This window comes from Bartonella sp. AS69XJJH (genome assembly GCF_042195585.1).
Classification (GTDB): Bacteria; Pseudomonadota; Alphaproteobacteria; order Rhizobiales; family Rhizobiaceae; genus Bartonella.
In genome coordinates this window covers 1-115,343 of the sequence record NZ_JBHIOO010000007.1, presented here as the reverse complement: position 1 = coordinate 115,343, position 115,343 = coordinate 1, and the positions used below count along the sequence as shown (strand labels likewise).

At 36.0% G+C, this 115,343-nt stretch carries 96 protein-coding genes, 4 tRNA genes and 3 pseudogenes (1 of these 103 running past the window's edge); 70 read left to right on the top strand and 33 right to left on the bottom strand.

Annotated elements, in window-relative coordinates; all coding sequences use genetic code 11:
• The 4 genes and pseudogenes from ACFIK6_RS05250 to ACFIK6_RS05235 all read left to right on the top strand — a co-directional run.
• Nucleotides 1–404 carry the 3' portion of a hypothetical protein gene (locus ACFIK6_RS05250; protein ID WP_375641987.1) on the top strand. It extends 3,340 nt beyond the left edge of the window, so only the last 404 of its 3,744 coding nucleotides appear in the window; the start codon falls outside the window, past its left edge; it ends in the stop codon at nt 402–404.
• 9 nt (nt 405–413) lie between these two features.
• Nucleotides 414–668: a hypothetical protein gene (locus ACFIK6_RS05245; RefSeq protein ID WP_375641988.1), complete on the top strand. Its 255-nt coding sequence runs from the start codon at nt 414–416 to the stop codon at nt 666–668.
• 183 nt (nt 669–851) lie between these two features.
• Nucleotides 852–1,241 (top strand): AAA family ATPase, encoded by a 390-nt coding sequence (locus ACFIK6_RS05240; protein WP_375641989.1) that lies wholly within the window; start codon nt 852–854, stop codon nt 1,239–1,241.
• 49 nt (nt 1,242–1,290) lie between these two features.
• A pseudogene (locus tag ACFIK6_RS05235) lies at nt 1,291–1,574 on the top strand (XRE family transcriptional regulator); the annotation flags it as partial.
• 165 nt (nt 1,575–1,739) lie between these two features.
• Here ACFIK6_RS05235 and ACFIK6_RS05230 read toward each other — a convergent pair.
• A tRNA-Val gene (locus tag ACFIK6_RS05230) sits at nt 1,740–1,815 on the bottom strand.
• 173 nt (nt 1,816–1,988) lie between these two features.
• On the opposite strand from ACFIK6_RS05230, the gene ACFIK6_RS05225 reads away from it, so the two are divergent.
• The 24 genes and pseudogenes from ACFIK6_RS05225 to ACFIK6_RS05110 all read left to right on the top strand — a co-directional run bounded on the left by ACFIK6_RS05225 (nt 1,989) and on the right by ACFIK6_RS05110 (nt 29,747).
• Nucleotides 1,989–2,065: transfer RNA gene (locus ACFIK6_RS05225), tRNA-Asp, on the top strand.
• A gap of 301 nt (nt 2,066–2,366) precedes the next feature.
• Entirely contained in the window at nt 2,367–2,732 is a 366-nt protein-coding gene (locus tag ACFIK6_RS05220; protein ID WP_005773599.1) for an NADH-quinone oxidoreductase subunit A, read from the top strand.
• Complete coding sequence (locus ACFIK6_RS05215) at nt 2,723–3,304, top strand: NuoB/complex I 20 kDa subunit family protein (protein ID WP_375641990.1); 582 nt, start codon at nt 2,723–2,725, stop codon at nt 3,302–3,304. Before ACFIK6_RS05220 ends, ACFIK6_RS05215 begins: the two co-directional genes overlap by 10 nt.
• A 14-nt stretch (nt 3,305–3,318) precedes the next feature.
• Entirely contained in the window at nt 3,319–3,930 is a 612-nt protein-coding gene (locus ACFIK6_RS05210) for an NADH-quinone oxidoreductase subunit C (RefSeq protein WP_375641991.1), read from the top strand.
• A gap of 120 nt (nt 3,931–4,050) precedes the next feature.
• The gene (locus ACFIK6_RS05205; RefSeq protein WP_273723177.1) at nt 4,051–5,241 is read left to right on the top strand and encodes an NADH-quinone oxidoreductase subunit D; all 1,191 of its coding nucleotides are present in this window, start codon (nt 4,051–4,053) and stop codon (nt 5,239–5,241) included.
• A pseudogene (gene nuoE / locus ACFIK6_RS05200) lies at nt 5,241–5,931 on the top strand (NADH-quinone oxidoreductase subunit NuoE). Before ACFIK6_RS05205 ends, nuoE begins: the two are co-directional and overlap by 1 nt.
• A gap of 129 nt (nt 5,932–6,060) precedes the next feature.
• Entirely contained in the window at nt 6,061–7,368 is a 1,308-nt protein-coding gene (nuoF, locus tag ACFIK6_RS05195) for an NADH-quinone oxidoreductase subunit NuoF (RefSeq protein ID WP_273723180.1), read from the top strand.
• Nucleotides 7,369–7,431: 63 nt separating this feature from the next.
• Nucleotides 7,432–9,501, top strand: a complete 2,070-nt coding sequence (gene nuoG, locus ACFIK6_RS05190; protein ID WP_375641992.1) for an NADH-quinone oxidoreductase subunit NuoG — start codon at nt 7,432–7,434, stop codon at nt 9,499–9,501.
• A gap of 22 nt (nt 9,502–9,523) precedes the next feature.
• Nucleotides 9,524–10,570, top strand: coding sequence for an NADH-quinone oxidoreductase subunit NuoH (nuoH, locus tag ACFIK6_RS05185; RefSeq protein ID WP_375642068.1), 1,047 nt, complete (start codon nt 9,524–9,526; stop codon nt 10,568–10,570).
• Between the two features lie 14 nt (nt 10,571–10,584).
• Complete coding sequence (gene nuoI / locus ACFIK6_RS05180) at nt 10,585–11,076, top strand: NADH-quinone oxidoreductase subunit NuoI (protein WP_273723184.1); 492 nt, start codon at nt 10,585–10,587, stop codon at nt 11,074–11,076.
• A gap of 94 nt (nt 11,077–11,170) precedes the next feature.
• On the top strand, nt 11,171–11,791 hold the full coding sequence (locus tag ACFIK6_RS05175; protein WP_273723185.1) for an NADH-quinone oxidoreductase subunit J: 621 nt from the start codon (nt 11,171–11,173) through the stop codon (nt 11,789–11,791).
• Nucleotides 11,792–11,805: 14 nt separating this feature from the next.
• Entirely contained in the window at nt 11,806–12,114 is a 309-nt protein-coding gene (gene nuoK / locus ACFIK6_RS05170) for an NADH-quinone oxidoreductase subunit NuoK (protein WP_015856359.1), read from the top strand.
• Between the two features lie 6 nt (nt 12,115–12,120).
• Nucleotides 12,121–14,085, top strand: a complete 1,965-nt coding sequence (nuoL, locus tag ACFIK6_RS05165; RefSeq protein WP_375642069.1) for an NADH-quinone oxidoreductase subunit L — start codon at nt 12,121–12,123, stop codon at nt 14,083–14,085.
• Nucleotides 14,085–15,554: an NADH-quinone oxidoreductase subunit M gene (locus tag ACFIK6_RS05160; RefSeq protein ID WP_375641993.1), complete on the top strand. Its 1,470-nt coding sequence runs from the start codon at nt 14,085–14,087 to the stop codon at nt 15,552–15,554. The genes nuoL and ACFIK6_RS05160 overlap by 1 nt, the downstream gene beginning before the upstream one ends.
• Before the next feature lie 17 nt (nt 15,555–15,571).
• Nucleotides 15,572–17,026, top strand: a complete 1,455-nt coding sequence (gene nuoN / locus ACFIK6_RS05155; protein ID WP_375641994.1) for an NADH-quinone oxidoreductase subunit NuoN — start codon at nt 15,572–15,574, stop codon at nt 17,024–17,026.
• Nucleotides 17,026–17,835, top strand: a complete 810-nt coding sequence (locus tag ACFIK6_RS05150; RefSeq protein WP_375641995.1) for a biotin--[acetyl-CoA-carboxylase] ligase — start codon at nt 17,026–17,028, stop codon at nt 17,833–17,835. Before nuoN ends, ACFIK6_RS05150 begins: the two co-directional genes overlap by 1 nt.
• Nucleotides 17,836–17,881: 46 nt before the next feature.
• Complete coding sequence (locus ACFIK6_RS05145) at nt 17,882–19,558, top strand: ribonuclease J (protein ID WP_375641996.1); 1,677 nt, start codon at nt 17,882–17,884, stop codon at nt 19,556–19,558.
• Nucleotides 19,559–19,760: 202 nt separating this feature from the next.
• Nucleotides 19,761–21,086 carry a proline--tRNA ligase gene (proS, locus tag ACFIK6_RS05140; RefSeq protein ID WP_375631152.1) on the top strand — a complete coding sequence of 442 codons (1,326 nt, stop codon included), beginning with the start codon at nt 19,761–19,763 and terminating at the stop codon, nt 21,084–21,086.
• Between the two features lie 11 nt (nt 21,087–21,097).
• The gene (locus tag ACFIK6_RS05135) at nt 21,098–22,366 is read left to right on the top strand and encodes a lipoprotein-releasing ABC transporter permease subunit (protein WP_375641997.1); all 1,269 of its coding nucleotides are present in this window, start codon (nt 21,098–21,100) and stop codon (nt 22,364–22,366) included.
• A complete protein-coding gene (locus tag ACFIK6_RS05130; RefSeq protein ID WP_273723192.1) occupies nt 22,366–23,046 on the top strand; it encodes an ABC transporter ATP-binding protein in 681 nt (226 codons plus the stop codon). Before ACFIK6_RS05135 ends, ACFIK6_RS05130 begins: the two co-directional genes overlap by 1 nt.
• A gap of 67 nt (nt 23,047–23,113) precedes the next feature.
• Nucleotides 23,114–23,401, top strand: coding sequence for a succinate dehydrogenase assembly factor 2 (locus ACFIK6_RS05125; RefSeq protein WP_375641998.1), 288 nt, complete (start codon nt 23,114–23,116; stop codon nt 23,399–23,401).
• A gap of 5 nt (nt 23,402–23,406) precedes the next feature.
• Nucleotides 23,407–26,907, top strand: a complete 3,501-nt coding sequence (gene mfd / locus ACFIK6_RS05120) for a transcription-repair coupling factor (RefSeq protein ID WP_375677437.1) — start codon at nt 23,407–23,409, stop codon at nt 26,905–26,907.
• A gap of 264 nt (nt 26,908–27,171) precedes the next feature.
• The gene (locus ACFIK6_RS05115) at nt 27,172–28,011 is read left to right on the top strand and encodes a hypothetical protein (protein ID WP_375677436.1); all 840 of its coding nucleotides are present in this window, start codon (nt 27,172–27,174) and stop codon (nt 28,009–28,011) included.
• Nucleotides 28,012–29,135: 1,124 nt separating this feature from the next.
• Complete coding sequence (locus ACFIK6_RS05110; RefSeq protein WP_375642002.1) at nt 29,136–29,747, top strand: invasion associated locus B family protein; 612 nt, start codon at nt 29,136–29,138, stop codon at nt 29,745–29,747.
• Nucleotides 29,748–29,834: 87 nt separating this feature from the next.
• Here ACFIK6_RS05110 and ACFIK6_RS05105 read toward each other — a convergent pair whose 3' ends face one another.
• Nucleotides 29,835–32,465: an Rne/Rng family ribonuclease gene (locus ACFIK6_RS05105; RefSeq protein ID WP_375677435.1), complete on the bottom strand. Its 2,631-nt coding sequence runs from the start codon at nt 32,463–32,465 to the stop codon at nt 29,835–29,837.
• Between the two features lie 587 nt (nt 32,466–33,052).
• Here ACFIK6_RS05105 and ACFIK6_RS05100 point away from each other — a divergent pair.
• The 3 genes from ACFIK6_RS05100 (at nt 33,053) to prfB (ending at nt 38,206) form a co-directional block, all read left to right on the top strand.
• Nucleotides 33,053–34,282 carry an N-acetylmuramoyl-L-alanine amidase gene (locus tag ACFIK6_RS05100; protein WP_375677434.1) on the top strand — a complete coding sequence of 410 codons (1,230 nt, stop codon included), beginning with the start codon at nt 33,053–33,055 and terminating at the stop codon, nt 34,280–34,282.
• A 168-nt stretch (nt 34,283–34,450) separates the two neighbouring features.
• Nucleotides 34,451–36,916 (top strand): penicillin-binding protein 1A, encoded by a 2,466-nt coding sequence (locus ACFIK6_RS05095; RefSeq protein WP_375677433.1) that lies wholly within the window; start codon nt 34,451–34,453, stop codon nt 36,914–36,916.
• A 161-nt stretch (nt 36,917–37,077) separates the two neighbouring features.
• Nucleotides 37,078–38,206, top strand: a protein-coding gene (gene prfB / locus ACFIK6_RS05090) for a peptide chain release factor 2 (RefSeq protein WP_375642006.1) whose coding sequence is annotated in 2 segments (ribosomal slippage) — nt 37,078–37,146 and nt 37,148–38,206 — 1,128 coding nt in all. Because the reading frame shifts where the segments join, the coding sequence is not laid out codon by codon here.
• 328 nt (nt 38,207–38,534) lie between these two features.
• Here prfB and ACFIK6_RS05085 read toward each other — a convergent pair.
• From ACFIK6_RS05085 to ACFIK6_RS05075, 3 genes are all read right to left on the bottom strand, one after another.
• Nucleotides 38,535–39,020: a peroxiredoxin gene (locus ACFIK6_RS05085; RefSeq protein ID WP_375642007.1), complete on the bottom strand. Its 486-nt coding sequence runs from the start codon at nt 39,018–39,020 to the stop codon at nt 38,535–38,537.
• Nucleotides 39,021–39,210: 190 nt separating this feature from the next.
• On the bottom strand, nt 39,211–40,464 hold the full coding sequence (gene tyrS / locus ACFIK6_RS05080; RefSeq protein ID WP_375642008.1) for a tyrosine--tRNA ligase: 1,254 nt from the start codon (nt 40,462–40,464) through the stop codon (nt 39,211–39,213).
• Between the two features lie 312 nt (nt 40,465–40,776).
• On the bottom strand, nt 40,777–41,457 hold the full coding sequence (locus tag ACFIK6_RS05075) for an alpha/beta hydrolase (RefSeq protein ID WP_375642009.1): 681 nt from the start codon (nt 41,455–41,457) through the stop codon (nt 40,777–40,779).
• A gap of 161 nt (nt 41,458–41,618) precedes the next feature.
• Between ACFIK6_RS05075 and ACFIK6_RS05070 the strand changes: the two genes are divergently transcribed.
• The 10 genes from ACFIK6_RS05070 to ACFIK6_RS05025 all read left to right on the top strand — a co-directional run bounded on the left by ACFIK6_RS05070 (nt 41,619) and on the right by ACFIK6_RS05025 (nt 54,187).
• Nucleotides 41,619–42,794, top strand: coding sequence for a cysteine desulfurase family protein (locus ACFIK6_RS05070; RefSeq protein WP_375642010.1), 1,176 nt, complete (start codon nt 41,619–41,621; stop codon nt 42,792–42,794).
• 140 nt (nt 42,795–42,934) lie between these two features.
• Nucleotides 42,935–44,446: a Fe-S cluster assembly protein SufB gene (sufB, locus tag ACFIK6_RS05065; RefSeq protein ID WP_375625872.1), complete on the top strand. Its 1,512-nt coding sequence runs from the start codon at nt 42,935–42,937 to the stop codon at nt 44,444–44,446.
• A 159-nt stretch (nt 44,447–44,605) separates the two neighbouring features.
• Nucleotides 44,606–45,361, top strand: a complete 756-nt coding sequence (gene sufC / locus ACFIK6_RS05060; RefSeq protein ID WP_273723216.1) for a Fe-S cluster assembly ATPase SufC — start codon at nt 44,606–44,608, stop codon at nt 45,359–45,361.
• Between the two features lie 11 nt (nt 45,362–45,372).
• The gene (sufD, locus tag ACFIK6_RS05055) at nt 45,373–46,635 is read left to right on the top strand and encodes a Fe-S cluster assembly protein SufD (protein WP_375642013.1); all 1,263 of its coding nucleotides are present in this window, start codon (nt 45,373–45,375) and stop codon (nt 46,633–46,635) included.
• Nucleotides 46,636–46,645: 10 nt separating this feature from the next.
• The gene (locus ACFIK6_RS05050) at nt 46,646–47,890 is read left to right on the top strand and encodes a cysteine desulfurase (protein ID WP_375642014.1); all 1,245 of its coding nucleotides are present in this window, start codon (nt 46,646–46,648) and stop codon (nt 47,888–47,890) included.
• Entirely contained in the window at nt 47,883–48,284 is a 402-nt protein-coding gene (locus ACFIK6_RS05045; RefSeq protein ID WP_273787976.1) for an SUF system Fe-S cluster assembly protein, read from the top strand. The genes ACFIK6_RS05050 and ACFIK6_RS05045 overlap by 8 nt, the downstream gene beginning before the upstream one ends.
• An 83-nt stretch (nt 48,285–48,367) precedes the next feature.
• Nucleotides 48,368–50,008, top strand: coding sequence for a site-specific DNA-methyltransferase (locus tag ACFIK6_RS05040; RefSeq protein ID WP_375642015.1), 1,641 nt, complete (start codon nt 48,368–48,370; stop codon nt 50,006–50,008).
• 22 nt (nt 50,009–50,030) lie between these two features.
• Nucleotides 50,031–52,781: a DEAD/DEAH box helicase gene (locus ACFIK6_RS05035; protein ID WP_375642016.1), complete on the top strand. Its 2,751-nt coding sequence runs from the start codon at nt 50,031–50,033 to the stop codon at nt 52,779–52,781.
• 442 nt (nt 52,782–53,223) lie between these two features.
• Nucleotides 53,224–53,439 carry a hypothetical protein gene (locus ACFIK6_RS05030; RefSeq protein WP_375642017.1) on the top strand — a complete coding sequence of 72 codons (216 nt, stop codon included), beginning with the start codon at nt 53,224–53,226 and terminating at the stop codon, nt 53,437–53,439.
• A 301-nt stretch (nt 53,440–53,740) separates the two neighbouring features.
• Nucleotides 53,741–54,187, top strand: coding sequence for a hypothetical protein (locus ACFIK6_RS05025; RefSeq protein ID WP_375642018.1), 447 nt, complete (start codon nt 53,741–53,743; stop codon nt 54,185–54,187).
• A 631-nt stretch (nt 54,188–54,818) separates the two neighbouring features.
• Here ACFIK6_RS05025 and sodC read toward each other — a convergent pair.
• The 4 genes from sodC to ACFIK6_RS05005 all read right to left on the bottom strand — a co-directional run bounded on the left by sodC (nt 54,819) and on the right by ACFIK6_RS05005 (nt 58,720).
• The gene (gene sodC, locus ACFIK6_RS05020; protein ID WP_375642019.1) at nt 54,819–55,346 is read right to left on the bottom strand and encodes a superoxide dismutase [Cu-Zn] SodC; all 528 of its coding nucleotides are present in this window, start codon (nt 55,344–55,346) and stop codon (nt 54,819–54,821) included.
• Nucleotides 55,347–55,714: 368 nt separating this feature from the next.
• Nucleotides 55,715–56,071, bottom strand: coding sequence for a hypothetical protein (locus ACFIK6_RS05015; RefSeq protein ID WP_375642020.1), 357 nt, complete (start codon nt 56,069–56,071; stop codon nt 55,715–55,717).
• Nucleotides 56,049–56,393, bottom strand: a complete 345-nt coding sequence (locus tag ACFIK6_RS05010) for a hypothetical protein (protein ID WP_375642021.1) — start codon at nt 56,391–56,393, stop codon at nt 56,049–56,051. The genes ACFIK6_RS05015 and ACFIK6_RS05010 overlap by 23 nt, the downstream gene beginning before the upstream one ends.
• 1,100 nt (nt 56,394–57,493) lie before the next feature.
• Nucleotides 57,494–58,720: a UbiH/UbiF family hydroxylase gene (locus ACFIK6_RS05005; RefSeq protein ID WP_375677432.1), complete on the bottom strand. Its 1,227-nt coding sequence runs from the start codon at nt 58,718–58,720 to the stop codon at nt 57,494–57,496.
• A gap of 182 nt (nt 58,721–58,902) precedes the next feature.
• Between ACFIK6_RS05005 and pcsA the strand changes: the two genes are divergently transcribed.
• From pcsA to ACFIK6_RS04990, 3 genes are read left to right on the top strand one after another with little or no spacing between them, the layout of a single operon-like run.
• Entirely contained in the window at nt 58,903–59,721 is an 819-nt protein-coding gene (gene pcsA / locus ACFIK6_RS05000; protein ID WP_375677431.1) for a phosphatidylcholine synthase, read from the top strand.
• Nucleotides 59,722–59,742: 21 nt separating this feature from the next.
• Nucleotides 59,743–60,789 carry an enoyl-CoA hydratase/isomerase family protein gene (locus ACFIK6_RS04995; RefSeq protein ID WP_375656708.1) on the top strand — a complete coding sequence of 349 codons (1,047 nt, stop codon included), beginning with the start codon at nt 59,743–59,745 and terminating at the stop codon, nt 60,787–60,789.
• Entirely contained in the window at nt 60,786–61,199 is a 414-nt protein-coding gene (locus ACFIK6_RS04990; RefSeq protein WP_375642025.1) for a DUF6163 family protein, read from the top strand. The genes ACFIK6_RS04995 and ACFIK6_RS04990 overlap by 4 nt, the downstream gene beginning before the upstream one ends.
• 381 nt (nt 61,200–61,580) lie before the next feature.
• Here the strand turns inward: ACFIK6_RS04990 and ACFIK6_RS04985 are convergent, their stop codons facing one another.
• From ACFIK6_RS04985 to ACFIK6_RS04945, 9 genes are all read right to left on the bottom strand, one after another.
• Nucleotides 61,581–61,940 (bottom strand): hypothetical protein, encoded by a 360-nt coding sequence (locus ACFIK6_RS04985; protein WP_375642026.1) that lies wholly within the window; start codon nt 61,938–61,940, stop codon nt 61,581–61,583.
• 110 nt (nt 61,941–62,050) lie between these two features.
• On the bottom strand, nt 62,051–62,860 hold the full coding sequence (locus ACFIK6_RS04980; RefSeq protein WP_375642027.1) for an MBL fold metallo-hydrolase: 810 nt from the start codon (nt 62,858–62,860) through the stop codon (nt 62,051–62,053).
• A gap of 10 nt (nt 62,861–62,870) precedes the next feature.
• Nucleotides 62,871–63,644, bottom strand: coding sequence for a TatD family hydrolase (locus ACFIK6_RS04975; RefSeq protein ID WP_375642028.1), 774 nt, complete (start codon nt 63,642–63,644; stop codon nt 62,871–62,873).
• Nucleotides 63,634–65,193, bottom strand: coding sequence for a methionine--tRNA ligase (gene metG, locus ACFIK6_RS04970; RefSeq protein WP_375642029.1), 1,560 nt, complete (start codon nt 65,191–65,193; stop codon nt 63,634–63,636). The genes ACFIK6_RS04975 and metG overlap by 11 nt, the downstream gene beginning before the upstream one ends.
• Before the next feature lie 76 nt (nt 65,194–65,269).
• Nucleotides 65,270–66,313, bottom strand: a complete 1,044-nt coding sequence (locus tag ACFIK6_RS04965; RefSeq protein ID WP_375642030.1) for a DNA polymerase III subunit delta' — start codon at nt 66,311–66,313, stop codon at nt 65,270–65,272.
• A complete protein-coding gene (tmk, locus tag ACFIK6_RS04960; RefSeq protein WP_375642031.1) occupies nt 66,310–66,954 on the bottom strand; it encodes a dTMP kinase in 645 nt (214 codons plus the stop codon). The genes ACFIK6_RS04965 and tmk overlap by 4 nt, the downstream gene beginning before the upstream one ends.
• A gap of 28 nt (nt 66,955–66,982) precedes the next feature.
• Entirely contained in the window at nt 66,983–68,146 is a 1,164-nt protein-coding gene (locus ACFIK6_RS04955; protein WP_375642032.1) for a D-alanyl-D-alanine carboxypeptidase family protein, read from the bottom strand.
• Between the two features lie 953 nt (nt 68,147–69,099).
• Nucleotides 69,100–69,999 carry a septal ring lytic transglycosylase RlpA family protein gene (locus ACFIK6_RS04950; RefSeq protein WP_375642033.1) on the bottom strand — a complete coding sequence of 300 codons (900 nt, stop codon included), beginning with the start codon at nt 69,997–69,999 and terminating at the stop codon, nt 69,100–69,102.
• Nucleotides 70,000–70,547: 548 nt separating this feature from the next.
• A tRNA-Lys gene (locus ACFIK6_RS04945) sits at nt 70,548–70,623 on the bottom strand.
• A 1,507-nt stretch (nt 70,624–72,130) separates the two neighbouring features.
• Here ACFIK6_RS04945 and lexA point away from each other — a divergent pair.
• Entirely contained in the window at nt 72,131–72,844 is a 714-nt protein-coding gene (lexA, locus tag ACFIK6_RS04940; protein WP_375642034.1) for a transcriptional repressor LexA, read from the top strand.
• A 461-nt stretch (nt 72,845–73,305) separates the two neighbouring features.
• Nucleotides 73,306–74,619 carry a 30S ribosomal protein S12 methylthiotransferase RimO gene (rimO, locus tag ACFIK6_RS04935; RefSeq protein WP_375677430.1) on the top strand — a complete coding sequence of 438 codons (1,314 nt, stop codon included), beginning with the start codon at nt 73,306–73,308 and terminating at the stop codon, nt 74,617–74,619.
• 534 nt (nt 74,620–75,153) lie between these two features.
• Here the strand turns inward: rimO and ttcA are convergent.
• From ttcA to ACFIK6_RS04915, 4 genes and pseudogenes are all read right to left on the bottom strand, one after another.
• Nucleotides 75,154–76,029, bottom strand: coding sequence for a tRNA 2-thiocytidine(32) synthetase TtcA (ttcA, locus tag ACFIK6_RS04930; RefSeq protein ID WP_375677429.1), 876 nt, complete (start codon nt 76,027–76,029; stop codon nt 75,154–75,156).
• Nucleotides 76,030–76,296: 267 nt separating this feature from the next.
• Nucleotides 76,297–76,914 (bottom strand): 30S ribosomal protein S4, encoded by a 618-nt coding sequence (gene rpsD / locus ACFIK6_RS04925; RefSeq protein ID WP_273722651.1) that lies wholly within the window; start codon nt 76,912–76,914, stop codon nt 76,297–76,299.
• A 170-nt stretch (nt 76,915–77,084) separates the two neighbouring features.
• Nucleotides 77,085–77,912, bottom strand: coding sequence for a glutamate racemase (gene murI / locus ACFIK6_RS04920; RefSeq protein ID WP_375642037.1), 828 nt, complete (start codon nt 77,910–77,912; stop codon nt 77,085–77,087).
• Nucleotides 77,905–78,742 (bottom strand): annotated as a pseudogene (locus tag ACFIK6_RS04915) (RNA methyltransferase). The gene murI and the pseudogene ACFIK6_RS04915 overlap by 8 nt, the downstream one beginning before the upstream one ends.
• Before the next feature lie 281 nt (nt 78,743–79,023).
• Here ACFIK6_RS04915 and sfsA point away from each other — a divergent pair.
• The 3 genes from sfsA to radC are packed head-to-tail and all read left to right on the top strand — an operon-like array spanning nt 79,024 to nt 81,375.
• Nucleotides 79,024–79,740, top strand: coding sequence for a DNA/RNA nuclease SfsA (gene sfsA, locus ACFIK6_RS04910; protein WP_375642038.1), 717 nt, complete (start codon nt 79,024–79,026; stop codon nt 79,738–79,740).
• The gene (gene map, locus ACFIK6_RS04905) at nt 79,733–80,563 is read left to right on the top strand and encodes a type I methionyl aminopeptidase (RefSeq protein ID WP_375642039.1); all 831 of its coding nucleotides are present in this window, start codon (nt 79,733–79,735) and stop codon (nt 80,561–80,563) included. The genes sfsA and map overlap by 8 nt, the downstream gene beginning before the upstream one ends.
• A gap of 17 nt (nt 80,564–80,580) precedes the next feature.
• Nucleotides 80,581–81,375 (top strand): DNA repair protein RadC, encoded by a 795-nt coding sequence (gene radC / locus ACFIK6_RS04900; protein WP_375642040.1) that lies wholly within the window; start codon nt 80,581–80,583, stop codon nt 81,373–81,375.
• A gap of 44 nt (nt 81,376–81,419) precedes the next feature.
• Here radC and ACFIK6_RS04895 read toward each other — a convergent pair whose 3' ends face one another.
• The 4 genes from ACFIK6_RS04895 to ACFIK6_RS04880 form a co-directional block, all read right to left on the bottom strand.
• The gene (locus ACFIK6_RS04895) at nt 81,420–81,632 is read right to left on the bottom strand and encodes a DUF3126 family protein (protein ID WP_015856411.1); all 213 of its coding nucleotides are present in this window, start codon (nt 81,630–81,632) and stop codon (nt 81,420–81,422) included.
• A 580-nt stretch (nt 81,633–82,212) separates the two neighbouring features.
• Nucleotides 82,213–82,986 carry an alpha/beta fold hydrolase gene (locus ACFIK6_RS04890; protein WP_375642041.1) on the bottom strand — a complete coding sequence of 258 codons (774 nt, stop codon included), beginning with the start codon at nt 82,984–82,986 and terminating at the stop codon, nt 82,213–82,215.
• A complete protein-coding gene (locus ACFIK6_RS04885) occupies nt 82,983–83,495 on the bottom strand; it encodes a DUF192 domain-containing protein (RefSeq protein WP_375642042.1) in 513 nt (170 codons plus the stop codon). Before ACFIK6_RS04885 ends, ACFIK6_RS04890 begins: the two co-directional genes overlap by 4 nt.
• A gap of 250 nt (nt 83,496–83,745) precedes the next feature.
• Nucleotides 83,746–84,321, bottom strand: coding sequence for a cold-shock protein (locus ACFIK6_RS04880; protein WP_375642043.1), 576 nt, complete (start codon nt 84,319–84,321; stop codon nt 83,746–83,748).
• A 323-nt stretch (nt 84,322–84,644) separates the two neighbouring features.
• On the opposite strand from ACFIK6_RS04880, the gene ACFIK6_RS04875 reads away from it, so the two are divergent.
• The 5 genes from ACFIK6_RS04875 to ACFIK6_RS04855 all read left to right on the top strand — a co-directional run bounded on the left by ACFIK6_RS04875 (nt 84,645) and on the right by ACFIK6_RS04855 (nt 89,503).
• On the top strand, nt 84,645–85,778 hold the full coding sequence (locus ACFIK6_RS04875; RefSeq protein WP_375642044.1) for an ABC transporter substrate-binding protein: 1,134 nt from the start codon (nt 84,645–84,647) through the stop codon (nt 85,776–85,778).
• A gap of 114 nt (nt 85,779–85,892) precedes the next feature.
• A complete protein-coding gene (locus ACFIK6_RS04870; RefSeq protein ID WP_375642045.1) occupies nt 85,893–86,969 on the top strand; it encodes a branched-chain amino acid ABC transporter permease in 1,077 nt (358 codons plus the stop codon).
• Nucleotides 86,969–88,027, top strand: coding sequence for a branched-chain amino acid ABC transporter permease (locus ACFIK6_RS04865; RefSeq protein ID WP_375642046.1), 1,059 nt, complete (start codon nt 86,969–86,971; stop codon nt 88,025–88,027). Before ACFIK6_RS04870 ends, ACFIK6_RS04865 begins: the two co-directional genes overlap by 1 nt.
• Complete coding sequence (locus ACFIK6_RS04860) at nt 88,024–88,806, top strand: ABC transporter ATP-binding protein (protein WP_375656719.1); 783 nt, start codon at nt 88,024–88,026, stop codon at nt 88,804–88,806. The genes ACFIK6_RS04865 and ACFIK6_RS04860 overlap by 4 nt, the downstream gene beginning before the upstream one ends.
• Nucleotides 88,793–89,503: an ABC transporter ATP-binding protein gene (locus ACFIK6_RS04855; RefSeq protein WP_375677428.1), complete on the top strand. Its 711-nt coding sequence runs from the start codon at nt 88,793–88,795 to the stop codon at nt 89,501–89,503. Before ACFIK6_RS04860 ends, ACFIK6_RS04855 begins: the two co-directional genes overlap by 14 nt.
• Nucleotides 89,504–89,599: 96 nt before the next feature.
• Here ACFIK6_RS04855 and gatA read toward each other — a convergent pair whose 3' ends face one another.
• On the bottom strand, nt 89,600–91,084 hold the full coding sequence (gatA, locus tag ACFIK6_RS04850) for an Asp-tRNA(Asn)/Glu-tRNA(Gln) amidotransferase subunit GatA (RefSeq protein ID WP_375642049.1): 1,485 nt from the start codon (nt 91,082–91,084) through the stop codon (nt 89,600–89,602).
• A gap of 31 nt (nt 91,085–91,115) precedes the next feature.
• On the bottom strand, nt 91,116–91,403 hold the full coding sequence (gene gatC / locus ACFIK6_RS04845; RefSeq protein ID WP_375677427.1) for an Asp-tRNA(Asn)/Glu-tRNA(Gln) amidotransferase subunit GatC: 288 nt from the start codon (nt 91,401–91,403) through the stop codon (nt 91,116–91,118).
• Nucleotides 91,404–91,550: 147 nt separating this feature from the next.
• On the opposite strand from gatC, the gene ruvX reads away from it, so the two are divergent.
• Nucleotides 91,551–92,030: a Holliday junction resolvase RuvX gene (gene ruvX, locus ACFIK6_RS04840; RefSeq protein ID WP_375677438.1), complete on the top strand. Its 480-nt coding sequence runs from the start codon at nt 91,551–91,553 to the stop codon at nt 92,028–92,030.
• Here the strand turns inward: ruvX and ACFIK6_RS04835 are convergent.
• Nucleotides 92,015–93,634, bottom strand: coding sequence for an acyl-CoA dehydrogenase family protein (locus ACFIK6_RS04835; RefSeq protein WP_375677426.1), 1,620 nt, complete (start codon nt 93,632–93,634; stop codon nt 92,015–92,017). The two genes, ruvX and ACFIK6_RS04835, sit on opposite strands and share 16 nt — an antisense overlap.
• Before the next feature lie 125 nt (nt 93,635–93,759).
• Between ACFIK6_RS04835 and ACFIK6_RS04830 the strand changes: the two genes are divergently transcribed.
• The 4 genes from ACFIK6_RS04830 to dprA are packed head-to-tail and all read left to right on the top strand — an operon-like array spanning nt 93,760 to nt 97,856.
• The gene (locus tag ACFIK6_RS04830; protein ID WP_375677425.1) at nt 93,760–94,725 is read left to right on the top strand and encodes an aspartate carbamoyltransferase catalytic subunit; all 966 of its coding nucleotides are present in this window, start codon (nt 93,760–93,762) and stop codon (nt 94,723–94,725) included.
• Nucleotides 94,722–96,023, top strand: coding sequence for a dihydroorotase (locus tag ACFIK6_RS04825; protein ID WP_375642054.1), 1,302 nt, complete (start codon nt 94,722–94,724; stop codon nt 96,021–96,023). The genes ACFIK6_RS04830 and ACFIK6_RS04825 overlap by 4 nt, the downstream gene beginning before the upstream one ends.
• 11 nt (nt 96,024–96,034) lie before the next feature.
• Nucleotides 96,035–96,667: a glycerol-3-phosphate 1-O-acyltransferase PlsY gene (gene plsY, locus ACFIK6_RS04820; protein WP_375642055.1), complete on the top strand. Its 633-nt coding sequence runs from the start codon at nt 96,035–96,037 to the stop codon at nt 96,665–96,667.
• Nucleotides 96,624–97,856: a DNA-processing protein DprA gene (gene dprA / locus ACFIK6_RS04815; protein WP_375677424.1), complete on the top strand. Its 1,233-nt coding sequence runs from the start codon at nt 96,624–96,626 to the stop codon at nt 97,854–97,856. The genes plsY and dprA overlap by 44 nt, the downstream gene beginning before the upstream one ends.
• Here dprA and ACFIK6_RS04810 read toward each other — a convergent pair.
• Entirely contained in the window at nt 97,786–97,992 is a 207-nt protein-coding gene (locus ACFIK6_RS04810; protein ID WP_005773510.1) for a hypothetical protein, read from the bottom strand. The two genes, dprA and ACFIK6_RS04810, sit on opposite strands and share 71 nt — an antisense overlap.
• Before the next feature lie 263 nt (nt 97,993–98,255).
• On the opposite strand from ACFIK6_RS04810, the gene topA reads away from it, so the two are divergent.
• From topA to ACFIK6_RS04775, 7 genes are all read left to right on the top strand, one after another.
• The gene (topA, locus tag ACFIK6_RS04805) at nt 98,256–100,829 is read left to right on the top strand and encodes a type I DNA topoisomerase (protein ID WP_375642057.1); all 2,574 of its coding nucleotides are present in this window, start codon (nt 98,256–98,258) and stop codon (nt 100,827–100,829) included.
• A 3-nt stretch (nt 100,830–100,832) separates the two neighbouring features.
• Complete coding sequence (gene rnr, locus ACFIK6_RS04800; RefSeq protein ID WP_375642058.1) at nt 100,833–103,109, top strand: ribonuclease R; 2,277 nt, start codon at nt 100,833–100,835, stop codon at nt 103,107–103,109.
• Between the two features lie 373 nt (nt 103,110–103,482).
• Complete coding sequence (locus tag ACFIK6_RS04795; RefSeq protein ID WP_375642059.1) at nt 103,483–104,655, top strand: MFS transporter; 1,173 nt, start codon at nt 103,483–103,485, stop codon at nt 104,653–104,655.
• A gap of 104 nt (nt 104,656–104,759) precedes the next feature.
• A complete protein-coding gene (rpmG, locus tag ACFIK6_RS04790; RefSeq protein ID WP_004864083.1) occupies nt 104,760–104,927 on the top strand; it encodes a 50S ribosomal protein L33 in 168 nt (55 codons plus the stop codon).
• Nucleotides 104,928–105,257: 330 nt separating this feature from the next.
• Nucleotides 105,258–105,815 carry a thermonuclease family protein gene (locus tag ACFIK6_RS04785; protein WP_375677423.1) on the top strand — a complete coding sequence of 186 codons (558 nt, stop codon included), beginning with the start codon at nt 105,258–105,260 and terminating at the stop codon, nt 105,813–105,815.
• Between the two features lie 28 nt (nt 105,816–105,843).
• The gene (locus tag ACFIK6_RS04780; protein WP_375677422.1) at nt 105,844–106,473 is read left to right on the top strand and encodes a uracil-DNA glycosylase family protein; all 630 of its coding nucleotides are present in this window, start codon (nt 105,844–105,846) and stop codon (nt 106,471–106,473) included.
• 21 nt (nt 106,474–106,494) lie between these two features.
• Nucleotides 106,495–106,986 (top strand): Lrp/AsnC family transcriptional regulator, encoded by a 492-nt coding sequence (locus ACFIK6_RS04775; RefSeq protein WP_015856433.1) that lies wholly within the window; start codon nt 106,495–106,497, stop codon nt 106,984–106,986.
• A gap of 27 nt (nt 106,987–107,013) precedes the next feature.
• Here ACFIK6_RS04775 and cobT read toward each other — a convergent pair whose 3' ends face one another.
• The 3 genes from cobT to glpD all read right to left on the bottom strand — a co-directional run bounded on the left by cobT (nt 107,014) and on the right by glpD (nt 111,624).
• On the bottom strand, nt 107,014–108,021 hold the full coding sequence (gene cobT, locus ACFIK6_RS04770) for a nicotinate-nucleotide--dimethylbenzimidazole phosphoribosyltransferase (protein WP_375642062.1): 1,008 nt from the start codon (nt 108,019–108,021) through the stop codon (nt 107,014–107,016).
• 391 nt (nt 108,022–108,412) lie between these two features.
• Entirely contained in the window at nt 108,413–109,393 is a 981-nt protein-coding gene (dusA, locus tag ACFIK6_RS04765; protein WP_375642063.1) for a tRNA dihydrouridine(20/20a) synthase DusA, read from the bottom strand.
• A gap of 701 nt (nt 109,394–110,094) precedes the next feature.
• Nucleotides 110,095–111,624, bottom strand: coding sequence for a glycerol-3-phosphate dehydrogenase (glpD, locus tag ACFIK6_RS04760; RefSeq protein WP_375642064.1), 1,530 nt, complete (start codon nt 111,622–111,624; stop codon nt 110,095–110,097).
• A 343-nt stretch (nt 111,625–111,967) separates the two neighbouring features.
• Here glpD and ACFIK6_RS04755 point away from each other — a divergent pair, with 343 nt between their 5' ends.
• The 4 genes from ACFIK6_RS04755 to ACFIK6_RS04740 all read left to right on the top strand — a co-directional run bounded on the left by ACFIK6_RS04755 (nt 111,968) and on the right by ACFIK6_RS04740 (nt 115,241).
• Nucleotides 111,968–112,840: a DsbA family protein gene (locus ACFIK6_RS04755; protein ID WP_375642070.1), complete on the top strand. Its 873-nt coding sequence runs from the start codon at nt 111,968–111,970 to the stop codon at nt 112,838–112,840.
• A gap of 249 nt (nt 112,841–113,089) precedes the next feature.
• A complete protein-coding gene (accB, locus tag ACFIK6_RS04750) occupies nt 113,090–113,587 on the top strand; it encodes an acetyl-CoA carboxylase biotin carboxyl carrier protein (RefSeq protein ID WP_375642065.1) in 498 nt (165 codons plus the stop codon).
• 14 nt (nt 113,588–113,601) lie between these two features.
• Nucleotides 113,602–114,960: an acetyl-CoA carboxylase biotin carboxylase subunit gene (accC, locus tag ACFIK6_RS04745; protein ID WP_375642066.1), complete on the top strand. Its 1,359-nt coding sequence runs from the start codon at nt 113,602–113,604 to the stop codon at nt 114,958–114,960.
• Nucleotides 114,961–115,165: 205 nt separating this feature from the next.
• Nucleotides 115,166–115,241, top strand: a tRNA-Thr gene (locus tag ACFIK6_RS04740).
• The last annotated feature ends 102 nt before the right edge of the window (nt 115,242–115,343 follow it).

The following is a 115,343-nucleotide window of genomic DNA, read 5'->3' as shown; positions in this document are numbered from 1 at the left end:
CCGATATGCAGCGTGTTAAGAAGGCTTTGCTCAATAATACAGAATTTACTTCTGCGATGTATGGAAGCAATGAAGGTGGTGGGATTCAAGGCAAAAAAGCACCTTCACCGAAACATTCTGGAGGTTATAAGAATACGGCAAATATACGGATGATTTCGCACATCGGTTGTGAAGATGGTTGCGGTTATGTTTGGCAATTTGTGAGAGATGTTTGTTTCATGCAAACGGTAACTGGAACTTCACCAAATGTACAGTTTAAAAAAGATATGTATGCATTGTTGGCTGGTGGAGACTGGTCAGATACTACGAATATCAATCCACATCTGCGTGCAGTCATTATACGGAATGCCATTTATGAATCGGCTGGCGCCCGTGGCTGTAGCCGCCCACGCTGTTTTGTTTAGGAGGGGTAGATGATAGATTATCCAGAGCATTTAAAATGGCAGAAAATCTTTAATGATCTGCTAATAGGCGGGCACATGAATGATAACAATATAAAGAATAAAGAAAAAAATCTTGATATTAGTTTTCAGGAAGATATTGTCGATTGTGATGACAATGATGCTGTTAAGCAGCGTATAGGATTGATCAATGGTTATTTGAAGTCAGTAGTGAAGGAAGGTTGGTGGATATTACTGAAGGGAAGAGCCTTTTTGATGATTGTATAATAGAAAAATCTAATAGTGATCACGATACTGATAGTGGTTTTGTAGATTATTGTTTACAAATTAAAGCAAATAACCTCTTTTTTTATTTACATGAGAGAAGTAAAGGGTTTCGTTGTTTTTTTTGTTTTAAAGTCCTTACAGAAGTTCGCAGGCATAGAAGCAAAAATGGAATAGTTTTTTTTATTGGATGAGCCAGCAAATAATTTACATATTCACCCACAGAGAAAAATATTAAACTCCTTACAAACTTTATCGAGCATAAAGGGTAATAAAGTAATTTATTCGACGCATTCTCCTTATCTTATTAACGACGATAATTTGGATCATTTGTTTACCGTACGTAATGAAGCAAATGATTTTGAAGCGCCTCGAATTGTTTGTGAAAGATTTCTGGAATTAACTACATCTACTGAAGAAACTGTGAGGGCTGTTGAGCCTATTGTTCAAAAAACATGGATTACACACCTTGGAACAGGAGCTGATTGGATTATAAAAAAATTTAATGGAGTTGCTGCTAATGCAAGGAAAGTAAATCACATTGCTGATTGCGTGAAACATATTATTGGTGGATAATTTTCTCAGTTTATGCCGTAAAGCTTATACTCTTACGAGTTTTATTTATATGCTAACACCCTTTTGTAAAACTTTACGGAAACTTCGCATTGATCACTCCGAACACCTCTTAGATATGGCTAAGAAATTAGATATATCTGTAGCATTTTTATCTTCTGTTAGAGTGTAGGACTGGAGGAAAAGATAATTGAACTCTATGCTTTAGATCACGAGGTAGCAGAAATTTTGAGAAGAGAATCGGATTTTTGTCGCAAAAGTTTCACAATCAAGACTTCTGACCCGTTGAGGCGTGAAGCTGTTGGTGATTCTGTTAGACTGATAAACATTCTTTCATAAGAAGATTTAGAACTATTAAAAAAATTATTAGAGAAAGCTGGTAAAAAGAATGCGCTTTGTAAAGGAAAGTATGAAAATCCTGTTCCCTTAACTTGATTCAAGAATCCCTCAACTTAAAAAATACATTAAAAATCAACAACTTAACAGTAATATAAAACTATGTGGTGGGCGATGAGAGACTCGAACTCCCGACATCCTCGGTGTAAACGAGGCGCTCTACCAGCTGAGCTAATCGCCCAATGCAATGATCAGCAATTGAATGGAGACTCTTTAAGGAAAAATTTTTCTAAACGCAAGAATAAAGATGGTATTTGATAATTTTTTTTAAAAATGCATAATCCTTCTTGACATAAACGCACGAACCCCTTACACGACCGCTTGTGCCAAATTAAATTGGTTCGAAAAAAATGCGCGGGTGTAGCTCAGTTGGTTAGAGTGCTGGCCTGTCACGCCGGAGGTCGCGGGTTCGAGCCCCGTCACTCGCGCCATTCATTTTATGATTCCTTATGAAATTTCCTTTTTAAATATCCATATGCTATGAGTGAGGTGGTGGAGTACTTGATTGGGGGATAAATATGTTTTTTCTTTCTTTTTATATGGTTTATAAGAATAGGACTTGCGTCTTTCTTTGCTCTGCGTTACCTATGCCGATAAGAAAATTATCGCTCTGTATGACTTTGAAGCAGTATAAATAGAGTTAATAGAGCGATTGTTAAATTTGTCTGTTTGGTCTCGCAATATTGAATCATTGTGTTAAACTCAGGCATTTTGTTACGATGGAAGAGGGTTATGGCTTATTTATTGAGCTCTTATTTGCCAGTCTTGATTTTCATTATTGTGTCAGCGGTTATTGCTGGAGTTTTGTTGATTACACCTTACATTGTAGCATATCGTTCCCCCGATCCTGAAAAATTATCGGCTTATGAATGTGGGTTTAATTCATTTAGTGATGCACGCATGAAGTTTGATATTCGTTTCTATTTGGTATCAATTTTATTTATTATTTTTGATCTTGAAGTTGCTTTTCTTTTTCCTTGGGCTGTTTCATTCGAATCGATAGGTATGTTTGGCTTTTGGTCAATGATTGTGTTTTTAGCGATTTTGACTATTGGATTTATATATGAATGGAAAAAAGGAGCCCTTGAATGGAATTAAGATCTAATAATTCAACGATTGCAGCTCCAAAACAAAAAGGAATCATTGATCCAAATACTGGTGGGCTGATAGGATCTGACGATAAGTTTTTTCGTGATATTAATGCTGAATTATCAGATAAGGGTTTTTTAGTTACCTCGGCAGATGCTTTGATTACTTGGGCACGTACCGGTTCTTTAATGTGGATGAGTTTTGGTTTAGCTTGTTGTGCTATCGAAATGATGCAATGCTCAATGCCTCATTATGATAATGAGCGTTTTGGATATGCACCACGAGCTTCACCCCGTCAGTCAGATGTGATGGTGGTAGCAGGTACTCTAACAAATAAGATGGCTCCTGCTTTAAGAAAAGTGTACGATCAGATGCCAGAGCCACGTTATGTGATTTCTATGGGATCATGTGCAAACGGTGGGGGATATTATCATTATTCCTATTCAGTAGTGCGTGGATGTGATCGTATCGTGCCTGTCGATATATATGTTCCAGGGTGTCCGCCTACAGCAGAGGCATTATTATACGGCATATTGTTGTTACAGAAAAAAATCCGTCGTACCGGATCCATAGAGCGATAGAGAGTTTTCTTGTCATGGTGGATGAAACATTGGTTGAACTTGCTGCTTATTTGGAAACCAAGTTAAAAAATAAGCTTGAAGAGACTGTTCTTGCCTTTGGTGAATTGACCATTGTGGCACGTCTTGATGCAATTATTGATGTCTTAATGTTCGTTCGTGATGATTCTCGCTGTCAATTTATTAATCTTACAGACATTAGTGGCGTGGATTATCCTTCTCGCGATAAGCGCTTTGATGTTTCTTACCAATTGTTATCTCCTCGTGAGAATTTACGCTTACGTGTAAAAGTTCGTACGGATGAAAATACTCCTGTTGCTTCAGTATGTACGGTTTATCCTGGCGCAGAGTGGTATGAACGTGAAACGTATGATATGTATGGGATTTTATTTTCAGGACATCCGGACTTGAGGCGGATTTTAACAGATTATGGGTTTGAAGGATATCCTTTACGCAAAGACTTTCCTGTGACGGGATTTGTTGAATGCCGTTATGATAATGAGGCAAAGAGGGTGATTTATGAGCCTGTTGTTTTGCGCCAAGAGATGCGTAATTTTGATTTTCTTTCTCCTTGGGAAGGAGGACAGTATACTTTGCCATGTGATGAAAAAGCAGATGAAAAAAAATAATATTGGTTTTGATAAGGCATTATATTAGAGTGCTGTATTTCTTAAATAATTAAATATTTTTTAGCGTGATAGATTTTTTGATATTTGATATGAAGTTTTTTAAAAAGCAAGGGGTTGATTGTGGCTGAGGTCAATGTTCGAAACTTTAATATCAATTTTGGTCCGCAGCATCCTGCCGCGCATGGGGTTTTGCGCATGGTTTTGGAGTTGGACGGTGAAGTTGTTGAACGTGTAGATCCACATATTGGGTTATTGCATCGCGGTACCGAAAAGTTAATGGAAACAAAAACTTATCTTCAAGCAGGTCCTTATCTAGATCGTTTGGATTATGTTGCTCCTATGAATCAGGAACATGCTTTTGTTCTTGCTATTGAAAAGTTATTAGATATTAAAGTTCCTAAAAGAGGGCAATTAATACGTGTTTTGTTTTCTGAAATTGGGCGTATTCTTAATCATTTGCTTAATGTAACGACACAGGCAATGGATGTTGGTGCTTTAACGCCACCGCTTTGGGGATTTGAGCAACGTGAAAGATTGATGATTTTTTATGAGCGTGCCTGTGGTGCTCGTCTTCATGCAAATTATTTTCGTCCCGGTGGTGTGCATCAAGATTTACCAGAATCTTTAGTTGAAGATATTGGTAATTTTATTGATCCATTTCTTGTTTCTCTCGGGAAACTTGATGCGCTTGTAACGCCAAATCGGATTTTTAAGCAGCGTAATGTGGATATTGGCGTGGTAAGTATTGATGAAGCTTGGGCGCGTGGCTTTTCTGGGGTTATGATTCGTGGAGCTGGTGTTCCATGGGATTTACGTAAGAGTCAGCCTTATGAATGTTACGATGAAATGGAATTCGATATTCCTATAGGTAAAAATAGCGATTGTTATGATCGTTATCTTATTCGTATGGAAGAAATGCGTCAATCAGCAAAAATTATGCGCCAATGTGTGGAGCGTTTACTGAGTACTGAAAAAAATGGACCGGTTTCTAGCTTGGATCGCAAGATTGTACCACCGAAACGGAGTGAAATGAAAAGTTCGATGGAAGCACTGATTCATCACTTTAAGCTTTATACGGAAGGTTTTCATACGCCTCCTGGAGAAGTATATGTTGCTGTGGAAGCTCCGAAGGGTGAGTTTGGTGTTTATCTTGTTTCTGATGGAACCAATAAGCCTTATCGTGTCAAGTTGCGTGCTCCTGGGTTTGCGCATCTCCAAGCTATGGATTTTTTAACTAGAGGTCATATGCTGGCGGATGCTACAGCTATTTTGGGTTCGATTGATATTGTTTTTGGGGAGGTTGATCGCTAATGTCCGTACGCCGTCTTGCAGATGATGTTTATCAGCCCGCTGAGTTTTCTTTTACAAAAGAAAATCAAATATGGGTAAAAAATACCATAAAAAAATATCCTGTAGGGCGTCAGCAGTCTGCTGTAATTCCATTATTAATGCGTGCTCAAGAGCAAGATGGTTGGGTGACACGTGCTGCGATTGAGCATGTTGCTCAGATTCTTTCCATGGCTTATATTCGTGTTCTGGAAGTTGCAACTTTTTACACTCAGTTTCAGCTTAAGCCTGTTGGAACAAAAGCGCATATTCAAGTTTGTGGTACGACCCCTTGTATGTTACGTGGTTCTGATGAATTGATTAAAGTTTGTCAGAAAAAAATTCATCATCAACCTTTTGCGACCAATCAGGATGGAACTTTATCATGGGAAGAGGTGGAGTGTCTTGGTGCTTGTGTTAATGCTCCCATGGTTATGATTTTTAAAGATACTTATGAAGATCTTACAGCTGAACGCCTTGAAGAAATTATTGATGCATTTGAAGCTGGGAAAGGTTCTGAGATAGCGGTTGGTCCGCAAAGTAGCCGTAAATCGTCGGAACCGATTAGTGGTTTAACTTCTCTTATTGATGATGAGAAAGAAAAAAAGATCTCTCAAGTCTTCACCAAAAAAGGATAAGAATAAGAATGGGAACATAATTAAGTATTTTTCTTGAGAAAATATTTTATTATTCTACCCATGATGGCAACATTTAACGAAAAGTAAGAAGTCTTGAAAAGATATTTAAAAATTGCATTTGAGGAAAAGCGGAAAATGCTATGGGTAATAGAAAAAAAGGTGGGGTATGCTAGCTGATAAAGATCGTATCTTCACCAATATTTATGGTTTAAAAGACAAATCATTAAAGGCTGCGATGTTGCGTGGGCATTGGAATGGTCTGAAAGAGATGATTGACAAAGGTCGTGATTGGATCATTGATGAGGTGAAGGCATCGGGTTTACGCGGTCGTGGTGGTGCTGGTTTTCCTACCGGAATGAAGTGGTCCTTTATGCCAAAGCAAAATGATGGGCGTCCTCATTATTTGGTTGTCAATGCCGATGAATCTGAACCTGGAACTTGTAAAGACCGTGATATTTTACGTCATGACCCCCATACTTTGATTGAAGGATGTGCAATCGCTACTTTTGCTATGGGAGCCAATGTTGCTTTTATTTATATTCGTGGTGAATATATTCGTGAACGTGAAGCGCTTCAAGCTGCCGTTGATGAATGCTATGATGCGGGTTTACTTGGCAAAAAAACGAAATATGGGCATGCTTGTGATATTGTCATTCATCATGGAGCTGGTGCTTATATTTGTGGTGAAGAAACGGCTCTTCTTGAAAGTCTTGAGGGGAAAAAAGGGCAACCTCGGCTTAAACCACCATTTCCTGCCAATATGGGGATTTATGGCTGTCCAACAACAGTAAATAATGTAGAGTCTATTGCCGTTGTTCCAACGATTTTGCGGCGGGGTGCTTCGTGGTTTTCATCAATCGGGCGAGCAAATAATGTTGGAACGAAATTATTTATGGTTTCAGGGCATGTTAATGCACCTTGTACATTTGAAGATGCTCTTGGTGTTTCATTCCGTGAATTAATTGAAAAACATACGGGTGGTATTCGTGGTGGATGGAATAATCTTTTAGCAGTTATTCCAGGGGGGGCTTCTTGTCCAGTCGTTCGTGGTGAGGATATGATCGATGCAATCATGGATTTTGATGGGATGCGAGATGTTGGGTCTTCTTTTGGTACAGGGGGAATGATTGTTATGGATAAATCAACCGATATTATCAAGGCAATTTGGCGTATAGCTGCCTTTTTCAAACACGAGAGTTGTGGTCAGTGTACACCGTGTCGTGAGGGGACCGGGTGGATGATGCGTCTTTTAGGGCGTATGGTTGAGGGAAGAGCGCAAAAACGCGAGATTGATCTTTTGTTTGAAGTGTCTAAACAGGTTGAAGGACACACTATTTGTGCTCTTGGTGATGCTGCTGCATGGCCTGTACAAGGGTTGATACGTAATTTTCGTCCGGAAATCGAGCGTAGAATTGATGAATACACGCGAAATGTAGTCCAAAGCAAAAATATTGCTTTGGAAGCAGTGGGATAGAAAATTTTTTAAAGAGCAACCGAATGCAAATTTTAAGTGGGTTATCCGCAGGTTGGATGGGTGATGATAAATATCAAAGTTGATGGCAAAGAGATTGAAGTTCCTGATTACTACACGTTGCTTCAGGCTGCTGAGGCGGCGGGTGTTGAAGTGCCACGTTTTTGTTTTCATGAGTCTTTGTCAATTGCTGGAAATTGTCGTATGTGTTTGGTTGAGGTTAAGGGTGGTCCTCCAAAACCTCAGGCTTCTTGTGCTATGGGGGTTCGTGATTTACGATTAGGGCCTAACGGTGAAGCACCTGAGATTTTTACCAATACGACGATGGTAAAAAAGGCACGTGAAGGTGTTATGGAATTTCTTCTCATTAATCATCCTTTGGATTGTCCAGTGTGTGATCAAGGGGGGGAATGTGATCTTCAAGATCAAGCAATGCTTTATGGACGAGATTGCTCTCGTTATACAGAAAATAAGCGTGCTGTAGAAGATAAATATATTGGACCTCTTGTCAAAACTGTTATGACACGGTGTATTCATTGTACACGGTGTGTTCGTTTTACAACAGAAGTTGCAGGTATTTCTGAGCTTGGTTTGATCGGTCGTGGTGAAGATGCTGAAATTACGACGTATCTTGAAAAGGCTATGACATCTGAATTACAGGGAAATGTTATTGATCTTTGTCCTGTAGGAGCTTTAACTTCAAAACCTTATGCGTTTCATGCTCGTCCGTGGGAATTGGTAAAAACGGAATCGATTGATGTGATGGATGCGCTTGGTAGTGCGATCCGTATTGATAGCCGTGGCCGTGAAGTTATGCGGATTATGCCGCGTACGAATGAAGATGTAAATGAGGAATGGATCTCTGATAAAACGCGTTTTATTTGGGATGGATTACGGACTCAGCGGCTTGATAAACCATATGTACGCAAAGATGGAAAGCTTCAACCTGTCAGTTGGACAGAAGCTTTTGCAAAAATTAAAATGGTGATTTCTAAAATTTTTCCCGAAAAAATTGGAGCCATTGCTGGAGATCTTGCATCTGTTGAGGAAATGTATGCCCTTAAAGCATTATTGAGCTCTTTGGGCTCAACACTTTTTGATTGTCGCCAAAGAGGGGGGGCTTTATCGCCTGAGTTTGGGCGTTCGAGTTATATTTTTAATCCGACGATTGCAGGTATTGAACAGGCTGATGCATTGCTTATTGTGGGATCTAATCCACGTCATGAAGCGGCTGTTTTAAATGCACGTATTTTAAAGCGCCAACGGATGGGAAATTTTCCTATTGCATTAATTGGAGAGAAAGTCGATTTACGTTATCCTTATTCTTATCTTGGATCTGGAAGTGATACATTAACAACACTTCTTCGTGGAGAAGATGTTTTTTTTAATGTCTTAAAAGAAGCGAAGAGACCCCTTATTCTTATCGGAGAGGGAGCGGTTTCAGGAAATGAAGGTTTATCTGTTTTAAAAAGTCTTGCTAAATTAGCTGATAATATTGGTGCTCTTAGTGAGACATGGAATGGGTTTGGGGTTCTTCATAATGCTGCATCGATTGTTGGAGGGTTGGACATAGGCTTTACTTCTAAGCTTGGGGTTGCAAATATACTTAAAACCTGTGAAGTTTTATTTTTGCTTGGTGCTGATGAAGTAGAATTAGCCAATACAAAAGCTTTTACAGTTTATATTGGTAGTCATGGTGATAATGGTGCACATGCTGCTGATGTTATTTTGCCTGCATCTGCTTACACTGAAAAATCAGGGCTTTATGTGAATACAGAAGGACGTGTTCAAATGACAAATCGGGCTGGTTTTGCTCCAGGTGACGCAAAAGAAGATTGGGCTATCTTGCGTGCTTTGTCGGATATTTTAGGACAAAAGCTTCCTTTTGATTCTCTTTCTCAATTAAGGCAATGCTTGTTTAATGATTATCCACACCTTTGTGCTGTTGATGATATAGTGCCTTCTGATATAAGTGGTCTTAAGGCACTTGGTTCAAAAATGGTTTCTCTAGAGAGTCAAACATTTACTTCTATGGTTAAAGACTTTTATTTAACAAATCCGATAGCACGTGCTTCTGCTGTTATGGCTGAATGTTCATCTCTTGCAAAAAACCACGCTACGCAAACTCTAAAGTAAGGGCAAAGGAAAAGGAATAATGATGTATAATTTCTTTATGACTTGGCTGTTGCCATTACTCATTATAATCGGAAAAACACTTCTTCTTTTGGTTGTTCTTTTGATCTTAGTTGCTTATCTTCTTTACGCAGACAGAAAGATTTGGGCCGCTGTACAATTGCGTCGTGGACCAAACGTTGTTGGTCCATGGGGTTTGTTACAGTCTTTTGCAGATTTAATTAAATTTGTTGTTAAAGAGCCTATTATTCCTGCAGGTGCAAATAAGGGTGTTTTTCTTTTGGCTCCTTTTGTTTCAGCGACACTTGCTTTATCAACTTGGGCTGTTATTCCAGTCAATGAGGGCTGGGAGGTTGCGAAGATTAATGTTGGCTTGCTTTATATTTTAGCTATTTCATCTCTTGAGGTTTATGGTGTTATTATGGGGGGGTGGGCATCAAATTCAAAATATCCTTTCTTAGGAGCTCTTCGTTCGGCGGCACAAATGGTTTCTTATGAAGTTTCCATTGGTTTTGTGCTTGTGACTGTCATTTTAATAAGTGGTTCGTTGGATCTCACAACAATTGTTCATAAACAAAGTTCTGGAATTGGTACAACTCTTGGTCTTCCTTTTAACAGTTTTCTCGATTGGAATTGGTTGGTCCTTTTCCCAATGTTTATTATATTTTTTATTTCTGCGCTCGCAGAGACAAACCGTCCTCCATTCGATTTGGTGGAAGCAGAATCTGAACTTGTAGCTGGTCATATGGTAGAATATTCTTCAACGCCTTACATGCTCTTCTTTCTAGGTGAATATGTTGCGATTGTTTTAATGTGCGCATTAACAACCATTCTATTTTTGGGCGGTTGGTTGCCTCCCTTAGATGTTTGGTGGCTTAACTGGGTTCCTGGTATCATTTGGTTTGTTTTAAAAGTCTGTTTTGTATTTTTTTGGTTTGCTATGGTTAAAGCATTTGTTCCACGTTATCGCTATGATCAGCTCATGCGGCTTGGTTGGAAGGTTTTTCTTCCTCTCTCACTAGCAATGGTTGTGATAACTGCTGCTTTTTTAAAGTTTACGGATTTCGTTTAAGAGGAGATTTTACGATGTCAGGTTTTATTCAGGCGGCAAAGTCACTTCTTCTATTGGAATTTGTGAGTGCTTTTTTCTTAGCTATGCGTCAATTTTTTTCACCAAAGCCCACGATTAATTATCCTTATGAAAAAGGTTTTGTATCTCAACGTTTTCGCGGTGAACATGCATTGCGTCGCTATCCAAATGGTGAAGAACGGTGTATTGCTTGTAAATTATGTGAAGCAATTTGTCCTGCTCAAGCGATTACAATTGAAGCTGGACCGCGGCGCAATGATGGTACGCGTAGAACTGTTCGTTATGATATAGACATGGTTAAGTGTATCTACTGTGGTTTTTGTCAAGAAGCCTGTCCGGTTGAAGCTATTGTCGAAGGTCCAAATTTTGAGTTTGCGACGGAAACACGTGAAGAACTTTATTATGATAAAGAAAAGCTTTTATTGAATGGAGATCGCTGGGAGCGAGAAATTGCTCGAAATATATTGATGGATGCGCCTTATCGCTAAGTGTATCGTTAAATGAGGTGTCGGATATTTTTCCGATAAATTGTAATCTGGTATGAAGTTTATACCAATTGTTTGAATAATTAAGGAGAAGCCTATGCTAACAGATCTAGCGGCGGCATTTTTCTATTTGTTTGCTTTTATTATGCTAACAAGTGCAGTTATTGTTATTACAGCACGCAATCCAGTGCATTCTGTTTTGTTTTTAATTCTCGCATTTTTTAATGCCGCAGCTTTATTTTTGCTTGCAGGAGCAGAGTTTTTAGGGCTTATTCTGCTTGTTGTGTATGTTGGAGCTGTCGCTGTTTTATTTTTGTTTGTCGTTATGATGCTTGACGTTGATTTTGCTGAGTTAAAGAGTGGAACTCTTCGGTATGCTCCTATTGGAGCTCTTATTGGTGTTATTATTGCTGTAGAATTGATTGTTGTTTTTGTGAGTAGCTATTTTTCTCCAGTATTGAGAACGCATGTTACGCAACCAATGCCAGATTTAGCGCAGCGAACAAATACACAAGCATTAGGTGATATTCTCTATACGGATTATGTTTTCTATTTTCAAATTGCTGGAATGATTTTATTGGTTGCAATGATTGGGGCTATTGTTTTAACACTTCGTCATAAATTAGGAGTAAAGCGGCAGTCTATTGCGGAGCAAGTTTCTAGAACGGTAGAAAGTGCCATTGAAATCAAACAAGTTGAATCAGGCAAAGGTATGTAAGGGGGGCTATGTAGATGTATATTGATATTACACATTATCTCACTGTTTCTGCTTTGATGTTTACAATTGGTATTGCTGGAATTTTTCTCAACAGAAAAAACGTGATTATTATCTTGATGTCCATTGAGCTTATATTGCTTTCAGTTAATCTCAATTTTGTTGCATTTTCAGCATTTCTTCATGATCTCGTTGGTCAGATATTCGCTTTATTTGTTTTAACCGTAGCAGCTGCTGAAGCTGCCATTGGTTTAGCAATTCTGGTCGTTTTTTTCCGTAATCGTGGTTCCATTGCGGTTGAAGATGTTAATGTAATGAAAGGCTAACCAGTGATGTATTATACAATTGTCTTTCTTCCGCTTTTGGGTTTTTTAATTGCTGCACTAGGTGGAAAAACGATAGGAGATCGTGCGAGTGAATTGATAACATGTAGCTTTATGGTTGTTGTTGCCATATTATCGTGGATAGCATTTTTCAGTGTTGCACTTGGTCATACTCCAGCGATTGATGTATTGGTATTACATTGGCTTGACGTTGATGGTTTAACTTTTGATTGGGCTTTGCATATTGATACATTAACAGCTGTTATGCTTATTGTTGTAAATAGTGTTTCGGCATTAGTGCATATTTATTCAATTGGTTATATGCACCATGACCCTTCAAGGTCTCGTTTTTTTTCTTATCTTTCTTTGTTTACATTTATGATGCTTATGTTGGTGACCTCCAATAATTTGATCCAGATGTTTTTTGGATGGGAAGGTGTGGGGCTTGCTTCTTATTTACTTATTGGTTTTTGGTTTCAGCGCGATTCTGCTAATAAGGCTGCAATGAAAGCTTTTGTAGTTAACCGTGTTGGAGATTTTGGTTTTCTCTTAGGAATATTTAGTATTTTTGTTTTATTCCAATCGGTTGATTTTGCCTCTATTTTTGCAAAAGCTGCAAACAATAGCTTTATACAAAATATGACATTTTTAGGTTGGCAATTTGATGGGCAGACGGCAATTACCATTACATGTCTTTTATTATTTATTGGTGCGATGGGAAAATCAGCACAATTTCTTTTACATACTTGGCTGCCTGATGCAATGGAAGGGCCAACCCCTGTATCAGCGCTGATTCATGCCGCTACAATGGTAACGGCTGGTGTTTTTATGGTTGCGCGTATGTCGCCAATTTTTGAACTTTCTTCGACTGCTTTGACCGTGATTATTATTGTTGGTGCAACAACAGCGTTTTTTGCAGCAACTGTGGGGTTGGTGCAGAATGATATTAAGCGTGTTATTGCTTATTCTACATGCTCTCAACTTGGTTATATGTTTGTGGCATTAGGTGTTGGAGCTTATGGCGCTGCTGTCTTTCATCTTTTTACGCATGCTTTTTTTAAAGCCTTATTGTTTCTTGGTGCAGGTTCTGTGATTCATGCTGTATCTGATGAACAAGATATGCGAAAAATGGGTGGGTTACGCAAACATATAAAGGTTACATATTGGATGATGATGGTCGGGACCATTGCATTGACCGGTGTTGGAATTCCAGGAACACTTTTCGGGACTGCAGGTTTTTTCTCAAAAGATGCGATTATAGAGTCTGCTTTTGCATCCCATAATATTGCTTCAGGATATGCTTTTTATCTTCTTGTTTTTGCTGCCTTTTTAACAAGTTTCTATTCATGGCGGCTTATCTTTATGACATTCCATGGTAAACCACGGGCAACAGTTGATGTTATGCATCATGTTCATGAATCGCCACCAGTTATGTTGATTCCACTCTTTCTTTTATCTATTGGAGCAATATTTTCTGGTGTCGTTTTCCAACCTTACTTTTTTGGTGACTTGTATAATTCTTTTTGGAAGGGAGCATTATTTACAAGCAGCCATAATCACATTCTTCATGATGCCCACCATGTTTTTAATTGGGTAAAATGGTCGCCATTTATAGCGATGGTTCTTGGGTTTCTCTTAGCTTATTTATTTTATGTTTCTCTTCCATCTCTTCCCAAGAAAATGGTTCGTATTATGCCAAGAGCATATAACTTCCTTTACCAAAAATGGTATTTCGATCAATTATATAACTTTTTGTTTGTTCGTCCTACCTTTAGAATTGGTTCTTTTCTTTGGAAAGTGGGAGACGGTAAGATTATTGATGGTTTAGGTCCTAATGGTATCGCAGCGCGTGTTGTTGATATTACAAATAGAGTTGTTAGAATGCAAACAGGCTATCTTTACCACTATGCATTTGCAATGCTTATCGGTGTTGCATTACTCATTACATGGATGATGATCGGGGGCGTAAACTAATGACCGATTGGCCTATTCTTTCTACGGTTACATTTTTGCCACTTGTTGGTGTGCTTCTGATTTTGTTTATCAAAGATGATAGTGAAGTAGCACGCCATAATATACGTAATGTCGCATTTTTTACGACTCTATTTGTTTTTATTATTTCTTTAATTATTTGGATAGGATTTGATTCTAGTAACCCAAATTTTCAAATGGTTGAAAAATCCAGTTGGTTAGGGGGTGGCATTAGCTATCATATGGGGGTTGATGGTATTTCTATTCTTTTTGTTGTTCTCTCGGCTTTCCTTTTGCCTTTCTGTATTTTAGCAAGTTGGGAGAATGTTAAAGAGAGATTAAAGGCTTATATGATTGCGTTTCTTCTTCTAGAAGTTGCGATTATTGGCGTTTTTTGTGCTCTTGATGCAATGCTCTTCTATGTTTTTTTTGAAGGCAGTCTCATTCCAATGTTTATCATTATAGGTGTATGGGGTGGAGCACGTCGTGTTTATGCAAGTATAAAGTTTTTTTTATATACTTTACTTGGTTCAGTGCTTATGCTGGTTGCTCTTATGGCTATGTATTGGGAGGCTGGGACACTTGATATACCAACTTTACTCAATTACCAGTTTCCGGCTCATATGCAAATATGGTTATGGCTTGCATTTTTTGCTTCTTTCGCAGTTAAAATGCCAATGTGGCCGGTTCATACATGGCTCCCTGATGCTCACGTAGAAGCACCGACAGCGGGTTCCGTTATTTTAGCTGGTGTCTTACTCAAATTAGGTGGGTATGGTTTTCTTCGTTTTTCTTTGCCTATGTTTCCTATCGCTTCAGCGGATTTTGCACCTTTGATTTTCACATTATCGCTTATCGCTATTATTTATACGTCGTTGGTCGCACTTGTTCAAAATGACATCAAAAAACTTATTGCTTATTCTTCAATAGCGCATATGGGATATGTGACAATGGGTATTTTTGCTGCGAATGAACAAGGGATACAAGGGGCTATTTATCAGATGCTATCCCATGGAATTGTTTCAGCAGCGTTGTTTCTTTGTGTTGGGGTTATTTATGATCGCTTGCATACACGTGAAATTTCAGCGTTTGGTGGTTTAGTGAATAATATGCCTAAATATGCTGTCGTTTTCTTAATTTTCACTATGGCAAATATTGGTTTGCCTGGAAGCTCAGGATTTTTGGGTGAATTTTTAACCTTAATAGGTGTTTTTCAAGTCAATAAATTGGTTGTTGTTTTAGCAACAACAGGTGTTATCTTATCGGCAGCCTATGCCCTTTATCTTTATCGGCGTGTGGTTTTTGGTTCCTTGGATAAAGAGAATTTAAAAGTATTAATAGATCTTTCTTTAAGAGAAAAATTCCTCCTCTATCCAATGGTTATTCTTACAATATTCTTTGGTATCTATCCAACGCCTATTCTTAAGGCAACGGCGTTTTCCGTAGAAACCCTCATCAATAAACTGCACTAGATAAGGGAAGAATGCACATGCAAACTGAAATAATAGCGCAATTAGTCTTAATTCTTCCAGAGCTTTTAATTGCATTAGGAGCTGTCATGTTGCTTATGATTGGTGTTTATTCCAATACACGTGCTTCTTTAACAGTGACAGGTTTAGCCATGGCGATTCTTATGGCAACCATTATTATTCTTATAGTTTTTCCGAAAAATGGTTCATTTCAAACCAATGCGCTTATTATAGATTCTTTCGGTCGTTATATGAAAATTTTAATGCTTATTGGTGCACTCTTTTCTCTTATCATGTCTGTTGGTTTTGCTAATGCACAAAAGTTTAATATATTTGAATTTCCAGTGCTTGTTCTTTTAGCAACCCTTGGAATGATGTTTATGATTTCAGCGGGTAACATGCTGTCGCTTTATATGGGGTTAGAACTGCAGTCTTTAGCTTTATATGTTTTAGCAGCGATTAATCGTAATAATGTAAAATCTTCTGAAGCCGGCATAAAATACTTTGTTTTAGGAGCATTATCTTCAGGGTTGCTGCTTTATGGTATTTCTTTACTTTATGGTTTTACCGGTCAAATTGGTTTTCACGAAATTGCTCTTGTTTTAAAAGGCAAAAATGTACAATTGGGGGTCATTTTTGGAATTGTCTTTATTTTAGCTGGTTTGGCTTTCAAAATCTCTGCTGTTCCATTTCATATGTGGACACCTGATGTTTATGAAGGAGCGCCAACACCGATTACAGCATTTTTTGCTGGTGCCCCTAAAGTTGCTGCAATGGCTTTAATCATCCGTATTATTGTGATGACCTTTATTCCCCTAGGGCGTGTTGATAATGTGATGCCTGCATGGCAACAAATTTTGATCTTCATGGCGATTGCATCAATGATACTGGGTGCATTTGCTGCAATTGGTCAAAATAATATTAAGCGCTTGATGGCTTATTCGTCGATCAGTCATATGGGCTATGCACTTGTTGGTTTATCTGCTGGAGATATGCTAGGAATAAAAAGTGTTATCCTTTATATGACGATTTATCTTGGAATGACGATTGGCTCGTTTGCTTTTATTCTTGGAATGCGTTCTCAGAATGGCAATGTTGAAAATATTTATGATCTTTCAGGGTTAGTAAAGACAAATCCGTTTATGGCTATTGTGATGACAATACAGCTGTTCTCTTTAGCAAGCATACCTCCTATGGCTGGTTTTTTTGGGAAGTGGTATACATTTTCTGCGGCTGTCCACGCTGGACTTACTCCACTTGCTGTCGTTGGGATGATAGCATCTGTCGTTGGGGCTTTTTACTATTTGCGAGTCATTAAAATTATGTGGTTTGATGATGCAAAAGCGCATTTTGTTGCTTTATCGAAAGAGCTTCAATTTTGTCTTGGTCTTTCTGTATTCTTTATTTTATTTTACGCGCTTTTTGGAGTTTGGTTCGCTGAGCTAGCAGAAAAAGCAGCAGCAGCATTGTTTTAATGAATATGGTTTATACTTTATCAGATTTTGCAGAAAAACAGGGATACACTGTTGAAGCGTACGATAGTGTTGATTCAACAAATCTCATTGCGCAACGAAAAGCGCAAACTGGTCATCAAGGTAATCTTTGGATTGTTGCACAAGAACAATCACAGGGAAGAGCAAGAAGAGGGAGGACTTGGTCTAGTCCAAAAGGAAACCTTTATTCTAGTCTTTTATTAATTGATGATATTGTTCATCAAACTGCAGCTCAACTTGGTTTTGTTGCTGGAGTAAGTGTGGCAGAGGCAATAAAACAATTGATAGAAGAGGACAAGCAGACAAACAATATTGTGAGTTTAAAATGGCCAAACGATATTTTGCTCAGAGGAGCAAAAAGTTCTGGAGTTTTGCTTGAGATTTTAAAATTGTCATCACAACAATATGCCTTGGTTATTGGTATTGGAATAAATGTGAAATATAATTATGAAGATGCACCCTATCCCACTTCAAGCTTAAAGAATATCGGTTTGCATATTGAAGCAGAACAATTATTTACGGTTTTGACGGACTGTTTTTCTAAAAATTACTTTCTTTGGAAACAACCAAAAGGATGTGAAACAATCCGAAAAAAATGGCTTTTATATTCTGCTCACCTTGGAAAACATGTCAAAGTGGTGAATGATGAAAAAGTCATTGAGGGTGTTTTTGATGGTCTTGATAGTGATTTTAACTGCATTATAAAGCAAAAAAATGGTCAGATAGCCGTTATAACAGCTGGAGATGTTCATTTTGGTTCTGCTGCTTCTATTAATGCAGGTCGTTATTAAAAAATTATTTTACCATCAGATGCCTTAATGATTTTGGGAGATGTTTATGGTTGCAGCCAATAAGAATGAATTTGTTTTTTTACCTCTGGGAGGTGTAGGTGAAATAGGGATGAATTTAGCTGCTTACGGATTTGGTCCCAAAAATCTTCGTGAATGGCTGCTGGTTGATATGGGGATTAGTTTTGCTGGTTCTGAATTACCAGGAGTTGATCTTGTTTTGCCTGATATTCGTTTTTTAGAAAGTGAAAAACATAATATACGGGGTCTTGTTTTAACGCATGCACATGAAGATCATTATGGGGCCGTTCTTGATTTATGGCCAAAGTTACAAGTGCCAATTTATTGTACGCCTTTTACGGCAGGATTATTGGAAACTAAAAAACAATTAGATTTTGAATCTCAAAAAATTTTACTCAATATTTTTCAAGCTGGTGATTGTTTTCAGGTAGGTGCCTTTGCTGTAGAGGCTATAGCTGTTAACCATTCAATACCAGAATCTGTATCTTTAGCAATTACAACCTCTTTGGGAACTGTGATTCATACGGGTGATTGGAAAATTGATCACACTCCTTCACTCGGGGCTGTGACGGATGAAAAAAGATTTCGTGCTTTAGGCAAAAAAAGTGTTTTAGCATTACTTTGTGATTCCACAAATGCATGTCGGGATGGTATATCTCCATCAGAGCAGCAGGTTCAAGCCAGTCTTTCTGAGATTATTTCCAAAGCTGAAGGGCGCGTTGCAATAGCAACTTTTTCTTCTAATATTGGTCGGATACGTTCTATTGCTCTTGCAGCTGAAGCTGCTGGACGTAAGGTGCTTGTCATTGGGCGTTCCCTTAAGCGAAGTATTATGGTTGCACAAGAGCTTGGTTATATGAATGGTTTAGCGCCATTTGTAACGGAAGATGATTATGGTTACATCTCGCGAAAAGATCTTGTTTTAATTGTCACAGGGAGCCAAGGTGAGCCGTGTGCTGCTTTGGCTAAACTATCACGTGATGGAATGAGAAATATTGCACTTTCTGCTGGTGATACCGTTATTTATTCATCACGAAGTATTCCAGGAAACGAAAAGGCGATTATTGAGGTACAAAATCGTTTCATTGATTTGGGTATTGAAATTATCACGAATGAAGATGCACTTGTTCATGTTTCAGGCCATCCCCGTCGTTCAGAACTTTTACAGATGTATGATTGGGTAAAGCCACAGATACTTGTTCCTGTACATGGGGAAGCAATACATCTTAAGGCTCAGGCAACTTTAGCGCGTCAAGCGGGTATTAAAATTGTTACAGATATCAGAAATGGACATATGTTACGTTTTGCACCAGAGCCTGTAGAAGTTGTTGATCAAGTTCCTGTCGGCCGCATCTATAAGGATGGTTGCCTAATTGGAGATGAAGATGAATTAGGGATTCGTGAACGTCGCAAACTAAGTTATGCTGGTCATGTTACTATTTCTCTCCATATAAATAGTAAGAATGAATTATTAGGGGATATAGGTCTAACAACATTCGGGTTACCTGAAAGTAATGGAAAGGGGAAAAGTTTAAAAGATATTCTTTTAGATATTGTAGAAAATACAGTTTATAATATCCCACGCATGAAACAGAAAAATAATGAACTTATTCGAGAAGCAACACGACGTGCTGTGAGAGCGGCTGTTCATGAAATTTGGCAAAAAAAACCTATCTGTACAGTTTTTTTACATCGGTCAAAATAAAAGAACTTTCATATTACGTTATTTAAAAAGAAAAGAGCATTTTTATTTTTTTCTAAATAAGAAAAATAGAGAATAAAGCACAATAAATTTTTAAATGATAAGATCGTTATATTTGCAAGTATTCAGAATGCGGCTATAGATGAGTAGAGGGTGTGATAAATTGTTCCGATATGATAGGTCTGATTAGGAGTTAATTATTTCAATGCGTCTTTCTCAATATTTCCTTCCACTTTTAAAAGAGAATCCTAAAGAAGCAGAAATTGTTTCTCATCGCTTCATGTTACGCGCTGGAATGATTCGACAACAAACATCAGGAATTTATTCTTGGCTTCCTTTGGGAAAAAAAGTGCTTGATAAAGTTTGTAAAATTATTCGTGAAGAGCAAGAACGTGCGGGTGCAATAGAAATATTGATGCCTACAATTCAGTCTGCTGATCTTTGGCGTGAAAGCGGTCGTTATGATGATTATGGTTTGGAAATGCTTCGCATTAAAGATCGTCAAAAGCGTGATTTACTTTATGGTCCAACCAATGAAGAAATGGTAACAGATATTTTTCGCTCATATGTTCGTTCTTATAAAGATCTTCCGCTTAATTTGTATCATATTCAATGGAAATTTCGTGATGAAATTCGTCCACGTTTTGGTGTGATGCGGGCACGAGAATTTTTAATGAAAGATGCTTATTCTTTTGATCTTGATTATGAAGGCTCTAAAACATCTTATAATCGTATGTTTGTTGCTTATTTACGGACTTTTTCTCGCCTTGGCTTAAAAGCAATTCCTATGCGTGCAGATACAGGTCCAATAGGGGGGGAACTCAGTCATGAATTTATCATTTTGGCTGAAACAGGAGAGAGCGCTATCTTCTGTGATAAACAATTTCTTGAACTTACCGTTCCCGATAGTTCAATCGATTTTAGTGATAAAGCTGTTTTAGATGATATTGTTAAACAATGGACATCTTTTTATGCAGCGACGGAAGAAATGCATAATGAAGAGGAGTGGGCTAAAGTTTCTGATCATAATCGTCTTTCAGCGCGTGGTATTGAAGTAGGGCATATTTTCCACTTTGGTACGAAATATTCTGCTCCAATGGGAGCAAAAGTTATGGGACAAGATGGAAAAGAGCATGTGGTCTCTATGGGATCTTACGGTATTGGACCTTCACGTCTTGTTGCGGCCGCTATTGAGGCTTCTCATGATGAAAATGGTATTATTTGGCCAAAGTCAATGGCACCGTTTGATTTTGGGATTATCAATATGAAACCCGATGATGAAAAATGCACACAGGCGTGTGAGTTTCTCTATCAGGGATTAAAGGAGGTTGGTTTTGATCCGTTATTAGATGATAGAAATGAACGTCCTGGATCAAAATTTGCAACAATGGATTTGATTGGTTTGCCAACGCAAGTCATTGTTGGTCCTAACAGCATTGCACAAAATGAAGTTGAAATTAAAGATCGCAAAACAGGAATAAAAAAATCTCTAAAGGTTGAAGATGTGCTCAGCCAACTTTCTATAATTTAATAGGAAATGTTATGAAGAGGCTGAAAAACAAATGGTTTTCATCTTATGAGTGGATGATCGCTTTTCGTTATATGATCCCCAATAAAAAACATGTCGTTGCATCTGTTATTTCAATTATTTCTCTTATTGGGATTATGTTGGGCGTATTTGCTCTGGTTGTTGTTATGGCGGTGATGAATGGCTTTCGTACAGAACTTCTCAATCGTATTCTTGGTATGAATGGGCATCTTATTATTCAAACAGTTGATTCTGGTTTTTCTGATTATAAGACTCTTATTTCTTCTTTAGAAACTACAAACGGTGTGAAGTTTGCTTTACCTGTTATTGAAGGTCAAGCGCTTGTTCAAGGTGAAGTTCAAGGTGGCTCTGGCGCATTAGTTCGTGGTATGCGCAAACAAGATCTAGAAAAGCTTAAAACAGTCTCTCAAAACATTAAATTAGGATCGATTTCTCGGTTTGATCAAGAAGAAGGTGTTGCAATTGGAAGTGGCTTAGCAGAAAAATTGGGACTGACAGTTGGAAGAGATATTCGTATTATTACTCCAGATGGTGATGAGACTCCTTTTGGTGTTACCCCACGTGTGAAAGCTTATAAAGTCGTTGCTATTTTTGAAGTTGGTATGTCTGAATATGATTCAATATTTATCTTTATGCCTCTCCATGAAGCACAAATGTTTTTTAATTTGGGAGATAAGGTTCAGTCTTTAGAATTATTTCTAAATGATCCGGATGCTGTTGATCAAATAAAACCTGTTGTAGAAAAAGCAGTTGATCAACAGGTCTATTTAATTGATTGGCGGACACGCAATCAGGCTTTTTTTTCAGCCTTACAGATTGAACGAAATGTTATGTTTTTCATTCTTTCTCTAATTGTTCTTGTTGCTGCTTTAAATATTATTTCAGGGTTGATTATGCTTGTAAAAGATAAAAGTCATGATATTGCAATTTTACGCACGATGGGGGCTCAACAGAGTGCGATTTTGCGTATATTTATCATTACAGGGATGATGATTGGTTTTATTGGAACTATATTGGGTTTAGTTTTAGGTGTTATCGCGACCGCGAATATTAATCATATCCAAGACTTTATATCTTGGTTATTTAATGTCGACGTTTTTAATCCTCAACTTTATTTTTTAACAAAATTGCCTGCACAAATTGAGTGGAAACAGACCATCTTGGTTGCTATGATGGCTTTATTCTTGTCGTTTCTTGCTGCTCTCATTCCGGCATGGCGTGCTGCTAAGCTAGATCCTGTACAAGCTTTGAGGTATGAATAATGACAGCTATTTTAGAGCTTGTAGAGATTGAAAGACGCTTTTTTGAGAGTCATAAACCGCTCATTGTTTTAGATAAAGCGAATTTTATTCTTAATCGTGGAGAGCTTGTCGCACTTGTTGCACCATCTGGTGCTGGAAAATCAACACTTCTTCATATTGCTGGATTATTAGAAAAACCAACAGCTGGTGATGTGATGTTACGGGGGGTTTCTTGTGCAAAGCGCTCTGATAGTGAGCGAACAGCTATAAGACGAAATGATATTGGTTTTGTTTATCAATTTCATCATTTACTTCCAGAGTTTACGGCGTTAGAAAATGTCATGATACCGCAAATGATAGCAGGATTAAAAAAATCCATAGCAGAAGATCGTGCCCGCAAATTATTGACGTATCTGCGTGTTTCTCATCGTGCTGATCATCGTCCCTCAGAGTTATCGGGAGGAGAACAACAACGTGTTGCTATTGCACGTGCCGTAGCAAATGGCCCTTCGGTTCTTTTAGCTGATGAACCTACAGGAAATCTTGATCCCGTAACTGCAGCTTACGTCTTTCAAGCTTTATCTATCCTTGTTCGTCAATCTGGTCTTTCTGCTCTTATTGCAACACATAATTACGCTTTGGCTAAGCAAATGCATCGACGAATTACACTTAAAGAACAAAAGATTATAGAACTTCCTTAAAAGCAAGGTAAAAATTTTATACGATTAATTGAATAGTTTATATTACTTTATTCAAGGAGATTTTTTAATGACAGTTTTTGTCGTTGACAAAAATCAATTAGATGTGCGTCGTCGTCGATTGATTTTTCGTGCATGGCATCGCGGTATTCGTGAAATGGATCTCATTTTTGGACATTATGTCGATGCTCATATTACTGGAATGAATGATAAAACGCTCTCTGAACTTGAGTATATTATGTCTTTTGATGATCGTGATTTACTCACATGGATTACTGGAGAAATTTCGCCACCCTCTGAAGTTGATAGTCCACTTTTTCGTGATATTGCCAATTATCGTACTTGCTTAAGTTATTAATCCCGATGCCTATATTTAAAAAAATTGTTATTCCCAAAAATAATTCTGTTCGTATGATTTTAGATGGAGTTATTGATGGATTTGAAGCCTTTGCGCTTGCTAAATTAAGTTCAGAAACTGCACAAGGTAAACCGCTCATCTATGTTGTCCGCGACGGAACAAAAATTGTGCATTTACAACAAGTTTTAAATTTTATTGAGCCCAATTTACCCGTACTTCAATTTCCTGCATGGGATTGTTTGCCTTATGATCGTGTATCACCAGGAATTGCTGTTATGGCACGTCGACTATCAGCATTGGCACACATAGCAAATTTACGTAAAGATCCACATCCTACAATTATATTAACAACAGCAAATGCGATTATGCAAAAGTTGCCTCCTCGTGAAATGATAGAAGCTCAGCTTATTCACGCATGTGTTGGCCAGCGCAATAACATGGGAAATCTTATTCAATTTCTAGAAACCAATGGTTTTGAACGCGTTACGGTTGTCCGTGATGTTGGTGAGTTTGCTGTAAGAGGAGGAATACTTGATATCTTTTCTCCGATGGATGTTGAACCTTTACGTCTTGATTTTTTTGGAGATACCCTAGAAAGTATCCGCGTATTTGATCCAGAAAGTCAAAGGACAACAGGCCAAAAAACTGAACTTTTATTACAGGCAATGAGTGAGGTTGTTCTTACACCAGAATGCATCAGCCGTTTTAAGAGCAATTATACCCGTACATTTGGCGTATCACAAAAAAATAACATGCTTTATGAAGCAATTGCTCAAGGTCGGCGCTTTTCCGGTATGGAACATTGGCTTCCATTTTTTTATGAAAACCTTGATAGTTTTTTTGACCATTGTGGCAACGTACCGATCGTTTTTGAGCATCTTATAGAAGAAGTCTTCATTGAGCGCTATCGTCTTATTGAAGACTATTATAACGCGCGCAAAGAGCGCGAAAATGATGAAAAAAATTCTACTTCTTATCATCCAATAGATCCTAGTCTTTTTTACTTAACGCCAGAGCGTGTTTTGGAAGATGTGCAACAATCTTCACAGCGTATTGATTTTTCGCCTTTTAATATTCCACAAAGTTTAGAACAAACTGTTATTCACACCAATGTTAAACAGGGATATGATTTTGTAAAAGAGCGTAATGCGCAGGAAAAAAATGTTTTTTCAAGTGTTATTGATCATATCGCATCTTTACGTACTGCTGGTAAAAAAGTGCTTTTAGCGTGTTGGAGTGAAGGATCTCTCAATCGTTTGCTACAAGTTCTCGACGAGCATGGATTGAAAAAAATAGATATTGTAAAATCCTTGCAAACTGTCAAAGCAACCCCACGAGATCGCATATTAGCAGCTGTTATCATGATAGAACATGGTTTTGAGGCTGAAGATTTAGCTGTTCTAGCAGAGCAAGATATCCTTGGCGATCGTTTTATAAGATCGCCAAAGCGGCGTAAAAATAATACAAATTTTATTTCTGAAATTTCTGCTTTAAATTCTGGTGATATTATTGTGCATATCGACCACGGTATTGGCCAATTTGTTGGTCTTAAAACCATCAAAACCACTGGAATTTTACGAGATTGCCTTGAAATTAGATATGCTGGAGGTGATTTACTCTTTTTACCTGTTGAAAATATTGAACTTCTCTCACGTTATGGCTCAGAAGGAACAGAGGTAACTTTAGATAAATTAGGGGGTGTTGCTTGGCAAGCACGTAAAGCTAGGCTTAAAAAACATTTATTGGAAATGGCAGGGCAATTAATCCGTATAGCTGCAGAGCGGATGACTCGTGCTGCGCCTGCTTTACTTCCACCAGTTGGACCATTTGATGAGTTTGTTGCTTGCTTTCCTTATGAAGAAACGGAAGATCAAATGAATGCAATTGATGCTGTTTTAGACGATTTAGCCTCAGGAAAGCCTATGGATCGCTTGATATGCGGTGATGTTGGTTTTGGAAAAACCGAAGTAGCTATTCGAAGTGCTTTTGTCGCAGCATTAAATGGATATCAGGTTGCTGTTGTTGTACCGACAACCTTGCTTTCACGCCAACATTACAAGACATTTATTTCGCGTTTTCAAGGATTACCGGTTAAAATTGGACATGCTTCAAGGCTTGTAAAAGCGAAAGAACTTGCACGAGTAAAAAAAGGTCTTTCAGATGGTACAATCGATATTGTCATTGGAACTCATGCATTATTAAGTGGTGCAGTTAATTTTTTACGGTTAGGCCTTCTCATCATTGATGAGGAGCAGCATTTTGGTGTCAAACACAAAGAGCGTTTAAAAGAGCTTAAAAGTGATATTCATGTTCTCACACTTTCAGCAACTCCCATACCGCGCACTTTAGGGTTAGCATTATCGGGTGTACGTGAACTTTCATTGATAACAACACCTCCCATTGATAGAATGGCGGTTCGTACTTTTATTTCACCATTTGATGCACTTGTTATACGAGAGACCCTGCTTCGAGAATACTATCGTGGTGGACAAAGTTTCTATGTTTGTCCTCGTATTTCTGATTTGGCTTTTGTAGAAGAATATCTCAAAACACATGTTCCCGAACTGAAATTCGTTGTAGCTCATGGACAAATGCCGGCAGGACAACTAGATGATATCATGAATGCATTTTATGATGGGCAATATGATGTGCTGGTCTCAACAACCATTATTGAATCAGGTCTTGATATTCCAACAGCCAATACCCTAATTGTGCATCGCGCTGAGATGTTTGGCCTTTCTGCCCTTTATCAGTTACGTGGTAGGGTAGGGCGTTCAAAACAACGTGCTTATGCTCTCTTTACATTTCCTGCTGGTAAAATTTTAACAGCTGCTGCTGATCGCCGTCTTAAAGTTTTACAATCTCTTGACACCTTGGGGGCTGGTTTTCAATTGGCAAGCCATGACATGGATATCCGCGGTTCAGGCAATTTTTTAGGTGAAGAGCAATCGGGGCATATCAAAGAAGTTGGATTTGAACTCTATCAAAAAATGCTTGAAGAAGCTGTTGCTGAATTAAAAGATGGGGAGCTAAATGAAGATAAGCAGTGGTCTCCTCAAATTTCACTTGGTACAACAGTGATGATACCAGAAAGTTTCGTGCCTGACTTGCCATTACGTATGGGGCTTTATCGTCGTTTAACAGAACTTGATGATTTAGAACAAATTGATGAATTTGCAGCGGAGTTAATTGATCGCTTTGGTCCTTTACCGCTTGAAGTTCAACACCTTCTTAAAGTCTTTTATATTAAAACATTGTGTCGAAAAGCACATGTAGAAAAATTAGATGTTGGACCAAAGGGTATTGTTATACAGTTTCGCAATAACTATTTCTCAAATAGTGTTGCTCTTGTTCAGTGGGTGGGAAAACAAGGTTCAATGGCAAAAATTCGACCAGATCAGAGTATCGCTCTCATTCGTGATTGGTCCACAGCGGATGAAAGGCTTGTTGGAGCAGCGAATATTATGACACAGCTTGTCGAAATGGCAGAACAACATTCTGTTTAAAAAATATCTTTATTATTTCAGAAATATTACTTATTTTTATAAAATAATTCTATAAAAACAAATAGTTATTGATTTTTTATAAGAATAAAATTTAACTTTATAATAAAGAACTCTTTATATATTTATTTTGTTTTTATTATATACGTATTGATATAATGAAGAAAATAGATTAGACGGCTTAACCGCATTAAATAGCACTTGCATATAATAAGCTAATAAGCTCCTGTAAATTTTTTAGAAAGAAAAAATTTAGGTAAAGATAGCATGCTTTCTTCATTACAAAAGTGTCTAACGATCGTTTTTTTATTACTCACTTTGATACATGGCGTAAAAAACGCTTATGCTGAGTTATCTTCTGATGAACAATACCAACATTTAAAAAACAAAAGAAAGAATATTAAAGAGAGAATACAATTTATTGAAGAAAGTATATCTCATTTAGATATTTGGGAAAAAAATATTTCTAAAGCAGAATACTATAAGCGTTTGCAGGAACAGAATAAGTTGTACAAAAAACTGAAAACTATGAAGGATGAATATTATGATCTTGGTTCGAAATTACAGAATCTATTTGAAAAAAAACAAAAAATTATCTCTAGGATACACATAGCGAGAGAGTACGAAGTAGGGGAGTATGAGGAAAAGTTGATTAAAACAAAAGACTATTTAAAAAAAACTCAAATGTTTAATGAATGGGAGATGAATGAGAAAAGTGGAGGTGATGATGAGATAATGAAAAATTATCTCATGTTTATTATTGCTTGCAACACGTTAGCGGATATATTGCAGAGTGATATAGGCGCTATTTTGCGCAAAGATTTTGATTGGAAAGATAAAGATTTTAGTTGGGCAAGAGACGCAAACAATTCAATAAGTCCTAGTTTAGTCAGGGATATTAAAGAATTACTAACAGATGGCTCTTATAGTTATGAAAAACAAATATTTGACGATATAAAAAATAGTCTTACAGGAGATAATTGGTTTGTGAAAAATGCACCTAAGCTTTGTAGAACCATTAAAGAAGTACATAATATAATGCTTCCAAACAAGAGAAAGAATATTATAGATCGTATGCGTTCTCATGTTGAAGAATTATTCAATTAAAAAGTATTGTTTGATTTATGTATAATTATATTAAAAATAGAGAAATAACTTAAAATAAATTGATAAAAGCTATATTTTTTATTCACGTTATAAAGCTGAGAAATAATATTTGTACAGAGGTGTAATATATAAATTTTTAATATATGAGCATAAATTTATTATGGCTTTGGGCACGTAAGATGATTCATAGGGGGCGGGGATTTTTTTCCTTTGTTCAGTAGTTTTATCTATAAAACTAACTCCTCTTGTGATGTACAAGTGGATAAATTTTATTGATTCAATATAAGAGAGGTTTGCGCTATTAGGATCTTTCATACAATATAGAAAAAAGATAAATTATTATTATAAATTAATATGTTATTATATTTTAAAGAAGTTTATTATAAATAAAATATTTTCAGCAGTTATAGATTTTTTCTCTAAGAAATGTGTTGTTTAATTAAGAAAAAAGCACTTCTTTAGTAGCTTATTTTTAAACTAAACTTTTTAGTTAAAAGCTATGGAATATAAAATTTTTATTACAAAAGCGTATCACCATTGTTTTGTAAACAAGGGCAGAAAATTGTCTATTACCAAAAAGTTCTCTTACAATTATGCAGAAATTTTAGACAATAAGTGGCTTTAATTCATCAAATGTTTCAATAATACCGTAAATGATTTTGTTTTTGTGTATTACACGAGGCACATAAGAAAAACAGTAAAATTTATCTGATATTTTGGAGATTCATGCATTGCAACACCTGTTGCTAAGGCTCCATAAGCTTAACATGAAGAGTAATAAATGTAAAAAGTTTAATTAGTAAGATTTTTAGAGTAGTATTGAAGTTTATTTTAATTAATATTGCAATATTGATTCGTTTGTGTAATCTTAATTGGAATGCACAGAGGTGTTTTATGGATAGATTGCATCAAATACCAATGTGATGAAGAGGGGAATTATATGAGTGTATAAAAATTAGAATGGCTCATCATAGTTTTTTCTCTAAATTTGACTTTTTTTTATATATTGAAGTAAAAATAGTAAAATTAATTGTTATTTTTATAATTTAATAAATTTAAGTTGGAATTATATTTAATATTTTTTTGAAGTTACTTAAGAGCGCGTTGAAAGGATTAACTTAATCATGTCGCATAAAAATGTTTATTCTGCTGTTTCAGTATTAGTTGGAGCCGCTGCCCTTTTTCTTATAGCTGGTATTTCTGCAAATGCGCAAACTTTATCACAAGGTTGGTACAAAGTTTGCAGTAAGCAGCATGATGTTGATATTTGTAATACAATGAATACTGTATTGTCGAATACGGGACAACCTTTAACGGCTTTTAATCTTGTTGAAATAAAAGGGAAGCAAAATGAAAAACGTATAGGTATTCAAGTGCCTACAGGTCGTTTTTTGCCAGAAGGTGTTCAGATTAAAATTGGTGATGAGTTCTCTAAAAAAATTCCTTATATTATTTGTAATGGACCAAGTTGTATTGCTAATGATGTCTTAGATGACAAGCTTATAGCGGCTATGAAAAGTGGTACAAAAATGGTTGTAACCACAGTTAATTTTCGTGGTTCAGCTAACCCTATTGAATTTTCTCTTAATGGGTTTACAGCAGCCTATACCGGTCCTGGTATGGAGGAAAAAGATTTCCAACAAGAACAAATAAAGCTGCAGCAAGCCATTCAATCAAAGCAAAAAGAAATTGAAGAGCGTATGCGGGCTGAGCAAGAAAAAGCAAAACAAAAGTAATAAACCCACACCATAGAATTGGTTGAAACGTTTTCTATAATTGTTTATTTAAACCGCCACAGTTTTCTGTGGCGGTTTTTTAAATCCTTAATTTTTCGAAAGAATTCTGCGTTTCCACCAACCAATACGTTCAGGTTTGGAAGAATCATTAGGCGTTGATGAAATAACAACGGGTTGATTAACTGTTTCTTCAATTTGGGAAGGAGAGGTTTCGATAACTTCCTCTATCTCGGTTACAGTTTCTTTCTCTAATGTTTTTTGTATTTGCGTTGTCTCTTTAGAAGATGATTTTTTACGTGTTCCACGTGTTGATTTTTTACTATTTTCAAGAGTTTTATCGTCTACCTCATGAATAGATTTATTTGTTTTTTTTGTTTTAGCTTTACGTACCGAACTGGTTTTAGTTTTTTCTTCAAGAGATTTTTTTTCTGCGACATTTTGATCATTCTCTAAAGAGAGTTGATTTTCTGCTACTTTTGAAGAACGTGCTTTACGTTTTTTAGGTTTAATACTTGTATCAATTTTTTCAGACTCACCCTGTTGTTGTATGTCTAGAGCTTGTGTATTATTTTTTGTTTCTTCAAGTTCAAAAGGTTTAGCAGATGAAGCACGACGTTTACGATGTTCTGCTTTAATTTCCGCTAAAGCCTGCTTAGCAAAATCTCCCACTGGTTCTGCGTAAGGAACGCGAATCTGATGAAAACTATTATCTTGATTGCGTCGACCACCACGGCGTCCTCGACGACGTCCTCGACGATAAGAATCATCACTCAAGGTATCTTCTTTTTTATGAAGGTTGGAGAGAGAGTGATCAGCAGTTTCACCATGACGATTTTTGCGCTGACGCTTTTGGTTTGTTTCAATGGGAGAAGGATTTTCAATAGATTCACTCTTTATGAAAACAGAATCTTCAATTTCTTGCTTATTGGCATCTTCCAATGAAGGCTGAGAAATGCTCTCTGCTATTGATCCTTTAGAAATAACAAGATGTTGTGTTCCAATACTATCATCTGCTTCAATACTAATATTAAGCTTAAAGCGAGCTTCTAAATTAACAAGAATGTTGCGTTTATGATTTAATACATAAAGTGCTGTTGCTACGGGTGTGCGCACGATAATATTATATTGCGAATTATGAAGAAGATATTCTTCAATTGAGCGCATGACATGTAACGCAATTGATGATTCAGAACGTATATTTCCTGTTCCTGCGCAATGCGGGCAGGGCTGTGTTGTACTTTCTAAAACCGATATGCGAATACGTTGACGACTCATTTCTAAAAGGCCGAAGTGTGAAATATGACCTACTTGAATACGAGCACGATCATTTTTTAAACAATCTTTTAATTTTTTTTCGACCAGCTTCACATTACGTTCTTCAAGCATATCAATAAAATCAATCACGATTAAACCAGCAAGGTCACGCAAGCGTAATTGACGCGCTACTTCTTCAGCCGCTTCAAGGTTAGTTTGTAAGGCTGTCTTTTCGACAGAGAATTCTTTCGTAGAGCGGCCAGAATTTACGTCAATAGCAACAAGTGCTTCTGTTTGATTAATAACAAGATAACCACCAGATTTTAAAGAAACCTGTGGTTGCAACATTTTATCAAGTTGAATTTCAATATTATTTCTTGCAAAAATGGGGGTAGGATCACGGTAAGGTTGCACAACTTTTGCATGACTTGGCATGAGCATGCGCATAAAGTCTTTTGCTTCACGATATCCTTGGTCTCCAGAGACAAGAATTTCACTAATGTTTTTATTGTAAAGATCTCGTATAGAACGCTTGATGAGATTGCTTTCTTCATGGACAAGGCATGGCGCCGTTGATTCGAGTGTCAAAGTGCGGATAGTATCCCATAACCGCATGAGATATTCATAATCACGTTTAATTTCAGCTTTTGTTCTATTGGCACCAGCGGTTCGTAAGATAACGCCCATACCTTTTGGAACTGCTAATTCTTTTACGATTTCCTTAAGACGCTTACGATCTTGTACATTCGTAATTTTTCGTGAAATACCACCACCACGTGCCGTGTTGGGCATTAGAACAGAGTAACGACCTGCTAGAGACAGATATGTTGTAAGGGCAGCACCTTTATTACCACGCTCTTCTTTGATGACTTGTACCAACAAAATTTGACGTCGTTTAATGACTTCTTGAATTTTATACTGGCGCCCTTGTTTTCTTTGATAAATTGGGAGCTCTTCACGGATGTCTTCAGCACCGACCATTTCGATCTCATCATAAGAAATATCGGAATTTAATGCTTCTTCTGTATTATCAATTATTGTTGTTTCAGATGTGATATCATTTTCAATATCGGCTGCTATGACATTGTTTTTTCCATTTTTTTTTGTTCTTCTGGAGCGCTTTTTATTGTTAGTTGCTTCTTCCGTAAAGGCATCTACAGAATTTTCTCCTACAGCTGCTTTTTCCTCTTCTTCAAGAAGAGCAAGGCGATCAGCAATAGGAATTTGATAATAATCAGGATGAATTTCAGAAAATGTTAAAAAACCATGTCGGTTTCCACCATATTCAACAAAAGCTGCTTGGAGAGACGGTTCTACACGCGTAATACGTGCGAGATAAATATTCCCCTTGAGCTGCTTTCTATGCTCTGATTCAAAATCAAGTTCTTCAATTTTGTTGCCGTGAACAACAACAACACGTGTTTCCTCCGGATGGGAGGCATCTATAAGCATTTTGTTTGACATAAGTTAATATCCTGAAGGCGACATGCACAATTTTATTCAAACGAACACTATAACTATTCGTAAACATAAAAGGCTGTCTGCCATAAAAGGGGGGTACCAGAAAAACAGGATGGAACACCACGTGCAGAGGCATGACTGCATTTACACCATTTCTCATCATTATTTCCATCTGTTTTTTATGACTCATATTTCTTAAAAGTCTCCGGTAAAATAATCTTTAAAACAGTTCGGATATCCGAACCAACGAATCTTAAGTAATGCAATCCTAATGTTATAACATAGAAATTTTTCATCCATAAAAAAGTCTCAACACATAATAGGCAAAAAACCTCTAAAAACAACTTAATATGAGTTACAGATAATTTAGATGACTATTATTAGCTAGGAAGCATAAATATTCTTTTATGTTGATATCATGTGTTTGGCAAGTAACAATGTAAATCATGTATAATGATAATATCTTTATGACTTTAATTTCGTTTTTGGGTGTTTATTTAGCTTTTAGTGAAAAATAGAGAATAAATTGGTGTATCATTTTTATATAACCAAGATAAATTATTACAAATGTAATGTAGAGTATTTTGCTTATGATAAGAGTTTTTTTTACCAAAAAGCTGAAAACAGCTTATGGGGATGTTATTGTGCTCGTCACATACTTTTTATTATTTTTTTTGCTATCCCAAACCAGTGTTCAAGCCGCAGATCCTCTGAGACTTATTAATTTTCGAAGCATTGGTGATAGTGTTCATACGCGTATTATTGCGGTTTTCAATTCAAAACCAAATGTTCGTTTACAGATTTTGGACAGGCCTGCACGTTTGGTCATCAATTTACCTACAATTGACTTTTCGATGCAAAATACGCCTTTAAAGAAACAGAATACATCATCCGTTATGCTTTCAGATGTGCGTTATGCTTTCTCTGACATACAGACTTCACGCATTATTTTGACAAGTAAAACGGCTTTTGTGGTTGAAAAAAGTGTCGTAAAAAAATTAAATAATGGTTTATGGCAGTTGCTGATTGATATTCGTAAAAGTACACAAGAAAAATTTGATGAGATATTAAAAAAACAGCAAAGGGCCAATTTTGATACAAAAACACAGTTAATACCAGCATATAATTTCCGTGTTGTTCTTGATCCTGGTCATGGTGGTATTGATGGTGGTGCACGGGGTGTTACTGGAATTTTAGAAAAAGATGTGACTTTAGATTTTGCGCGTGCATTGCGAGACGAATTACAAAAGGATTCTCATATTACTGTTGCTTTAACGCGAGATTCCAATATTTTTTTAAGACTAAGTGAAAGAGTTAAAAAAGCGCAAGAGTTTGATGCTGATCTTTTTATATCTATTCACGCGGATACGATTGATCTACATTCTCTTCGCGGTGCCACCGTGTATACCATATCAGACAAAGCCTCTGATGCCATTGCAAAATCTTTAGCTGAAAATGAAAATAAAGTTGATTTGCTCGATGGTTTGCCTGCAGATGAAACACTCGAAGTTACAGATATTTTGATGGATCTTACACGACGTGAAACACATACATTTTCGGTTAATTTTGCAAATAGTGTTATTTCAAGTTTATCAAATAATCATATTAACTTGATTAATAACCCACATCGGTATGCTAATTTTCAAGTTTTAAGAGCTTCAGATATACCCTCCGTCTTGATAGAGATAGGTTATTTATCCAATAAAGAGGACGAAAAGTTATTAAATGATCCTCATTGGAGAAAACAAATGGCAGCTTCTATTGCTCATTCTATTCGTCAATTTGCTGATTATAGGCAGAAAATGATACAGCCTCTTTAAATTTGTGAGAAAATAGAGTATCAATATGAGCTTCTAGTGTACCCTAGTATAAATAAAAGATAGAAAACAAATTCTCTTGATCTCAATCTTGTGGTGATATCCACTTGGTGTATTGGAAGTAACGTATTTTTTCTTTGATTAATTCTTAAGAAAGCGATAGCCGTTTTTATGATGATTTTTTTAAGATATCTTCTTCGTGTTTTTGTTGCTATTGGACTTTGTGGTGCAATAACGTGGGGTGTTATGACCAGTGGTCAAGCAAATGCACTCCCTGATTATGAAGTTCTTTCACTTTATGAGCCGCCGGTAATGACCCGCGTCCATGCTTCTGATGGCCGTCTTATGGCAGAGTTTGCAACAAAACATCGCCTCTATTTACCGATTCAATCAATACCAAAGCTTGTTATAAATGCTTTTATTTCGGCTGAAGATAAAAACTTTTATCATCATTTTGGTTTAGATCCTGAAGGACTTTCTCGAGCTTTGATCAATAATATTCGTAATATTGGTTCTGGAAGACGTCCAGAGGGTGCATCAACTATAACGCAACAAGTCGCTAAAAACTTCCTTTTAAGTTCGGAAACAACATTAGAGCGTAAATTTAAGGAAGCTATTTTAGCAATGCGTATTGAGAAAACTTATTCAAAAGAGCATATTCTCGAACTTTATCTCAATGAAATTTATCTGGGTCGTGGCACTTATGGTATAGCAGCTGCTTCTTTGACCTATTTCAATAAATCCGTCAATGATTTGACGCTAGAACAATGTGCTTATTTGGCTGCTCTTCCAAAAGGACCAGCAAATTATGATCCATTTAAGAATACACAACGTGCTATTGATCGGCGTAATTGGGTTATCGACCGGATGATTGCAAATGGATATGTAACGCGTGAACAAGGTGAAAAAGCGAAAGCCAAACCTTTAGGAGCGACAATACGTGGAAGCGATAACTATGTTTTTGCGGCTGATTATTTTACTGAGGAAGTGCGACGTCGTTTAATACATCGCTATGGGGCTAAAACACTTTATGAAGGTGGGCTTTCCATTCGTACAACGCTTGATCCGCATTTACAACTTATTGCGCGACGTGCTTTGCACGATGGATTAATTAGATTCGATCGTGCACAAGGATGGCGTGGAGCTTATGCGCATATTGATGAGAAAGGTGATTGGGGGATAGAACTTGCAAATATCACAGGGCTAAGTGATGTTCCTGAATGGCGTTTAGCTGTTGTTCTTTCTACTAATCCCAATAAGGTAGAGATCGGTTTACAGCCACAGCGCGAAGCTTCAGGTATATTATCAGAAAAACGGGAACTTGCTGTTTTATCTGAAGCTGATTCAAAATGGGCACTTCATGTTGTAAAAGAAAATGGTTATCGAAAAACTGTTCAGAGCTTATCTCATGTTTTGCAAGTTGGGGATGTCGTTTTTGTTGAAAAACTATCCAATACAAACAACACTTATCGTTTACAACAAATTCCAAAGGTTGAAGGTGCAATCGTTGCTATGGAACCTCATACAGGGCGCGTTCTTGCTATGGTGGGAGGATTTTCTTTTGCCGCATCTGAATTCAATCGTGCAACCCAAGCTTATCGCCAACCGGGGTCTGCTTTTAAACCTTTTGTTTATGCAGCAGCTCTTGATAACGGGTATACACCAGCATCCGTTGTTTTAGATGGCCCCATTGAAGTTCGTCAATATAATGGTGAAGTTTGGCAACCCAAAAATTATGGAGGCACCTTTGCAGGACCTTCAACGTTGCGTTATGGTATTGAGCATTCTCGTAATCTTATGACAATACGGCTTGCCAATGATATGGGAATGCCTCTTGTTGCGGAATATGCAGAACGCTTTGGCGTGGTGGATAAATTGCAGCCTTATCTTCCCATGGCTTTAGGGGCTGGCGAAACAACAGTATTACGAATGGTTACGGCTTATTCCGTTATTGCCAATGGAGGGCGCTCTATTAAACCTTCACTGATAGACAGAATTCAAGATCGTTATGGAAAGACAATTTATCGTCATGATGATCGTATTTGTGAAAATTGTAATACGCATTCATGGAATAATCAACGTGAACCCACATTGATTGATGAGCGAGATCAAGTTCTTGACCCTATGACGGCTTATCAGATTACTTCCATGATGGAAGGAGTTGTTCAGCGTGGTACTGCAGCACGTTTACGTTATCTTAATCGACATATTGCTGCTAAGACAGGGACAACCAATGACTCTAAAGATGTCTGGTTTATGGGATTTACTCCTGACATTGTCGTTGGTATTTTTGTCGGCTACGATCAACCCGCTCCGTTAGGATATAATGGAACCGGAAGTTCATTAGCTGCACCTATTTTTGGTGAGTTTATGGCAGATGCTCTTAAAGGGAAGCCAGATGTTCCCTTTAAGATGCCGAAGGGCATGATTTTAATGCCAATTAATCGGAAAACAGGAATGCTTGCAGAAAGAGGAGATCAAGATGTCATTATAGAAGCATTTAAACCAGGAACTGGTCCTGCTGATATATATCAAGTTATTGGGGGTACAAATTCTTTTCAAGAAGGTGTTCCTGCAGTAACGACTTCTCCACAAGTCAATAAAGCCCTTGAAAGTGGGACAGGTGGGTTGTATTAATCAACAAAATCTCCTTTTGTCATAAGCTATGGTTTTTTTTACAGTGTTGGTCCTGTAAATAGAATGATAAATCCATGCTATTTCCTCACAAAAGCTATCAAATTTGTATAAATTCTAGAAACATAACCAGAAAGAGTGTTAAAAAAATACGGTGTTAAATTATGCGAGCAGAAATAGAAACATTAGTTGATGAAATCCAAAAAGCAATTCAATTGCTAAGGGGGCATCTTTGACTGGGATCAATCACTAAAGCGTCTCGAATATCTTAATCAAAAAGCGGAAGATCCGTCATTATGGGATGATGCACAACGAGCACAGGATATGATGCGTGAGCGTCAACGTCTTGATGATTCAATCAATGGTCTTTTATCATTTACAAGAACACTTGAAGAATGCATTGAGCTTATCGCGATGGGTGAAGAAGAAAGCGATGTTGAAATTATCGCTGATGCAGAAAATTCAATACGCAATCTTAAAAATGAGATAGATAAAAGGCAAATTGATGTACTTCTTTCAGGAGAGGCGGATCCGAATGATACCTATTTAGAAGTTCATGCTGGAGCAGGGGGAACAGAAAGCCAAGATTGGGCTTCTATGCTCTTACGTATGTATATGCGCTGGGCTGAACAGCATGAAATGAAGGTTGAAATTTTAGAAATTCATGATGGGGAAGAAGCAGGGATAAAGTCAGCGACTATTCTTGTAAAAGGGCATAATGCTTATGGAATGTTAAAAACAGAATCAGGCGTTCATCGCTTGGTGCGGATTTCTCCATTTGATTCGAATGCAAAGCGCCATACCTCTTTTGCGAGCATTTGGGTTTATCCAGTTATTGATGACAATATTGAAGTTGATGTTTCAGAAGCAGACGTGCGTATTGATACATATCGTGCATCGGGCGCAGGAGGACAACATGTTAACACGACAGATTCCGCTGTTCGCATCACACATATAAAAACGGGTATTGTTGTTCAATGTCAAACAGAGCGTTCTCAACATAAAAATCGCGCTACGGCTTGGTCGATGTTGCGTGCACGGCTTTATGAAGAAGAGCTTAAAAAAAGAGAAGAAGAAACCAATGCTGCTGAATCTTCTAAAACAGAAATCGGGTGGGGACATCAAATTAGATCTTATGTTCTTCAGCCCTATCAGCTTGTCAAAGATTTGCGTACAGGGATTGAAAATACGGATCCACAATCCGTACTTAATGGTAATTTAGATGCATTTATAGAGGCAGCACTCGCACGGCGCATTTATGGAAAAGACAAAGAAATTGAGGATATTGGTTAATTATATATCCTTCCTTCAAGCCATGTAGATTTTTTTAAGCTGTTCGTTTGTTATGATGTTACGATAGCCTTTGATACTTTAAAGGTTCAAAGAGGGATTTTTTATTCCTTTCTTCAATTTTTTCTCACACGCCAATTCTGCTTACGATATTGCAAGTGATAGGAAGAAGCTGAAATAAGAAAAATTTGCGATATTCGGAGGACTAATATAAATATAAAACAATTCATTATCCTTATAAATCAATATATTGTAAAAATTAAATCCGTTGAAAAACCAAAATCAATTCAGAGGATAATTTTTGCTTTTTAAGGTAAATCAAACACTCAATTTACAAATTACCATTATGATGTAAAAGTGTTGCAGTAGCTAAAACATTTTCAGCATGCCCTGATACGCTTACTTTGCGCCATTCTTCTGCTATTATTCCATTTGCATTAATTAAAAAAGTACTCCGTTCAACTCCCATATATTTGCGTCCATACATGCTTTTCTCAACCCAAACACCATAAGCTTCGAGGGTTGTTTTTTCTTCATCAGAAACCAAGATGACATCAAGTTCATGTTTTACTTTAAATTTCTCATGTTTTTTTACATTATCTGGAGAGATTCCAATAACAGCAACACCGATTTCATCAAATTTCATCTTTAATTTTGTGAAATCAAGTGCTTCGATTGTGCAGCCACTGGTGTCATCTTTTGGATAAAAATATAAAACAACAGGTTTTCCTTTAAAGTCAGAAAGACACACTGTCTCTCCTCCATCGCGCGGCAAATTAAAATCAGGAGCAAGAGCACCTTTCATTGGTCTTGTCATTTTCTTCGTCTTTCTTTCTTGTATAACAGGTAAAAGATATCAGAGTACACAGAAGAAAAGAACTATTCAACTCTCTAGAATATTATTGTTTTGAAGAGACCTTTATTTTCCTAACAAAACTCATCCTATCACAACGATTAGACTGGAAGAACAAGGTAGACGTGAACAACATAAACAAAACAACAAAAGATTATATTGGTTTCATCACAACATGTTTTTTCTTACCGAAAGAAAGTTTAATGATTCCTTCTGCACTGACATCCTCTTCAATAATAAGATGTGTTTCATCCTCAATAATTTGATCATTTACACGCACACCTCCACCTTGAACGTGTCTGCGTGCCTCACTATTAGATTTAGCAAGTCCTGCTTGTACTAAAAGAGTGAGCAATCCAACACCTTTTTTTAATTCTGAGGCATTAACTTCAACAGTTGGAAGATTTTCTCCCAGAGTTTTTTCTTCAAACGTTTTGCGAGCAGTCTCTGCTGCTGCATTGGCAAGAGCACGCCCATGCAACATTGCCGTAACTTCTGTTGCAAGAATTTTTTTTGCTTCGTTAATTTCTGTTCCTTGCAATACAGAAAGTTTAAGAATCTCATCCATTGGCAATGGAGTATAGAGCTTTAGAAATCGTGTTACATCAGCATCTTCTGTATTGCGCCAATATTGCCAAAATTGATAAGGTGAAAGCATATCCGCATTCAGCCATACAGCTCCATTCAATGATTTACCCATTTTGGCACCGGAAGAGGTTGTCAGCAATGGTGATGTTAACGCATATAATTGTGGTGTTCCTAAACGATGCCCTAATTCGATTCCGTTAATAATGTTACCCCATTGATCCGAGCCCCCCATTTGCATACGCAACCCATAACGTTTATAAAGTTCAACAAAGTCATAAGCTTGCAGAATCATATAATTAAACTCTAAGAATGACAAAGAATGCTCACGCTCAAGTCTCAGTCTGACAGAATCAAATGACAACATACGGTTGACAGAAAAATGTTTTCCTACATCACGCAAAAATTCTAAGTAGTTTAAATTACATAACCATTCAGCATTATTTACAATACAGGCATCCGTTTCTCGGTCACCGAATGTCAAATAGTTAGCAAATACCTTTTTAATACCATCAATATTTGCAGCAATATCATCTTGTGTCAGAAGGCGTCGCGCTTCATCTTTGAAGGAAGGATCACCGATCAATCCGGTCCCTCCGCCCATTAAAGCAATGGGGCGATGACCCGTTTTTTGCAACCAATAAAGCATCATAATCTGAAGAAGACTTCCAGCATGTAAACTCGATGCTGTTGGATCAAATCCAGTATAAGCGCTTACAGTTTCTTTTGAAAAAAGATCATCTAAGCCTTTTTCATCTGAAATTTGGTGGATAAAACCACGTTCGCTCATAATGTGTAAAAAATCAGATTTAAAGGCAAACACAGATTCAATTTCCTAACTTTAGAGTGCATTCATTTCATATAATAGGTGATTATATGATGAGCGTTATCTATCATAACTGATGCACACATCACAAGAGAAAGAGACATATCGATAATATAAAGATAATAATACAGGTATTATTTCCTTTTTACGCTAAAAAAGAGACTTCTCAGTGATAGAAAAAAGGTATTCTGTTATTCTCATTTCTATTCTGAAATAAAATTTAGAAAAGTTTTAAATACAGACTAAAAAATTACTTTGTTATGATCAGAGACGGCTTTTGCTGATTTTTTATAAATCTATCGTTTTTTCCTAAGTTAGTGAAAGTATTTCAGGAGGAGGAGAGAGAAGTTCATTGGTGATATGGTTATCCAAATAGTGGGCACATCGTTCAATAAGTTCTTCATGGCATCCACTGAAAAAGTGATTAGCCTCTTCCAATATTTCTTGTGTGATGATGATACCTTTTTGTGTTTTCAATTTATCGACAAGTATTTGAACATCTTTTTTTGGGGCAACTTTATCGATACCGCCATGAATGATAAGTCCAGAGGAGGGACAAGGTGCAAGAAATGAAAAGTCATAAACATTAGGCTGAGGGGCAACAGAGATAAATCCCTCAATTTCCGGTCGGCGCATTAAAAGCTGCATACCAATCCATGCTCCAAATGAATATCCTGCTACCCAACAATTTTTAGAGTCTGGATGTTGTGTTTGCACCCAATCAAGAGCAGCAGCAGCATCTGAAAGTTCTCCTATTCCATAATCAAATTCACCCTGACTACGACCAATACCACGAAAGTTAAAACGTAAAGTTGTAAATCCACGTTGCTGGAACATATAAAAGAGGTCATAGACAATTTTATGATTCATAGTTCCACCAAATTGGGGATGAGGATGCAAAACGATCGCAATAGGTGCATTTTTTTGTTGTGAAGGTTGATAACGCCCTTCGAGCCGACCCGCGGGACCGTTAAAAATAATTTCTGGCATAAAATGCTCCTTAAATGCAATAAAAGGCTTTCATTGACCTTGGTCGACTTTTACCATAGAATCTCTTAAATAATTATTAGATATTCTTTTTTTAGTGCACTTTTCAAGAAAATTGCGCTATTTTTTTAATTAATTCATAAGATTAATGATTGCGATGTAAAATGGTTATAAAACGCCGATATTTTGATCATAACGCAACAACACCGCTCAAAAAAGTGGCACGGATGGCGTTACTGGAATCTTTAGAGATATTTGGTAATCCATCATCGGTTCATAAGGAAGGGCGTGCGGCTAAAACTTTGTTACAAAAGGCACGTCGACAAATCGCTGAAAATCTTAAAACAGATCCAGATCACGTGGTATTTACCTCTGGTGCGAGTGAAGCAGCAATGACTTTGTTAACACCCTTTTATAATATGGGGAATGCAAAAGTTCAATTTTCCCATCTTTACCTTGGAGCGACTGAACATCCCTCTGTTGCTGAGGGAGGGCGTTTTTCTAAAGAATTGATAAGCGTCATTGCTGTTGATCAAGATGGGCTCATTCGACAAGATAAATTATCAGCGCTCTTAACAGCTCACGATAAAACAAAAGGTTTACCTCTTGTTGCTATTCAAGCTGCAAATAGTGAAACGGGTGTGATTCAACCATTAACAGAAATCGCTGCTATTGTTCGGGATTTAGGAGGCACTCTTATTGTTGATTTAACACAATATGTAGATAAAAATTTCGTGGATATTAATCAGCTAGGAGGAGACTTTTTTATACTGTCTGCACATAAAGTTGGTGGTCCTAAAGGAATCGGTGCTTTTGTTTCATGTGGTAATCTTCTCATGCCACACCCTCTTATTATTGGGGGGGGACAAGAAAAAGGTCTCCGTGGAGGAACAGAGGCATTACCCCTTATTGCTGCTTTTGGGGCAGCAATGGCTGATTGTTTTACACAGGAGGAAATAAGACAGTTAATATATTTACGCAATAAATTAGAAGATGGACTACAAAAAATAAGTAAAAATGTTGAAATTTTTGGCAAAAAAGTTCAACGTTTGCCAAATACAACTTACTTTACCGTGAAAAATATAAAAGCTGAAACGATGCAAATTGCTTTTGATTTAGAAGGGTTTTCTATATCATCCGGCTCTGCTTGTTCTTCGGGAAAAGTAAAACAAAGCAAAGTGTTGGAGGCAATGGGGTATCATATTCCAAATGGTGCCATTCGCATTTCGCTAGGGCGGGACACAACATCTGAAGATATTGATGATTTTTTGTCGTTTTTTTCTCAAATTATAAGCAGGAAAAAAGAGGAAGATTTAACATCAGAACGTTATAAAAATTAGAATTATTTTAAAAATAAGGTAAGTTTGATTGAAATTTTTGCACTTTACCTATAGCCTAGGAAATAACTTGCTTACTTTAATCTTGGGAAAAACAAGACTTTTAGTTACCGGTTTTTGATGCCAAAAAATGGAGAAAATTTATGCCGGCAGTACAAGAAACAATACGTCAAGTACGTGAAATAGATGTTGATCAATATAAATATGGTTTTGAAACCAATATTGAAACAGATAAAGCTCCAAAAGGCTTAAATGAAGATATTATCAAATTCATTTCTGCTAAAAAACATGAGCCTGAATGGATGCTAACATGGCGCTTAAAAGCTTACCGCCGTTGGCTGACAATGCAAGAGCCTCATTGGGCGCGTCTTGAATATCCTAAAATTGATTTTCAGGAGCTTTATTATTATGCTGCTCCAAAAAATCATACAGGACCAAAATCTTTGGATGAAGTGGATCCTGAGTTATTAGCAATGTACGAAAAACTTGGCATTCCCCTTAAAGAACAAGAGATTTTGGCAGGAGTAAGAAAACAGTCTGATCCCTCTACTTTTGATGACAGTATGTCTGTATCGGGGCAGGTGGCTGTTGATGCAGTCTTTGATTCTGTTTCTGTTGTAACAACATTCAAAAAAGAGTTGGCACGTGCTGGTGTGATTTTTTGTTCTATTTCAGAGGCGATTATTGAACATTCTGAGCTTATTAAGGAATATTTAGGAACAGTTGTACCTATAAGTGATAATTATTATGCAGCCTTAAATGCAGCTGTCTTTACAGATGGTTCATTTGTTTATATTCCCAAAGGGGTTCGTTGTCCTATGGAGCTTTCAACTTATTTTAGGATTAATGAACGCAACACTGGCCAATTTGAACGAACATTGATTATCGCCGCTGAAGATTCCTATGTTTCTTATCTTGAAGGGTGTACAGCACCCCAACGTGATGAAAACCAACTTCATGCTGCTGTTGTTGAGCTTATTGCCCTTAAAAATGCAGAGATTAAATATTCTACAGTACAAAATTGGTATCCTGGCGATAAAGATGGAAAGGGTGGTATTTATAATTTTGTGACGAAGCGTGGAGATTGTCGAGGTGATAACTCTAAAATTTCATGGACACAAGTTGAGACTGGTTCTGCGATTACTTGGAAATATCCATCCTGCTTACTCCGTGGTGATAATGCGCGTGGAGAATTTTATTCTATTGCTGTTGCAAACGGTCATCAACAAATTGATTCTGGTACAAAAATGATTCATTTGGGAAAAAATACATCCAGTCGTATTATTTCCAAAGGCATTTCTGCAGGTTTTTCAAATAACACTTATAGAGGACAAGTCACAGCACATCGAAAAGCACAAAATGCGCGTAATTTTACGCAATGTGATAGTTTGTTAATCGGGAATGACTGTGGTGCGCATACAGTTCCTTATATTGAAGCAAAAAATGCGACAGCTCAGTTTGAACATGAAGCCACAACATCAAAAATTTCTGATGACCAACTTTTTTATGTTATGCAAAGAGGAATTCCCGAAGAAGAAGCTATCGCATTAATTGTAAATGGTTTTGTAAAAGAGGTCATTCAAAAACTTCCGATGGAATTTGCTGTCGAAGCACAAAAGCTTATTGGTATCAGCCTTGAAGGTAGTGTTGGATAATTTTATTTAATGAGATAAATAGAAGACTTGATGCAAAAATGCTGTAACAGTAGCAAATAATGCTAAAAATGACCTCTATGGTAATTGCAAAAGTAGATGGGTGCTAAGCAAAATATACGCCTTGGTATCTGAAAAAAACAGCCAAAACAGGATTAAATTATGTTAGAGATAAAAAATTTGCACGCCCGTATTGCTGAGACCGATACAGAAGTTATTCGTGGTTTAAACTTAACAGTTCAAGATGGAGAAGTTGCCGCTATCATGGGACAAAATGGAGCCGGAAAATCAACTTTGTCTTATTTGCTTGCTGGTCGTGATGATTATGAAATAACAGAAGGAGAGATTCTCTATAATGGACAATCACTTTTAGAAATGGATCCAGCAGAACGTGCTGCATATGGTGTTTTTCTTGCATTTCAATATCCAATGGAAATACCAGGGGTGGCAACGATGGAATTTTTAAAAGTTGCGATGAATTCTCAACGCAAAGCGCGAGGTGATGAAGAGCTTAAAATTCCTGAATTTATAAAGTATGTTAAAGAAGTTTCAGCTAAACTTGAAATAGATATGGATATGCTAAAGCGTCCATTAAATGTAGGTTTTTCAGGTGGAGAAAAAAAGCGTGCTGAAATTTTACAAATGGCCCTTCTTGAACCTAAACTTTGCATTTTAGATGAAACGGATTCTGGTTTAGATATTGATGCACTAAAAATTGTTGCAGATGGTGTTAATAAACTTCGGGATTCAAAACGTTCATTTTTGGTGATTACCCATTATCAACGGCTGCTTAATTATATCATTCCTGATACTGTACATGTTCTTTATAAAGGACGAATTATCAAAAGCGGAGATAAATCCTTAGCGATTTATTTAGAGCAAAATGGGTATGCTGATCTTATCAGGGAAGCAGTTTGAGGTTATTGAATATGAATGCACAGCAGAATTTGTTAGCGGTTGAAGAAAATATACTCAGTAATTTCAATCAGTATGTAAACGATTTACCTGGTGATAAAGCTATACGGGAAATTCGCAAGAAAGCTATTGAGCAATTTCAAACAATACGGCTTCCTTCCCGTAAAATGGAAAGCTGGCATTATACTAATCTGCGTACCTTACTGAAGTCTATTAGCAACTTTTCAAAAGTTCAAGACAATCAGTTGGTTGATGCATTGCTTTCAGAAAGTGCTGTTTTCTCCATAAACAATGGAAAAACATCGATAGAGTCAAAGGTAGACAATATTACAGTAAAACGCCTTTCAGACGCATTAGAAGATAATTCTGTACAGATAAATCAAAACATTTCTGATGAGGATTTTATTGGACAGTTAAATACAGCTTTTGTTACAGATGGTTGGCTTTTTCACATCCCTGAAAATACAAAGTTAAATATACCCATTGAATTACAAAATATACAAATGGGGGGACAATCTCATATTTTTTCGGATATAAAAGTTGATAAAAATAGTCAAGTTATGTTTATTGAACATCAGGTTGGCAGTGATAAAGATACCTTTGTCAGTTCAATATTTTCATTAAATGTTGCTGCTGATAGTAATGTTACGTGGATTCTCATTCGCAATCGTGATTTTAATTCTACGCAATTTGGTCGATTTTGTGCTGTTCTTGATCAAAGAGCGAAGTTATCACTTTATGTCATTAATATAGGGAGCCAACTAAATCGCCAAGAAGTCGATATTGAATTACAGGGAGAAGAATCTGACTTTCAATTGCGTGTTATAAATTTATTATCAGGACAGACACATAGTGATCTTACAATGACTGTTCGTCACGTAGAAGAAAAATCAACTTCAACTGAAATTATACGCAATGTGGTTACAGATAAGGCTGTTGGTGTTTTCCAAGGAATAATACGTGTTTCTCAAAAAGCGCAAAAAACAGATGCACGCATGGCTTGTAATAGCCTTATTCTTTCAGATGATGCAGAATTTAATGCAAAGCCTGAACTGGAGATTTTTGCTGATGATGTTGCATGCGGTCATGGTGCAACAGTTGCTAATATTAATCATGATTATCTTTTTTATCTTATGGCGCGTGGTATCCCATTTAAAATGGCTCGTGCACTTTTGATTAAAGGATTTGTCTCTGAGCTCATTGATGACATCAAGCAAGATAATATTCAAATTGTTTTGGAGAGTATCATTAGTAAATGGCTTGAAAAAAATGTTTAAGGTAGAAAAAATGGAAAATAACGTACAAACATTTACTTATAATGTCGAAGAAATTCGGCGTGATTTTCCTCTTTTGCACCATAAAGTTTATGGAAAGCGATTAGCATATCTTGATAGTAGTGCTTCTGCCCAAAAACCAATGTCAGTACTCAATGCAATGAATAATTATTATCACTATAGTTATGCTAATGTGCATAGGGGAATGTATTTTTTAGCCAATATAGCAACACAATCATATGAAAATTCTCGTGAAACCGTTCGTGTTTTTCTAAATGCTCACAAAGCTGAAGAAATTGTTTTTACAAAAAATGCGACAGAAGCTATTAATACTGTTGCTTATGGTTGGGCTATGCCCAAACTCAAAGAAGGTGATGAGATTGTTCTAACGATCATGGAACATCATTCAAATATTATTCCTTGGCATTTTCTCCGTGAACAAAAAGGTGTTAAACTTATTTTTGTTCCTGTCGATGAGAATGGTGTTCTGCACATTGAAGATTTCCAAAAGGCTTTAAGCGAAAAAACGCGGCTTGTTGCTATAACGCATATGTCTAATATATTAGGAACTGTACCTCCTGTTAAAGAAATTATTAAGCTAGCACATCAAAATTCTATTCCTGTTCTTGTTGATGGTTCTCAAGGAGCAGTACATTTAACCGTTGATGTGCAAGATCTCGATTGTGATTGGTATGTCTTTACAGGTCATAAGCTTTATGGTCCCACCGGTATTGGTGTTTTGTATGGTAAGGAAGATAGATTAGAAGAAATGCGTCCTTTTCAAGGGGGAGGGGAAATGATCGAGGAGGTAACAACCGATAAGGTGTTTTATAATGCTCCTCCTTACCGTTTTGAAGCAGGCACTCCTCCTATTGTTGAAGCTATTGGATTAACTGCGGCTATTGATTATATACAAGAGAAAGGCCGTAGCACGATTCATGCCTATGAGAGATCCCTTTTAGCTTATGCGCAGGAAAAACTCAAGACTGTTGAGTCATTGCGCATTTATGGTCATTCTCCCAATAAAGGAGCTATTATATCGTTCACAATTGAAGGGATTCACGCCCATGATATCGCTATGTTTATTGATAGAAAAGGAGTTGCAATACGCGCTGGAACCCATTGTGCACAGCCTTTATTACAGCGCTTTGGTCTAACATCTATTTGTCGGGCATCATTAGCCATGTATAACACTCATGAAGATATAGATCAATTAGTAGAAGCATTGAAAGAAACAAGGACATTTTTTAATGGCTGAATCAATTGAAGAGCGTCATTCTACAGAATCTGTTGAAACTGTAAGTGAAAATAAAAAATCTTATATATCAGCAATTCCAGCAGATGAAATTGATCGTATGACGAATGATATTATTGCTGCTCTCAAAACAGTTTATGACCCAGAGATTCCTGCTGATATTTATGAGCTAGGACTGATTTATCGTATTGATATTGAAGATGATCGTTCAGTAAAAATTGAAATGACTCTTACAGCACCGGGATGTCCTGTTGCTGGTGAAATGCCTGGGTGGGTAGAAAATGCAGTCAGTGCAGTTGAAGGGGTTTCTTATGTTGAAGTCACTATGACTTTTGATCCACCATGGACACCTGATTGTATGTCAGAAGAAGCTCAAATTGCTGTCGGATGGTACTAAAAGTATTGTTAAGAGACTCTAATTTAGCCATTCATGAATAAGCTGTTTACTTTTCATAAGCGTTTAAATTTAAGGACGATCGCATGAGTTATAATAAACAAAAATTAGAACTTAACTGGATTGGAAAAGAAAAACGCCCAAAACTAGAGCCTCGTATCTTATTAGAAGATCTTGAAAAATCTTATCACGCTTCGCATCAAATATCTTCCCAAGATATTTTTGATAATAAACTTATTTTTGGTGATAATTTGCTCGCTCTCAAAGCGCTTGAACAAGAATATATGGGGAAGGTAAAATGTATCTATATCGATCCGCCTTATAATACAGGCAATGCCTTTGAACATTATGAAGATGGTTTAGAGCATTCCATATGGCTAAGCCTTATGAGAGACAGGCTAGAATTGTTACATCGTTTACTGGCAGAAGATGGAAGTATTTGGATTTCCATTGATGATGATGAACAAGCCTATCTTAAAGTGATGATGGATGAAATTTTTGGTCGCCAAAATTTCATCAACAACATTATTTGGCAAAAGAAATATGCTCCACAAAATGATACAAAGTGGCTTTCTGATAACCATGATTTTATAATGGTTTATGCTAAAGATAAAACGATTTGGCGCCCTCAATTGCTTCCTCGTTCAAGCGATATGGATGCGCGCTATAAAAACCCTGATAATGATCCGCGCGGGTTATGGCAATCTGGAGATTTATCCGTAAAAAGAGTAACGCCTAAGGATATTTATGAAATCATCACACCTTCTGGACGCAAGGTGATGCCTCCTGCTGGAACGAGTTGGCGGGTTAGCAAACAAAAATTCTCTGAATTATTAAAAGATAATCGCATTTGGTTTGGAACAGATAACGGTGGAGTGCCAAGGATTAAACGTTTTGTTTCTGAGGTTAAGCAGGGCATAACCAGTATGACGATTTGGCCCTATACAGAAGTGGGACACAACCAAGATGCCAAAAGAGAAGTCAAAGTTTTTAATTCTGATAGTGTCTTTACAACTCCCAAACCTGAGCGTTTAATGGAACGCATTATTCAACTTGCCACTAATCCCGGTGATCTTGTACTGGATTCTTTTGCTGGTTCTGGCACAACCGGTGCTGTTGCTCATAAAATGGGAAGAAAGTGGATTATGGTTGAACTTGGTGAACATTGTCATACCCATATTATCCCTCGTTTAAAACAAGTGATTGATGGAACTGATCAAGGGGGAATTTCCAAAAATGTTAATTGGCAAGGTGGCGGTGGATTTCGCTATTATCGCCTTGCACCTTCTCTGTTACAAAAAGATCCATGGGGACAATGGATTATTAGTCGCGAATATAATGCTGCGATGCTTTCAGAAGCAATGTGCAAGCATATGGGATTTACCTACGCACCTGATGAAAATCATTATTGGATGCAAGGGTATTCAACCGAAACAGATTATATTTATGTCACAACAAGCGCTATGACCCATGAACAACTCCGTATGATAAGTGAAGAGGTAGGCTCTCATCGCACGTTGCTGATTTGTGGTACAGCCTTTGATACAAAATCAGCATCCTTTGAAAATCTGACACTCACTAAAATCCCCCGTGCAGTATTAGAAAAATGCGAATGGGGAAAGGATGATTATAGTTTAAATGTGGACAATCTTGAACCAGTGATTGTGGTAAAAGAAAACAACAAAAATAAAGATATTGCGCAAGCAGAATTAGATCTATTTGAATAATATATAAAAAGCGGAGTTTTTTATGAACACTGTTGAAAAAAGGATTTCTGCTCGCTTATCGTTACGTGATCCTCAACGTGAATCTTTAAATATTTTGGTAAAAATCTTAGAAAATATAGAACTTTCTAAAAATGCTGATTTGGTTGCAGAGTTAGAAGTGGTAAAAAATCTTTATCCTTCTGTACAAGATTTTGAACGAAACTTTCCCTCTTTTTGTTTTGCCTTAGCAACGGGTGTTGGGAAAACGCGACTGATGGGTGCTTTTATCAGCTATCTTTATTTAACAGGTCGCAGTCGCCATTTTTTTGTTTTAGCGCCAAATTTGACTATTTATGAAAAGTTAAAACAGGATTTTAGTCCCCAAAGTTCGAAGTATGTTTTCAGTGGAATGAGTGAATTTATTGCCAATAGACCCGTTATTATTACAGGTGAAGATTATGAAAGTGGTAAAGGTATTCGTGCTGATGAACACCCTTTTCAAGGACAAAAGTGTTTGTTTGAGAATAGAGATACGGCCTTTATCAATATTTTTAATATTTCTAAAATTAATACAACAGATAATAAAAAAGGCGCACTAAAATCTAGTATTCCGAGGATTAAACGCTTACAAGAGACGATTGGCGAAAGTTATTTTGATTATCTCGCAAATCTTCCTGATTTAGTTTTGTTAATGGATGAAGCACATCGTTATCGTGCTTCTGCTGGTGCAGCAGCAATTAATGAGTTAAAGCCTGTTTTAGGAATAGAGCTTACAGCAACACCAAAAACAATAGGTGCAAAACCCGTAGATTTTAAAAATGTTGTCTATAGTTATTCACTTGCAGAGGCTATGAGGGATGGTTTTGTAAAAGAACCTGCTGTTGCTACACGTAAAGATTTTCAACCTCAAAATTATACATCTGAGCAATTAGAACATATCAAATTACAAGATGCAATTCATGCCCATGAAAATGTGAAAGCAGATTTAATTGTCTATGCAAAAGATTATAACAAAAAGTTCGTTAAGCCTTTTATTTTAGTTGTTGCTCAAGATACAAATCATGCACAAAAACTACGGAATTTATTGGAATCAGATGAATTTTTCGCAGGGGCTTATAAGGGAAAAGTTTTAGAGATTCATACAAAACAGTCAAATATAGAAGAAGATCAAAATATTCAAAAACTTATTGCGATTGAGGATCCTCATGAGCCAACAGAAATTGTTATTCACGTTAATAAATTAAAGGAGGGGTGGGATGTTACTAATCTCTATACTATTGTACCGTTGCGTGCATCGGCTTCAGAAATTTTAACAGAGCAAACAATTGGGCGCGGATTGCGTTTGCCTTATGGGTATAGAACAGGCGTGGAAGCTATTGATCGTTTAACAATTATTGCGCATGATCGTTTTCAAGATATTATTGATCGTGCAAACGATCCAAACTCAATTATAAAAAAGCATATTGAGATTGGAAGAGGGGGGGATGTACCCTCTGAAAAGTCAGATATTGTGACGGTTCCATGTCAAGTAGAAGCTTTATTGATGCAAACGATGGTAACACGCAATTCCGATATAAATGGAGCATCTGATTTACAAGGTATTATATTACGTAATACAGATTCTCCTACATTAACGCCTGAAGAGCAAGATATTGCAGCGATCGCGTGGGATCTTATCAAAGAGAATGATAAATTGCCAAGTTCTCAAATGCTTTATTCTGCACCGATACAAGAAAAAATTGCTAATAAAGTTATGAATATTAAGCCTTCATCACAAAAGTCTCTTGTATCAAGAGTGGTTACAATTTTGACAAAAAAATTAGCAGAATTGATGATAGATATTCCCAATATTGTACTCATTCCTTCGCGTGAGGTTACTTATGGTTTTTCTGATTTTGATTTGGAAAATTTAGAAAACTTAAATTTGCAATCTGTTAGTAAAGAACTTTTAATTCGAGAATTGCGTACCCATAAAAGCATTTTTCTCACATCTAAGAATGAATATGTCAAAGAGCCTTATCTCGAAAATTACATCATTCGTGGTTTGATTGATAATGACTTTGTCGATTATGATAACCATACGCTCTTATTACGAAAATTAGCAGGTCAGATAGTAGAACATTTCCGATCTTATTTACCCAATGATGCAGCCGTTGAGAACGTATTAATTCACTATCAGCATAAGCTTACTAGTTTTATTGTTGCGCAATTAAGAGAGCATCAATGGGAAACGCAAAAAGATTATGAGGTTAAAGTGACACGGGGTTTTACAACTTTATCGCCTATCCATTATGTGTTACCGCAAGGGACATCTCCTCTTGATTTTCGTAATATTCCTGCCATTAAAAGCGATATTAAGAAACTTGTATTCAGCGGCTTTAGAAAATGCTGTTATCCTTTACAAAAGTTTGATTCAGTAGAAGGCGAGTTACGATTTGCTCAGATATTAGAGGATGATGCACAAGTATTGAAATGGATGAAACCTGCTCGGGGGTTTTTCAGAATAGAATATGATAAAGGATCAACTTATGAACCGGACTTTGTTGTAGAAACGAAGGATGTCAAGTATCTTTGTGAGCCTAAAAAAGCCTCTGAAATGCAAAATCCTATTGTTTTAAAAAAGAGAGAAGCTGCAGTTCAATGGTGTTGTCATGCAACGCGCTATGCGGCTACTTATGGCGGTAAAAAATGGTATTATGTTCTTATTCCCCATGATGCTATTAAAGCAAATAGTAGTTTTGAAGGTTTATGTGCAGAGTTTACCATTGCAGAATCTATACTTGAGAGCTCATAACTTTTCGTTTCAAAAATAAAATACATAAGTTTTTTAATTGACGGATGTGAGGTCCAATCAAATGTTTGAATAATTATTTTTAATTTTTTGCACTATCGCATCATTAATTTAAAAATATTAGGGATTTCTTAAATCAGAAAATTAATATTTTTTCTAACAACATTAAAATAAAAGGAAAAATGTATAGAAAAGTTACACAAGATTATGATTTTTTATGGGAGTTTTTAGCACATTTACAATTTTTGATAAAAGTGCAATCTTACTTTCCTTATGTGAAAAGATCTTTGAGTTTATAGCCACAAATTCAAAAAAATATTTTAATTTTATTGGGTAATTTTATAAATATGCTTTTTTTAAAAAACTTAAATAGTTTATTGTTCTTTTATTTAAAAAGCCTGAATATAATGAAATATCTAGAGGATAAAAGTAGATTGTTTTACATATGACTTTGAATTTAACAAACACTGTTTTTAATTTTTTAAAGCAAAACCCGACAACAAAATTTACAGCTCGAGAAATTGCTCAATGGATATTTGAAAATTATCCAGATAAATGCCGTCAAAAACAAAAGCATTCAACGGCAATAATTACTCCTCTTAATAGTGATGCAGCCCTTATTCAGCAAATTGTTGCTGAAATAGGAGCAAGTTGTTGCTGAAATAGGAGCAAGACGCCCTCAGTTACAAAAGCGTTATTCAGAAATTAAAATCACTGAAGGACGACCACGGCAATATTATTTTACTAAACAAACAGATAGTGCTGAAATTGATGCAGTAGAGGACAATGCAAAGAGTAGAACAGAAGAAGGTAGCTCTGTTAAAGAGCATAATCTTTATCCATTATTATCTAAATTTTTATGGTCAGAGCTTGCAGTTTATAGCAAGCGCATTAATGAGAAATGTTCTCGTAATAAACATGGTGCAGGCGGAAATAAATGGCTTTATCCAGATCTCGTAGGAATGCAAGATTTAAGCAGTGAATGGAATCGTGAAATCAAAGATTGTGTTTTGCAATATTTTGATAAAAAAACGAAGCTTTGGTCTTTTGAAGTAAAAATTCTCATCAATCGTTCAAATTTACGAAAAGCATTTTTTCAAACAGTTAGTAATTCTTCATGGGCTAATTTGAGTTATTTAGTTGCTAGTGAAATTGAAGGGGTTGATACATTAAAAGAGCTTCGAATGCTTTCAAGTTTGCATGGAATTGGATTTATAAGACTCAATAAGGAAAACTCTTCCGAGAGTGAGATCTTAATTCCTGCCAAAGAACGTAGTGATATTGACTGGGATACTGCTAATAGATTAGTGGAAGAAAACAAAGATTTTCTTGATTATATTAAGCTCATTCGTCAATTTTATCAAACTGGCGAGATGCGTCCACTAGATTGGGATCATATGTATCCATGAGGGGTATTTTTAAAAAGACTCTATTGGTTAAAAGCTCTTTTTCAGAGTGATAAAAAATTATTCTAACTATTTTATTTGACTTATTATATTGATATAACATATTGATTTATAATGATAATTAGTCTTTTTTTAAACTTAAATGAGGGGGCTGTCTTTTCAAACGATCTTATATTGATATTTTATCAATCAAAATTGTTTGCGTGCATCTCATGAGTAGGGTTGAGTAGGGGAAGAGTAAAAATTCTGTTTTAGACCCGTTCTATTTTGTGCGTGGGGCGTGATTCCATTAGATACTAGACTTAATAATTATAATTTATTACAAATTTTCTATTGTAGAGAGTGAAATTCAACTTTTTTCTTTTTTTACATCAAGCATTGAAAATATTACTTCCTCATATTGAAGTCTTCTTTATGGAGAATTTATAATACTATTTCTTTAATTTTCATTGCTGTTCGCTTTGATTATTATTAAGTTTTTTGTTATCCGAAGTGAACATTCAAAAAAACATTAATTTTATAAAACACCCACACAGTTTACTCAATTTCTTGCAATAGATTAAAAAAAATAAATTTCTCTCACATCTTATGGTAAAGGGAGTGTGTACTGTCACAGTTTGCCATAATACTCTCTTTATTTATCAATAATACCGCACGCCAAACGCGCACCACCTCCGCCAAGCGGTAATGGTTTATCTGATTGATTATCTGCCCCTAAATGAATGACTAAAGAGCGCCCTTTAATTTCAGAGATTTTTTTTAATCGTGGAGCAAGAACGCTCATCGTGGCATATCCTTGCTTATCAACATAAAGTGCTGGTAAATCACCAAGATGACCATTGACATTATAAGGTCCTAAATGTTTTCCGGTATGTTCCGGATCATAATGTCCACCTGCGCTTCCACCAATGACACCCTCTTTTGTATCACATGAAGGATTTACATGCACATGAAAACCATGCATCCCTTCTGATAAAGTAGATAAATTAGGGATGAAAATCAAACCGTATGTGGTTTCTTCAATTTTAATGCTACCAATAGCCTTTTTTGAATTATTATTTTCTAGTTTATAAATATTTACTTGTGTTGATAGTGCTAATGCAGAATTTTTATGAATTAAAAATGCCATAAAAACCAATAATGATAATAATATTTTTTTCATAAAATACCTTTATACTTATCTTTAAATAAATTTTATCTATAAAAATATTTATAAGTTTCTTAAATTTAAGTAAAATAATTTACATAGAAATATTAGTTCTTAGAAAGAGCAAATAAATTATATAAGTTCTGAACATAACTCTCATTTTTTGATCTATAAAAAATATAGCTTTCATATATTGATAATTATATCTCGCTTACATTTCTTCAAGAGATGCTTTAAAAAAGCTACTTTTTGAGGTGTAATAAAGCAATTTTAATAAGTTAGATATTATTTCATTTATAATAGATAATTATTTTATCAAAAAACAGAGCATATAATTTGTTGATGATTTAATTGTTTTTCATAGAAAAAATAACGAAAAAATTCTATTCATTATGAAATTTATAAGAGAAAGAATTATTATGATCCATATAAATTTCCCATAAAATACAGCATATACCGACACTCCCTCCCATTCCTGATCCTATCAGTGCTCCTATTATCATCCCAACAGAAAGTGCTACTCCTATACCCATTGCGATAACTGGACCAAATCCTGGAAGAGCAATATAACCATAAGCTGCAAGAGTTGCTGCGATAGCTCCTGATATGCTACCATTTAAACCGCCAATAAAAGCAAATTCTTTAATAGAATGGCAGTACTTTTTTAATTTTTTTTTCTTACAGCTATGAAAAGAAACGTTGCTGTAAGTTTTAAAATCAATCATATTTTTTTCTTTCATTTTGAATGCTAACTGTTCCTGAATAGTCAACAGATACGAAAAAATGTGACTTTTTAAATTTTACTAAAGCACGCCAGATGCCTTTGTCATCTAGACGTAACCGTTTAATATTCTCAAAACCGTTTTGCATAAGACAATTTTTAACTTGTGAAGCAGTAAATGAGTTTTGACCTATTTTAGTGACATTTTGAGTAGAGCTATAGGTAAAGGTTTGACAATAAGGAAGATGAAAAACTTCACTGATTGAAGTAGTGACTGTCAACGAGACACATACAATCATTATAAAAAAAATACTTAATTTCAAAAATTTGTTTAGTTTCATCTTGTCACCATTTGTTGAAACAACACTTCATTAACCTCTGTGTTACTAACAAGTTCCCAAGATGATTTTATTTTTAATATTATACTTAATGATAAAAAATTTTGAAAATCTATTGATTAAATAAAAATGTTTTTTATTATTTATTTTCTTGTTAAAATTAATGTTATAAATAACTATTTCAAAACATTATTATTTTTTATTTGCTTTATAGTGCAAAATTTAACAGATATGATTTAGCAAGATATCGTTACAATTTCATCTGTAGTCTATAATTAAGTTTTTTATATTTCATATCAGTATGCTAAATATATATAATAATTTTTAATAAAAAAATGATTTATATTAATATGACTTATACATGTTTTATTAAAAAGAACAAAAATATTTTCCACATCAGTAATAGATATGATTCAAAATGCAATATTAAACAATAGAGCGATTATATCGCTTATTATTGCTCATTGATAACACATAGATTTATAATGGTGACTCATTGTTTTATATATTAAATAAGCATCGCAAAAATCGTATAATTCTTCCATTTCAAATCTGTTTTATTCTGAATCAGTTAAGATCATTCATACATCATAAAAGGAGCTGGCTTATGGTAAAAGGAATAAATAATACCTCTTAGAAAGACTCCCAAATATAAGGGGGGTTAAATATTAGAGGATGATAAATATAATAATGGCGCCAGCTTATCTCTTTATAAGCATAAAAATGATAATATTTAATAGTTTTCTAGTTATACCACTAACGGGGTGTCATTGTGAAACAAGTTTAGGTTCAAGATGTTACCTTAAAACAAGTACGTAAATTAATAAAATGAATACTCTATTATATTTTTTTACAAAAACTGTTATAGATACTCTGAATTATATTAATTCTTAAAAAAATTAAAAAATTCCTTTTAGTTATGCATAAGACAAAATTCTAAAACATTCTTAAATATTTATATAAGAAAATGTATATTAGAATATTGTGTTTTTACTGAATAAATTTACGTTCAGAACACATTATTAAAATAATTATTTCTTTGGTTATTGATACCTTATGAACTTATTATTATTTGTTTAGTTTACGTTATTATCCATTATTACTCAGTAGAGCTGTTTAGATGATTTTGTTGGAAATATTTGCATAATTTCCTTGAATCCATAACCGGGATACATTCCTTCGCGCATAAATAAATTACGTAATGGTGAGAAACTATGTAACAAACCAAGCCCAACGCTTCGTATCATATGAACAGGCAACATGTGAGAAAGTAGAGCAGAGTTAAGTGTATGAACAGCTCCACTGCGGATTAATATATCTGGTTTGCGGCATTTGTTATAATGCGCAACAATCATTTCAGAGTTAGAATTGGATATTTTGTTGGGTAAAATATCAATCAAAGTTTGGATATCACGAAACCCTAAATTCAATCCCTGTGCCCCAATAGGGGGAAAAACATGAGCGGCTTCACCCACTAAAATTGTTCGATTAGCAGCAAAATGATGAGAAAGAAGTCCTGAAAGCGGCCATACTTGAATTGATGTTTCTAAGCTTAGCTTTCCAAGCATTGATTGCATTTGGTTTTCGATCATTTTTGCAATTTCTTTTGGTTCTATATTCAATAATTCCTCAGCACGAGAAGGACGAACGACCCATACAAGACTAGATCTTCGCCCTGGTAGAGGAACCTGTGTAAATGGACCATGTTCTGTATGAAATTCGGTTGATGTATTTTGATGAGAAAACTCATGAGAAAAGTTGAGAACAAGTGCTTTTTGTGGATAATTCCACTGTTTGACACTTATCCCTGCTGCGGCACGTGTAAGAGAGTGACGTCCATCAGCTGCAACAACAAGTGGTGCTTGAATGACTCTACGATCAACAAGAGTAATACATACATGGTCTTTTGTATGATGAAAAGATTTGGCTGCAGAAACAAATCTTGTAATATTAGGCGTACGTGTAACCGCATCAACTAAAGCACTGTTCAATTTTACATTAGGTATATTATAGCCAAAAGCTTTTTCACCAATTTCAGCAGAAGAAAAATGCACCGTAGGAGCATGCACAATTCTAGAAGTTATATCTACAATTCTCATATAAGATAAAGCAGCAGCATGTTTTTGAATATTATTCCAAATATTGAGTTTTTGAAGCGTGCGTATTGCAGGCATCATAAGAGCAGTTGTTCGCAACTCATCTGTGTGAGCAGGGGGGCCAACAAGAAAAACAGAAAGCCCCTCATGTGCAAGACTCAGTGCGGCTAACATTCCGACAGGACCTGCACCAATAACAGCAATATCTTTATGTTCTTTCTTTTCAAATATCACAACAATTTGAACCTTTATCCATTGAAAAAATATTTTAATATTTCCAAATAATCACTCTCTTTTTATTATATGAACCTCTCCTATTATAGTATGTAATAAATAACGCGATATAAAAAAGTAACCTTTTTATGATTTTTTTAAATGCTGAGTTATATCATCGGTAAGAAATGGCGTATTGATAGATGGTTGAAGACTTTAAAAACGAGGATAAGAAAACCTTGAAACGTAAACTAACAAAGAAAATCAAAACAAATGCAAACTTATTACGCCATAAAAAAGTAACAATGCCACAAGCAAAGGCTTTTTCTGTTCATTTACTAACAGCTTCGGGATCATTCTTAGCGTTTCTTTCTCTTATATCAGCCTCTCGAAAAGAATGGACAGCTATGTTCTGTTGGCTTGGGCTTGCACTTCTTGTTGATGGTATAGATGGACCAATTGCACGCAAACTTGATGTTAAATACGTTCTTCCAACATGGTCTGGAGAGCTGTTAGATAATATTATTGATTACGTGACTTATGTCTTAATTCCTGCTTTTGCACTCTATCAAAGTGGTTTTATGGGGGTAGGGTTATCGTTTTCATTGAGTGCAATTATTGTTATTTCATCTGCTATTTATTATGCAGATACTCGTATGAAAACCAAAGAAAACTTTTTTAAAGGATTTCCTGTTGTTTGGAATATGATGATTTTTACGCTTTTTGTCGTAAGACCAGGAGAGTGGATTACTTTTATCATTATTGTTTTATCGGCGATTATATCTTTTTTGCCAATTTATTTTATCCATCCAGTAAGAGTACTTCGTTTACGTAGAATTAATTTTCCAATTTTTCTCTTATGGTGTTTTTTTGGTGTTTCTGCATTCTTTTATCAACTAGAGGCTCCCTATTGGGTTAAAATAGGAATTTCAGTAACAGGAATTTATATATATTGTATTGGCGCAATCATGCAAATATTTCCTCAGCTTGGGGCAAAAAATATAAAAAAAACAATAAAATAGTTGTTTGAAGAAGGGTGTAAGATGCAAATTGATTTTGGAGCAGATGATGATATTTCTTTTACGAAAGAAGGGCGTGCCGGTATTATAAAGCTCACACGCCCTTCAGCATTAAACGCTCTTAATCAACGAATGGTTTCAGCTTTAAAAAAAGCTCTCATGACATGGGAAACAGATGATGATGTTTCTTGTGTCTTAATTGAAGGGGAGGGGCGCGCTTTTTGTGCTGGTGGAGATGTTGTAGAAATCTATCATATGGGAAAAAGTGCCACTGCTTGTCAATATTTTAGTGATGAATATAGTTTAAATGCTTATATCAAACGTTTTTCAAAGCCCTACATTTCTTTCTTAAACGGTATTTGGATGGGAGGAGGGGTAGGTATTTCTCTCTATGGTTCGCATCGAATTGTTACAGAAAATACTGTTTTTGCTATGCCAGAAGGTGCGATTGGATTTTTTCCAGATGTCGGTGCAAGTTTTTTCTTACCATCTCTTTCTAATCATTTTGGCATCTATCTTGCATTAACGGGCGCACGCATAAAGTGGGGAGATTGCTTAAATTTAGGATTGGCAACACATGCCGTTGCTGAAATTGAATTCGATATGATTAGAAAAGCTGTTATTGAGCAAGGAGATCCTACTTTAGCTTTAAACGAGCGAGCAATTACAAAAGATTATGAAACGAGTCATGAAATACGTTGTATTATTAACACTTGTTTTAGTGCCCATACCTTAGAAGAATGTCTTGAGTTGCTACATAAAAAAGGTAATGAAGGTGTTCTATTTGCTAAAGAATGTTATGATATTTTACTATCACGTTCTCCGATAAGTTTAAAAGTTATCTGGAAACAAATGAAACAAAATTCATCTCGGACGTTGGAAGATTGTATGAAAATTGAAAATCGCATTGCACATCATATGATTAATTCACATGATTTTCATGAAGGTATACGTGCTATGTTAATCGATAAGGATAAAAAACCTCAATGGCAGCCAGATAAACTTTCAAATGTGACAGATGAAATGGTGGATTCTTACTTCCAACCTGTTGAGCAAGAGTTATTATTGTGAAAAATAATTCTCACAAACGGATTTCAAAAATTAATTTAATCTATAACTGTTATTTACGGTTTTTGGCACTTATTTGTTTAGTCCTAGGTATTTGTTATTGGATACGTCTTGTTGGTGTTTTTCCAGGTATTCTATGGCGTTTTGATCTTATGCCTTGGCAGTGGCAATTTGCATCAGCTATATTGGCTATTCTCTATCCTATTGCCTTAGTTGGACTTTGGATGCATTCACTATGGGGTATCATTGTGTGGTGTATTGCAGCATTGATTGAAGCAATAACAATATATTATTCCGATTTTATTTATCAGCCATTTGTACCATTATTTCATGGAATATTATTTTTAGTTTTTATAATACTACAAATTGTGATGTTTTTTTTAAAAAGAGTAAAAAATAAAAAAACATCGTGATTGAAATTTTCGAGCCAAGATAACAGGATCAATTTTCAATCTTACTTAACTTAAAAGGTCATAAGGTCATAAGGTCATAAAGTTTTTCAAAGTAGCTCACCACAGTTTTCCAACATACGTTCCTCAAAGCGCTAATGCTAGATATACTCTTTCCATAAAGTTCCATAATATATATTATGCGATAATAGGATACAGAAAAACAAGGAAGGAAGCCTCCTTTAAAATATAAATCATGTTTATAATCGCACATTCACTTTTAAAACTAAATTATAGAAATGGCGATAATAATTGAACAGCACATTAAAATATTTGGTCTTTAAGGATATATTCCTCAAAGACCAAAATAGTTGTAATGAAATTACATCGTATAAATAATAAAAATTACTGTACTATTTTACAACGTTTTATACGTGCAAGATCACTCAAAACAGCATTACGATTATTTAACGCTGAAATTTCATTACTTTCGTTTGATTTTACATCCATAAAAAACAAAGCAGGTACAAATACAACACTTGCTGCTGCTAAAGCCACGTTTTTATTTCTTGCTTTAGAACGCTCTGCAATTGTATCATTAATCTGACGTTTATTAGCAAAAAACTCCCGTTGAATATCGGCACAACTCATTGATCCATCATGTATTGTTGTTGTTGAAATATTTTTTTCTAACCGCCCTCCACATGCTGTCAAGGAAACCGCTAAAACCACAATACATACACCCCGCTTAAAATTCTTATACATAAAAGCCTCATTTTCGACATAAAAAAGCACTACATATGTCAAAATTGAAATAAAATAAAGGATAAATGTAAAAGTATTTTATTTAACTTAAAATATTGCGCATAATAAGCTTACGCATCTGTTTCAAAAGTAAGACCTTGATATGCAGGTTTTACATAGGATGGAACATAATTTACAACCTTGTTGTAATCCAGCGATCTATCCATATGTGTGAGTATTGCTTGTTTTGGCTTTAAATATTCTATCCATTGTAATGCTTGATCAACAGAGAAATGACTCGGATGAGGTTTAAATTGAAGAGCTTCAATGATGAGAACATCCAAATCCATTAATTTGGATAAAGTTTTTTCAGGAAATTCACTAACATCCGTACAATAGGCAACATTCCCAATCCGGAAACCTAAGGAATGAATATTTCCGTGGTGTTGTAAATGTGTATTGACGCTTATTGCTCCGCCCTGCCCCTGAATAATAAATTGGCTATCTTCATTGATAAGATGCTCTTTTAAAATGGGAGAATAAGATGAATCTTTTGGTGTTTGAAAACAATATCCGAAAGCACTTTTAAGATGTTCTAGTGTAACTCTGTCGGCATAGATATCTATTAAACATTTTTGTGCAAGTGCATAGCTGCGTAAATCATCAATACCGTGGATATGGTCTGCATGAGAATGTGTGTAAAGAGCAGCATCAAGATGGCTTACACGCGCATCAATCATTTGTGAGCGAAAATCTGGACCTGTATCAATAACGATCGTTGTTTTGTCTCCTGAAGGTTTAATACGTTCAACTAATAAAGAACTTCTGTAGCGTTTATTTTTAGGGTTATTCGGATCACATGTTCCCCAATCACCATTGGGTCGTGGTACTCCTGGAGAAGGACCACAACCTAATATTGTAAATCGGTATTGATCACACATATCTTTTGCCTTATTTCATTTTACTAAATAAACGAAAAGCATTACGCGTTGTTATTTGAGCTGTTTCTTCAATGCTTAAGCCAATTGTTTCAGCCAAAATAGCTGCTGTATAGCATACAAAAGATGGTTCATTTGTTTTTCCCCGATGGGGAATAGGTGCTAAGAATGGAGCATCTGTTTCTACTAACAAATGCTCATGGGGCACAATTTTTGCTATTTCACGGATTTCAAGTGCATTTTTAAAAGTAAGAATACCTGAAAAAGAAATATATCCACCAAGTTCAATTCCAGCACGAGCAAGTTGCATTCCAGACGAATAACAATGAAGGATAAAAGGAAAAGCTCCTTCTTTTGTCTGTTCACGTAATATTTTCTCCATATCGATATCGGCATTGCGTGAATGTATAACAAGAGGAAGCTGTGTTTCTCGAGAAGCAATGATATGTTCTTGAAAAACTTTCTTTTGCTCTTCTGGTGTAGAATAATCATAATGGTAATCAAGCCCCCCTTCCCCAAACGCAACAATTTTAGGGTGATTCGAGAGCTGTATAAGCTCTTCAGCTTTAATGTTTTGTTCTTCATGCGCATGATTGGGGTGTGTTCCAACGGAACAAAAGACTTGATCATAGCTTTGTGCAATGGCTAACAGCTTATCTAACTTATGAACATGGGTTGAAATTGTTATCATACGTTTAACGTCAGCATCTAAAGCCCGTTGGATAACATTATCCAAATCTTGTGAAAAATCTTCAAAATCAAGATGACAATGTGTATCAATCAACATGATGAGTGTCTTCTTTCTTCAAGATATAACGAGGAAAAATTGGTTCTGGTGGTGGAAGATCAAGCCCTTCTTGAATTTCTGAATGACTTATATGATACAATAACCGATCATTTTCAGCAACCGCAAGGCTATCAAGAAGTTTCGCTGCTGATTGGGGTATGAAAGGCAAAAGCATAATTCCTATTCTCCGCAAGATTTCTACAGTTACATAAAGAACTGTAGAAAATCTCTCTCGATCATTTTTACGTAAACTCCAAGGTTGTTCGTTGGCAAAATAGCGATTGGCATCTGCTACAATTGAAAAAATAGCTGAAAGTGCTAAATGCATACTATAAGAAGACATAGCTTGGTGTACAGTTTCAAGCACTTGAAGAGATTGTTCTAAAAGTTGTTTATCTTGAGCTAAAAATGAAGTTGGTTTCGGGACTTTTGCATCACAATTTTTGGCAATCATAGACAAGGAGCGCTGTGCTAAATTACCAAGATCATTAGCAAGATCAGCATTAATACGGTTTACAAGGCTTTCATGGCTATAACTACCATCTTGTCCAAAGGGCACTTCACGGAGAAGAAAATAACGGACCTGATCAAGACCATAACGATCAACCATTTCAAAAGGATCAACGACATTTCCAACAGATTTTGACATTTTTGCACCACGATTAAGTAAAAAACCATGTGCAAAAATATTTTTAGGCAATTCAATTCCAGCAGACATTAAAAATGCCGGCCAATAGATGGCATGAAAACGAATAATATCCTTACCAATAATATGCGTATTTGCAGGCCAAAAATCACGTTTTTTTGAATTTTCATTGAAAAAACCAATTGCTGATAGATAATTTGTAAGCGCATCAACCCAGACATACATCACGTGCTTTGGATTCTCAGGAACAGCAATTCCCCAATTAAAACTTGCGCGTGAAATAGAGATGTCTTTTAAACCTGATTTGATAAAACTTATAATTTCATTACGCCGCTCAAATGGGGCAATAAAATCAGGATGTTTTTCATAATATTCAAGAAGAGGCTTTTCATAATGAGAAAGTCTAAAAAAATAACTTTCTTCTTCATTCCATTCAACTGGAGAGCCTAATTCCTTCTCACGACGGATATTGTCTGGTCCAATTTCCGTATCTTTTTCTTCATAATAGGCTTCTTGGCGAACCGAATACCACCCCGTATAACGACCGAGATAAATATCGCCATTTGCTTCCATCTTTTTCCAAATTTCTTGACAAGCTTGATAATGGCGTTCTTCTGTCGTACGGATAAAATCATCGTTAGAACAATTTAATACTGCAAGCATTTTTTGAAACACAGCACTATTACGATCTGCAAGTTGCTGAGGCGTCATGCCTAATGCTGCTGCGGTTTGTTGCATCTTTAGACCATGCTCATCTGTACCAGAAAGAAAAAATACATTTTTTCCGTTTAATCGTTGAAAGCGGGCTAAGACATCGCTTGCAATTGCACTATAGGCATGTCCAATATGTGGAGCACCATTAGGATAAAAAATGGGAGTTGTTATGTAATATGTGTCACGCATGTCATACTCGTTTTAAAACGCCATCAATAAAAGATATAATGACATAACGTCTGTTCATCACATTGTCACGGAAAAACTAATCCTCATGAATAATCTTATGAACTTTAAAAAGTAAGTTAATAACAAACTGCTTTTTATCGAGATTAAACAGTTGTATGTCCTCTATTTCTTGATGAATCTCTTGCCATTTTTCTGCATATTTTTTTGAGAGAAATAAGTCTCCCTTTTCAACGAACATGATAGCTTTTTTTTGAATTTTATTAAGAATTTCATCACAAAATTGTTGAAATGGGAATGTAGAAGAAACAGATGAAAGTGTTTGTGCAAGAGTATGTACAATCGTTGCGTTACAAACAGGTTTCTCTAAGAGAGTATCGATTGTTTTAATAATTTCAAGACCGCCATGGCAAATAAGTAAAGCGGCTTTTCGAGGACTTCCTTTAGATTTTTTAATAATCATTTCAATTGTTTTCTCATCAGGTAAATCCTGATTGGCGAAAATATGTGTAATAACTTTTTTCATTTCATCGTTATTCAACGGACGAAAAGAAATTTTTTGACACCGTGAATGGATTGTTGGAAGCAATTTTCCTGAAGAATGCGTGATAATAACAAATAACGTTTTTGTAGGTGGTTCTTCAAGTATTTTGAGAATTGCATTTGCTGCATTTCTATTCATATCATCTGCAGAATCAACAATAACAATACGCCATCCATTATCTTGCGGTGTTCGGCTTAAAAAATGCATAATATCACGAATATCATCAACGAGTATTCCGGTTTTAAACTTTTGCGTTTTCACATCAAATCGGCGTGAAATATACAAAAGACCAGGGTGACTTCCTTGTGTAATTTGGCGCCATGGAGTAGAATAAGGATCGGGTTTCAAGAAAGCACCCTGTTGAGAACTTAAAATGTTCCAAGCAAGATGAAAGGCTAATGTAGCCTTTCCAATCCCATATTCTCCTTCAAATAATAATGCATGGTGCAAACGCTCTTCTTTAAGCATTTGTGTCAAAAAATGACGAACATCCTCATGACCAAAGACAACATTATTCTGGGATGGTGATAAAATTGTATCAATATCATCATATTGGCGTAAGATATTTACATTACTCATGAAAACTGATCCAACAATGCCTGATGACAAATATTTTTTATTTGATGTGCAATAGCTTCCACTGAGCCAGTGGCATCAATGACTCGAAATCTGTGAGGTTCCCGCTTGGCCAATTGAAGAAAAGCTTGACGCCTTTGTTCTTGAATTTCCAACTGATCTTTTTCAAAATAATCAATTTCTTCTGTTCTTTTTCTTCGTAAATTTGCTCGCTTCATACCACAGATTGCTGGCATATCTAATAAAAATGTTAAATGAGGCAAGACACCGTTGAGCGCAATACACTCTAAAACAGCAAGAAGAGAAGAGTTGACTGTGTCATTAAGTCCTTGATAAACGCGTGTAGAATCAAGAAAGCGGTCACATAAAACGATTTTACCTTTTTGCAAAGAAGGCGCAATAACCTCGGTCACATGGTCGACACGTGCGGCTGTAAACAAAACAGCTTCAATCAACGGTCCATACTGTTGCGCCTGCCCCGACAACAAAATATGCCGGATTGCTTCTGCTCCTGGCGTTCCTCCTGGTTCTCGTGTTGTGACAACATTATAACCTTGGCGTGAGAGAGACTCAGCAAGTAAAGAAATCTGCACCGTTTTTCCTACCCCGTCCCCTCCTTCGAATGTAATAAAATAACCTGACACGTATGACCTTAACCTTATTAGCGCGTAACTACAAATATTTCCGTAACCATCCAATTGTTATTTCATAGAATGCATTTTTTACTTTTGCAAAGAAACTTCCTTCCTGAACATTCATTCCGGCAAAAACTGGTTTTTCCAGAACAACCTTTTTATCTTCTAAAATTTGAATAACGCCAACTGATTGCCCTAACACGATGGGAGCTTTCAATGGACCATGATATTTAATTTTTGCTTTAACATTTACTTTTTTTTCATTCGAAAGCATAAAACTTATTGGTCTTTTAACAATAAGTGGAACAAAGTTTTTCTTACCACCATAAACAGAAGCACGACCAACCGTTTCTTCTTTTGTGAAAACCGTTTTGAGATCAAATGCCGTCATTCCCCATTGAAGAATGCGTTCTATTTCTTTTGTATATTTTTTACCATCTTGCAAACCATTGATTGCTAAAAAAAGACGTCGATGATTTTTAGAAATGGTGGCAACCATTGAAAAACCTTCTTTTCCGCTGTAGCCAAAACCAAATCCTTCTACACCAAGTTCCTTAGAAACAAGAGGGTTTTTATTACGTTGAAAAATATTATTCCATGTAAAATAAGGCTCACGATAAAGTGCATAATAATCCGGATATTCCTGAACAATATGACGTGCTAATATAATCATATCACGCACGGTTACAAACTGTCCCTCTTCGGGTAGCCCTGTTGCATTAACAAAATGACTCTGAGATAACCCGATTATTTTTGCGCGCTGATTCATCAGTTTTGCAAAATGAGCCTCATCTCCTGATATTCCTTCAGCAAGAATAATAGCAGCATCATTTCCATTCATAATAATTAAACCACGTAAAAGATCAGAAACACTGATTTCTGTCTTTATCTTTGCAAACATAGTGGTTGTACCGGAAGGTGCTCCACCTTTGCGCCAAGCATTTTCACTGACCTTGAATTTCTGCGTACTCTTTAATAATCCCTCCTTTAAATGATGAAATACGACTTCCACTGTCATCAATTTTGCTAATGAAGCAGGAAAAAAGGGAATGTCACTTTGTTTTTCATAAAGTATTGTCCCTGTATCATCATCAAGTAACAACAATTGTGATGCAGAAATTTGAAAATCTTCTGCTCTCCCTCGCGGGTCAAATGCCAATATCCCCCATAAGGTCAATAAGATCCTTAATATTATATACATAGCTGCTCCTCCCATCCCAAAGATCAACATAAAGAATCTTATATAGGAAAAAACTTTTTTATTTCTGCAAATTGGGGAATTATTGATAATCAAGAAAAGATTTTATTTTTATTATGATGCACTTTTTCTCTTCCACCTAGGTTAAGTTTAATATTTTAAATTATGAGAGACAAAAAGATTTTTTATTTGTTGTTTTATATTGGTAGTACATGAATTTATTATCATAAATTATAATATTCCATGTCTGATTCAAAATACTGTAAGATTATTTCGTTATATTTCTTCTCATATTGAATTCAATCAAATCGCTTGATTACGCATCATAAGGAGGATTCGTATATGGATAAAATTTATTAAAAAAAGAGAGTAAAAATACTTCTTATCAACCTCTCAAGTGTTAAGAATTATCGCACAAAATATGGGAGGCTTGCAAAGCGTATGATGGTGGCAGTTCATGTCGCATGAGCATAACGATAGTGATGTCTAAAGGCGTTACAGTCATACCATTCACAGGGCGCTATCGTAAATAGGCTTGTAGTGTGTTGAAGTATGTTTCTTTTAAATAAGTACGTGAATTAGCAATGTAAGTGTATTTTGTTTGAGAGGATCTGTTTTTCGTGAAGGGACTTACTCCATTAAAGAACATGATAAACAAAAGCATGAGGGCACGCATAATCTCTTCATCAGATATTACCGTGGATACTTCAGAAAGATGCAAAGACGAATCAAAAGAAAATATTTTTCTACTTGTTAAGCTTTTTATTCCTCTCAAATTGATTGTGCAGTTGTTTTGGAGATTACACAAACAGAGCCGATACAATAATCTATCTTCATCTAGCAAAAGCTATTACAGAAAAAAGTCGCGCTTTAAGATGAAACCCCTACACTAAACCTGTAAGTTATTATCTTTTGTACTAGAAAATTATATAGATAAAAAATCAACGCATTTTTTCTTAAAACAGTTGTAACCAATTGACCTTTGTTTTTTTGTTTAGCTTATTTATAGAAGCAACTTGATCGAATGGCATCGGCTTATCAACCATGATAGGACCAATTTCTGGCAATTTAACTGCAACAGTTTTATTACGTTGTTCCTGTTCAACAGCAGTTACTTTAGCTAATTCTTCTTTGTTTCCTGTATTGCGCTGATCTTTTAACAAAACAGTTTCTCTTTTTTTCGAAATATTTTCCGACGCTAATGAATATGGGGCAGCATTTCCAGGAGTATAAGAGGCCATTAAATATGCACCATCGTAGTAGCCAATGGGTGCTTCAGCAATATATTCTACTTTAACATCTGCGACTCCCCTATCTACATACCCCAGTATTGCCGCAGCTTGCCTTGATAAATCAATGATTCTGTCTTTCATAAAAGGTCCGCGATCATTGACTCTAACAATGATTGAAGATCCATTTTTCAAATTAGTAACACGAGCATAACTAGGTAAAGGCAGTGTAGGATGAGCAGCAGTCAAAAGATTCATGTCATAAATTTCACCGTTGGCAGTTAAACGTCCATGAAAATCTGAACCATACCATGATGCTTCGCCAACACGTTTATAAGTTGGATCACTTTGAGGATAATACCACTTTCCTTTTATTTGATAAGGTTTACCAACAATAGCTCGTCCACGCTTTTTTTCTTCCGATTGATTCTTCTTATTGGATACTTGTTGAGGTAGTACAGAAGTGTTTACGTTAATTGGTTTATTATGATAGGAATCTTTTATTGAAAAATTCATAGTTTGGCTTGCGCAACAAGATACCAGTGACTGAGAAATAACGATCATAGAAAACAATTGAAGTGTTGGTTTAATCATAAAAGTAAAATTCTTTTTTCTATTTGAAGGCATCTATTCAGTCCACTTATTTCTGTTAAGTATTACTGTAAAAACCACGTCACGCTTTTTGTACGCGACGGAAGAATTTACGTTTTTAAATGATTCCCCTCACGCATATACCACTCTTGAATTGTCCCCTCTTATCAAGAAATTAACACATTGTTAACTATTTTGTGATTTTCGTAAGAAATAAATGTACTATACTCGATGTTAAAAAGAATAAAAACTAAATAAATCAAAGTCTTATAGAAGAGTCATTTCATAATATAAAGTGTGAATAAGTGGTGATTTTAGCAACTTGTTTTGCGAATCATGTAATGCAGTGGGTATTAAAAAAAACAACCTACGGATTGAGAAAATTAGCAATCACATGTGCTGCCAACGCAGGTACAACACGTATCGTGAGCTTAAAGCTCTTTTTTGTTGGACAAGAGACAACTAGCATCGCTCTATTCCAAAAAAAACTGATCGAAAATGGCTGGCTATAGAATCAAGAAAAAAAAGAATCACAACAAGAAAGATTCTTAAATTTTGTATAGTCTATTGATATTATTTAAATTTGGTGAGCGCGCAGGGATTCGAACCCTGGACCTACTGATTAAAAGTCAGTTGCTCTACCAGCTGAGCTACGCGCTCTCACACAAGTTATCTAGTTTGTAGACTATCTAATTTGCAGAAAGTGAAGGGAACATACGGTTGACTTTCCATTTGGTCAACACCTTTTGGAGAAAAATATTATTATTTTCTTCAGTTATCAATAATTTTCCGTTTTTGTCCCTTTTTTTATCATTGTATAGGTACTCTTTGTCTGCTTTTTGAAATTTCGATAAAGAAAAAATTTCACTGTAAAATACTGTAAAATATTGCATAGATTCGAAGCACTAAAATTATAAGAAATCGCCCCCTTCCCTTCATATGGGTTGCTGAGCATAATGAATAGAGAAAAAATACCTTTTACTATAATATTATTTTTGTATCTTTATATTTTAGTTTTCAAATATGAATACAGCTTTATAAGACAATATATTGATTTATAATAATTTATCATTTTCTTACTTGAGTGAGAGACCTCAAATACTCTAAGCTTCTCTCGTTTCAAATCTTTTTTATATTGAAACAACAAAAAGCATTTTCTAGACTGACACAAGTTAGAGAATAAAACTATAAAAAAGAAATGAAAATACCTTTTATGTCTCCTTTTAAGAACCAAAAATTATTGTAACATTAGGGGGCAGGAAAATAGTATATAGCGTTGGCACATTAGACCTGAAAATGGGACAATGAGAAACAATGGCATTTTGTGAAGCAAGCCGGCCCCATCATTATATTTGCCAGCCCCCAGTGTTGCGACAGCCCTTGGCACTTAAGACGGTTCATAAGAGCCATTTTTAGTCCTTTCTTATACAAATTTGATCCACAGATTCATCCCGCTTTTGACGTGCAAGGAAATGATTTTGATTGATTCAAGATAAACAGACTTGAAATGAGAGAATCTTACGTTATTCGAGACACTCATTCAATATACAAAACAGTAAATTAACATTATAAATCAATATATTGTATAAGGTATGATGTTTATTTATGCATAATAAATATATAACAAAAGCCAATTTTTCCGATAGAATAAAGTAAACATGAAGCAAAATTTAGTCTCATTGAAAATATCTCGAATGATTATAAATTATGCTCACGATTATAGCTGTAGATAATTTTACTAAGAAAAACGCAGAAATAATATGAAATGCGCAAAATGATTTTAAATACCCATAGAGTGTTCTAAATATATAGAATGCCTATCCTTCCTGCTATTGATAAATTGCCTTCTAATTAACTTTTTTATATCAGAAATTACAAAATACGTAGATATATTTTAGAGGAAAAGGATAATACTGGTCATAAAATTTAGTGTTGGATACTTCAGCCAGAGCTATAAAGTATTTTTATACATTATTTAATATTAATGTATCTATATAGTATATAAATAATAATTTAAATATATCTATAAATAAACAGATTTATTCATTAACTGATAAGATCAAAAATAAAGAAAATAAATTTTATTTTGCGAGAAAAAATTGTAAAAGTGTTATATGTACATGTATTTTTACTTTAATACTTTTTATTGTTTTGATTGGAATATTGAATGCTAACATGTAAACAATATGAGCTACTCTTGTTTATTCATAACCATATAAAAGAAACTGGTGTTCCTCCTTCTTTTGAAGAAATGAAAAATGCATTAGAACTTTCTTCAAAGTCTGGTATTCATAAGCTCATTATAGCCTTAGAACAACGAGGTTTTATACGTCGTTTGCCCAATCGCGCTCGTGCAGTGGAAGTGATTCGACTCCCTGAAAAAATAACATTTAGCCTTTCTTTAGCACGTAAAATTTCTCCTAGTATAATAGAAAGAAATAAAAGGGAAATATCAAAAAGCTTGAGTAACCTTGATAACTTGGATGAAGAAGAAAAAAAAAATATCACCATTCCTATTATGGGACGTATTTCTGCGAGCGTGCCCGCCTCTGCTATACTGCAACAAATCAACACCCTTTCTCTCCCACACGATATGGTTAATATAGGTGAGCACTACGCATTAGAAGTTAAAGATGATTCTATGATGGAGGCTGGTATCCTTGATAAAGATACAATCATTGTGAAACGTCAAAATACAGCAATAACAGGTGAAATTATTGTTGCGTTTATTGATAAAAAAGAAGCTACATTAAAACGTTATCGACGCAAAGGAGCTTCTATTGCATTAGAAGCCGCAAATCCTCATTATGAAGTACGGACATACGAATCTGAGCGTGTAGAAATACAAGGAAAACTTACTGGACTTATTCGCAAATATTAAAAAATAAACCTTATAGTACGCGATAGATATCGCAATAAGAATCTGTTGAGTATTTTTTATTGTGTCACACGCAATTGACTTCCTCTCTACAACCAAAGGCTGCCCCCAATTCGGTCCATAAACAATCCAAGATCCTTATAGAGCGGGTTTCACTTTCCCTTCCCTCCATATCCTTCACTTACACAAAGCGTAACAAGTAAGCTTTAAAATATTCACCACGTGCTTTATAAAATAACTTGAATGCTTTGAAAGAAGCAGCCTTATATCATCGTCCTCAAAGACGGAATTTTACGATATAATAAGACACAATTGTATGCATGCATAAAAACACATAAAATTTTGTAGAAAAAAATCAAATAACTTTGTAACAGATTGTATGGCATAGGTATAAAAATAAAGAACATTATTTTTTTAAGTTAATAAAAACGTAACTCAATCTTTCATAGTAATGTAGGATCACCATGGTAGCACCTCGTATTAGTTTTGTCTCCCTCGGATGCCCAAAAGCACTTGTAGATTCTGAGCGAATTATTACAAGCCTTCGCTCTGAAGGGTATGAAATTTCACGTCAACATCAAGGAGCTGATGTCGTTATTGTAAATACCTGTGGTTTTCTTGACTCGGCAAGGAGAGAATCATTAGCCAATATTGATGAAGCTCTCAAAAAAAATGGAAAAGTTATTGTAACAGGGTGTCTTGGTGCTGATCCTGATGTCATTCGCCAAACATATCCTAATGTATTGGCCATTACAGGACCACAAGCTTATGAAAGTGTTATAGAAGCTGTTCATACAGCAATTCCTCCTGTTCATGATCCTTTTCTTGATTTAGTTCCTCCCCAAGGTATTCGTTTAACACCCCGCCATTACGCCTACTTAAAGATTTCTGAAGGATGCTCTAACCGGTGTAGTTTTTGTATCATCCCTACTCTGCGTGGTGATCTCACTTCACGTCCCATCAGCGATGTTCTTCGTGAAGCTGAAAAACTCGTACAAGCGGGTGTAAAAGAACTTTTGGTTATTTCACAAGATACGAGTGCTTATGGTATTGATCTTAAATATCTCGAAAATTCTTGGAAAGATCGTACAATCAAAACGAAATTCTTTGATCTTTGTCGCGAATTAGGCGATATGGGTATTTGGGTACGTATGCATTACGTTTATCCTTATCCTCATGTTGATGAAGTTATTGAACTTATGGCTGCAAAAAAAATTCTTCCTTATCTGGATATTCCTTTTCAGCATGCATCACCAGTTATTTTGCGTCACATGAAGCGTCCCGCACTTATGGAAAAAACAAACCGTAGAATTGAAAAATGGCGGAAAATATGTCCAGATCTTGCTTTGCGATCAACATTTATTGTTGGTTTTCCTGGTGAAACGAATGAAGATTTTAATATCCTGTTAGAATGGTTAGAAGAAGCAAAAATTGAACGCGCTGGGTGCTTTAAATATGAAGAAGTAAAAGGAGCCGCCGCAAATGATTTGGGATTAGAAAATATTTCTGAAGAGGTGAAAGAAAGCCGCTGGCATCGTTTTATGGCAAAACAACAACAAATTTCTACACATCTTTTAAAGAAAAAAATTGGGAAAAGACTTCAAGTGCTTATCGATGAAAGTCAAGGAAAAGTTGCTAAAGGACGTAGTCAGTACGATGCTCCAGAAATAGATGGTGTTGTCCATATATCATCACGACGCCCATTGCGTGTTGGTGAATTTGTCACCGTTAAAATCGAAAAGTCGGACGCCTATGATCTTTATGGTGTAGCAGTTTGAAAATTTAACTTCTTCCCTGTCCTCAATGATGAAGATTTCTATCAGCATTGGTTTATAAAAAGATCGGCTGCTCACAATCGAACTTGATCCCTTATGTAACTCTCTTCATGAGAATTTACGAGCAATCCTTCCCCTGAATGTTTTCTATACACTCCCAAAATATCAAGCGGTTACATATTCTCTTAGCTTAATGCCTTAAATGACGGTGACGGCGGCGTAACAGAATAAAATAAAATCCACAAGGTTAACCATTTTTACTTAACAAAAGAGCAAATCGACAACCGTACTATTTTCCCATTTTTCATATTGCGACAGTCATTGGTTAGTGAAAGGAAACTTTTTTCAAGAGTGTTTGATGCATACAAGGATTTCTTTTGTGATATGCAGGCAGATGTGTTTTATGGATGCAATATAAGAGAATTTGAAACAAAACAATTTTGCGGTATTTAAATTAAAAAACAATAAATTATCATTATAAATAAGTATCTTATCTTAAACTCTTTGAGTTTATTTTTAAATATTATCTAATTTTTATTAACACGTTTTAAAATCAAAGAATCTCTTATCAAGCAAATGACTTGGGCGTATATTTGTTAAAGCGCGAATCATCGTATCTTTACGTCCTGGCATTTGTCTTTCGATATTTTTCAGCATTTCTTTCATTGCATTACGTTGTAAACCATCTTGACTACCGCAAAGATTACAAGGAATAATTGGAAATTGCATTGCTTGGGAAAATTTTTCCATATCTTCCTCAGCAGCATAAATAAGAGGACGTAATACAAAAAGATCTCCTTCATCATTTTTAAGTTTTCCAGGCATGGCAGCTAATCTGCCACCGTGAAACAAGTTCATAAAAAATGTTTCTAAAACATCATCACGATGATGACCTAAAACTAATGCAGAGCATCCCTCTTCACGTGCAATACGATAGAGATTACCACGTCGTAATCGAGAACAAAGTGAACAATATGTCTGCGACTCTGCCAATTTATCTGTAACAATGGAATAAGTATCTTGATATTCAATACGATATGGAATTTTATAAGAACTTAAAAAGTCTGGAAGAATATGCTTAGGGAATCCTGGTTGCCCTTGATCAAGATTACAGGCAAGAATTTCAACGGATAAAAGCCCTCGCCACTTTAAGTCTAAAAGAAGCGCTAATAAACCATAAGAGTCTTTTCCACCGGATAAAGCAACAAGCCATTTTTTTCCTGTAGAGAGCATAGAAAAATCATCCAAAGCTTGTCGCATATGACGTAAAAGTCGTTTGCGCAATTTATTAAATTCTACGCTTGAAGGAGCAACACGAAACATTGGATGACAATTATCTGCTTCGCTTATTAAAAGATCATCTCTCCCTTCGTTTTCTTCTATTGCCTGATATTCAATGGAAACATCATTCATAATACCATATCCTGCATAAGTAACAGCTCGTTTTGCAAAGATAAAAACAAATATTAAAGCAAGCTTACATTTATGTTTTTTGAATTTATAAATCAGATACACAAAAAAGAAATGGAACTATATAAGTTCACGACTATAAAACATAGCAATAAACTTAGTATAGAACCATTCACAAAAAATACTTATTAACTTCAAAGATTATAAAAATAACACAATATTTTGAAATTATAATAATAGAAGAGAGAAACAATTTTTCTTACAGAAAAATTATCGAGAATAGAATTCAACAACCAAATTAGGTTCCATTTGCACAGCATAAGGAACATCTGCAAAAGCAGGAATACGTGTAAAGGTTGCTTTCATCTGTTTATGGTCTGCTTCAATATAATCAGGGACATCACGTTCTGCCAATTGCACGGATTCTAAAACTAAAACAAGTTGTTTTGATTTTTCCCGAACCTCAATAACATCACCTGGTTTACAACGATACGATTGAATATTTGTGCGCCGCCCATTTACATTAACATGACCGTGATTGATAAACTGGCGAGAAGCGAAAATCGTAGGCACGAATTTTGCACGATAAACAACAGCATCCAAACGTGATTCTAACAGACCGATAAGATTTTCACCAGTATCACCCCGTCGACGAGCAGCCTCTTCATAGGTTTTATGAAATTGTTTTTCTGATATATCTCCATAAAACCCTTTCAATTTCTGTTTAGCGCGCAACTGCACCCCATAATCAGAAAGTTTTCCTTTACGGCGCTGTCCATGCTGACCTGGACCATAATCACGGCGATTGACAGGAGATTTTGGACGACCCCAAATATTTTCTCCCATACGACGGTCAATTTTATACTTTGTTGTTTCGCGTTTACTCATCGCATTTCCTTATAAAATAAAAAACGAGATCTTAAGACCCCAAGGAAACGCGCCCTCCTCTGCCTTTAAATACTAAAGACTGACAGAATACCTTAACATATCAACATGCAAAGTTATCCACGGGACACGTCAATTAATGCTATTTTCTTAAAAAAACAGCTAGATCATCATTATTGATCTCGTAATCCAAAGTCAACTCCTTTCATGAGTTTTAAGCCAAATCCTTTAAACAAATTTTCCGTTAAAGAAGTGATATTTTTCGATGTCAACAACGCAAAATCTTGATATTTCTTTATATATTGATGGTGTTTTTTTCCCGACAATGGTAATAATGAGCTGATATGCTTGGCGATGGCTTTCGCTGGATCAATCCACTCAACGGACCATAAAGCATGTTTACGAAAGAAGTTAATCAAAAAAGGATAATGTGTGCAGGCTAAAACAATAACATCAGTATATTGTCCATTTTTTTCCACAAAACATGGCAGGATTTCTTTTTTTAACTCTTCTGTATCGATAGATTTTCCCCGTAAAAAATCTTCAGCAAATCCAGCCAGCTTTTTACTTCCCACAAGCTGAACATGACACTGTCCAGCAAAAGAGTTAATTAATTCGTTTGTATAGGCACGTTTAACTGTTCCAGGAGTAGCTAATACGGAAATAAACCCAGATTTTGTTTGTTCAGCAGCTGATTTAATTGCAGGAACTGTTCCGACAAAAGGGACATGAGGAAAATTCTGTCGTAAATCTTCCATCATCAGTGTAGAAACGGTGTTGCAAGCAATCACACATAAGGCTGGATTGTAGCGTGTTAAAAGATTTGTAAAAATCTTCAAAATACGCTCTTTCAAAATATTTTCTTTCCAATTTCCATAAGGAAATCCTGCATCATCAGCAACATAGATAAATTGCATTTCAGAGATAAGAATGCGCGCTTCCCTGAACACTGTTAAACCACCAATACCGCTATCAAAAAAAAGAACAGGTCGTTCATCCATTAGTTTTCACACTTATTTTTATTTTTTTTACGATCACGTTCTTCAGGTGCTCTACTCCCCCGTGGATATTGTGGCGAAAAATGATCCAACGAAGATATAATGCCTCGCAATAAACGAACCTCAGGTTCACTAAAGTTAGCGCGCGTAAAAACAGAGCGCAAATTTGCAAGCATGACTTCTTTGCGCTCAAGGGGTCTAAAATACCCACGGATATTCAAAGCCTCTTCTAACTGAGATAAAAAACCATGAAATACTGTTTTATTTGCAGGTTCCATCTCTGCGGCACGAAATGCCGTATCGCTGACATTCTCTAGACCTGTTTTCATCCATTCGTAAGACATTAAAAGAACCGCTTGTGCAATATTAAGTGACGCAAAAGCAGGATTAACTGGAAAAGTAATAATTTCATCAACAAGGCTGATTTCATCATTTTCTAATCCCCATCTCTCTCTTCCAAAGACAATACCTGTCTTATGTCCGATACTTTCACGTTGACGTAATACGCTTGCTGCTTCGACAGCACTTTTTACAGTTTTAAATCCACATCTTTCACGTGCTGTTGTGGCAAAAACATAGTGTAAATCTGCAATTGAATCACGCAATGTATTAAAAATCACAGTGTTGTTAATGACATGATCAGCTTTACTTGCAGCAGCTATAGCTTTTTCATTTGGAAATATTTCTCGAGGTTTGACTAACCGAAGCTTAGAAAGCCCAAAATTCGCCATTGCCCTTGCGACCATACCAATGTTTTCAGGAAGCTGTGGTTCAACTAAAATAATAATGGGACCATTTGTTAAATTTTCACGATTCTTATTCGTTCCAGCCATCAATCTTACCCAGTTTCACTTAAACTATCTCCATCTCCACTATTTTTACGAAACCTTCTTCACAGTACTCTAATGCTGTTTAATAATAAATTATAGATAATCTATCTTTTCTCTCAAAGATAATAAATTTTAAAAGCCATTAAAGTGAACAATGGAATTTATAACAATTTATATAAGATACCGTGGCGTTTTTTACACCAATTTTATCTTTTTAATAGGGAATAGCCCCTAAAAATCGTAATCTCAGTTGAATTATGAAATCATAAATCCTAAAAAAAGATATGCACTTTATTTCCAAACTTTTTCCTGCAAAGCTTATCCGTCGTTATAAACGTTTCCTTGCGGATGTTCAACAAGATGGTCAGCATGTCCTCACCGTATCTGTACCTAATACAGGATCAATGCTTGGATTAACAGCTTTCAACTCCAATATTTGGCTTTCATATCATAACAACATCAAACGAAAATATGCCTATCAATTAGAAATTATTGAAGCCGATAATACGTTGGTTGGCATTAATACTGCCTTACCCAATAAACTTGCGTTAGAAGCAATTCAAAACGGATTACTACCAGAATTAAGTGGATATAAAACAGTTTTAAAAGAACAACGCTATGGGACACAATCACGAATTGACTTTCTTTTACGTGATGACATTCTTCCTGATTGTTACCTAGAAGTCAAAAATGTTCATTTTATTCGTCAAAAAGGATTAGCAGAATTTCCTGATAGCGAAACAAAACGTGGTGCACGTCACCTTGATGAGCTCATAGGAGTTGTACAACAAGGAAAACGAGCTGCTATGCTTTATATTATTCAACGAGAAGATTGCGCAGCTTTTGCAATCTGTCATGATCTTGACCCACTCTATGGACGTAAGTTTGATTTAGCATTAAAATCAGGAGTAGAATGTTATGCTGTAAAGTGTCATGTAAGTGTAGAAGGCATTTTTCCGATTCAGAGAGTAACAATAGAAAATAGAAGAAACAATGACTGAGTATATCGAATATAATAAAATCCCTTTAAAGTTTAATGGAAAAATCCGCATTTTCGATGATTATGCTTTTACTAAAATGCGTGAAGTTGGTCGTATTGCTGCAGAATGCCTTGATGCGCTTATGGATATTATTAAGCCGGGTGTTACTACGCAAGAAATTGATGATTTTGTATTCATTTTTGGTGCTAAGAGAGGAGCACTTCCTGCTGATCTAAATTATCATGGATACAGCCATTCATGCTGCACATCTATCAATCACGTTGTCTGTCATGGTATCCCCAATAAAAGACCTTTGCAAGAAGGCGATATTGTAAATGTTGATGTAACTTTTATCCTTGATGGTTGGCATGGAGATTCAAGCCGAATGTATCCTGTTGGAAAAATTAGACGTGCAGCAGAACGCTTGCTAAAAATAACCTATGAAAGTCTTATGAAAGGAATCGCTGTCGTTAAGCCTGGAGCAACGACAGGTGATATTGGGGCAGCCATTCAACAGTATGCAGAATCTGAACGCTGTTCAATTGTGAGAGACTTTTGCGGACATGGTATCGGCCAGCTTTTCCATGATGCTCCCAATATCCTCCATTATGGAAACCCTGGAGAAGGAATAGAATTAAAACAAGGTATGATGTTTACAATTGAGCCTATGATTAACCTTGGTAAACCACAAGTTAAGGTTTTATCTGACGGTTGGACTGCTGTTACCCGTGACCGCTCTCTGACAGCACAATATGAACATACAATTGGTGTCACAAATGAAGGATATGAAATATTTACACAATCTCCTAAAAATATTTTTTATATTCCAAATTCGCATATCTAACGCAATGTAGAGATGTTATGGCTAAAAAATTAAATCAAAAGGAAGATACTCAAAGTGATCACTTTGCATTAACATCGAGTTCTCCACTTACCCCAGTATCAGAAAGAAAAAGTGAAGAGCCTCAGAAAAACGCACAGCTTCATAAACATTATCAAGGACATCGTGAGCGTCTTCGGAAGCGCTATTTAAAGTCAAAAGGAAATGCAATTGAAGACTATGAATATCTTGAATTATTGCTTTTTCGCACAATACCCCGTGCAAACACAAAACCCATAGCTAAAAATTTGATAGCGCGCTTTGGTTCATTAGCTGATGTGTTGGGAGCGGATATTCACCGACTTCAAGAAATTCCAGGATGTGGTCCCGCCACTGCAATTGATTTAAAAATTATTTCAGATGTTGCTGGACGTCTTGCTCGTGCGCAATTGTTTAAACGCAATATTTTTTCATCATGGGATAAAGTGTTAGCTTATTGTAAAGCTGTTATGGCTCACGAAACACGTGAACAATTTCGTATTTTGTTTCTTGATAAGAAAAACGGCTTACTTGCTGATGAGGTGCAACAAACTGGAACCATTGATCATACCCCTGTTTATCCTCGTGAAGTTATTTCTCGAGCTTTAGAGTTATCTGCATCAGGACTTATCTTAGTCCACAATCACCCTTCTGGCGATTCCACCCCCTCTGATGCAGATATAACAATGACATATCGATTAAAGGATGCAGCAAATGCATTAGGTATTATTATCCATGACCACCTTATTATTGCACGAAATAACCATACGAGCTTTAAAGCGTTAAAACTTATATAAATCTTATAGGATAAAAAAGACTTCATTCAACTGTGAATAACGAATCAATTTTCTAAATCAATATCTAATATAGCCATTGAGAAATTATAGGAGAGCTCATCTTCATCTTCATCTCGATAGATAATGCCTAAAAACTCATCTCCCATATAAACCTCACAAGAATCACTCTTTTTAGGCCGCGCTCTGACTTGCAATGCTGAGTTTTGGAATATATTTTTTAAATAATTATCAAGTTTTTTTATTTCATCAGCATTCACTATGCTCTCCTGTTTTTTTGAAACGATTAAAATAATTGCGTGTCGCGCAAATAAGACATTCTTATGATTCTGTAAAGTCAGTAAAAAAGCATAATCTGAATATTTACTTAATGTTACATATATTTACAACGTTCTTTATATATTCATAAAGAACTTCTACAAAAAGAATCTATCATTATTAAATATACCCGTATAGATTAAAAAATGGCAAAAAAACTGTATATTTTTAATAATTTTACTTTATCTCCAATTTTAGCATCTGTATTTAGAATGCATATTCGTAAGAATAAATTGATCAATAATTTATAATTTTATTCCTTTTATAAAAAATATAAATAACAATAATTATTACAACATTCAAAAATATTTCTTTTAATAACTTTTAAAGTATAATTATTTAATCTTAGAAGAATTACATCTCTAAAAAATATACAAAATAAGCAAATAAGAGTTTATTTTTCTTTTCATTTTTTATAAAAACTTATGTCACAACAGAAAAATTTTTAAATAAGGTTTTTTCAATTTATACGAGATAAAAATACTGAGTATTTTTGTAAATGCTAAAACCTATGAAGAATGCTTATCTTATAGGATAACGAGAAAGAAAATCTATAACGCCTTTTTTATAAACTTTATCGCCTACAGCAAGCATATGATCTCGACCAGGAATTGATAAAGCTTCACCACAAGGCAATAAAGCTGCTAATGGCTCTGCAGCACCGCCGATTTCATCTAATGAACCAACGGCAACAAGTGCAGGTTGTTCAATTTTGTAAACTTCAGACGCCGTTAACTCCTGTTTTGATGTAATAATACAAGCAGCAAGAGCACGCCTATCGCTTTTCGTTTGATCGGCAAATTTACGGAACATTAAACCACGCGTATTAGTAATGGTAGAAATATCTTCTGCTAAAAGGGCCTCAGCAACAGGCTCCCAATTTCCTGCTCCCGTTACCATACCAATACCTAAACCGCCAAAAATAACACTGTGTACATATGTTGGATGCAAAAGAGCCATGAACGCACTAATACGAGCCCCCATAGAATATCCCATAACATGGGCTTTAGATAACTCTAAATGCTGTAGTAACTTTATTGCGTCGCCAGCCATAGCTTGAGGCGTATAAAAGACAGGATCATAACTTTTAACTGAATCTCCGTGACCGCGATTATCAAGAGCAATAACACGATATCCTGCTTCAGTGAGAATACGAAACCAACCCGTTGCATACCAATTCACCCGTGCAGAAGATCCAAAACCATGGATCAACAAAATAGGCGCCCCCTGCCCTTCTTCTCGATAAGCAAATCGCAAACCATTATATTCAAAAAAACGAATATCTTCAGCGGTCATTTTTTATTGCACTTTCCACAAAGTACAGGATGAATAACACGTTGCCCTTTTTGTATCTTTTTTTCAGAAACTTCACCAGCATTAATCTCAAGTGCAAAAGCTGCAGGAACTTCTGATGAAATGGTATTTGTTGAAAATGGAGAGGTGTTTTCAACAATCGATACAATAATTCCCTCGGAGTTTAAGAAAATCATATCTAAAGGTAAAGGCGTATTTGCCATCCACATAAAAATTCTCTGTTCATCTCCCGGTTGAGAACTTTTTAGCTGCTTAAAGAGCATTGCACGATCGCGTGGAAAATCAGTTCGATACATTAACCCAGCCGCTGCTTGAGATGGCGTAAAAGCAATCTCTACCTTATAAAAAACCGTACCTTGCTTTGTATGTATTTCTAAAGGAATCGGATGCACAGAAATCTCTATGGGCTTTTTTGCCACAACAACACGCATATCTAACATAAAAAGCATCACCAATAAAACAATATGCCTCTTTTTAAAAAGCTTTAACATTCTTGTCTCCACCATAGAAAAATTTTAAATTTTGTTTCTAAAATAAAAAGTACTAGAGTTTAAAAGCCAAAAAATAAGAGATTTGCTTCCTTGTTGCTTTCTAGTTTCTTTCAGCGTGATATCGCAATTTTCTCTATTTGGTTTATGGGTTCACTAGAGCCATATTTTCTTTAAAAATCTACCTCTATAGCAATTTACGAAATAACTATCTTTAAAAACATAGAAAACATACTGTTTTCACTCGTGAAATTCAATGCGTAGCAAAAGGAATGCCGATATCCGGATAAATCTCTGCTGTCATTAAACCTTTTTCTCCTTTACCAAAACGTACAAGAACAACCTGGCCAGAACGAAGCTCTGCTAAACCAAAACGGCGCAACGTTTCCATATGAATAAAAATATCTTCTGTTCCTTGCCCACGGCTAAGAAAACCGAAACCTTTGTCACGATTAAACCATTTAACAATTGCACGTTCTAGTCCACTTTCTGGAGTAACAACAACATGGGTACGCGCAGGAACTTCTGATGGATGAATTGCTGAAGAACAATCTATAGATTTCACCTGAACGCACTTTAATCCTCGTTCAGTTTTTTCCACAGCACAAATAACTTTAGCTCCCTCCAAAGCTGTTTGAAAACCATCCCTTCGCATTACCGTAACATGCAATAATATATCGGGAAAATGAGGTAAATCAGGTACAATAAATCCATACCCCTTACTACCATCAAACCACTTAATGACACCACTGATTTCGATAATCTCCCCACAAGCACCTATATTATCCTCAGATGGGGAACAATCCTTTAATGCATCCTTACTCGTCATAATAACGTGATCCTGTAGCTTATAAATTGTACGATATTGATTCTCTAGGTTTAAGTAAACATTGCTCTTGTATCAACAAGCAAGCCCCAAGATAAGATTTCCCCATATTGTCGTATCTTCTATGTTAATGTCAGAGAATATCAACATGAATATTTACAAAACTATTTGATTGTACACTTTACATACCGTACAAGGAGTGCCCTACAAAAGAGCTCATATAAAAGTTTTTTTACATAATGATATTTTGATTAATGTGTAACTTGCATGATGAAGAAGTTCAATATAAGGTGAAAAAACGACAATTCAATTAAGGAAAATGCGCAATGCAATTGAAGAAAATCCTTACGACAATCGCAGCATTTATGGCATTTACAGCAAATGTTTATGCGAGTGAACCTATTAAGATTGGAGTTTATCTTCCATTAAGTGGTCAAAATGCATTTGGAGGTCAGCTTGAAATTAGAGGTATAGAATTAGCCCATAAAAAAGTTCCAGAAATTTTAGGACGTAAAGTGGAACTTGTTATTATTGATAATAAGTCTGATAAGGTAGAAGCAGCTAATGCTGTTATGCGTTTAACAGCAAGTGAAAAAGTAAGTGGAATCATTGGTAGCTATGGTTCTTCGCTCTCGTTAGCAGGTGGTGAAATATCTGAAAAAGCAAAGACTCCAACCATTGCAACGTCCTCAACAAGCCCCCTTGTTACACAGGGTAAAAAATATTACTTCCGTGCTTGCTTTATTGATTCCTATCAAGGGGTAGGAATCGCAACTTATGTAAGCCAAACTTTGCACGCAAAAAAGGCTGCTATCCTTAAAGATATTTCAAGCGATTATGCCATTGGTCTTGCAAGCTATTTTACGCGTGCTTTCAAAAAATTAGGTGGTGAAGTTATCTCAAATTTAAATTATAATTCTGGAGATCAGGACTTTTCAGCTGTTCTCACGCAAATTATCGCTCAGAAACCTGATATCTTATTCATCCCATCTTACTTTTCTGAAGGTGCTATCATCATGAAACAAGCACGAGAATTAGGGGCGAGGTTTCAAATTATGGGTGGAGATGCTATGGATAATCCAGAAACCATTACGATTGCAGGAAAAGCTGCAGAAGGTTTCTTACATACGACACTTCCCTACAGTGAGGATATGCCAAATATGTCAGTAGCTGCGCAAGAATTCACAAAAGAATGGAAAGAAGCCTACCCTGACAAAGAGCCAAATATCAATTCTGTTTTGGGATACACGAGTTATATGATGTTCATGAAGGCTATTGAAAATGCTGGTAGCACTGATCGTGAAAAAATTACTATCGCACTTAGCGAATTAAAAGATTTCCCTACCCCCTTTGGAGATATGTCAATGGATAAAAATCATAACCCTAAAATTCCTATTGGTATCATTAAAATACAGGATGGAAAACGTGTTTATTTAGAAGAAGTTAAACCTGCTTTTTAATTAAAAAGTTTTACTTATTAAAATACAAGAATTGGTTGAGGATCTTTTTCTCAACCAAAAACTTGGAAATTTCTTATTGTCCTATGTAAATTAACAAATGTGGAAGGATGAGAGATGAGCACTGAAATGTTCATCCAGTACTTTTTTAATGCACTGGCATTGGGATCTCTTTATGGGCTTATTGCTATTGGCTACACCATGGTCTACGGTATACTGAGGCTCATTAATTTTGCTCACGGTGATATCTTTATGCTGGGAGCATATTTTGTTTTCTTTTCCACAATTGGTTTTATGCCTGCTTGGGCGGCTTTTCTTCTTTTGTTCCTTGCTGCTCTTGTTTATTATTCGGTCTTTATAGGCTTTAAAAGGCGTCCTCCAATTTATTGGATTGGTGCTTTCTTAATCCTTGCGCTAGGATTTGTTTATTATTTAAAAATTTCCCCACAAGATTTTACACCGATTTGGGTTTTAGCTCTTTGTTTTTCCATTTTTATTACAAGTGCTGTGGGTGTTGCTGTTGATCAATTTGCTTATAAACCTCTACGCCATGCTCCGCGTATTTCGGGACTTATCGGTGCAATCGGTGTTTCTTTTTTTATTGAAAATCTTGCTACTGTACTCTTTAGTGGTGTTCCGAAAGGTGTACAACAACCAGATTTTCTTGTAACGCCATTTTTATGGCATCTAGGATCAGGAGCAGATGGTATCATCAGAATTGCTCCCATGTCTCTGATCGTTCCCGTTGTGTCATTAATTCTTATTTTATTACTGTTATGGATTATCCATAAAACAAAACCGGGTCTTGCTATGCGCGCAATCTCCCATGATATTGAAACAACACGTTTGATGGGTGTGTCTGTCAATAAAGTTATTGCGTTTACATTTGGAATAGGCTCAGCTCTTGCCGCCATAGCAGGCATTATGTGGTCTTTACGTTATCCTCAAATTCAGCCTTATATGGGTGTTCTTCCTGGTCTCAAAGCATTTATCGCTGCTGTTATCGGAGGTATTGGTTCGATACCAGGAGCAATGTTGGGAGGATTGTTATTAGGGTTTATTGAAATTATGATTATCGCATTTTTTCCCGCGCTATCTGGATATCGAGATGCCTTTGCTTTCATTTTATTGATTCTGATTCTATTGATATTGCCCACAGGATTAATGGGTAAAAGAAATCAGGAGAAAATCTAATGACAAAGTCAGCGACAACTGTTTTATCGTGTATAAGTGTTTTAGTTCTCATAGGTTTTTTATTTTATGCTGATAGCCATTTTAATGACTATACGCTTCGTATCATAAATCTGATTGCTATTAATGCAATATTGGCAATTTCGCTTAATTTGATTTACGGTTTCACAGGTATGTTTTCTCTTGGACATGCTGGATTTATGGCTATTGGTGCTTATGTTTGCGCAATTTTACTTCTTTCCCCTGAGCAAAAAGAAATGATGTGGATTCTTGAGCCTATTGCTGAACCATTATATCATTTACAGTTACCTTTTTTTATCGCTGTTGTTGTCAGTGGTTTGTGTGCTGCAGTTGTAGGTTTATTGATTGCTTTACCAATACTGCGTCTTGGTGGCGATTATCTTGGAATTGCAACATTAGGTTTTGCGGAAATTATTCGCATTGTCATTACAAACGCAACATCGCTCACAAATGGCTCTTTGGGAATAAAAGGAATACCTCAAGACGCAACATTATGGTGGAACTATGGTTGGCTAGCGTTTACAGTTCTTTTTAGTGTCCTCTTACTGCGAAGCAATACTGGTAACGTATTACGTGCTATTCGTGATGATGAAATAGCTGCGAAAACTATGGGAATTAACGCTTTTTTCTACCGTAGTTTTTCTTTTACTGTTGGAGCGTTTTTTGCAGGTATAGGTGGCGCATTAATGGCGGCTCTTATTTCAACCATTGATCCAAAAATGTTTAATTTTCTTCTGACTTTTAATATTTTAATGATTGTTGTTGCTGGTGGTCTCGGTTCAATTACAGGGAGCATTATTGGCAGCATTATTATTACAGTCATGCTTGAATGGCTTCGTATTATTGAAAGTCCATTTGACTTAGGTTTTATACATATTCCAGAAACCCCAGGACTTCGTATGGTTGTTTTTTCTCTTTTATTGCTGGTAATTATCTTGTTTTGGAGAAAAGGGTTGATGGGACAACGAGAATTCTCATGGAATGGAATTTATAGCTTTTTGACACGCAAAAAGCTTTCTAATACTGAGGGAAAGCTATGAACGACACCATCCTTTCACTCAATAATATTGTAATGCGTTTTGGCGGATTAGTTGCTGTAAATAATGTTAATATGGCAATTAAACGAGGAAGTATTACTGGATTAATTGGTCCCAATGGTGCTGGAAAAACAACAGTTTTCAATATAATTTCTGGTTTTTATGCTCCTACAAGCGGCATCATTCTTTTTGATGAGCAAAAAATTTCTGGAGCGTCTCCTTATATTATCTGTAGACGCCATATTGCCAGAACATTTCAAAATATTCGTCTTTTCTCAGGGTTAACGGTTTTGCAGAATGTTATGGTAGGAGCACATGTTCGACAAAAATATCCTTGGTTTTCTTCAGCTCTATTTTTTTCAAAAGCAATGAAAGAAAAGAAGGAGATTTATAAAAATTCCTTAGAGCTCCTTGAACAGCTACAACTTGATCACCTTGCCAATCAATCGGCAACGGCTTTACCTTATGGTGTGCAACGACGTTTAGAAATTGCACGCGCGTTAGCCACAAAGCCAAAATTGCTTCTTCTTGATGAGCCTGTTGCTGGCATGAATCCACAAGAAAGTGAAGATCTTAGAAAATTCATAGAAAAAGTGCAAAAAGACTTTGATCTTACAATTCTTCTTATTGAGCACGATATGAAAGTGGTTATGGGGCTTTGCCAACATATTTTGGTTATGGAATATGGCTGTTGCATTGCCAATGGCACACCAGATGAAATTCGTAATAACCCTAAAGTTATTGAAGCTTATCTTGGCGGAGATGTTTATGGATATTCTTAAAATAAAAAATCTTAACGTTCATTATGGCGCCATTAAAGCTGTTCAAAATCTTTCTATGTCCATAAAGCGGGGCAGTATTGTCACTTTAATTGGAGCCAATGGTGCAGGAAAAAGCAGTATTGTACGTTCTATTACAGGACTTAATCGCTCTGTTTATGGAAAAATTACCTATAATGGTGAATCAATTATTAAAAAATCACCAGAAGAGATTTTACGATTAGGGATTGCTCTAAGCCCTGAAGGACGACGTATTATGCCCCATCTCACTGTTTTAGAGAATCTTCATCTAGGCGCTTATATTCGTCACGATAAGCAGGGAATTTCCCGTGATATTGAATGGATACTTGATCTTTTTCCGCGTCTACGTGAAAGAGCAAAACAGTTGGGAGGAACAATGTCAGGTGGTGAACAACAGATGGTTGCTGTGGGCCGTGCACTCATGAGCAACCCTGATATGGTAATATTAGATGAACCCTCGTTGGGGTTAGCACCACTTCTCGTTCGAGAAATTTTTTCGATTATTCGGAAAATTAATGATATGGGAAAAACTGTTCTTCTTATTGAACAAAATGCATTTGCTGCGCTTTCTATCGCTGACTATGCTTATATTTTAGAGGTAGGACATATTTTATTTCACGGTGAAGGTAAAACTATGCTCTCTGATTCGCGTGTTAAAGAAGCCTATCTTGGTGGATAAAGACTACGAATTGAGGAAATAGAGTTCATCCCTCCACCTTTCAAAGGAGCATTTCTCATTAAGGATGAGAAATGCTCCTTTGTGAATTTTTTATTATTACATCCACCATTTTTCTGCACTGAATATCCCTGCTTCTTGTTCAATAATGTGCGCTATCTGAAAAATGACTTCTTCAGCAAAAGGTTTACCAATCAATTGCAATCCTAAAGGTAAACCATTTGATGATAAACCAGCGGGAACAGAAATTCCTGGTAAACCAGCCATATTAACTGGCACAGTAAAAATATCATTAAGATACATTGCTACAGCATCATTTTTTATTTTTTCATCAGAAATACCAAAAGCAGGTGTTGGTGTTGCGGGTGTCAAAATAGCATCAATGCCTGAAGCAAAACATTGATCAAAATCACGTTTTACGAGTGTTCTTACTTTTTGAGCTTTTAAGTAACAGGCATCATAATAACCAGATGAAAGGACATAAGTCCCAACCAAAATACGCCGCTTAACTTCATTACCAAAACCAACAGAACGCGTATTTTCATACATCTCAATGATGTCTTTTCCAGGCACGCGCAAACCAAAACGCACACCATCATAACGTGCTAAATTAGAAGAGGCTTCTGCAGGAGCTATAATGTAATAAGAAGGTAGAGCATATTTTGTATGGGGCAAAGAAATATCCTTAATCTCAGCACCTGCTTCTTTTAACCAATTTATTCCTTTTTGCCAAAGCTCAATAATTTCTGGAGACATTCCATCCATATGATATTCTTTTGGAATACCGATTTTCATTCCTTTGATTGATTGACCAAGATAACTTTCATAATCAGGAACTGGTAAATTCACGGAAGTAGAATCTTTTTCATCAAAAGAGGCCATTGATCTTAGTAAGATAGCGCAATCACGAACATCTCTGGCAACAGGTCCAGCTTGATCAAGGGATGAAGCAAATGCAACAATTCCCCACCGTGAACAACGTCCATAAGTTGGCTTTATTCCTACAGTTCCAGTAAAAGCTGCTGGTTGACGTATTGAGCCACCTGTATCAGTTGCAGTTGCACCAGCACAAATTTGTGCAGCAACAGCGGCAGCAGATCCTCCTGAAGAACCACCGGGTACGAGTTTTTCATTCGAGCCTTTTTTTCTCCATGGACTAATAACGGGACCATAATATGATGTTTCGTTGGATGAGCCCATAGCAAACTCATCCATATTAAGTTTTCCTAACATCACAGCACCGTCGTGCCATAAATTAGCCGTAACAGTTGATTCATAGTGCGGTTTAAAACCATCAAGGATATGTGAACAGGCTTGAGTATGAACGCCATAGGTTGCAAAAAGATCTTTAATCCCCAAGGGGATTCCCTCTAAAAGTCCTCCCTGCCCTCTCGCTAAGCGACTATCTGATTCAGCAGCCATTTTCATTGCTTGTTCTGCTGTTATTGTTACATAAGCATTCAAAATTGGATTAGCTGATTCTATTGCTTGTAAATAAGCTTCCGTTAATTCTGTTGCTTTGAGATTTTTCTTTGTTAGAGCATCACGAGCTTGCGCAATTGTGAGGTTTGTTAATTCAGTCATATTGGTTCTCAAATTTTAAAAATATAAAAAGTTACTCAACAATTTTTGAGACAAGAAAAAAATTTTCTTCTGTAACAGGGGCATTGGCTACAATATCTGCTGCTTTATCGCCATCTGTAACACTATCTTCACGCATTCGTAAAGTCATCGGTATCACAGATATTAATGGCTCAACTCCACTGACATCAACTTCATTCAATTGCTCAACAAAACCTAAAATAGCATTGAACTTTTTTGTCACAGGTTCTATCTCATCATCGTGGAGGGCAATCCTTGCTAAATGTGCGATTCGCTTGACTGTCTCTTGATCAACAGACATACTCTTTACGCCTTTCTGCTTTTTTGTTTATTTATTGATCTTTATTCTGGCTATACAAGGCTGCACTTGTAAGTGCAAGAATATTAGATAACATGAATGAAGAATATAACTATAGATCTGAAACATTTAAAAACGTATTATACCCTTATGACTGTTATTAATATAGATGAAGTTATAACACATCTTTTGCCTAGACAAACAATAGCAGGCTTAGATTTAGGGACAAAAACTATCGGAATTGCGATTTCTGATATGGGGCTGACTGTCTCAAATCCGCGTCCTGTACTACAGAGAAAAAAATTTACAGAAGATGCTTACACACTTATTAAAATTTTTGACCGTGAAAACGTAGGCGTTATTATCATTGGCTTACCCCTTAACATGAATGGAAGCAGCGGCTCTCGTGTTCAAGCAACCAGAGCTTTTGTGAGCAATATGAAAGCTTATACAAAAATTCCATTTGTTTTTTGGGACGAACGTTTATCAACAATTGCTGCAGAACGTTCTCTTCTAGAAATGAATGTATCGCGCGCTAAAAGAGCAAGCCGAATTGATTCGGCAGCCGCCGCTTTTATATTGCAAGGTGCTCTTAATAGAATTCAAAACTTTCATCATATAGAAGGATAGAGGACATTGAGCAAATGCCCTGCATTATATCGTGCAATAAGCATCCCATAAGAAGATCTCCATTGTCCCCCAAGGCGGCTTTCCATATAGGCATTTGCAACATGTTCTATGTCTGTAGAACGTAATGCTGCTGCTGCTGCTGCATAGGCTACCTGTTCAACAAAAAACCTTCCTGCACCTTCATTTGCTGATGCCATATCACCTGCTGACTTAATAATTTCAATTGCTCGTGGTCCCGCTGGTCCAATATCAAGAGCAATTTTTTCTAACAATTTCTGAAACAATCCCGGTGCTTTTTCAGCAATAAGAATGGCATCCTTTACCAATTGATTAGCAGAACTATTTCTCACAATTCGCGCAGGCCCATTATGCAACATTTGTGATAATGGATTATTCTCTATAAAACTTTCAATACCAAGTTGTGCAATAATTTCGCCAATAATAGGTACAACCAATTGACTTACATGATAAGCAATAATAGGTGTCATAATGCGGGCAAAGGCTGCTTCAGAACGGTCATTTGCTGCATTATCAAATGCTTTCGCTAAACGCAAAACCAATGCTTGTGAAGCAGCAATATCTAATGCAATATCTGCAAAAATACGTTCTGTCAGTGGTGGTAAAGGCTGATTGGGCATTTTTTTCCGGAAAAAATCTATGCCAAATTGAAGAGCCGCTCGTAAAACACCTGCCGATATGACCGATTGATCGAAACGCATCATTGTCTCGATATCTTTAATAACTTTAAGCCCTTCTCCGGCATTTCCCAAAAGCCAACCATAACTGCCTTGGAAATCAACAACCCCCTCTGGTGTTAAAAGTTCTCCAGAACGCTGAATTAAATGACGAATTGATATAAATCCATTTAATGCGCCATTTTCTTGTATACGTGGAATAAAAAAACAACTTAAATGACCATTTAAATCTGCACTAACAAGATATCCGTCAGCGGTAGGATTAATAACATTGGTTTTTACAACATTTAAACGATATAGATCACGTTCCATACTTTCATCGAAAGAAATTTTCTTAACACTTGGAAAATTAAAAGCGTATTTTTCAATATCGTCAAATGCATAAGTTAGAGAAGCAGCCTTTTTATGATGAATAGGTTTTGACGAGGAATCATATTGGCGTGATAAAAGTACATTTTGCCATTTTTTGAAGAGCTCAATATCACTAATTAAAACAGCAATAGCTGCACTCGTTATAGTAACTTCATTCAAATGTCCTGTTTCTAAACCAGCAGATAAAGCTAAACGAATCGCACGCGCTTGATAGCGGACTCCATTTTCTGAGCTCGTATTTTCCCAAAGCGAGGTAACCAAACCTGCTTGTCTAGAATATTGTTGAAGAGCTTGATAGGAAGAATGGATCTCTAATTTTTCCGTTGGCTGCCCCCATTCATCATTATAGCATAATAAAGGCTTATAATGATTCGCTAAGCAAGAAAGTTTCCATGCTTCTCGACTCGCCGCAAAATCCCCTATTTCTTCAAAACTCGCTAACAAAAACTTAGGCAAAGTAGAGGCAATACGAAACATAAGCGTATCGCTAAGAAATGTATTTTTTCGACGGTTATTTTGCGCAGATACAGCACTCATAGGTATATTCCTACATTCAAATCATTCATATCATAGACTATTTGTCTTTTTAGAGTTAAGAAACATTTATCATATTCAAACAAATGCTTGTTTAACCTGTTTAGAGAGAGATAAAGAAGAATGCTATGATTCAAGATATTTTTTTTCCACTTTTCCCTCATCAACATCTTTTAGCTATTAAAGATCTGAGTGTACAAGATCTTAATACATTGCTTGATCGTGCAGAAGCAAATGTTATCCTTTCTAACAAAATTGATAAAACAAAATCTACTTTGCATGGACGGACTCAAATTAATCTCTTTTTTGAAGCCTCTACGCGAACACAATCTTCTTTTGAATTAGCGGGTAAAAGGCTAGGTGCACACGTGATGAGTCTTGCGATCGGCAACTCATCTGTAAAAAAAGGAGAAACATTACTTGATACAGCTACAACTCTCAATGCGATGAAGCCAGATATACTGGTTTTTCGCCATAACAGCGCAGGAGCGGCAGCTTTCTTAGCGCAAAAAGTTGATTGTTGTGTCATTAATGCAGGTGATGGTGCTCATGAACATCCAACCCAAGCTTTATTAGATGCTCTAACCATTAAAAGGACAAAAGGTCGTATTGAAGGATTAACTGTTGCGATTTGTGGAGATATCTTACACTCACGTGTTGCCCGTTCCAATATCCTAAGTCTCAATGCTTTGGGTGCTCGTGTTCGTGCTGTTGCTCCCTCAACACTCTTACCCGCAGAAATCGCTCATATGAGTGTTGAGGTTTTTACCACGATGAAAGAAGGTCTTAAAAATGCTGATGTTATCATGATGTTGCGCTTACAGCATGAACGGATGACAGGCTCTTTTATTCCCTCTACGCGTGAATATTTCCATTATTTTGGCTTACATAAAGAAAATTTAGCCTATGCCAAAAACGATTGCATTATTCTGCATCCAGGCCCAATAAACCGTGGTGTAGAGATTGCATCCGACATAGCAGATGGACCACAAAGTATGATTCATACACAAGTAGAAATGGGAATTGCAGTGCGTATGGCTGTCATGGAGGCTTTATTAGATTCACGTGCAAAGATCAGTGGAGAAAAAAAATGATAAAACCAATTGTTTTTCAAAATGCTCGTATTATTGATCCTTCGCGCGCAATCGATGAAATTGGTACAGTTATTGTTGAAAATGGACGAATTATAGCCGCTGGAAAAGAAGCTCTGAATCAGGGATTCCCTGAAGAAGCAGAAGTTATTAATGCACAAAACAAAGCAATTCTCCCCGGACTTGTTGATGCCCGCGTCTTTGTTCGAGAATTAGGCAATGAACACTGTGAAACAATCGCATCAACAAGTCAATCCGCAGCAGCAGGTGGTATTACTTCCTTTCTTATGATGCCAAATACGCATCCAGTTATTGATAATGTAGCACTGGTTGAATTTATTAGGCATACAGTACAAGAAAAGTCATCGGTCAATATTTATCCCGTTGCTTCAATCACACAAGGTTTCAACGGACAAGAAATAACGGAATTCGGCTTACTAAAAGATGCAGGAGCTGTTGCCTTTTGTGAAGGAAAAAAAACGCTTCAAAGTTCATCTGTTATGCGGCGTGCAATGACTTATGCACGTGATTTTGATGTTCCATTGATGCATGAAACGCAAGATAAAGATCTTACAGGCCAAGGTGTGATGAATGAAGGACTGCTCGCCAGTTGGCTTGGTCTTTCTGGAATTCCCCGCGAAGCAGAAGTTATCCCACTCGAAAGAGATCTGAGATTAGCAGTATTAACGCAAACACGCTATCATGCTGCTCAAATATCGACAACACTCTCTGCTGATGCACTTCGTTTAGGTAAAAAACGCAGTGAGAAAATTTCAGCGGGGGTATCTATTAATCATTTATCTTTTAATGAAAATGACATTGGTGAATATCGCACCTCTTTTCGCTTAATGCCCCCATTGCGTACAGAAGAAGACCGTGTAGCAATGATTGAAGCAATAAAGGATGGGACTATAGATGTTATTGTCTCTTCTCATGATCCTCAGAGTAACGACACAAAACATTTACCATTTAATGACGCGGCAGTTGGCGCTATTGGTATGGAGACCTTATTGAGCGCAGCCTTACGCCTTTATCATGATGAGAGCCTATCTCTTCTACGGATAACGGAACTTTTGTCAACGGCGCCTGCAAAGCTCTTTGGACTCAATGCAGGAACACTCAAAAAAGGTGCTCATGCAGACCTTATTGTGGTTGATCTTGAAGAACCATGGGTTGTTTCGACAGAGAAGCTCTATTCCCGTTCAAAAAATACCCCTTTTGAGAGTGCGCGTTTTCAAGGACGCGTGCTCCAGACCTTTGTGAAAGGGAAAACCGTTTTTAAACTTGATCAACAAACTTAATGAGATTCTTAATGAATGAAGCAAAAATATTTTTTCAGTCCACTCCATGGTTTATTTTCCTCATATCTTATTTCATTGGCTCGATTCCATTTGGTTTTCTTTTTACAAGATTATCCAAAATTGGTGATATAAGAACAATCGGTTCCGGCAATATTGGAGCAACAAATGTTTTACGAACAGGAAATAAAAAGCTTGCTGCTCTAACACTTCTTTGTGATATGTTGAAAGGAACTATTGTTGTTTTCGTTATAAAGTTTTTTAGTGATCCGCTAGACAATAGTATCCTTGTTTCTCTAGCGGGTTTTTTTGTTTTCTTAGGACATCTTTTCCCCGTATGGCTTAAATTTAAAGGTGGTAAAGGTGTTGCTACCTATCTAGGAGTCTGCTTAGGAATCTATTGGCCTGCAGCAATTATTTTTATTATTGTATGGATAACGATTTTTCTCCTCATGCGTTATTCTTCATTATCTGCACTTGTTGCTGTTACGATCACACCGATATTTGTTTTTTATTTTTCCGCTTCTTATTTCTATTGTATGCTGATTGTGATGAGCGTATTTGTGTTTATAAAACATTCTGCCAATATCGGTAGATTATTAATTGGGGAAGAAAGTAAGATTGGTACGCAACACGGAGATAAATAAAGGAATCCTACTTACTGATCGTCAACGTCTAAGCTGGTTACGGTTATTGCGCAGTGAAAATATTGGAGCTGTTAGTTTTCGTAATCTCATTGATCATTATAAAACAGCAGAAAATGCTCTAGCAGCGCTGCCAGAGCTTAGTAGAAAAGGTGGTGGTTCTGTATCTATTAAAATAGCAAGCTTAGAAGATGCAGAAAAAGAAATACAAAAAGCTAAAAGATTAGGTGTTCGGTTTATCGGTATGGGCGAACCAGATTATCCAGCTTTTCTTAAGGTTACAGAAGCCCCTCCGCCGCTTATTGCTATCAAAGGTAATGTTTCAATTTTTCAAAAAACTTCTATTGGAATTATAGGTTCTCGAAATGCTTCAGCCGCTGGAAAAAAGCTTACAGCTCAATTTGCGCGTTTTCTCGGAGAAGCAGATTTTGTAACAATTTCTGGGCTCGCTCGTGGAATTGATAGCGTTGCGCATCAAGCAAGTTTAAAAACAGGAACTGTTGCAGTCATGGCTGGGGGAATTGATCATATCTATCCTCCTGAAAATAAAAGGTTGCATGAAGATATTATCGCCAACGGTGGAGCCATCATCAGCGAAATGCCCATTTCTTGGAAGCCGCGCGCTATCGATTTTCCAAGAAGAAACCGTATTATTGCTGCTCTATCACTTGGTCTCTTGGTTGTAGAGGCAGCCCTGCGCTCAGGGTCCTTAATTACCGCACGTCAAGCAGCTGAAATGGGACGGTTAATTTTTGCCATTCCCGGTTCTCCACTTGATCCAAGATCTGTTGGTACAAACAATCTTATCAAGGACGGAGCTCTACTTACCACACATCCTTCTGACATTATAGAAACACTTACGCCATTAATTTCACCACTTCCAAATTCCCAACTCAATTTTTTTGAGGAACCATCCTCTTTACAACTTGAAAAGGAGAATTTTAATTTAGCAGATGAAAAAAACAGCAACCTCTCTTTAGCAGGTGATGATGCCGCACGTGCAGCAGTTCTCTCCGCTCTTTCAACAACGCCAATCGATTTAGACACACTAAGTATTCACTCAGGTGTTTCGCTCCCAACTCTCTACCTCTTATTGGTAGAACTCGACCTTGCGGGAAAGCTTATTCGACACTCTGGTGGTTGTGTGTCATTGTCGAATCTTGATCTTCCCCAAGAGCCTCAGCACTATTAATAATGCTTTGCCCTTCTTTGGCAACCATATCCAAAAGCAATGCTAAAAGCGGACTATGCGCCTGACGCGCCATCTGATTCATTTGCTTTGACATGTCTGTAATATATTGGATAACTTTTAAATGATTTATAAACATAATCCTCTATCCTTGAGCATTTCCCCTCCTACCTCTCAATAGACGTTATCTTAGTATTTCGCCGTATGTTTTTGTAATAACAGTGGAAAATAAATCGTGTAATTCTATATAGGGTGTATTCTAATAATAACAATCATAAGTTGTACAATATTCATGTTTTTTATATGGCTAATATTTTTTATGTGCTCTTAAGCAATTGTCATTAGCTATTCGCGTAAAAGGCGTTTATAAAAAAATTTTTATTTCAATATTTGGGTAAAATTATGAATATCGTTATCGTTGAATCTCCAGCAAAAGCAAAAACAATTAATAAATATCTTGGGTCTCAATACAAAGTTGTCGCATCATTTGGACATGTTCGTGATTTGCCTGCAAAAGATGGTTCTGTTTTACCAGATCAAGATTTTTCTATGAAATGGGATATAGATTCTGCTGCTGCTAAACGTTTAAATGAAATAGCAAAAGCCGTTAAAGAAGCCGATAGCCTTATATTAGCAACAGACCCTGATCGTGAAGGGGAAGCTATTTCTTGGCATATTCTGGATGTTCTTCGTCAAAAAAAAGTTTTAAAAGATAAACCTATCAAAAGAGTTGTCTTCAATGCCATCACCAAAAAATCTGTGCTTGATGCTATGAACAACCCACGTGATATTGATACATCACTTGTAGATGCCTATCTTGCACGTCGCGCTCTTGATTATCTCGTTGGTTTTACACTTTCACCTGTTTTATGGCGAAAACTCCCTGGTGCACGTTCAGCTGGACGCGTTCAATCGGTTGCTTTGCGCATTATTTGTGATCGTGAATCAGAAATAGAACATTTTATCAAAGAAGATTATTGGTCCATTACAACACAGTTAAAAACCCTCCGAAATGATAGTTTCCAAGCAAGATTGACAATGTTCAATCAAAGAAAAATAGGCAAGCTTGATATTCAATCTCAAGAACAAGCAGACCAAATTCGCTTTATGTTGGAGAAAGCCCAATATCATACACTCAGTGTTGAAGCAAAACCTACAAAGAGAAATCCTTTTCCTCCATTTACAACCTCCACACTACAACAAGCAGCTTCTTCAAAATTAGGATTTTCAGCTTCTCGCACTATGCAAATTGCCCAAAAGCTTTATGAAGGCATTGAAATTAATGGTGAAACAGCAGGTCTTATTACTTATATGCGTACCGATGGTGTGCAAATAGCACCAGAAGCTATTGATTCAGCACGAAAAGTTATTCATGAAACTTTCGGTAAAGACTATATTCCTGAAAAACCATGTTTTTATTCAACAAAGGCAAAAAATGCACAGGAAGCACACGAAGCGATCCGCCCAACAGATTTTCAACGCAATCCTAGTCAAGTCCGTAATTTTCTCGATAGCGATCAAGCAAAGCTCTATGAGCTGATATGGAAACGTGCTATTGCCAGCCAAATGCGTTCTGCTGAAATTGAACGTACAACTGTTGAAATTGAAGCACAGCAAGGAGAAAACCGTGCAAATCTACGAGCAACAGGATCTTTTATTCGCTTTGATGGCTTTATTTCCGTCTACACCGATCAACGAGACGAAGAAAATAATGAAGAAAATGAATCAACTCGTTTGCCACAAATAAACACTGGTGAAGCACTTACAAAAGAAAAAGTTGAATCTGTACAACATACCACAGAGCCCCCTTCTCGCTATTCTGAAGCTTCATTAATTAAAAAGCTTGAGGAATTAGGAATTGGTCGTCCTTCAACTTATGCCTCTACATTGGCGACATTGTGTGACCGTGGATATATTGTAATTGATAAACGAAAGCTTATTCCCGATGCTAAGGGCCGTATTGTTACAGCCTTTCTTGAAAATTTTTTTAATCGCTATGTAGAATATGGTTTCACAGCAGATCTTGAAGAAAAGCTGGATCTTATCTCTGATGGAAAACTTTCTTGGAAAGATGTATTGCGAGATTTTTGGGATGGATTTAATGCATCTATTCGCAATATCCAAGAGCTTCGTATAACCAATGTTCTTGATGTTTTAAATGTAACATTAGCACCTCTCGCCTTTCCGGAACGCGAAGATGGAAGTGATGTGCGTTCCTGTCCTCTTTGTAAAAGTGGTCAATTATCATTAAAACTCGGTCGTTATGGTGCTTTTGTTGGCTGTTCCAATTATCCCGAATGTAAATACACACGCCAACTTGGTACAGATATTGGAGAAGAGAATGAAGCTGTACGCAATGATGAACCTGTTATACTTGGTATTGACCCTGAAACAGGAAAAGATATCTCTCTTCGTAGTGGCCGGTTTGGTCCCTATATTCAACTTGGTGAAAGCAAAGAAGTTAAGCGTGCAGGACTACCAAAAGAATGGCAGGCAGAAAATGTAACCCTTGATAAAGCCTTGGCTTTACTATCCCTTCCCCGTGAAATTGGCATTCATCCCGAAACTGGAAAAATAATCACGGCTACGATTGGACGATATGGTCCCTATCTTAGCCATAACGGAAAATCTGCGCGCCTTCTTCATGCAGATGAAGTTTTTGATATTGGTATCAATCGCGCTGTTACAGTATTGGCAGAACAACAAGAAAACAAAACCAAGCAAAGCAGAACAACACCTGCAGCATTGGCAACATTAGGGGAGCATCCCGAAGGAGGAACCATTACTGTACGCAACGGGCGTTATGGTCCTTATGTCAATTGGGGTAAAATTAATGCAACATTGCCAAAAGATAAAGATCCCATTAGTGTAACACTTCCAGAGGCATTAGAGCTTATATCGGCTAAAGTATCGAGTAAAAAAACAACTTCAAAAAGAGCTTCTTCTAAAACAAAAGCAAAAATAAAAGAGACATAAATTTTGGCTAAAGGTGAAAAAAACATAAAATATCTCTCTTCATTCAAGGAGAAAAATTTTCCCAATAAGGAAGAAATCCTTTCCTTTATAAATGAGAATCCTAACCACTCAAGTAAAAGAGAAATCGCCAAAGCTTTTAACTTAAAAGGCGATTCTCGTATTTGGCTTAGAGATATATTACGTGAGTTGAAGGATCAAAATCTTATATCTAAACAGCGCAAAAAAGCAATAAACAAAGGAAAGTTATCTCCTGTTACTTTAGTAAAAATTAGCGGACGTGATAAAGATGGAAGTTTTATTGCACAACCTCTTGAATGGGACGATTCTCCAAAGCCCAATATTGAAATACACTCTTTTCATTACATAAAAGGAAGTAGTATTGGTGTTGGAGATCATATTCTTGTAAAAGTTTTTCGAAATAAAAATTCTGAAAGCTCAAGCCCCCCTTATACGGGACGAATTATTCGTAAAATTGATGTATCTCCCAAAAGTGCATTTGCTGTTGTACGAAAATTGGAAAATAATCAATGGCGCCTTGATCCTATAGACCGCAAAACCAATGAACTCATTGTTGAAATGTCTCCAGAAATGAAGGTTGAAATTGGTGATCTCGTTGAAGTCGAAATTAAAAAAAATACTGGTTACGGATTAAAGAGCGCAAAAATAAAGAATGTTTTAGGGCAGATTAAGAGTGAAAAAACACTCTCAATGATAGCGATTCTTTCGAAAGGAATTCCTTATATTTTTCCTGAAAGTGTTCTTGAGCAAGTCAAACATATCAAAGCTGCCAATATGGATAATCGTGAAGATTGGCGACAATTACCATTTATTACAATTGATCCACCAGATGCAAAAGATCATGATGATGCAGTTTATGCAACCAAGGATGAGGACCCAGAAAATAATGATGGTTGGATTATTATTGTAGCCATTGCAGATGTTTCTTACTATATCAAAACAGGAAGCGCTTTAGATAAAGAAGCATTGAAACGCGGAAATTCTGTTTATTTTCCCGATACCGTTGTGCCAATGTTACCTGAACGCCTTTCTCATGATTTATGTTCTCTGCGTGAAGGGAAAGAAAGACCAGCCTTAGCCGTTCGTATGATTTTTGATGCAAACGGTAATAAACGAAAACATAGTTTTCATCGTATTATGATTTGTGTAAGAGCGAAACTTTCTTATCAAGAAGTACAATTGGCAATTGACGGTAATATAAATAAAAAAACAGCCGCTCTTTTTGAGAGTATTTTGTATCCCTTATGGGAAGCCTATAGATGCCTTAAAGCTGCACGAAATCGTCGCCAACCACTAGAATTAGAAATAGCAGAAAAAAAGATTATTCTTGATCAAAATGGCTGCATAAAAGATGTTGTGAGTGAAACACCGTTAGAAGCACATCGTTTAATTGAAGAGTTTATGATACAAGCCAATATTGCAGCTTCTGAAACATTAAAACAACATCACCAGCCCCTTATTTATCGGACTCATGATAAACCCTCTCTTGCAAAACAAGAAATATTGCGGAATTTTCTTCAAAGTTTAGGGATATCACTCTCTAAAAGTGCTGAATTGACATCAGCACGTCTTAATAGAATTTTAGAAAAAGTCGCTCATACTCAACAACAAGAACTGGTCAATCAAGTTATTTTGCGTTCACAATCACAAGCAGAATACAACCCTAAAAATATCGGCCACTTTGGTTTAAACCTACATAATTACACACATTTTACATCCCCCATCCGTCGTTATGCTGATCTTATTATTCATCGAGCACTCATTAAAGCTCTCAAATTAGGAAATGATCAATTAACAGATACACAAGAACAAAATCTTACAGAAATTGCTACGCAAATTTCTTTATACGAGCGCCGTGCAATGATGGCTGAAAGGGAAACTATTGATCGGCTTGTTGCTCACTATTTAACGAATAAAATTGGCCGTATTTTTACAGGTCGCATTTCCGGAGTTACAAAAGCAGGTCTTTTTATCTCACTTGATAAACTCAATACAGATGGTTTTGTCCATATTTCTACACTTAAAAATGATTATTATCATTTTGATGAAGCGCAACATGTTCTTGTAGGACAGCGTAGCCATAAAGGCTATCAGCTCAGTGATGTTGTAGAAGTAAAACTTATAACGGTACAACCTTTTGCTGGCGCTTTATGCTTTGAGCTCTTAACAAAACCTCGTCCAATAAAATTTTCATCAACATCCTACCATAAAAACAAATTAAAAAAACAAAAGCATACTTTTTATGGGAGCAGAAAATATTAATTAAAAACAAAAAACATTTTTATAATTTTTATTGTCTTATTTTTTTGTATTAAAGTATAAAAATTTTTATTAAAAATTTTAAACTTATTGATATCACTACTAAACATAATATAAATAACAAAGGAATAATATATAATGAATTTTTTCTAAGAAAATAGATATAATCTTTAGTATTTGTATTGTTTTATATATACAATTTTCTTTATCATATAGGAGGACATCTTTTATTATTATATCTATAATAACCATATAAAAATCTTGCAGTTTTTTATACTCAGGAAATGAGAGAAACTGCAAAAGATAGTTTGGGATTCCTTTCATTTCAGCTCATCTTTTCATTGTTTAAATAAACAAAGTACCTTAAGCCATTCTCATGAAAAAAAAAGCTTTTGACTCTCAAAACAATTCTTTGCGTGCAATTATTGCAGCTATTGCAACCATTGGCACTGTTGGAACAGCATTGGCAATGGGAACACAACTTGTTTCTCTTCTTATGGCAGAGAAAGGTATTTCCAATAGTATGATCGGCTATAGTGGAACTGTTGGTGGAATTGCCACAATTGTTGCAGCTATTTTTACGTCTCGAATTGCCTTATGCTTAGGCATCGCTCAAACAATATTGCTTATGATGGCGATAGGATCTTTAAGTTTTTTAGGATTCTATTTTTTTGATCCCATATGGGTTTGGTTTATTTTAAAGTTTATATTACATTTCAGCATGACAGTTATGTTTATCCTATCAGAGTTTTGGATCAACAGTTATGCTCCCCCCAAAAAACGCGGTTTAATTCTTTCTATTTATGCTATTGTCTTAGGATTAGGGTTTGTGATAGGTTTAATGCTGTTAGCGAAAGTGGGAACACAGGGATTTATTCCTTTTGCTGTTGGATATGGCCTTATTATACTTGCTACTATACCAATTCTTGCAGCTTGGAAATTAAGTCCGGAATTTCAAAAAAAACAATATACGTCATTTTTTCGTTATCTTTTTCACGTTCCAAGCGCAATGGTGGCCGTCTTTATTTACGGGGCCATTCAAATGGGCGTATTAACTCTTATAATACCCTTTAGTTTATCCATTGGTTATAATGAGAATGAAGCAGCATACTTTATGGCAACCCTTGCTCTTGGGAATGTGTTCCTCTTAATTCCTATCAGCATTATAAGCGATTATGCCAAAGATCGACGCTACCCGCTGTTAAGTTGTGCTATCTTAGGCTTTGTGGGAACTTTTATAATACCATGGGTTCTTCAATATCCATGGATTCTGATGCTTGATCTGTTCCTTCTTGGTGGTGTATCAGCGAGCCTTTATACAATTAGTCTTGCACATCTAGGGGCACGTCTCAAAGGACAAGAACTTGCTGCTGCCAATTCTGCTTTTATTTTTTGCTATGGAATTGGTATGCTCATCGGGCCGACCTTTATCGGAAAATCCATGGATATCTTTAATCCCTTCGGTTTTTCAATAGCTATGGCTGTTTTTTTCAGTTTATATGTCATTTTTGTATTTGTCCAACTTATGAGAAAATTAATCAGCTCTTGACTTTTTTGAGAACATCCGTAGTGTTACTGGAAAATCTGATGACATCAGAAATAGGTTTTGATAGCAAGATAATATTTTTTCAGTATAAATAGGGTTCTTACATTATGGCTAAAGCAGCAACCATTAAGATCAAGCTTTTATCGACTGCAGATACAGGTTTTTTCTATGTAACAAAGAAAAACAGCCGTACAATGACAGATAAAATGAGCAAGCGTAAATATGATCCAGTTGTAAAAAAACACGTTGAATTTAAAGAAACGAAAATTAAGTAAATAGAATTATCATTGAATTGATAGATTTTATACTCCAAAAGCAATGTGGGGGCATTGCTTCTCAAAGTTATTTTTTTAGGGGTGTTTTTTGTTTCCTTGTTTTAAAAAAATGCTTTATAAATTTGTATGTTTTGTGCGAATTTGGATAAGTTGATTTATTATTTAAGTTGCTTACATATATTCTACATGAGTATTGATTATTGTGCTATCTAACGAGATTTTTTTCATTAAAACGAGACATTGTTTCGTCATATAAATGGAATTTCGGACGAATTATAAGCAATACTAAAATAGAGTGCGTTATAATAATGTTAGCAGTTTCTTGGTTTCATGAAAAAAATTTCTCATTTTAATCTAAGAAGTTTAAAAAAAATTACCGGTTTCAGTATTTTTGTCGCTGCTAGCTTTCTTATCGTTATGTCAATTTATTTTAAGCAAAACCAGCAGTTGCCTCAAAAAGAAAATTTTTCTTCTCAAAACTTTGTTAAAGGAAATGCACTAATCATTGATGGTGATTCTATCATGATTTCTTCAATTAGGATTCGACTTGCTGGAATTGATGCTCCTGAACTCCACCAATTTTGTGGAAAAAAGGAGAAACGCTATCCTTGCGGGCTTGAGGCAAAAAAATATTTAGAAAAACTAATAGAAAATCAAACTGTTACATGTCTCTGGCATAAAACAGACCAATACCGTCGTATCCTTGCAACATGTAAAACAAAACAAGTTAGCAATATCAACGCGACGCTTGTACATAATGGTTGGGCTGTAAGTTATTATGAATATCCCAAAGAAGAACAAGAAGCTAGAAGGAAAAAGAAAGGAATATGGGCATCAAGTTTTCAACGACCAAAAGAATGGCGCAAAGCAAATCCTCGCACAGAATAAGAAAAATATTTTTTAATTTCATTAAATAATGAAACGATGTAGCCAAATTATCAAACTTGAAAAAGAGATCTATTCCTGTCGTGTTTGTATCCAACAACCCCATTATTTTCCTCCTCTTCCTCACGAACCAAATCCCGTCGTTTATTTATCCAATACGGCTTCGATTGCAATTGCAGGACAAGCACCGGGATTGCGTGTCCATGAAACTTCTATCCCTTTTAATGATCGCTCTGGCGAAAGGCTGCGTGATTGGCTGGGGGTAACGAAAGAAGAATTTTATAATAGATCTCTTTTTGCTATTGTTCCTATGGGATTTTGTTTTCCAGGTTATGACAAAAATAAAGCTGATTTACCACCGAGACGTGAATGTCGAGAAATATGGCATGAAAAGATATTTCAAGCGATGCCTCAAATAAAGCTTGTTCTTGCTATTGGCAGTTATGCGCAAAAATGGCATATTACGGAATTAAAACATAAAACTGTTTCAGCAACCGTTAGTGATTGGAGAAATATTCTTTCCATCTCCCAACCTCGAGGCTATAATGTTATGCCTTTACCTCATCCATCATGGCGAAATACTTCTTGGTTACGGAAAAATCCATGGTTTAATGATGAGCTTATTATATATCTGCGTTGTTTAGTGCGTAAATTTTTATAAATTAAAATATTGAGAAAAAATATGGATCGTCTTGATAGAAAAATTTTACATCTTTTGCAAGAAAATGCAACACTTTCTGTTGCTGATATTGCTAAAAAAGTAGGACTTTCGACCACTCCTTGCTGGCGTAGAATTCAAAAACTTGAAGAAGATGGCGTCATTCAGCGTCGTGTTGCCGTTCTTTCTCCAGAAAAAGTAAATGCGCATGTCACTGTTTTTGTGTCTATTCGCACGAACACACACAGTCATGAATGGTTTAAGCGTTTTTCAAAAATTGTACAAGAATTCCGTGAAGTCATTGAATTTTATCGAATGAGTGGAGATATTGACTATTTATTGCGTGTTGTTGTGCCCAACATTGAAGCTTATGATCTTTTTTATAAAAAATTAATTTCTAAAATTGACATCCGTGATGTCTCATCTTCTTTTGCAATGGAACAGATTAAATATACAACGGAACTTCCACTTAACTATATTAAATTACACGACAAGACGCATGAACAAAACTCTTAAGAGTTTTTTATATCGTCTCATTATCTTTTAGGCATTCAAACTTTCTTGTTTAAAAACCACCATTTGTGCATGTGTTAAAACAGCAGCTTTGACAATACCAGCTGCCATAGCAGCTCCTGTCCCTTCACCAAGACGCATCCCCAAATCCAGAAGTGGTTCTTTGCCAATTTTTTTTAAAAGTTTACGATGAGCTGTCTCAGAAGAAACATGTCCAACAAGGGTATGATCAAGAGCTTTTGGATGCATTTTATAAAGGACCGCTGCAGCTGCTGTTGCCACAAAACCATCTAAAATAACGGGTATTTTTTCTATTCTTGCTGCTAAAATAGCACCAACCATAGCAGCGATTTCACGTCCTCCTAAGCGACGCATTATCTCAAAAGGATCATTTAAATAATCCTTATGCAAAGAAATGGCTGTCTTAACCGCTGCAATTTTACGCTGATAAAAATCATCTTCTGATTCCATACCATTTTCTGTCCATTCTTCCACTTCTCCTCCAAACAATGCTAAGCATAAAGCTGAAGCTATTGTTGTGTTTCCAATTCCCATTTCTCCAATACATAAAAGATCTGTCCCACCCGCAATGGATTCCATTCCAAATGCCATTGTAGCAGCTGCACTCCGCTCATCCATTGCGGCATCCTTCGTAATATTCATTGTTGGATATTCCAATGCTAAATCAAAAATTTTTAATCCAAGATCATAAGCAATACAAATTTGATTGATAGCAGCTCCACCAGATGCAAAATTTTGCACCATCTTTTGTGTCATAGATTGTGGAAATGGTGTAACATTTTCTTCTACTATACCATGGTTTCCAGAAAAAATAGCGACTAAAGGTCGCGTTACGATAGGTTTTTCTGTTCCCCTCCATCCCGCATACCAAACAGCAATATCTCCCAGTTTTCCCAATGTTCCTTGCTCTTTTGTTAAGTTCTTTTGCCGTTTTTTTGCCAAAATTATAGAAAACTCATCAGCAACAGGTAAATTTGTAAGCAAAGCACGAAAATCATCAAATGGACTAGCGGTCATAAGGATACCTTTTAAAATCTACAATGTTTATGAAAATCACGTCATATATACAGGATATGAATAATTTATTGTTTTTTTAACAGTGCTTTAAAAAAGTTAAATATTATGAAAGCAATGATTTCTATATTCTATTTTCTAATCAAATAACGAACATGAAAGATTTAAAATATTATCAATATGTTATTACTATTTTTACATCATGCTCTTAACCTATTTCTCTATTCAATAGGAGCAATCAGCATGTTGTTTAATACATAAATTCTAACACTCCTCCTATAACAAAAGTTATAAACTTTCAAAAACTTATAAAATTGAAAGGATCAAAATTATCGCAAAGAAATCAAAACGCAAAGGATCTCAACTTTAATATATGTTAATTGTCAGGCTGTTATTAAATAAGAGCATAAAAAGCTTCTTTTAAAATAGATATATCTGCATTTGGTTTTGTCGCATCATTTGATAATATTTGCCGCCATCGACGTGCTCCACCCCGCCCATGAAATAAACCAATCATGTGACGCGTCACATGAGAAAGCCGCCCCCCCGATGCAATATGTCGAGCGGCATAATCACACATAACCTCAATAAGATCACTCTCACTCAGATTATTTTGCGCCTCATCATAGAGTTCAAAATCAATATGTTTTAACAAAGCTGGATCATGATAAACTTGGCGACCAAGCATGACAGCATCACAGAACGTTAAGTGTTCTTTGATCTCATCAATTGATTTAATTCCACCATTTATCCCAATGAATTTATGGGGATATTTACGTTTTAATTTATAAACCCTTTCATAATTAAGGGGCGGAATATTGCGATTTTCTTTCGGACTCAATCCTTGTAGCCATGCCTTGCGTGCATGTATCCAAAGTGCATCACATCCAGCATTCCAAACCTGATTAGCCAAAAGATCTAACGCTAACTCTTCGTCTTGTTTATCCACTCCAATCCGACATTTGACAGTTACAGGTATAGTAACCTCTCGTTTCATCGCTTCCACGGCATTTGCCACAATGTCTGGATGTAGCATCAAACAAGCCCCAAAGACACCTGCTTGAACACGATTTGATGGGCAACCGACATTGAGATTTATTTCGTTGTAGCCAAAATCTTCAGCAATTCGTGCAGCTTCTGCTAACTTTTTCGGATCTGCCCCCCCTAATTGTAAGGCAACTGGACGTTCTTTATCGCTAAAAGCCAACAATTGTTCGCGAACACCATGAATGACAGCATCTGCGACCATCATTTCCGTATAAAGAAGTGCTTTTTTCGTTAAAAGGCGATAAAAAAACCTGCAATGTCGATCTGTCCAGTCCAACATTGGTGCTACTGCAAATTTTATAGGCGATGGAAGGTTATAAAATATCATGAGGGTATTACTCTCATATCCCTATAGCTCTCTCTTTATACATAGAAGTATACATAGAAAAATACTTACTTTTAGTTTATGGAAAGTTTCATTCTCTTATACTATCATGAGTATAATAACAGCCCATTATCTTCAATTGATATAAAAGTTTACTACAATCAATGATGATAAAACACAATATCGCATTTTTCATCGATTAGCGTTCAAGTATATAAACATGAAAAAAGAAGATTTTCACTACAATACAAAAAACTCATTTACAAATTCTTCTTACGCTCATCAAGCTTCTATCCTTACATGATTTAGCACAGCGTTTAAGATAATAAATGATAAACTAACACATTATACAATTTTTCATGATAGATTTAATTTTCTTTAGATTTTTTTAACTTATTGTGCAAATAAACGCTACAGAAAGTAATTTTATCTTCTCCTTAAGAAAAAACAAAAATCCTTATTTCACACAATTATAAATCATTTTTCTCAATGAGTTATTCTTGGTAATATTCTTGGATTTCGTTTTATAAGATTGACAAACTTCACTTTAAATATTCCATCTAATTTTGCCATTTTATGATTCTTGCAAAACTAAAATTAGGGTATAGACAACCATTATCTTTTTAATATGCATGACTGACATCAGTATTTTTTGAAGGAAAATATTTTACAATCTTGCAGATAAAATCTGTAAAATGAAATGATCACAAACGTTGTTCAATCTCTTGTTGGCTTTGCATATAGGAAGAAAGAGTATCAACCTCTTGCTCATTAAAGAGGAGACCAAGTTTTGAACGACGCCATAACACATCTTCACATACTTTAGCCCATTCTTTTTCCATCAACCACTTTACTTCTACTTCATAAAGCCCATGTCCAAAATCTTTTCCTCTATTTGCCTTACCATGTGCAAAGATCACCAATGCTTCCGTACCATAGGAGCGTGCAAGTCTGCGATGTGTGAAAGCATCTAAATCTGGCATCAAAAGAGCAATCCTATTTTCGATTGTATCTAATTTGTTATAGGGAAAATCACCCCCTGGAAGTACTGCCTTAGCCGTCCATGATGCTCCCTTTTTACCAAGCTCTTTTTCAACAAATTTCATCGCATCTTCAGCCAACTTACGGTAAGTTGTAATCTTTCCACCATAAAGATTAAGAATCTTTGGTGTCGTTCCTGTTCCCATTTCTTTTAAAACATAATCGCGCGTAATTTCTTGTGCTTTCGAAGCTCCATCATCATAGAGTGGACGAACTCCAGAATAAGACCAGACAATTGTTTCAGACAACACTGGTTGTATGAAATATTCACTGGCTGCTGCACAAATATAATCAATTTCTGCATCAGTAATATGAACGTCAGCCGGATCTCCTTGATAATTACAATCTGTTGTTCCAAGCAAGGTAAACTCTTCTTGATACGGAATAGCAAATATAATACGTCCATCACCATTTTGAAAAATATAAGCACGATCATGAGTATAAAGCTTTGGAACCAAAATATGAGAACCTCTAACAAGCCGTACTGGTGGATGTTCTTTACAGTCTAATATACTTGCCAAAACATGATCAATCCAAGGTCCCGTCATATTCGCGACATAAGAAGCTGTGACACTGTATTCTTTACTACTTAACTTGTCTTGCAGAACGATACGCCATTTATTGTCTTCGTTTTTTAAAGAGAGAACTTCTGTTCGTACTTTTATATCAGCGCCCCATTTTTCTGCATCACGAGCATTGCCAATAACTAAACGCGCATCATCTACTCTTGCATCAGAATATTCAAAACCTCTCTGATATTCTTTCTTCAGTGTAGAGCAAAATTTTTTTGAAAAATTAATCGTTTTACTGCGCCACAATTTCTGATTCCAATTCCCTAAATAATCATAAATAAAAAGTCCAAAACGCAACATCCACGCAGGGCGCAATTCTTTATGATAAGGAAGAAGAAAACGCAAAGGACGCACAATATGTGGAGCCATACGTAAAATGATCTCGCGTTCTTTCAATGCTTCACGAACAAGTTTAAACTCATAGTGTTCAAGATAACGAAGCCCACCATGAATAAGCTTTGTTGACGCACTTGAGGTCCCAGATGCAAGATCGTTCATTTCAGCCAATCCCACTTTAAATCCGCGTCCTGCTGCATCCCTTGCCAATCCACACCCATTTATCCCTCCCCCAATGATAAACAGTTCATAATGTGTTGTGGTTTTCATAATTTCACTTTTCATTATTTAAGTTTGTTTCTCAGTACTCAATAAAGCAATAGGAAAAAATAATACAAGTGTTCTTTATTGTATTATCAATGTACTTTTCCTAAAATAAACACGCACAAAAAGCTTTTGATACCCTTATACATCAAAACAACATTTGACAAATTAAAGAGATTTTTTTTATCTTTTACAAAACATAATCTTTGCCAAGCCACGGTTCATCATATGAAATCTTTTTAGAGAAAAATTGATGTTTTTTCTCATTTTTAAATACACACTATAGCCAAATGCTTTATTGCACATAGATAGCGCTTTTCATATAGTTCACTCAATGGCACCTAGAAAATATGAAGGTATACAGATGACTTATCACTCTCAAAACTCGAAAATAACACTTCTTTCAAAAATTTTAGTCCCAGTTATGTCGAGTATTTTAATCTTTTTACCTTCCTTATCAAACGCAACATCACACTCAAAAACAGAAAATCATTTAAGCTTAGAAAAGCTTAAAACACAACTTTTGGAAGATTCTAGCTTTTTATCTAAGCTTAAAGAAAAAGTGGTACCACATACTGATTCTCATCATATTCAACAAATTGTCAGAGAGTATCTTCTTACTCATCCAGAAATTCTGATTGAAATGCAGCTTATTCTTCAAGATAAACTGGAAAAACAGAATGAATACGAAAACCAAATACAAACTTCTGTCATTCATTTATTAGAGAAAGAAATTTTTCATTCTCCTCATGACGCTGTTTTGGGAAACCAAAATGGTAAAAGAGTGCTTGTCAATTTTTTTGATTACAACTGTGGATATTGTAAAACTTCCTATTCATATATAGAAGACTTGATAAAAGAATATCCAGATTTAAAGGTTATTATCAAGGATTTACCAATTTTAAGCTCTGATTCTATAGCGGCCCATACTGTCGCCTACGCATTTCGGAAACAATTCCCAGAGAAATATCCTCAGTTTCACAAAACTCTTTTAGTGTATCAGGGTCGTGCAAATGAAGCTAAAGCTATTAAAGTAGCTGTTTCATTAGGAGCAGATGAAAAAAAACTACGTAATGCAATAAAAGATCCCACTCTGCAAAACGCTTTTAAAGAAAATATCCAAATTGCCTCTAAACTTCATATTACGGGAACACCTTCTTACATCATTGGTAATAAAATATTCATTGGCGCAGCTAGGCAAGATATTCTAAAACAAGCGATAGACAATACACGGTGAATACCTGATCGTTTTAGGAAGAATACTGTAAATGAGGTAATTTTATGCTTTCTCTTTTTTGATAACCGGCTTATAAGTGCAATTTTGCGTAAAGCAGATACGAGTTTTAAATTGCAAAGCATAATAATTTAAAAGCATAATAATTTAAAGGAAATAAAAATCTTTAAAGCCTCAAAAGATGTCATCCCTAATCTAGAGATATTCTGTCATAAAATGACGATCTTCATTGATCAAGGAGTTAGAAATAAAATGGCAATAAAAAAAATGGATTCGGCAAAAACCGCAATTGATACGAAAATTATTCGTGATCTTGCTGAAATTTTGAATGATACAAATTTAACGAACATTGAAGTTGAACAAGGTGAGCTTCGTATTTGTGTCTCACGCCAAAATACCTTCACTTCTTCTGAACAAGCAATCTATGCGCCTGTTTCTACTCCTACTTTTTCTGTAACATCTTCTCCAGTCCCAACAACTGAATCTCCTATACAATCTATCCAAGAAGATAAATCAAAAAACACAATAACCTCTCCAATGGTTGGAACAGCTTATCTTGCACCTTCACCAGGCGCGCAACCTTTTGTAGAAGTAGGACAAAATGTTTCTGAAGGAGAGACATTACTTATTATTGAAGCCATGAAAACAATGAATCAAATTTCATCACCACGCTCAGGCACGGTAACCACTGTTCTTGTCAAAGATGGACAACCTGTTGAATTTGGTGAACCACTTATTATTGTTGAATAAAGCGAGGGGCGACCATGATTCGAAAAATCCTCATTGCTAATCGGGGAGAAATTGCTCTTCGCGTTTTACGTGCATGTAAAGAACTTGGCATAAAAACCGTAGCTGTTCACTCTACCGCTGATGCAGATGCTATGCATGTTCGTCTTGCTGACGAAAGTGTTTGTATTGGCCCTCCTCCTGCTCGCGATTCTTATTTGAGTATTCAGCAAATTATTGCTGCTTGCGAAATTACAGGAGCTGATGCTGTTCATCCAGGTTATGGCTTTCTTTCTGAAAATGCAAAATTTGCAGATGTTCTAGAAGCCCATGATATTACATTCATCGGTCCAACAGCTACTCATATCCGAATCATGGGCGATAAAATCGAAGCAAAGAAAACGGCCCAAAAACTTGGTATTCCTGTAGTTCCAGGTTCAGATGGAGCAGTCACTGAAGAATCAGATGCTTTACGCACTGCTCGTGAAATTGGTTATCCAGTTATTATCAAAGCTTCTGCCGGTGGTGGTGGACGTGGTATGAAAGTCGTTCATTCTGAACAAGAATTTTCTATAGCTCTCAAAACAACACGTTCAGAAGCGAAAGCTGCTTTTGGTGATGACGCTGTTTATATAGAGAAATATTTAGAAAAACCCCGTCATATTGAAATTCAAGTCATAGGTGATGGTGCGGGAAATGCTATTCATTTAGGAGAACGCGATTGTTCACTTCAACGACGGCATCAAAAAGTATGGGAAGAAGCTACGTCACCTGCACTTAATGAAACTGAACGGAAAAAAATTGGCAGTATTGTTGCAAATGCCTGTGCCCAACTTGGATATCGTGGAGCTGGTACTATTGAGTTTCTTTATGAAAATGGCGAATTTTATTTTATTGAAATGAATACGCGTTTACAAGTGGAACATCCTGTAACTGAAGCTATTACAGGTATAGATTTAGTCCATGAACAAATCCATATTGCATCAGGCTGCAAGCTTTCAGTGACACAAGATGATGTCTGTTTTTCTGGTCATGCCATTGAATGCCGTATTAATGCAGAAGATCCTATTAACTTTACGCCATCACCTGGAACTATTACACATTTTCATACACCTGGAGGTTTAGGGATTCGTGTTGATTCTGGCGCTTATTCAGGTTACCGTATCCCTCCTTATTATGATAGCATGATTGGCAAGCTGATTGTTCATGGACGTACCCGTTTAGAATGTATGATGCGTTTACGGCGTGCTTTAGACGAATTTGTCGTGGATGGGATAAAAACTACACTACCTCTTTTTCGCGATCTTATTAATAATCAAGATATTGCTGATGGTAATTATAATATTCACTGGCTAGAAAAATACCTTGCTCATCAATCAAAGTCTTCAGATTCGTAATTCGATAGCAAAATGGTGAATTCTTATAAAAGATTCTATAAGATATCAGCATAAGGATAATTCCAACCTTCTTGTAAAAATTGGTAAAAGAGGAAATAAGTTGGTTATTTTTTTATTTGTTATATAGTTTCCTTTTAATATGTACAAAATTTGATAATTTTCTGTTTTCCTTTTTGTAAGTTTGTGCTAACTCCTACATGGTTACGCCCTTATAGCTCAGTTGGTAGAGCACCTGATTTGTAATCAGGGGGTCGGGAGTTCGAGTCTCTCTGGGGGCACCATTTTTTATTTTTAACATATTGAAATATATAGATTTTTTCTTTAAATAGCCATTTTCAGACCACCTTTTAGACCACCTTCTACAGTTTATATAATTTTACCTA

Bases quoted from the DNA above. Each gene is read 5' to 3' on its own strand.
- ACFIK6_RS05245 (WP_375641988.1), top strand. From the start codon at position 414: ATGATAGATTATCCAGAGCATTTAAAATGGCAGAAAATCTTTAATGAT.
- ACFIK6_RS05220 (WP_005773599.1), top strand. From the start codon at position 2,367: ATGGCTTATTTATTGAGCTCTTATTTGCCAGTCTTGATTTTCATTATT.
- ACFIK6_RS05215 (WP_375641990.1), top strand. From the start codon at position 2,723: ATGGAATTAAGATCTAATAATTCAACGATTGCAGCTCCAAAACAAAAA.
- ACFIK6_RS05210 (WP_375641991.1), top strand. From the start codon at position 3,319: ATGGTGGATGAAACATTGGTTGAACTTGCTGCTTATTTGGAAACCAAG.
- nuoF (WP_273723180.1), top strand. From the start codon at position 6,061: ATGCTAGCTGATAAAGATCGTATCTTCACCAATATTTATGGTTTAAAA.
- nuoG (WP_375641992.1), top strand. From the start codon at position 7,432: ATGATAAATATCAAAGTTGATGGCAAAGAGATTGAAGTTCCTGATTAC.
- nuoH (WP_375642068.1), top strand. From the start codon at position 9,524: ATGTATAATTTCTTTATGACTTGGCTGTTGCCATTACTCATTATAATC.
- nuoI (WP_273723184.1), top strand. From the start codon at position 10,585: ATGTCAGGTTTTATTCAGGCGGCAAAGTCACTTCTTCTATTGGAATTT.
- ACFIK6_RS05175 (WP_273723185.1), top strand. From the start codon at position 11,171: ATGCTAACAGATCTAGCGGCGGCATTTTTCTATTTGTTTGCTTTTATT.
- nuoK (WP_015856359.1), top strand. From the start codon at position 11,806: ATGTATATTGATATTACACATTATCTCACTGTTTCTGCTTTGATGTTT.
- nuoL (WP_375642069.1), top strand. From the start codon at position 12,121: ATGTATTATACAATTGTCTTTCTTCCGCTTTTGGGTTTTTTAATTGCT.
- ACFIK6_RS05160 (WP_375641993.1), top strand. From the start codon at position 14,085: ATGACCGATTGGCCTATTCTTTCTACGGTTACATTTTTGCCACTTGTT.
- nuoN (WP_375641994.1), top strand. From the start codon at position 15,572: ATGCAAACTGAAATAATAGCGCAATTAGTCTTAATTCTTCCAGAGCTT.
- ACFIK6_RS05150 (WP_375641995.1), top strand. From the start codon at position 17,026: ATGAATATGGTTTATACTTTATCAGATTTTGCAGAAAAACAGGGATAC.
- ACFIK6_RS05145 (WP_375641996.1), top strand. From the start codon at position 17,882: ATGGTTGCAGCCAATAAGAATGAATTTGTTTTTTTACCTCTGGGAGGT.
- proS (WP_375631152.1), top strand. From the start codon at position 19,761: ATGCGTCTTTCTCAATATTTCCTTCCACTTTTAAAAGAGAATCCTAAA.
- ACFIK6_RS05135 (WP_375641997.1), top strand. From the start codon at position 21,098: ATGAAGAGGCTGAAAAACAAATGGTTTTCATCTTATGAGTGGATGATC.
- ACFIK6_RS05130 (WP_273723192.1), top strand. From the start codon at position 22,366: ATGACAGCTATTTTAGAGCTTGTAGAGATTGAAAGACGCTTTTTTGAG.
- ACFIK6_RS05125 (WP_375641998.1), top strand. From the start codon at position 23,114: ATGACAGTTTTTGTCGTTGACAAAAATCAATTAGATGTGCGTCGTCGT.
- mfd (WP_375677437.1), top strand. From the start codon at position 23,407: ATGCCTATATTTAAAAAAATTGTTATTCCCAAAAATAATTCTGTTCGT.
- ACFIK6_RS05115 (WP_375677436.1), top strand. From the start codon at position 27,172: ATGCTTTCTTCATTACAAAAGTGTCTAACGATCGTTTTTTTATTACTC.
- ACFIK6_RS05110 (WP_375642002.1), top strand. From the start codon at position 29,136: ATGTCGCATAAAAATGTTTATTCTGCTGTTTCAGTATTAGTTGGAGCC.
- ACFIK6_RS05105 (WP_375677435.1), bottom strand. From the start codon at position 32,465: ATGTCAAACAAAATGCTTATAGATGCCTCCCATCCGGAGGAAACACGT.
- ACFIK6_RS05100 (WP_375677434.1), top strand. From the start codon at position 33,053: ATGATAAGAGTTTTTTTTACCAAAAAGCTGAAAACAGCTTATGGGGAT.
- ACFIK6_RS05095 (WP_375677433.1), top strand. From the start codon at position 34,451: ATGATGATTTTTTTAAGATATCTTCTTCGTGTTTTTGTTGCTATTGGA.
- ACFIK6_RS05085 (WP_375642007.1), bottom strand. From the start codon at position 39,020: ATGACAAGACCAATGAAAGGTGCTCTTGCTCCTGATTTTAATTTGCCG.
- ACFIK6_RS05075 (WP_375642009.1), bottom strand. From the start codon at position 41,457: ATGCCAGAAATTATTTTTAACGGTCCCGCGGGTCGGCTCGAAGGGCGT.
- ACFIK6_RS05070 (WP_375642010.1), top strand. From the start codon at position 41,619: ATGGTTATAAAACGCCGATATTTTGATCATAACGCAACAACACCGCTC.
- sufB (WP_375625872.1), top strand. From the start codon at position 42,935: ATGCCGGCAGTACAAGAAACAATACGTCAAGTACGTGAAATAGATGTT.
- sufC (WP_273723216.1), top strand. From the start codon at position 44,606: ATGTTAGAGATAAAAAATTTGCACGCCCGTATTGCTGAGACCGATACA.
- sufD (WP_375642013.1), top strand. From the start codon at position 45,373: ATGAATGCACAGCAGAATTTGTTAGCGGTTGAAGAAAATATACTCAGT.
- ACFIK6_RS05050 (WP_375642014.1), top strand. From the start codon at position 46,646: ATGGAAAATAACGTACAAACATTTACTTATAATGTCGAAGAAATTCGG.
- ACFIK6_RS05045 (WP_273787976.1), top strand. From the start codon at position 47,883: ATGGCTGAATCAATTGAAGAGCGTCATTCTACAGAATCTGTTGAAACT.
- ACFIK6_RS05040 (WP_375642015.1), top strand. From the start codon at position 48,368: ATGAGTTATAATAAACAAAAATTAGAACTTAACTGGATTGGAAAAGAA.
- ACFIK6_RS05035 (WP_375642016.1), top strand. From the start codon at position 50,031: ATGAACACTGTTGAAAAAAGGATTTCTGCTCGCTTATCGTTACGTGAT.
- ACFIK6_RS05030 (WP_375642017.1), top strand. From the start codon at position 53,224: ATGACTTTGAATTTAACAAACACTGTTTTTAATTTTTTAAAGCAAAAC.
- ACFIK6_RS05025 (WP_375642018.1), top strand. From the start codon at position 53,741: ATGCAAGATTTAAGCAGTGAATGGAATCGTGAAATCAAAGATTGTGTT.
- sodC (WP_375642019.1), bottom strand. From the start codon at position 55,346: ATGAAAAAAATATTATTATCATTATTGGTTTTTATGGCATTTTTAATT.
- ACFIK6_RS05015 (WP_375642020.1), bottom strand. From the start codon at position 56,071: ATGAAAGAAAAAAATATGATTGATTTTAAAACTTACAGCAACGTTTCT.
- ACFIK6_RS05010 (WP_375642021.1), bottom strand. From the start codon at position 56,393: ATGAAACTAAACAAATTTTTGAAATTAAGTATTTTTTTTATAATGATT.
- pcsA (WP_375677431.1), top strand. From the start codon at position 58,903: ATGGTTGAAGACTTTAAAAACGAGGATAAGAAAACCTTGAAACGTAAA.
- ACFIK6_RS04995 (WP_375656708.1), top strand. From the start codon at position 59,743: ATGCAAATTGATTTTGGAGCAGATGATGATATTTCTTTTACGAAAGAA.
- ACFIK6_RS04985 (WP_375642026.1), bottom strand. From the start codon at position 61,940: ATGTATAAGAATTTTAAGCGGGGTGTATGTATTGTGGTTTTAGCGGTT.
- ACFIK6_RS04980 (WP_375642027.1), bottom strand. From the start codon at position 62,860: ATGTGTGATCAATACCGATTTACAATATTAGGTTGTGGTCCTTCTCCA.
- ACFIK6_RS04975 (WP_375642028.1), bottom strand. From the start codon at position 63,644: ATGTTGATTGATACACATTGTCATCTTGATTTTGAAGATTTTTCACAA.
- metG (WP_375642029.1), bottom strand. From the start codon at position 65,193: ATGCGTGACACATATTACATAACAACTCCCATTTTTTATCCTAATGGT.
- ACFIK6_RS04965 (WP_375642030.1), bottom strand. From the start codon at position 66,313: ATGAGTAATGTAAATATCTTACGCCAATATGATGATATTGATACAATT.
- ACFIK6_RS04955 (WP_375642032.1), bottom strand. From the start codon at position 68,146: ATGTATATAATATTAAGGATCTTATTGACCTTATGGGGGATATTGGCA.
- ACFIK6_RS04950 (WP_375642033.1), bottom strand. From the start codon at position 69,999: ATGCCTTCAAATAGAAAAAAGAATTTTACTTTTATGATTAAACCAACA.
- lexA (WP_375642034.1), top strand. From the start codon at position 72,131: ATGCTAACATGTAAACAATATGAGCTACTCTTGTTTATTCATAACCAT.
- rimO (WP_375677430.1), top strand. From the start codon at position 73,306: ATGGTAGCACCTCGTATTAGTTTTGTCTCCCTCGGATGCCCAAAAGCA.
- ttcA (WP_375677429.1), bottom strand. From the start codon at position 76,029: ATGAATGATGTTTCCATTGAATATCAGGCAATAGAAGAAAACGAAGGG.
- rpsD (WP_273722651.1), bottom strand. From the start codon at position 76,914: ATGAGTAAACGCGAAACAACAAAGTATAAAATTGACCGTCGTATGGGA.
- murI (WP_375642037.1), bottom strand. From the start codon at position 77,912: ATGGATGAACGACCTGTTCTTTTTTTTGATAGCGGTATTGGTGGTTTA.
- sfsA (WP_375642038.1), top strand. From the start codon at position 79,024: ATGCACTTTATTTCCAAACTTTTTCCTGCAAAGCTTATCCGTCGTTAT.
- map (WP_375642039.1), top strand. From the start codon at position 79,733: ATGACTGAGTATATCGAATATAATAAAATCCCTTTAAAGTTTAATGGA.
- radC (WP_375642040.1), top strand. From the start codon at position 80,581: ATGGCTAAAAAATTAAATCAAAAGGAAGATACTCAAAGTGATCACTTT.
- ACFIK6_RS04890 (WP_375642041.1), bottom strand. From the start codon at position 82,986: ATGACCGCTGAAGATATTCGTTTTTTTGAATATAATGGTTTGCGATTT.
- ACFIK6_RS04885 (WP_375642042.1), bottom strand. From the start codon at position 83,495: ATGTTAAAGCTTTTTAAAAAGAGGCATATTGTTTTATTGGTGATGCTT.
- ACFIK6_RS04880 (WP_375642043.1), bottom strand. From the start codon at position 84,321: ATGACGAGTAAGGATGCATTAAAGGATTGTTCCCCATCTGAGGATAAT.
- ACFIK6_RS04875 (WP_375642044.1), top strand. From the start codon at position 84,645: ATGCAATTGAAGAAAATCCTTACGACAATCGCAGCATTTATGGCATTT.
- ACFIK6_RS04870 (WP_375642045.1), top strand. From the start codon at position 85,893: ATGAGCACTGAAATGTTCATCCAGTACTTTTTTAATGCACTGGCATTG.
- ACFIK6_RS04865 (WP_375642046.1), top strand. From the start codon at position 86,969: ATGACAAAGTCAGCGACAACTGTTTTATCGTGTATAAGTGTTTTAGTT.
- ACFIK6_RS04860 (WP_375656719.1), top strand. From the start codon at position 88,024: ATGAACGACACCATCCTTTCACTCAATAATATTGTAATGCGTTTTGGC.
- ACFIK6_RS04855 (WP_375677428.1), top strand. From the start codon at position 88,793: ATGGATATTCTTAAAATAAAAAATCTTAACGTTCATTATGGCGCCATT.
- gatA (WP_375642049.1), bottom strand. From the start codon at position 91,084: ATGACTGAATTAACAAACCTCACAATTGCGCAAGCTCGTGATGCTCTA.
- gatC (WP_375677427.1), bottom strand. From the start codon at position 91,403: ATGTCTGTTGATCAAGAGACAGTCAAGCGAATCGCACATTTAGCAAGG.
- ruvX (WP_375677438.1), top strand. From the start codon at position 91,551: ATGACTGTTATTAATATAGATGAAGTTATAACACATCTTTTGCCTAGA.
- ACFIK6_RS04835 (WP_375677426.1), bottom strand. From the start codon at position 93,634: ATGAGTGCTGTATCTGCGCAAAATAACCGTCGAAAAAATACATTTCTT.
- ACFIK6_RS04830 (WP_375677425.1), top strand. From the start codon at position 93,760: ATGATTCAAGATATTTTTTTTCCACTTTTCCCTCATCAACATCTTTTA.
- ACFIK6_RS04825 (WP_375642054.1), top strand. From the start codon at position 94,722: ATGATAAAACCAATTGTTTTTCAAAATGCTCGTATTATTGATCCTTCG.
- plsY (WP_375642055.1), top strand. From the start codon at position 96,035: ATGAATGAAGCAAAAATATTTTTTCAGTCCACTCCATGGTTTATTTTC.
- ACFIK6_RS04810 (WP_005773510.1), bottom strand. From the start codon at position 97,992: ATGTTTATAAATCATTTAAAAGTTATCCAATATATTACAGACATGTCA.
- topA (WP_375642057.1), top strand. From the start codon at position 98,256: ATGAATATCGTTATCGTTGAATCTCCAGCAAAAGCAAAAACAATTAAT.
- ACFIK6_RS04795 (WP_375642059.1), top strand. From the start codon at position 103,483: ATGAAAAAAAAAGCTTTTGACTCTCAAAACAATTCTTTGCGTGCAATT.
- rpmG (WP_004864083.1), top strand. From the start codon at position 104,760: ATGGCTAAAGCAGCAACCATTAAGATCAAGCTTTTATCGACTGCAGAT.
- ACFIK6_RS04785 (WP_375677423.1), top strand. From the start codon at position 105,258: ATGAAAAAAATTTCTCATTTTAATCTAAGAAGTTTAAAAAAAATTACC.
- ACFIK6_RS04780 (WP_375677422.1), top strand. From the start codon at position 105,844: ATGAAACGATGTAGCCAAATTATCAAACTTGAAAAAGAGATCTATTCC.
- ACFIK6_RS04775 (WP_015856433.1), top strand. From the start codon at position 106,495: ATGGATCGTCTTGATAGAAAAATTTTACATCTTTTGCAAGAAAATGCA.
- cobT (WP_375642062.1), bottom strand. From the start codon at position 108,021: ATGACCGCTAGTCCATTTGATGATTTTCGTGCTTTGCTTACAAATTTA.
- dusA (WP_375642063.1), bottom strand. From the start codon at position 109,393: ATGATATTTTATAACCTTCCATCGCCTATAAAATTTGCAGTAGCACCA.
- glpD (WP_375642064.1), bottom strand. From the start codon at position 111,624: ATGAAAAGTGAAATTATGAAAACCACAACACATTATGAACTGTTTATC.
- ACFIK6_RS04755 (WP_375642070.1), top strand. From the start codon at position 111,968: ATGACTTATCACTCTCAAAACTCGAAAATAACACTTCTTTCAAAAATT.
- accB (WP_375642065.1), top strand. From the start codon at position 113,090: ATGGCAATAAAAAAAATGGATTCGGCAAAAACCGCAATTGATACGAAA.
- accC (WP_375642066.1), top strand. From the start codon at position 113,602: ATGATTCGAAAAATCCTCATTGCTAATCGGGGAGAAATTGCTCTTCGC.